Origin of the sequence: Pseudomonas sp. TH39(2020) (assembly GCF_016650715.1) — a bacterium.
Classification (GTDB): Bacteria; Pseudomonadota; Gammaproteobacteria; order Pseudomonadales; family Pseudomonadaceae; genus Aquipseudomonas; species Aquipseudomonas mandelii_C.
Genome location: NZ_JAEKFF010000005.1, coordinates 288357 through 402253, shown reverse-complemented (window position 1 = coordinate 402253; position 113897 = coordinate 288357). Strand labels below are relative to the sequence as shown.

Here is a 113897-nt window from a genome sequence, read left to right as displayed (position 1 = left end):
AGCTGCTACAGAGCCGAACGTAAAGGGATCGTGTTTTGGCGTTTAAACCCGCAGCCGCAGGGTTTCAAACAGTTCCCTGTCTTCCTTTCTGGCCGAGCGCGCATGGCGCCGAATGACCTGCAACAGGCAATCGGTAAAGCACAGCGCTGCATTGCTCAGCGAGCCATTGCGTCGTGTCACGATGCTCAGCTGCCGGGGTTCGAACTGCTCGGCCAGCTCCAGGGCAACCACCCGGCCGAGGAAGGGCGGGGCAACGCTCACGATGGACGGTCCCCAGGTACACATATCGGCCCGCTCGACCATCATCTGCAAGATGGCCAGTGAATGGGCCCGAACGATTCGGTTCTCATCGATCTGCGCACCGTGTTTCCAGAACAACGCCTGCATCAGCCCGTCGTGTCCGTCCGGCGCGTAGTTCAGCGTCCAGTTCTGCTCCAGTAACTCATGAATTGACCGAGCGTCCTGCCGAGCATGACCCTGACGGACCAGCACCGACGTCTGGTAATCGAGCAAGGTTTCGCAGGCAAACTCCTGGGTCGATTGCGCCGGGTGCAACTGGCCAATCGCAAAATCCATGCTGCCATCACGCAACAACGGCTGGGCCACGGCCATCAGGCTTTCGTACAGCTCCAGACGGATTTGCGGCATGCGCTCGCGAAACGCCAGAACCACCTCGGGCAAGAAGGTCAGGGCGATCCAGGGCGTGACCCCGACACAGAGCCGCCCCTGGGCCTTGCCCCGCATGTGATCGAGTTCGGTCTGCGCATGCTCCAGCTGCTTGATCACTAGCCGGGCGTGGGTCAGCAATACTTTGCCGTATTCGGTGAAGTTCAGGCCGCTGGGGGTTCGGGTGAACAGCGGTAGCTGCTGACTGGTTTCCAGCTCGCGCAGCGCTTTGGTCACGGCGGCCTGGGAGATGTCCAGCGAACGCGCGGCGGCGCGGATGCTGCCGGTTTCGGCGCTGGCAATCAGTGCTTGTAATTGATGGAGTTTCATCTGCTCACCCTGGTGACAACCTAGGGTTGTCATCATAACCAAACTGGGCCTCCCCAGCCCAGAGCCCGTTCCCTAAGATCCGACTCAGCAACCGCTCAGGTCTTATCGAAGGAATACAACAATGATCGCCGACCCAGTCTTGCCGGGTATTGCAGCCATCCAAGAGGAAATGATCGCGTTGCGCCACAGCCTTCACGCGCACCCCGAGTTGGGCTTTGAAGAATTCGCCACCAGTGAGCGGGTTGCCGCGTGTTTGACGCAGTGGGGGTTTGAGGTCTGCACGGGTGTAGGCAAGACCGGCGTCGTCGCCACCCTGAAAAATGGCGAGGGCCGGTCCATTGGTTTGCGCGCCGACATGGATGCACTGCCGATTCAGGAAACCACCGGTTTGCCCTATGCCAGCCGGATCGACGGCGTCATGCATGCCTGCGGCCACGACGGTCATACGGCAACGCTGCTAACGGCTGCTAAACACCTGGCGCAGACCCGTGCGTTCAACGGCACGGTGAATCTGATTTTTCAGCCGGCCGAAGAAGGCCTGGGCGGTGCCCGGAAAATGCTGGAGGAGGGCCTGCTCGAACGGTTCCCGTGTGACGCGATCTTCGCCATGCACAACGTACCGGGTTATCCCGTCGGGCATCTGGGGTTCTACAGCGGCCCGTTCATGGCGTCTGCCGACACGGTGAACATCAAAATCATCGGCAACGGTGGGCATGGCGCGGTGCCGCACAAGGCGGTCGACCCGGTGCTGGTCTGCTCGTCGATCGTGATCGCCCTGCAAAGCATCGTCTCGCGCAACGTCAATCCGCAGGAAATGGCGATCATCACGGTGGGCTCCCTGCATGCCGGCAGCGCTTCGAACGTGATTCCGTCCAGTGCCGAGATGAGCCTGAGTGTGCGTGCCCTGACCCCCGAGATTCGCCACTTGCTCGAAGTCAGGATTACCGAGTTGGTCAACGGTCAGGCAGCCAGTTTTGGCGCCCGGGCCCACATCGATTATCAACATTGTCATCCGGTGTTGATTAACCATCCCGAGCCCACCGCGTTTGCCCGAGAAGTTGCGCGCGAATGGTTGGGAGAAGGGCAACTGATCGACGACCTGCGGCCCTTCACCGCGAGTGAGGACTTTGCCTTTGTGCTGGAAAAATGCCCCGGCAGTTACCTGGTGATCGGCAACGGCGAAGGCGATAGCGGGTGTCTGTTGCACAACCCCGGCTATGACTTCAATGATGCCTGCCTGCCGATCGGGGCGAGTTACTGGGTCAAGTTGGTCGAACGCTTTCTGGGTTGAGTCGCCGTATTTTCGTTGGGCCTGAGAGGAGCAAAAATAATGAACAAGATGATTGCGGCTGTTTCACTGGTGTTGTTGACGGCTACGGGAATGGCCGGCGCGGCCGACTGGTCTGGCAAAGTCCTGAAACTGGGGGTCGACCCCACGTATCCACCACTGGAATACAAGAACCAGGATGGCACGCTGACCGGCTTCGGGGTCGACATCGCCGAGGCGCTGTGTGCCGAGCTGAAGGCCCGCTGCATTTGGGTTGAAAGCAGCTGGGACGGCATGATCCCGGCGCTGCTGGCGCGCAAGTTCGACGCGGTGGCGTCGTCGATGACCGTGACGCCCAAGCGCCTGGAGCAGATTGCGTTCACCGACAAGGTCTCCAATGCGCCGGCACGGTTGGTCGTCAAGCGTGGATCGGGCCTGCTGCCCACCCTCGAGTCGCTCAAGGGCAAACGCATTGGTGTGGAGCAGGGTTCGACTCAGGAGGCGTATGCCAAAGCCGTCTGGGGTTCGAAGGGCATCGACGTGCTCTCCTACCAAAATCAGGACCAGGTGTATGCGGACCTGGTGGTGGGCCGACTCGATGCCTCGGTGCAGGGCGCCATTCAAGCCAGCCACGGCTTCCTCAACACCGCGCAGGGCAAGGACTATGAATTTGCCGGCGCCACCCTGGATGACCCGGCCTTTTTCGGCGTCGGTGACGGCATCGGTTTGCGCAAGAGCGATGTCGAGTTACGCGAAGACTTGAACAAAGCCCTGGCGACAATTCTGGCCAATGGCACTTACGCGCGGATCAATAAAAAATACTTCGATTTCGACGTCTACGGCGCGAAGTAACGTCCCTTCGGCCCTTGAAACAGAGCGGTCGCCTGGCCGCTCCATCGCAGCATCCCCCCTCCACCTCGACCTAATAAGAACAAGGAGAGTGAAATGCTTCTGGAAGGCTTTGGCCCGCAGATCCTGCTGGGCACCCTGGCCACTATCAAACTGGCGTTATGGTCATTGTTGATCGCGGTCCTGGCCGGGCTGCTCGGCGCCAGTTCCAAGTTGTCCTCCAACCGTTTGTTGCGAGCGCTGGCCACCGGTTATACGACGGTGATTCGCAGCATGCCGGACCTGGTGATCATGCTGTTGCTGTTCTTCAGCCTGCAAATGCTGCTCAACCGGATGACCGATTGGCTGGGCATCGCTCAGATCGACATCGACCCGTTTCTGGCCGGCGTCATCACCCTGGCTTTCATTTACGGGGCTTACTTTACCGAGACGTTTCGCGGCGCCTTCCAGGCGGTCCCGGCTGGCCAGATCGAAGCGGCAAGAGCCTACGGCATGACCCGTGGCAAAACCTTTCGCAAAATCCTGTTCCCGCAAATGCTCCGCCACGCATTGCCGGGCATTGGCAATAACTGGCAGGTGTTGATCAAGTCGACCGCGCTGGTATCGATCATCGGCCTGACCGATGTCATCAAAGCCACCCAGGATGCGGGCAAGGGCTCCCTGCAGTTCTTCTATTTCACGCTGGTCGGCGGCCTGATCTACCTCGCCATCACCACGGTGTCCAACGTTGTCTTGATGTGGCTCGAACACCGCTATTCGGTGGGTGTCAGGAAGGCTGCGCTATGACCGGCATTCTCGAAAATTACTGGCAGGCGTATCTGTGGAATGACGGGCCACACTTTTCCGGGTTGGCAGTGACCTTGTGGCTGCTCATTCTTTCGGTGGTGACGGGCTTCCTGCTCGCGGTGCCGCTGGCGATTGCCCGCGTCAGCCGCAACCCGCTGATCCGTGTGCCGGTCTGGTGCTACACCTACGTGTTTCGCGGTACCCCGTTGTACATCCAGCTGCTGTTTTTCTACACCGGGGTGTACAGCTTGCATGTGGTTCGATCCCAGGATTTTCTCAACGCGTTTTTCCGTGACGGGTTCAACTGCACGGTGCTGGCGTTCGGGCTCAATACCTGCGCCTACATGACCGAAATTTTCGCCGGTTCCATCCGGGCGACTGCCCATGGCGAAATCGAAGCCGCCAGCGCCTATGGCATGAGCCGGTTCACCCTCTATCGCCGGATAGTTTTGCCGTCGGCGTTGCGTCGGGCCCTGCCGTTTTTCAGCAATGAAGTGATTCTGATGCTGCATTCCACCTCGGTGGCGTTTACCGCCACGGTCCCCGATTTGCTGAAGATTGCCCGGGACGTCAACTCGGCGACTTATGCATCCTTTGCCGCGTTCGGGATCGCCGGGGTGCTGTATGCCGCCAGCGCGTTTTTCCTGATCTGGCTGTTTCGTCGCGGCGAACTGCATTGGCTCGGCTACCTCAAACCGCGGACGCACTGACCCCTCACTGGACATGCTCGAATGTATAAATTGATCGTTGAAGATGTGCATAAGAACTACGGCAGCCATGAGGTATTGAAGGGTGTCTCACTCAAGGCCAGGGCGGGTGACGTGATCAGCATCATCGGCTCTTCGGGGTCGGGGAAAAGTACCTTCTTGCGCTGTATCAACCATCTCGAACAACCATCCTCCGGGCGCATCGTCGTGAATGCCGAAGAGCTGCTCACCCGCAAGAACTCAAGGGGGGATTTGTGTGCGGTCGATCCCGCGCAGTTGCAGGGCATGCGCAGCAAGCTGTCGATGGTGTTCCAGCACTTCAATCTATGGAGCCACATGACGGTGCTGGAAAACATCATCGAGTGCCCGATGAGCGTGCTGGGTGTCAGTCGGGCGGAGGCTCTGGAGCGGGCGCGGCATTACCTCGCCAAGGTAGGTTTGCCGGCGAAGGTCGAGACGCAGTATCCGGTCCATCTTTCCGGTGGACAGCAACAGCGCGTCGCCATTGCGCGTGCGCTGGCCATGGAACCGCAAGTGATGCTGTTCGACGAACCGACCTCCGCCCTGGACCCTGAACTGGTGGGCGAGGTGCTCAAGGTCATGCAGCAGCTGGCCGAAGAGGGGCGGACGATGGTGGTGGTCACCCATGAGATGGCGTTTGCCCGGCAGGTGTCGAACCACGTCATGTTTTTGCATCAGGGCCGGGTTGAAGAACAGGGGGTACCGTCTACTGTTCTGGATAAGCCGGACAGCGAGCGGTTGCAGCAGTTTCTGGCGGGAAGCCTCAAGTAGCTTGTTTTTTGTGTGCATATCCGTTTCTGCGGTCACGGCTGCTTTTGGTTCCGCTCTTACAGCGGGTCACTTGGAAAAGCCCCAAGTAACCAAGGGCTCTTGCCCCTTTCGTTCGGTGCCTCGCCTAGGCTCGGCATGCCCTCGCTCCAGTCCTGCTCCGTGGGCCCGCCGCCATCGGCCATCCATGGCCGGGGGCGGCTAACCCGGCATCCATGCCGGGTTGCCCACTGCGCAGAACCTCCACTCGGCCTCTCGAGAGGGCGGTGCGTCAAGATCAAAAGTTGAAGGCGAGCTAACGCTCGGCCTGATGAGTGGTGAGAAGCAAAAGCTGTACGCCGATTCATTGTGGGAGCTGGCTTGTCGGGTCGCCGCATCGCTGCGATGGCGGCCTGGTAGCCGACCAATCTCTTGCGGGTGTACCCCATCCAAATGTGGGAGCGGGCTTGCTCGCGATGCTGTTGATCTTGCCGTTGCTTTGCTTTGCTTTGCTTTGGCTTCAGATCTGCCGCCCCTTTCCCAGAGGCCGAACGCAGGCGTTGCGCAGGGGGCACCGCGGCAAGGATGCCGCGGTAGCCGCCCCCGGCCATGGATGGCCGATGGCGGCGGGCCCCCGGAGCAATGCCGGAGTGAGGGCATGCCGAGCCAAAGCGAGGCACCGAATGGAGGGGCAAAGCGTTTTGCTTACTTTTCGGCGTTTGGAAAAGTGAGTCGCTGTAAGAGCGAAACCGTAATCAGCCATCACCGCAGAAACGGATATGTACCCCACCCCTAAGTGAACAGCATTACGCCGTTTGTCGAGACAGCCGTGCGAATACTTCTCGCGTAGATCAACCTATCGGGTGTTTGATGAGGCATAGTCGCCTGCCACCAGGCGGCTCATACCCGTCAGGGGTCATAAAAAGGGTGAACGGGAAGATTCGCCCTGTGATCAATATTCAGGGAGCGTCATGGGTCATCCGTCCGTTAACAATCGTATTGAACAATCCCGCCATGGCGTGCCTTGGGTCGCCGAGCAAGTCGGGGCCACACTCAAGGTTCGCTCTGCGGTGATTCTGCTGGTCGCGGTGTGCCTGTCCATGACGGCGATCGTGATTTGGGAAGCCTGGAATTCGCGTCAGTACCATCTGCACGACAAAGAAGTGGCGATGTCCAACCTTGCCCAGACTCTGGCCTCGCAAGCGCAGGCATCGATCAAGCAAGCCGATACGTTGCTGTTGACCCTCGTGGACCGCCTCGAAAACGACGGCATCGACCAGGCCCGGTTACCCCGGCTGGAGCGTTTGCTCAGCGCCCAGCGCAGTGAGTTGAGCCAGCTCCATGGCTTGTTTATCTATGACGAAGAAGGGCGCTGGATTGCCAATTCCAACGGCGCCGTCCTGCCCAATGCCAACAACGCCGATCGTGAGTATTTCATCTACCATCGCGATCATCCCGACCGCGGCCCCCACATCGGCCCCTCGATCAAGAGCCGTTCAAGCGGTGAATGGATCATGACGGTGTCCCGTCGCGTCAATCATCCGGATGGCCGTTTTGCCGGTGTGGCGTTGGCAACGATCTATCTCAGCCATTTCCTCGGGCTCTACGACAGCATTGACATGGGCCATAACGGCGTGATCAACCTGATCGCCGATGACGCCACCATCGTCGTTCGCCGGCCGTTCAAAGAAACTGAAATCGGCACCAGCGTCGCCAAAGGGCCGCTGTTTACGCAACTGTTGCCCAAGGGCAATTCAGGCACGGCAACGGTCCCGTCCTATGTGGATGGCGTCGAGCGGGTGGTCGGTTTTCGTAGGGTCGACGGTTATCCGCTGATCATCTTTGCAGCGCTGAATAAAGATGAAGTCTTGGCCGTCTGGCGTAAGGAGGTACTGCTGAGTGCCGGGATCGTGTCGTTGTTTCTGGGGTTCCTGGGCGTCTTCGGTTATCGCCTCATTCGCCTCATGAAGCAGCAGAATCACGTGCAGAACGTTCTGCTGGATGCGCAGGAAAAACTCATCGAGGTCAACCGCAGTCTTGAGTTGCTGGCGCTGGAGGACGCGCTGACAGGACTGTCCAACCGGCGTCAGTTCGATCTGTTCATCCTCGCCGAAATGGGCCGCGCCAGACGCAACCAGACCCACCTCGCGCTGCTGATGATCGATGTCGATCACTTCAAGAGCTTCAATGATCTTTACGGCCATGTGGCCGGCGATGAGTGTTTGCGTAGCATCAGCACGATCATCAGGGACAACATCAAGCGCCCCGGCGACCTGGCTGCCCGCTATGGCGGCGAAGAGTTTGCGGTGGTACTGCCCGGCACCGACTATGTGGGGGCATTTCTGGTGGCGGAAAAAATCCGCCGCGCGGTTCAGCAGGCGGGTATCCAACACAGTGAAGGGGCTGAAGGCACGGTGACGGTCAGCCTGGGGGTCGCTGCTTACGATCCGGCGTCACAAGCCCAGCCCAATGATCTGGTGGGGGCCGCCGACAAGGCGCTCTACGTGGCCAAGGCCAGCGGCCGGAACATGAGCGTCATTGCCAACTGAATTCAAACAAACCGGTCACTGCCCTGAACCAGTTTGGTGGACAGGTACGATTGCTTGAGTTTTTCCAGCCACCAGCCCAAGGCGCGGCCGTCATGATCGCCACGCCAGCCGGCATACAAAATGTTCGGCTCACGCGGGTCGGCCATCTGTTTTTCAACCAGCGTGCCGTTCTTCAGTAACGAGCTGACCCGATGCTTGGGTAACCAACCCACGCCCAACCCGTCGCACTGGGCGAGGATCTTGGCGCGCATCGTCGGCACGGCGAGCACCGGTTGGCCGACGGAGACGCCGTAAGTGCTGCCTTCGGTAACCCTGGACGAATCGGCCACGACAATCGCCCGGTGCTGCGCAACCATGGCGCGTGATATCGGCTCCTGGGCCTTGGCCAGCGGGTGCCTGGGCGAAACCGCGAACACCCATTCCATTTCCCCCAGTTGCATCCAGCGCAAGGAAGGGATCGCCGGTGGTTCGTTGGTGGCGCCGATGATCAAGTCCGCGCGGCCTTCACGCAGGGCTTCCCAAACACCTTTGAGGACTTCCTGAGTGATGCGCAACGGCACGCCGGACTCCAGCGCATCGAACTCGTGAATCACCGGGATCAACGCTTCGAATTCGAGCAACTCATCGGTGACGATCCATAGGCGGCTCTCCCAGCCATTCGCCACTTGCTGCACCCGCTGGGTCAGTCGCGAGACGTCTTGCATCAGTCGCGCCGCCTCGTTCACCAGCAATTCACCCGCTGGGGTCAGCTGCAAGCGGTAGCGACGACGGTCGAACAGCAAGGCGTCAAAGCGTTCCTCCAGTTGCCGCGCCGCGTAGGACACCGTCGAGGGCGCCTTGCCCAAGTGGGCAGCGGCCCGGGACAGGCTGCCGGTTTCGCGGATGGCTTCCAGCAAGCTGAGATCTTCAATCGATAACATGGGCAGAGTCCTTGAACGAACAAGATCAAAAGATCGCAGCCTGCGGCAGCTACGCGCCCGTTGGGCGCTGCCACAGCCTGATCAATCTAAAGTAGACCAGCACGTTGATCGCCAGCACCACGCTGCCCAGTCCCAGCTGAATTGCCGGCGTCAGGCCCGCCGGGTAAATGACCGGCCACACGTAATGCTCGATGAAACCGCCGCTATAACCGGTTTGCCCGGCCGCATCGCGCATGAGGTTTTCCCACTGCGTCAGCGGGCAGGGCAGGTGGAAGACTTCCACCGACACGCCCCACGCAGCCGCAGGCAGGTGCCACCAGATCAGGGGGCGCCATTTGAGCACCAGCAGCCCGCCGAACAGCACAAACAGAATGAACCACAGGTGGAACAGGACCAGCCCGTCGGCGGCGATTCGGTAAAGCATGTCGACTCCCTGACGCGTTATGCGAATGGCTCCATGGTACTCGGGCGGGTTGCTGGCGCTCTATCGATTGTTGCTGTTCAACGTCGCCAGCACTTCCTTCAGACGCACCACCGTGGTTTCGCTGCTGCGTTGCATCGGCGCGCGCAGTTCGTCGTCGATCAAGCCTTCGAGGGCCAGGGCGGTTTTCACCGGGGCGGGGTTGGGTTCGATGAACAGGCTTTGAATCAGCGGCAGCAGTTGGAAGAACGTGGCTCGACCGGCCGCCAACTGGTTGTCGCGGATCTGTTGATACAACGCCACGAACAGCTCCGGATGAACATGCGCCGAAGCGGCAATGGCGCCTTTGGCGCCCAGACACAAGGCGCTGAAGATCTGGTTATCTTCGCCGCACAGCACGTCGACCTTGCCACTGCCCAGCAGCGCCAGGGTATTGGCCTGATTGCCGCCGCAATCCTTGATCGCGACGATTCGCTCATGGGCGACGATGTTGAGCAGTGTTGCTTGCTCGAACGCCACGCCGGTGCGGTAAGGGATGTCGTAAAGAATGAGCGGAACGCTGGAGGCATCGGCGACGGTTTTGAAAAACGCTTCGAGGCCCGCCTGGGAAGGGCGGATGTAATACGGCGGCGGCACCAGTAAACCAGCCAGTGGACGTTTCAGGATCTCGCTCTGAAATTGCAGCAGCTCGGTCATATTGTTGCCGGCCAGGCCCATGACCACCCGTTCCGCCGGCACCTGCGCCAGCACCGCATCGAGTACCGCCAGTTGCTCGTGTTTGCTCAGTGCCGCCGCTTCCGCCGTGGTACCGCAGACCACAACGCCATCGACACCTTTTTCCAACAGATGATTGACCAGCCGGCGCAAGCCGACGAAATCGATCGCACCGTTGCGAAACGGCGTAACGAGGGGAACCCAAATACCTTGAAACGATGACATGCACGTACTCCTGAAGGTTGACCGATTTCGTCACCGTCAGAAGCGTAGAAGGCAGTAAGCAAGGGGAGGGTGTCCGTAGCGCTCAATGTCCTGTCAGCTCATCTGACGGGACAGCGCGCCCCGGTCACATGAGCGACTGTTTCTTCGATTTGAGGGCGTGCGCAACGCAACCTTGCGCCTTGGCATTCAAGCCAATGACGACAGTGTTGAGGTTGAAGGTTGCGGACATACTTGCTTACACCCTGAATGAGGCGCTCAGTTTTAAAAGCCCGCGCGATTTTTGTCAATCGCGAAAATCAGCGAACTCCGCACGCATTCTGCCGTTGTGCCTGGCGGCGGACCAAGTGCGCAAGATTGTTCAAGCCAGCCGCCGCGGCTGCTGGCACAGTCTGAGGTCTTTCCCTGGTTGTAGAGCGTTATGTCCAATTCATTCATGCCGCGCAGTGCCTTTCTTCGCGGCGCTGCGGCGATCATGCCGTTGTCCCTGGCCACCGCGCCGTGGGGACTGCTGGCTGGTTCCATGGCCATCGAAGCCAATCTCACGCCCCTGCAAGGCCAGGGGTTGTCGAGCATCGTGTTTGCCGGGGCGGCGCAACTGGTGGCGATCGGCATGCTCAAGGGCGGTGCCGGGATCTTTTCGATTCTGCTGACCACACTGCTGCTGACCTCCCAGCATTTGCTCTACGGGATGAGCATGCGTTCGGTGATTTCGCCGTTGCCGGGGCGCTGGCGTGTGGGGTTGGGCTTTTTGCTCACCGACGAGCTGTTCGCCCTGACCAGTGCGCATGACAAACAACAGTTCAACCGCTGGTATGCGTTGGGTGTCGGCCTGACGTTTTACATCGCCTGGAACCTCTTCACCCTGGCCGGCATCGTGCTGGGCAGCAGCATTCCGGGGCTGGAACATCTGGGGTTGGATTTCTCCATCGCGGCGACTTTTATCGCCCTGATCACCCCGGTGGTGCGAAACGTGCCGACCGTGGTGTGCGTGGCGGTGTCGCTGTTCTGCTCGGTGCTGTTCAGCTACTGGCAATGGGGCTCGGCGCTGGTGCTGTCGGGGTTGGCGGGCATGACCGCAGGTTTTATCTGCAACAAATTCTACGGTGAACGCACATGATGGTTTGGGCAGTGATTTTCGGCATGGGGCTATTGGTGTTCCTCAACCGCTATGTGTTTTTGGAGCCGCGACTGCCCGTGCGCTTGAGCAGCAATGCGCGGCAGTTCCTGGGTTTTGCGGTGCCGGGCATGTTGACGGCGATCTGTGGGCCGATCGTGTTCATGCCGGACAAGCAGTTGAATCTGCAGTGGGATAACCCGTACCTGATCAGTTCGCTGGTGGCGGTGGGGCTGGTGCTTTACACCCGTAATACCTTGCTCAGCATGTTGTTGAGCATGGGGTTCTTCTGTTTGCTGCGTTGGTGGCTCTAAGTCGTTCCCGTCGAAATTGTTCTACGCTTAAAGGAGATCCCTTCAGGAAGAGAGGTGAGCATGGCTAATGATCCAAAGCGTCCGGACCCGGATGAAGAGGTGGATGAACCCACGGAAGAGGAGATCGAGCGGCAGAAGCATGAGATACCGGACTGGAAACACCCCGATGACGGCAAAAGCCTGTCAGACCGCGATGTAGAGATTCCGTTGAAGCCCTGACAGCACATACAAAAAGCCCCGCTATCAAGCGGGGCTTTTCATTGGGCGATTATTAAATCAGATCGCTTCATTCCAGCGAATGTGTGTAATGCCCAATTGCTGCGCTTTGGTACGCGCAGTTTCGAGGTTGGCGTGTGCGGCGATTTGACGACCGGAGTCGGGATAAGCATGGGCGGAAGCCGAATGTATCGCATCGACATCGGAAAACTGTTCAGCCAGTTTGAAAAAGTGCTGACGAACGCCGTCGAACATATAGTGCACGGCATAGGGGACGAGTTTGCTCATATATTCCTCCTCGGGCCGAAGCTCAGTTATTGAGAGTGGTTCGAGGTCGGGTTCGTTCAGTTCTTTGGCTGAATGAACCCGGTCCATCAACTCAAACGTCTTCCAGCAGAAAATCGGGGTGGGCGGCCCGATAACCCAAGGCCTTGTCGATCCAGGCGTTCAACTCGTTGACCATGACCGGAGGTTTACCCGGATAGCGTTCGAGGGTTGTACGCAGGAGGTTGCCGATAGTGGCAATTGAATGCAGGTTGCGGGTCTTTATGTATTGCCCGATAAAACAGTCGAGTGGGTAATGTTCTGTCTTCGAAAGATAAACACACGCCAGACCATCGACTTGATTAATTGTGAAATCGTCGCGCAATTTAATTCTCTGCAAGGCTTGTTGTTGTAGGGATTTCCTTGGTTTATTGACTCTTTGGTCAATTGCGGGGTGCCGAGGGAATGCGGCGCGCATGCTATCCATAGTTATTCTAAATGTATCGAAGTGTCAGACAGGCGGTTGTCAGGTTAAGTCGCAATCAAAGCGAGGTGTTTCTTGGGTGAGACAACATGTGTAACGATCAAGTGTTCAATATGTATATATAACTGTTACTGATGCCTGCATATATGTCTGTATTGATACGTTTATGGGATTTCATCAATCAGCGCAGCGCCTTGATTTCTTGAATTGCCCACCGCTCTGTCAACCTTGTACCACTCGAAAACCTCGCTCACTTCGCCTTGCAACAGCACCAGCTGCTCCGCGCGTTCTTTGGGGGTGGCCGGGTCAAGCCATTCCCGCGCCAGCGGCGCAGACAACACCACGGGGCGCCGGTCATGAATGTCGAGCATGCCGCCCGCACTGTCGGCAGTGATGATTACAAAACCGTCATCGGCCCGCGGCTCACCACCCGGGCCGGGAAACTGTCCGATCGCCGCGCATAAAATCGGCGCCCGGTCCCGTCGGCGGATGAGCCACGGTTGCCTCGTCGAATCCCCGGCGTCGACCCATTCGAACCAGTTGTCGATCGGCACTATCGCGCGGTGCGGCCAGATCGCCCGGAAGAACGGGCCGTGGGCGACTTTTTCGACCCGCGCATTGATCGGTGCCGCCCGATCTTTCGCCCAGTGCGGCCGCCATCCCCAGCGCTGAAAATCGGCGTGCAGGCCGTTGCTCTCCAGATGCAGGAGGGCGAGTTGCGTGGTGGGCGCCGCGTTGTAGCGGGCCAACGGTTCGTCCCCGACGTGGTTGATCAACGCGTCGGGGATGCTCAGCACCGCGACAAAATCGTGAATGCCTCGATATTGCGACAGGCGTCCGCACATAGGCTGATGCTCTGATTGAAGCGCTCTGGCTGAAGATTTCAGCTTAGTTGCTCAGATTACTGTTCAAGGGAAAACAGTCTGTTTTGGCGCTGTTGCTGGACAAACACTGTTCGCAGCTGGTCATGAGCTTATGCATAAATCGAATTTTAAAAGCTTCTTGTAAGAGCGTTATGGTCTATCGCAATCACCCTCAAGGAGCCCCCGATGAACCTGTCCCGATTCGTGCGCAGTCTGCTGACCAGCGCACTGTTCGCCGCACCACTGGCTTACGCCGCCGAGCCCGTCGTCCTGCACGTCGGTGATCAGAACTACTACAACATTCGCGCTTCGGTGGAGGCCTCGGGCGTACTGAAAGACGCGCCGTATACCGTCGACTGGAAGCACTTCCAGGCCGCCGCGCCACTGGCCGAAGCGCTGAATACCGGCGCGCTGGATCTGGGTTTTCTCGGCGATTCGGGTTTTCTGTTCCTCGCCGCCAGGCAGGCGCGGGTGAAACTGATCGGCGTGTCGCGGCAGAACCCCGACACCATCGCCTTGCTGGTGCCCAAGGATTCGCCGGTCAAAACCATCGCCGATTTGAAGGGTAAGAAAGTCGCTTACTGGCCCGGTGCCTGGAGCCAGCAACTGACCCTGCGCGCCCTGGAAAAAGCCGACCTGCCGGAAGACTATGTCGACTTCATCAAACTGATGCCGATCGATGCCGCCGCCGCGTTGCCTCAGGGCAGCATCGACGCGTTCCCGGTCTGGGAACCTTACATCTCCCAGCAGATTCTGTTCTCCGGCGCCCGGCCGATCCTCACCGCCAAGAACCTGATGTCCGGCCTCAGCGCTATCGCCGCCTCGACGCCGTCGATCGACAGCAAACGCGAAGCCATTGCCGACTTTCTGGTACGCCTGAAAAAGGCCCGGGCCTGGGTCGACAACCACACCGACGAGTACGCCGATCTCTGGGCGAAGAAAGCCAACCTTGACCAGAACGTCTCGCGCCATTGGTTGCGCCAGGCCCACATGACCGTCGGCCCGGTGGATGCGCAGGCAGCGAAGGACCTGCAAAGCACGGCGGACTTCCTGTTCAAGGTAAAAGCGCTGCCGACTGCGCTGGCGACCGCGCCGATTATCGACAGCTCGTTTCAGCAGGCGTTGGCTGAGTAAACGTGCGGCGTTACGTAATCACCGGGTCGCTTCTTGCGCGAATGTGTGCAAGCCGGTCGAGTTGCTTTGCAGCATCTCGATGAAGCGTAGCGCGGCGGGCGCCATGGCTTGCCCCGTGCGGGTGATCAGGCCGATAGAGCGTGTGACGCCCGGATGATCCACCGGCACTTTGACCAGATCATCGCGGCCGTCGTCCGCCGACTCAGGCAGCAGGCTCATGCCCAGCCCCTGACGCACCAGCGCCAGCACCGTCGACATGTAATTGGCCTCCAGTCCCGGCGACAACGGCAGTTGCGCGTCTGCGAACAGTTGCTCGACCAATTCGCGCACGCTGCTGTCGCGCCCGGTCAGGATGATCGGTTGAGCCGTCAACTCGCCCAAGGTGACTGAGCGTCGCTGGGCCAGCGGGTGATCGGCGGGGACGAACAGGCACAGCCGATCTTCCATGACCACCTGAAATTCCAGCCCATGGCTCATTCGTGCCCGGACGCCGAGGCCAAAATCCACTTCTCCATCGCGTACCAGCGTGTCGATACGCTGGGCGACGACGTCCCGCAGGCGAACTTCCACGCCCGGAAACTGCTCGCGAAACCGCTTCAGAAGGGGTGGCAGGGTTGAGGCGCACAGCGAGGGCAGGGCGGCGATGGTCACGACGCCGCGGCGCAACGATGCCAGGTCCCGCGAGGCGGTGACGATGTTTTCAAGGTCCAGCAGCAACTTCTCCATTGGCCGCAATGCGCTTTGTCCGGCGCTGGTGAGGCTGACGTGGCGTGGGCTGCGTTCGAGCAGGGCAACGCCGAGCCAATCCTCCAGTTGTTGAATTTGCACCGTCAATGCCGAAGGCGAGAGGTTCACCGCCACCGCCGCCCTGGAAAAACTTCCGGTTTGTGCAACGGCCAGAAAGGCGCGGATGTGTTGGATCGAATTCTTCATTTTGTTTTTCCGAATGCTGGCTACCGAACATTTCAATTTACAAAGATTACCTGCAATTCCAATACTCGGTGAAAACAACAACAGCGCGTCTCATCGCCCATGCGATCAGAGATGACGAACAGGATCTGCCCATGCTTGCCACACTCGGTGTCATTACTATTCTCAGTTTGCTTGCTGCTGTCATGAGCAAACGCCTTTCACCCCTGGTTGCCTTGATCGCCCTGCCGATCATCGCCGCACTGATCGGTGGATTCGGTCTGCAGACCAGTGCCTTCATCATTACCGGTATCAAGAACGTGGCCCCCGTGGTCGGGATGTTTGTGTTCGCGATTCTGTTTTTCGGCGTGATGACGGATGCCGGCATGCTGGACCCGATCATCGACCGGATCCTGCACCGGGTCGGTACCCGTCCGACGCGTATTGTCATGGGCACTGCGCTGTTGGCGTTGCTGGTGCACCTGGACGGTTCGGGGGCTGTCACCTTCCTGGTGACCATCCCGGCCATGCTGCCGTTGTACACGCGGCTGGGCATGGATAAGCGCATTCTGGCCTGTGTCACGGCCATGGCCGCCGGGGTCAATTTCCTGCCATGGACCGGCCCGGTCCTGCGGTCCTCGGCGGCATTGCATGTGCCGGTGGCCGACCTTTTTCAACCACTGATCCCCGTACAGTTCGTGGGGCTGGTGTTCGTCTTTACCTGCGCCTGGTTCCTCGGTCGTCGAGAAGAGCGGCGCTTGGGTCTAGGTGCCGGAGTGTCGGTGGATGTGATGCCGAAACGGGTGCTGAGCGACGCCGAGAACGCGTTGCGCAAGCCGCAACTGTTTTGGGTCAATCTGGTGCTGACCGTGGTGGTGATGGGCGTGATGATTGCCGGGATTGTCGACCCGGTGGTGATGTTCATGCTCGGTACGGTGCTCGCTTTGTGCCTCAACTACCCCAACGTCGATGCCCAACGTGCACGCATCGACGCCCATGCGAAAACGGCGCTGACCATGGCCAGCATTCTTCTGGCGGCCGGTGTGTTCACCGGGATCATGCAGGGCAGCGGGATGCTCAAGGCCATGGCCGAGGTCGCGGTGGCGCAGATTCCCGCCGGGCACGGCAAGTTGATTCCGATGGTGGTGGGCTTCATCTCCATGCCCTTGAGCCTGCTGTTCGATCCCGATTCCTTCTACTTCGGCATCATGCCGGTGGTGGCTGAAGTCGGCCGGGCCTTGGGCGTCGACCCTGTGCAAGTGGCCCAAGCGTCATTGCTGGGCGTGCACACCACCGGGTTCCCGGTCAGCCCGCTGACCCCTGCGACCTTTCTGTTGGTGGGGTTGTGCAAGATCGAACTGGCGGATCACCAGCGCTTCACCATCCCGTTTATGTTCGCGGCCTCGGTGCTCATGACCCTGACAGCGCTGCTTCTTGGAGTCTTCTGAATGAAAACCTTACGCATCGGCTCCGGTGCCGGTTACTCCGGCGACCGCATCGAACCGGCCATCGAACTGGCCGAGCACGGTGAGTTGGACTATCTGGTGTTCGAATGCCTGGCCGAGCGCACCATCGCCCTGGCCCAGCAGGCACGGCTGGTTGACCCGGAAGCGGGCTTCGACCCGTTGCTGGGGGAGCGCATGCGTCGCGTGCTGCCCTTTGTCGGTCGTGGCGCGGATGGCCAGCGCCGACGTTTGCGGGTGATCACCAACATGGGCGCCGCCAATCCGCTGGCCGCGGCGCGCGAAGTCCGACGGCTCGCCGCACAATTGGGTTTGTCAGGGCTGAAAGTGGCGGCGCTGACCGGTGACGATGTACTGGCGACACTGTTGCGCGATCTGTCGCAGCCCCTGGATAACGGCAGCACGTTGGCGTCCCTGGGTGATCGCGTCATTTCGGCCAATGCGTATCTGGGTGTGGAAGGCATCATCGACGCGCTGCACGCCGATGCCGATGTGATCATCACCGGCCGTGTGGCGGACCCTTCGCTGTTCCTCGCACCCCAGATGTTCGAATTCGGCTGGGCGGCGGATGATTGGCCGCTGTTGGGACGCGGCACGCTAGTGGGGCATTTGCTCGAGTGTGCAGGGCAGATCAGCGGTGGTTATTTTGCCGATCCGGGGTTCAAGGAGGTGGCGGATCTGGCGCGCCTGGGGTTCCCACTGGCCGAGGTGGATGCCACGGGGCGCGCGGTGATCAGCAAAGTCGCCGGTTCTGGCGGGCGCATCGATACAGCGACATGCACCGAACAGATGATCTATGAAGTGCATGACCCGGCCGCCTACCTGACACCGGACGTCACTGCCGATTTTTCGGGTGTGTCCTTCACGGCCCAAGGGCCGGACCGGGTGATGGCCCAAGGCGCCGACGGCCGGGCACGACCGCAGTCATTGAAAGTCTCGGTGGGTTATCTCGATGGCTGGATCGGCGAGGGCCAGATGTCCTATGGCGGGCCGGGCGCGTTGGCGCGAGGGCGATTGGCGCGAGAGGTGGTACTGGAACGCTTGAAACTGACGGGCGTGGTGTTTGAGGAGATCCGCGCTGAGTTGATCGGCGTCGATGCCTTGCACGGTACTGAATTGGGTTCACGGACGGACAGTGAACCCTGGGAAGTGCGCCTGCGAGTGGCGGCACGTTGCGCCGATCGCGCCGAAGCGCTGCGCATCGGCAATGAAGTGGAAACCCTCTACACCAATGGCCCTTACGGCGGTGGCGGAGCAAGCAAGTCGGTGCGGCAGGTGGTGGCGGTGGCTTCGCTATTGCTGCCGCGCGATGCCGTCACTCTGCAGGTTCATTTGGAGGACAGCGTATGAGTGGCATCAAACTGCGTGAACTGGCCCACTCTCGAACGGGTGACAAGGGCGATACCTCCAACATCTCAGTGATTGCCTTTCGTGCCGAAGACTATCCGCGCCTGTGTCAGTGGCTGACGGTGGAGCGGGTGACCGAGCATTTCGCCGAACTGCTCGGCCCACGCAGTCCGCCGGTGCGGCGCTATGAGTTGCCGAACGTCCATGCGCTCAATTTCGTCTTGCCGGGCATTCTGCGCGGCGGCGTGACCCGCTCCCTGGCGCTCGATGCCCACGGCAAAGCGCTGGGTGCGGCATTGCTCGACCTGGAACTATGAGCGCGTGATGAGGCGACGCCGGAACCAAACACTGTGTACCCTTATCCAACCTCGGCCTGCAGCGACCTGCGGGCCGACGAAGGATAAATGGGCGAAGGATTTTTGCCCTTTGACGTGTTGACCGTAACGGTCTGGCCCAAGGCAAAACATGAAACGGCTGTTCAAGGTTCTCTCTGCACTCATCATCGCCACAGGGCTGGTGGGGTGTATCGCTTCTCCAATCGAAATGACGCCGCAGACCGAGCAGCGTCTGAGCGCGCAACCACCGATCCGTTTTCTGCTGACCTTCGACGACGGTCCCAGCGCTTCGAGTTTCTGGAATCCGACGATGACGGTGCTCGACAGTCTGGCGACGAACCCGGTGCAGCCGAACCTCAAGGCGGTGTTCTTCGTGCAGACCCGTGCCTCACGGGCGGGCGGCAGTGAAATAGGGCGCCAGGTCATGCACCGCGAACAGGCCGAAGGTCAGATCCTGGGCTTCCACACGGCCACGCCCGGGCACACCAATCATCGCTCCCTGGACCCACAGGAACTGGAACAATCCCTCACCAACGGCAGCGCCGACATCGCCGCGATCACCGGCGCGCCGCCGACGCTAGTGCGCCCGCCATTCTGGAACTACGACAAGCGCACTTTCGCGGCCTATCAGCAACACGGCATGCATGTGCTGCTGACCGACCTGAGCGCCAATGACGGCAAGATCTGGGGCTTCAACGCCAGCCCCCGGCGGCGAGCCCACTTCTTGCGCACAATGTCCGAAGTGCGCGAGCGCATCGCCCTTGGCGAGTTACCGGTGGTGGACGGAGTGATTCCGGTGGTGGTGACCTTCCACGACCTCAATCGCTACACCGCCCGGCATGCTCGGGAGTACCTGCAAATCCTCCTCGACAGTGCACAGGCTACCGGTGTGAAAACCGCCGAAAAGCCGTTTTACGACGACACGGCAGCGCTGCAACGGGCCGCGATGGCGCGTACCGTTCGCGACAGTTCACAGCCGGTTAAATTACCGGGGCTCTGGAATTGGATCTGGGGTGGGGATTCTCACTGAAAGGTCGCCAAAGTGAGAAACAGCTAACACTTATTTTGAGCATTGGTGGGCGCAGGATAGGAAAAGCGCATCTATGCTGAGCAAGTTGGATCCGATTAATGGCCACGGAGGCAGCCAGTCATGGTTTCAGTTCCTGAGCTTTGCCGCATAGTTGAGTCCGGTTTTCAACCGCTTTCCTGTGCCTGCACGGTGAATCCGGACGGAACGTTACAGATCAAAGTCTACGAACCCGCCACCGGGCGAATTGATCTGTTGATCACCGGTGTATCACCCGAACGGCTGACCACCGTTCGTGATATCTCCAATCTGATTGGCGAGTTGCGCATCGAGATGCGCGCCGGGCGCCGGGCGTTTGCCGGCTAGGCCCGCGGTTGCAGCTCATCAATCATCTGCAAGCAATGATTCAACCCCGGCGATACGTCGCCCACGCGCCTGCTGAGAATGATCGGCGAGGTCGCGTTGTCTTCCAGCAGCGGCGTGAAACCAATGTCGTCGCGGTGCAGCAATTGCACCGAGGCCGGCACCAGGGTGACGCCGATTCCCGCTCCCACCAGACCGATGGCTGTTTGCAGCTCGTTGGTCCATTGCGCCACATGAATACTCACGCCATAGGATTCGAATAACGCGATCACATGGTCGGCGTAGCTCGGGCGCGGGTTGCCGGGGTACAGCACAAAAGGTTCTTTCGCCAGTTCGCGAAGACTGATCGGCCCGGCCAGTAATGGGTGACCCGCGGGCAGGGCGGCGACCAGCCGATCTTCGGTCAACACAGTCTGGATGATCGCCGGGTCGTCGATGCGGATTCGCCCGAAACCGATATCGATACGCCCGGCCTTGAGCGCCTGCACTTGCTGCAACGTGGTCATTTCCGATAGCCCCAGTTCAAGCTCCAGGGGCTCGCCGCTGCGCAAGCGGCGAATCAGTTCCGGCAGCACGCCGTAGAGCGTCGACGGGGCGAAACCGATGCCCAGCCAGGTCTTTTCGCCCAGACCGATCCGTCGCGTGTTGTCGCACACCTTGCTCAGTTGCTCGAGCAGGGCGGTGGAGTGCTCATGGAAAAACCGCCCGGCATCGGTCAGCTTCAGCGGCCGCCCGCGCTCCAGCAACAACACCCCGAGTTCATCCTCCAGTTGCTGCATCTGCCGGCTCAGCGGTGGTTGGGCAATGTGCAGAAGCTCGGCGGCACGGGTGAAATTGAGGGTTTGAGCCAACACCTGAAAATACCGCAGGTGACGCAGTTCCATGGGGCCTCCGGAAACCAGTTTGCATACCTTAAAGGTATCAAGTCAGACCAATTCTATATTGGCTTCCCGAAAAAAGCCGTACCAGAATCGGTTCCAGAACTTTAAGAACCTGACGGGTATCGACATGCTTGCAACAGCCATTGAATCGATCGAGACGATCATCGTCGATCTGCCGACCATCCGCCCGCACAAGCTGGCGATGCACACCATGCAGAACCAGACGCTGGTGATCATTCGCGTGCGCTGCGCCGACGGCATTGAAGGTATTGGCGAATCCACCACCATTGGTGGCCTGGCCTACGGCAATGAAAGCCCTGACAGCATCAAGACCAACATCGACAAACACTTCGCGCCGCTGTTGCTGGGCCAGGACAGCGCCAACGTGAATGCCGCGATGTTGCGCCTGGAACGCAGCATCCGTGGCAACACGTTCGCTAAATCAGGTATCGAAACCGCGTTGCTCGACGCTCAGGGCAAACGCCTTGGGCTGCCGGTCAGCGAGTTGCTGGGTGGCCGTGTTCGCGATGCACTGCCAGTGGCGTGGACCCTGGCCAGTGGCGACACCGACAAGGACATCGCCGAAGCGGAAAAGATGCTCGACCTGCGCCGCCATCGGATCTTCAAGCTGAAAATCGGTGCCGGTGAGGTCAACCGCGACCTGGCCCATGTCATCGCGATCAAAAAAGCCTTGGGCGACCGCGCCAGTGTGCGGGTCGATGTCAATCAGGCCTGGGATGAAGCGGTCGCGCTGCGCGCCTGCCGGATCCTGGGAACCAACGGCATCGACCTGATCGAACAGCCGATCTCGCGCAACAACCGCGCCGGCATGGCGCGCCTGAATGCCATGAGCCCGGCGCCGATCATGGCCGATGAATCCATCGAATGCGTGGAGGATGCGTTCAATCTGGCCCGTGAAGGCGCGGCGTCAGTGTTTGCCTTGAAGATCGCCAAGAACGGCGGCCCGCGCGCCGTGCTGCGAACCGCGGCCATCGCCGAAGCCGCCGGTATCGGCCTGTATGGCGGCACCATGCTCGAAGGTGGCATCGGCACCCTGGCCTCGGCCCATGCTTTTGTCACGCTGAACAAACTGGCGTGGGACACCGAGCTGTTCGGTCCATTGCTGCTGACTGAAGACATTCTCAGCGAGCCGCTGGTCTATCGCGATTTTGAGTTGCACGTGCCGAAAACACCGGGGCTGGGCTTGAACCTCGATGAAGAGCGTCTGGCGTTCTTCCGTCGTGACAAAACGTCTACTGCCATTCATCAAGCCTGAGGAGAGCATTATGCTGTTCCACGTAAAAATGACCGTGAACCTGCCGGTCGATATGAATCCGCAAGCAGCCGCCACATTGAAGGCTGACGAAAAAGCCCTGGCCCAACGCCTGCAAGAGCAAGGCAAGTGGCGTCACTTGTGGCGCATCGCCGGGCACTATGCCAATTACAGCGTTTTCGACGTCGACAGTGTGCAGGAACTGCACGACCTGCTCATGCAATTGCCGCTGTTTCCGTACATGGCGATCGAGGTCGAGGCGATGTGCCGGCATCCTTCTTCCATTCGCGAAGATGACCGCTGAACCCAGCCTGTTCAGTTCGCTACGCTAATAATTACAAGATGAGGAACCCACCAAAATGAACGTCAAGATTTCCCACACTGCCAGTGTCCAGAAGTTTCTCGAAGAGGCCAGCGGTCTGCTCAATGACGCCGGCGACCCACGGGTCAAGGCCCTGGTTTACCGCATCCTGCGTGATTCGGTGAACATCATCGAAGACCTGGCCGTAACGCCGGAAGAGTTCTGGAAAGCCGTCAACTACCTCAACGTGCTGGGTGCGCGTCAAGAGGCCGGGTTGGTGGTGGCCGGGCTCGGTCTCGAACATTATCTCGACCTGTTGATGGACGCTGAAGATGAACAGGCCGGCAAGGCTGGCGGCACACCGCGGACCATCGAAGGCCCGCTGTACGTGGCGGGTGCGCCGTTGTCGGAAGGCGAAGCGCGTCTCGATGACGGCGTCGATCCGGGTGTAGTGCTGTTCATGCAGGGCCAGGTCAAGAACACCGCCGGCGAACCGTTGGCTGGTGCCGTGGTCGATGTCTGGCACGCCAACACCGGCGGCACTTACTCCTACTTCGATACCACTCAATCGGAGTTCAACCTGCGTCGTCGTATCGTCACCGATGCCGAGGGTCGTTATCGCTTTCGCAGCATCGTGCCGTCGGGCTATGGCTGCCCGCCGGACGGTCCGACCCAGCACCTGCTCGATCAACTGGGCCGTCATGGCCAACGGCCGGCGCACATTCACTTCTTCATCTCCGCGCCGGATCATCGTCACCTGACCACCCAGATCAACCTCGATGGCGATCAATACCTGCACGACGATTTCGCCTATGCCACCCGTGACGAGTTGATCGCGAAGATCACCTTCAGCGACGATCAAGCACGTGCGGCGGCCCATGGTGTGAGCGGTCGTTTTGCCGAAATCGACTTCGATTTCACCTTGCAGACCTCCGCGCAACCCGACGAGCAGCAACGCCACGAGCGGGTCCGCGCACTCGAGGACTGATATCGGGATGTGATCGAACCCGACCTTGTGGGAGCGGGCTTGCTCGCGAAGGGGCCATCAGCTTCAGCATCAACGCTGACTGACACACCGCCTTCGCGAGCAAGCCCGCTCCCACACGGGTTTCGGTTAACCGGCTGGCAGCACGTCGGTCCACTGACACACCGCTGCAAGTACTGCCTTAGAATGAGCCCGACGCAACCTATAACAATGAGAGTGACCCGATGATGCAAGCGCAACTGTTGAGTCAGCGCAGCACCGTATTCGACCACGCCGACCCTTACGCGGTGTCGGGCTACGTCAATCAGCATGTCGGTAACCATTGCATACTGATGCCCCGGGCCGGGCGACCGCTGGCCAGCCTCAATCACCGCAAGTTTGCCAGCCTCGACCTGTGCCGCATCAGCTATGGCGGCAGCGTACGGGTCACCTCCGGTGCGCTGGAAAGCATCTATCACCTGCAAGTGTTGTTGCGCGGCAATTGCCTGTGGCGCGGGCACGGTCAGGAACACTACTTTGCACCGGGTGAGTTGCTGCTGATCAATCCTGATGATCCTGTGGACCTGACGTACTCTGACGATTGCGAAAAATTCATTCTCAAGGTCCCGACTTCGCTGCTGGAGTCCGTCTGCAACGAGCAGCGCTGGCGTTATCCGGGGCAGGGCGTGCGGTTTCTGGAGAACCGTTACCAGCTCAACGAACTGGAAGGTTTTGTCGGGCTGCTAGCGATGATTTGCCAGGAAGCCGAGGCCACCGAGCAGATTCCCAAGGTGCAGGAGCACTACGCGCAGATCATCGTCAGCAAGATGCTCAGCCTGATGAAGACCAACGTCAGCCGTATCAGTCTCGGCTCACAGACGGCTACGTTCGAGGTGATTGCCAACTACATTGCGGGCCATCTCAAGCAGGACATCGACAGCGAAGAACTGGCACGCCAGGCGCGGATGAGTCTGCGCTCGTTGTACGGATTGTTTGAACGCAACGCCGGCACCACGCCGAAAAACTACATCCGGCAAAAACGCCTTGAGCGCATCAACGCCTGCCTGAGCGACCCGACCTGCAACGTGCGTAATGTCACGGAAGTGGCGATGGATTATGGCTTCCTGCACCTGGGCCGGTTTTCGGATAACTATCGCAAGCAGTTCGGGGAGTTGCCGTCGGATACGCTGAAGCGGCGGGAGTGAGATGCAGGGAGGCTTCACGGGCCTCTCGAAGTTAGCCAATCCACCGGTTATCCAAACTGATTTGCCTGCAAAAGGGATAAAGATTTTTTCAGACTAGTTCAAGCTCAGCGGCTGCGACAAGGCCAAACATTACGAGTAAAAGTCCCCAGCCGGTCCACTGTAAAACAATCAGCTTTCGCCTTAAGACAGCAGGGAAGTTCTTCAAGTCCTCGGCGCTGGCACCTCCATCGCGTAGGTAAAGGCGAGGTGTAGTCATTACTCCCATTATGGCGCCCAGTAAAAACATATTCCCCCAAGGTCCGCCGTTCCTGAATGGTGCTCGAATCATAACTGCGGGGCAATTTTGCAGGTGATTTAGCATCACATCCATTTTTGTGTAGGCAAGGTGGAGTGATATGCCAATTATTATGAATATGCCCGCAAAGTCGATTAAACCGACACAAAGAAATATTTTGTCCGCGGTACTTATGCTCACTTAATGGTCTCGTAGATTTTTTCTCTGCAGGAATGGGCGCGCCGATCAATAGAACAGTCCGGAGTTTCCGATCAACACAAGTAAAATTAGTGCTGCGAAAAGCCCCAGTGCGCTCCAGTGCATAATTATTAACTTACGTTTTAGGAAGCGAGGGAAGGCTTGCAAGTCTTCTGAGCTTAGCTCGCCCCTTTTGAGATAGAATCCGGGGAACGTGATAATTCCTGAAATTCCTCCTACAAGCATCAAGTTTCCCCACGGACCACCGTGCCTGAGCGGAGCACGAACCATGATGGCTGTGCAGTTCTTCAAATGATCCAGGATAAAATCCATTTTTGTGTATGCCACATGTAGCATTACAACGATCCAAATAGACATCGCGATAATCACTACCCCGGATGAATAACCGATAACTATTTCAATGCTGTTCATTTGTATTCTCATATATTAATTCGCCTAATGCTTCTCCCCTATCCCCCCCTAAAAACCCACCTGCAAAAGAACCTGCCCCGACTACTATCAGGCCGCATGCGAGAGTGGCCGTTCCTCCCGTCGGGATTGCTAAGCCCGCGCAGACCCAGCCCACCGTTGAGCCGGTCAATATTGCTGACGCGAAAGCACCACCTATCACTCCTCCGGCAAAACCACCAACTTCTGTAAATTTCACCCTCTTACAAGCCTCCTCATCCTCTGCCGCACATACGCCCTGAACTTTGATAACTGACGCTCCACCGCCCACAGCAGTGCCAACCCAACCGCCATACTTGACATACTTCGCCGCTTTAGAAACGCCTTCAATATGCGTGGCATAACCAGGGATCTGTCCAACAGCCCCAGCTTTTCTCCAGCGATGAACAAGACTTTTAGTCGATATGCCCAACACGTTTTTCAGATTGGGGTGATCCGGAAAGCCAATGCTCTTTTTTGTAAGTTTGGTGAGCTGGGTATTCAACTGAGCCAGCAGGCGCTTACGTTCGGAGTAAAACTCGGCGGTGTTCAAGTGATCATTGGCCTGGAAAGTCCGAGTATGCAAACTCTCGATGTCACGCAGAATGACATTCACGTCGTCCAGGTTCTTCGCGAACATGGAAAGTCCGAAGCTGGCACCGAGTGAGCCCTTCGAAAGAAAGAATGCAATCTCATCATAGTGACGCGCCATGAAATCGGCCTCTTCTGAACTGAGAGGCTCCAGGGCTCTATTTACATTACCCGCCGCTTGCATCAACAGCGCTTCTTCGAAGGTACATTGCTGGTTGTTCGGATCGCTGAGAACAATCATCGTCCCGGCTTTTACCTTATCCAGATTCGGATTCAGGGCCTTGAATTTGGCGATGACGGCGTGGGAGGCTGAAGTGAAAAGCTGAGCTTCCAGTTTGTCAGCGGTAGTGCTCCTGGGGACGACGTAGAACCCTGGTTCTTCTTGTGGGACGGCCGCAGGCCATTGCTCTTGAGGAAAAAACTTCAAGTCCGAGACTGGATGCGGCGAAGAGGTTGCCCTCAATGCGTCGGGCGAATTCGCGGTCGTCGACTCGAGGCTTTGAGCATGGACAAAGCGCAATAAGCGTTCCGGGTCGGGTTTTAATGAAGGCTGTGTGAGCGTTGAGTTCGGGATTCTTTTAACCCGTTCATTGATCGCGCCCTGAGCTTTTCGCGTAACGGCTTGCGATTGGCTAAGCAGGTCTCGTTGTTCTTGCACAAGCGCCTGTATGCCTTGCTCCGGAGTTATGTTGCCCTGCGCAACATCGTCCGCAACGCGCTTTGCATAAAAGGCGACTTCTCGATTGAACCGTTCACGCAGCATACCTTGCGCAAGATGACGGGTACCAAGAGTGCGAGCTTGCCCCACCAGTTTGCCCGCGGCACTGTTGACCTCCCATTGCTCATGACGATTCGGACTCATCCTTCATCGCCCCACGAGCTGTAACCCGCGGTTTTTGCCAGGTGGTGGGTCCAGGTAATGTCGCGGTAACGAATAGCCACCTGTTCCTGGGGCTCGGCGTCGTTTTGAAAAATGGCATGAGGCATTTCAAGCGTCAGGTCGGCAATAACTCCGCCATTGATCGAAACGGTATAAAACTTTTCCTGCATGCCAAAAGCCGACACGCGATAGAAACTTATCGTGCAGTTGATTTCTTCTCTGTTTGAAAGCGCTTGAGCAAGCAGCGGTGATGATTTATCGACGGCTTTTGTGATGATGATCGGACTATGCGTCGACTTTTTGATGTTCCCGATATTGGCGATGTTGTGGCTGTAGGAGAGCACCATGATTTCATCGGTGTGCGCTGCCTGATACTTGTTGCCGATAGAGTCCTGGGTTGAACAGCCCGCTGAAATCAATCCTTGAGCTTTTCCGTTTATGGTCATGTAACCGTGATTAGCCATAGAACCACTCCTTGTAGTCAGGCGGGCAGTCTATGGCAGAAGTTGTAAGCAGTTATGTAGTCCGATTCCGAAAATACGTTCTGCACTAAACGGATAAAGGTCTGCACCCAGCGGATAGTCCACCCCATTGCCCCGTCCTAGCATGAGCCTTGCCTGAACAATAACAATGGAGGCGGCGGCCATGACCCTGCGACCCGAATATCTTCAATCCCTGCTTGAGGACGATCCAGAACAAGGCATCTACCGCTGCAAGCGCGAGATGTTCACCGACCCGCGGCTGTTCGATCTCGAGATGCAGCACATCTTCGAAGGCAACTGGCTGTACCTGGCCCACGAAAGCCAGATCCCCAACAAAAACGACTTCTACACCACCACCATGGGGCGCCAGTCGATCTTCATCGCGCGCAACAAGGACGGTGAGCTCAATGCGTTCCTCAACGCCTGCAGCCATCGTGGCGCGACGCTGTGCCGGCACAAGTCCGGAAACAAGAGCTCGTACACCTGCCCATTCCACGGCTGGACCTTCAACAACTCCGGCAAGCTGCTCAAGGTCAAGGATCCGGCCGAAGCGGGCTACCCGTCGAGCTTCAACTGCGAAGGCTCCCACGACCTGACCAAAGTTGCGCGTTTCGAGTCATATCGCGGTTTTCTGTTTGGCAGCCTCAAGGCCGACGTAGTCCCACTGGTTGAACACCTGGGCGAGTCGGCGAAGATCATCGACATGATCGTCGACCAGTCCGCCGATGGCCTGGAAGTGCTGCGCGGTTCCTCCAGCTACATCTACGAAGGCAACTGGAAACTCACCGCCGAAAACGGCGCCGACGGCTATCACGTCAGCTCCGTGCACTGGAACTACGCTGCCACTCAGAACCAGCGCAAGCAGCGCGAGGCCGGCGATTGCAACCCGACCATGAGTGCCGGCAGTTGGGCCAAGCAGGGCGGTGGTTTCTATTCCTTCGACAAGGGCCACATGTTGCTCTGGACCCGTTGGGCCAACCCCGAGGACCGTCCGCTGTACGAGCGTCGCGATGAACTGGCCCAGGACTTCGGCAAGGCCCGCGCCGACTGGATGATCGAGAACTCGCGCAATCTGTGCCTGTACCCGAACGTGTACCTGATGGACCAGTTCAGTTCGCAGATCCGTATCGCCCGGCCGATCTCGGTCAACCGCACGGAAATCACCATTTACTGCATCGCCCCCAAAGGCGAAAGCGACCACGCCCGTTCGAGCCGGATTCGTCAGTACGAAGACTTCTTCAACGTCAGCGGCATGGCCACCCCGGACGACCTGGAAGAGTTTCGTTCCTGCCAGACCAGTTATCAGGGCAGCGTGACCGCCTGGAACGACATGTCCCGTGGCGCCGAACACTGGATCGAAGGCGCCGATGAGGCGGCCAAGGAAATCGACCTGCATCCGCTGCTCAGCGGTGTGCGCACCGAAGACGAAGGTCTGTTCGTGCTGCAACACAAGTATTGGCAGCAGACCATGCTCAAGGCCTTGGCCGCAGAGCAGTCCGAACTGATTCCTGTGGAGGCCGTGCAATGACCATCACCTATGACGCCGTACGCGATTTTCTCTACCGCGAAGCGCGCTACCTCGATGACCGACAATGGGACGAATGGCTTGAGTTGTACGCCCCGGACGTGACGTTCTGGATGCCGTCCTGGGACGACAACGATGAGTTGACCGAAGACCCGCAGCGGGAAATCTCGCTGATCTGGTACGGCAACCGCACCGGTCTGGAAGACCGCGTCTTCCGCATCAAGACCGAGCGTTCCAGCGCCACCATGCCGGACACCCGCACCTCGCACAACATCAGCAACATCGAGCTGCTCGAACAGGCCGACGGCTTCTGCAAGGTGCGCTTCAACTGGCACACCCTGAGCTTTCGCTACAAGACCGTCGACAGCTATTTCGGCAGCAGTTTCTACACCCTCGATGTGCGCGGTGAAAACCCGCTGATCAAGGCCAAGAAAGTGATCCTGAAGAACGATTACGTTCGCCAGGTCATCGATGTCTACCACCTGTGAGGCAGCGGTCATGACTCATTCCATCGCATTCAATTTTGAAGACGGCGTCACCCGATTCATCGACGCCAATGTCGGCGAAACCGTGGCCGATGCCGCGTATCGCCAAGGCATCAATATTCCACTGGATTGCCGCGACGGCGCTTGCGGCACCTGCAAATGTTTCGCCGAGGCCGGCCGTTATGATTTGGGCGAGGAGTACATCGAAGATGCGCTCAGCGCGGAAGAGGCCGAGCAAGGTTTCGTCCTGACCTGCCAGATGCGCGCCCAGAGCGATTGTGTGGTGCGCGTGCCGACCTCATCCGAGGTGTGCCGCACCCGTCAGACCAGTTACGACGCGACTATCAGTGCCGTGCGCCAGCTGTCCGACAGCACCATCGCGCTGTCGATCAAGGGCGAAGCCCTGAGCAAACTGGCGTTCCTGCCGGGGCAATACGTGAACCTCGGGATTCCCGGCAGCGAGCAGACCCGCGCCTATTCGTTCAGCTCGTTGCAGCGCGACGGCGAGGTCAGTTTCCTGATCCGTAACGTGCCCGGTGGCTTGATGAGCAGCTTCCTCACCGGCATGGCCAAGGCCGGCGACAGCATGAGCCTGGCCGGGCCGTTGGGCAGTTTCTACCTGCGCGACATTCGCCGTCCGTTGTTGCTGCTGGCCGGCGGTACGGGGCTGGCACCGTTCACGGCAATGCTGGAAAAAATCGCCGAGCAGGGCAGTGAACATCCGCTGCATTTGATCTACGGCGTGACCAACGATTTTGATCTGGTGGAAATGGATCGACTCGAAGCGTTTGCTGCGCGAATTCCGAACTTCAGCTTCAGTGCCTGCGTCGCCAACCCGGACAGTCAGCACCCGCTTAAGGGCTACGTGACTCAACACATCGAGCCGCAGCATTTGAACGAAGGCGACGTCGATGTCTACCTGTGCGGCCCGCCGCCGATGGTCGAGGCGGTCAGCCAGTTCATCCGTGAAAAAGGCATTGCGCCGACAAACTTTTACTACGAGAAATTTGCCGCCAGCGCGGCCTGAGTCGCGCTGTTGTGGGAGAGAGACATGAACAGATTCCACGAAAAAGTCGCGCTGATCACCGGCGCTGCCCAAGGTATCGGTCGGCGCGTTGCCGAGCGCATGGCGGCGGAAGGTGCGCGGTTGATTCTGGTCGATCGCTCCGAGCTGGTGTTCGAGGTTCAGCAGCAATTGGGGCAGGGCAGCCAGGTGCTCGCGCTGACCGCCGATCTTGAGCAATACAGCGAATGCAGCCGCGTCATGCAAACCGCCGTCGAGCGTTTCGGGCGTCTGGATGTGCTGGTCAATAATGTGGGCGGGACGATCTGGACCAAGCCTTTTGAGCATTACGAAGCGTCGCAGATCGAGGCTGAAGTGCGCCGTTCGCTGTTCCCGACGCTGTGGTGCTGTCACGCCGCGTTGCCGTTCATGCTTGAACAGGGAAGTGGCGCCATCGTCAACGTTTCCTCCATCGCCACGCGCAGTGTCAATCGCGTGCCGTACGGTGCGGCGAAGGGTGGGGTCAATGCGCTGACCGCTTGCCTGGCCTTCGAAACCGCCGGTCGCGGGATTCGGGTCAATGCCACCGCGCCCGGTGGCACCGAAGCGCCGCCGCGGGTCATTCCGCGCAACAGCGCCGATCAGAGCGAGCAAGAGAAGGTCTGGTATCAGCAGATTGTCGACCAGACGCTCGACAGCAGTTTGATGAAGCGCTATGGCACGCTGGATGAGCAGGCAAGCGCTATTCTGTTTCTGGCCAGCGACGAAGCGTCTTATATCACCGGCATGATCATGCCGGTCGGTGGCGGCGACCAGGGTTGATCCATTTACAAGCGACGCTGAAACGCTTTGATGATTTTGAGCGTGGCGTCGCTTGTGTTCAGGTTCTGGATCGCGTCCAGCGGATACCAGATGCAATCGAAAATTTCGTTTTGCGGACGGGCCTCATCCGCGTTCGCCACTGTGGCTTCGTACACATGGTGTCGGGTGCTGGCCGTTTGCAACTCCATCAGGTACAGCAACCCGTCGACCCCAAGCCCGGTCTCTTCCTGAAGTTCTCGCGTGGCGGCGTCGGCAATGGCTTCACCAGGCTCAACCTTTCCGCCGGGCAGCATCCAGCGACTCCTTGGCTTGCGCACCAGGAGAATGTGCCGGTCCTGCTCGCAAATGACGGTCGCGCGTACTTTCATGTGTTACCCAATTGCCGCTTGTCATAAATCAGTCATAAAAATGCAATATTCGAGCCGGGGTGTCTGTCTCAATGGTTGGAGTGATGGACGAGGTTCAAAGTGCAACCGGATGTCGGAATCCTGGCGCGACGTCTGGTTGGCACTTCAGGGAAGGTCGGGTGTAAGGTATTCAAGTGAATCCAGGATCATCACTGCCGAAATGGAGGTGACTATGAGCGTTCCGATGCTGACCAAAATGCACATGAACGGTTATGACGTACTCAGCGTGAACAACGGCCCATGGCGGGTGTGCACCAAAGGTGACCGGCTTGGAGCCTTTGGCAGTAGAGAGGAAGCACTGGCCTTTGCGGCCGCTCTTCCCGGCTACAAGGCCAGGGCAAGTCGGCCTGCACGCAGCCAGAAATCAGATAAATAGCGCACTTGCAGCCCCGGTTCGCCGGGGCTTTTCTTTGCTGGGCGCTGAAGTCCTGGACTAATAACCGCCGCCGGTACTGCGGGAAGGCTCTCGGGCTTTTTGCTGCGCGTGGCTCCATTCCGCGCAGGTCATGAAGCTTGTATGGTCGACCTTGCCCCTGCCATCGAAACTGACGTTGTACGTCTGCTGATGGCCGGCCTGCGTCAGCTTGTAGTCAAAGCAAGTGCCAGGCTCAACGGTGCGATCCGTTATGGATAAAGGCTGGCCGCCAATCTGCTGGACTTGATCCTTGCTCATGCCAGTCTCGACCTTTGCGACCAGCGGCTGATCACGATAGATACTTGATTCGGTGCTGCAGCCACCCGACGCGGCCAGTACAACGGCCAGCGCGCATAGAGGCTTGTACATGGCCGTGCTCCTGCTATTGAGCTTTCGTTCGAGTGATAATCTTGGCTTTCACTTCCTCGGCATAACCCTTCAGTCGTTCTTCATCTCCCTGAAACAACTCGCACAGCTTTAGGGTTGCTTGCGCATCCACATCATTGCCGGCCAGGCGTAGCTGCTCTGCGATGCGCAAAAGCTCTACCGCTGACCATCTCAAATCCGACGCAACACCTTGCAGGTCACGCCGAAGTTCGTTTTCAGATTCGTTAAGCCACATGATGACCTCCTGCCAATCTCTGCTACGAAATTTTAGTCCCATTTCCCGGATCAGGGCGTTTTGTTCGTCTGAGCCGTTGGTGCAGCCTTTTGTCGGGAAAATGAACGTGAACCCGCAGATCTGATGTCGTAGTGAGGTAGTGAATTTTTGCTAGGGCGAGGCAACCACCAATGACGACTACTGATGACTTTAGATTTCATGCCCATGAACTGATGGTTGATCTGGACGCGGCCACCACGGAAATGATGAAACTGATTTCTGCACATCAGCTGAGCGGCCCGGAATGGGAGCGGGTCACTCAATGGCAGCATGAAGCGTATGAAAGATGGATGACTTATCTGAACGAGAGGTCGTATCCGGATCCCGGTGATCACAACGCCCCTTGCTAAGGTGAGTGCAACAGATGGATGTCTGGACAGCGACACGCTACATTCCCTTTTTTCGGGTTAAGGAAGCGTCATGCGCAAATTGATTGGGGGCGTAGGGTTAGCGTTGCTGGCGGGCTGTTCGTTGCCCGCGTCCTTGGTGCCAGGTGAGCCCAATCTCAGCAAGTACAGCAACAAGGCGCCTAAAGACTATGCCGCGTGCGTTCTGCCGGCGTGGCAGCACGAGATACCCAACACGACCCAATCGGCGATTTCCAATGGCTACAGGGTCAAGGCACCGAGCATCATTACGGCCGACGAGATTGTGGATATCGTGAAATCGAAGGGTGGCAGTCACATATCGCTTTATCAGGGGCCGCCCTGGGCGAAATCCGGGGCGTTGCGTCAGGCAGTGCGTGATTGTCTGTAAGGTTTAGTCGGATCGGTCACCTGGATGATCGGGTCGTCGCTTGACTGAGTGCTCGCACTGGTTTTCTTTTCCCGACGATCGTTCATCCAGTTGTCCACCTGAGCACTGAATTGCGCCGGCGCTTTTTGTCCGACCTTCCTGGCGAGATCAAGAATGGTCTGCTGGGCGAGGGCGTCTTCCATCGCCGCCAGCGATGACATCGGCAACTTCGCACTGATGACCTGCCAGCGCGCTATCTCGCTGGGTCGTCATGCCGGTAACAACGTTGCCGTACAGATTCTGGGCGTGGACCCGACCCCGTACAGCCAGCCTAACTACGTGACCTGTCTGGATCTGGGTGCCTGGGGAGCGGTCTACACCGAAGGTTGGGACCGCCAGGTGAAGTTGATCAAGGAGGAAGCCAAGGCGTTGAAGACCCAGATCAACACGATGTGGATCTACCCGCCCGCGGCTGATCGTGTCACTGCGCTGGCTTCGGCGGATCCGATGATTCCTGTCGCCTGAAACGTCGGCAGCGTTGCTTCGATAACGCTGCCGCTTAGAAAAAATCCCGCCCGGGTTTTCCTGGGCGGGATTTTTTTTGTGCCTTGACCGGTTGTCTTCGTGAAATTTAACGTGTACTTTTTCATGAAAATAAAAGTATAAAAATTCACGAGGCCTGCATGTTTCAGCAATCTACCCAGCACGTCGCCAGCTATTACGCCCACACCTGCGCGGATCGCTTGGTGGATCGAGCGGTTCTTGAAGGCGAGCAGGATACCGAGGTGTTGATCATCGGGGCCGGCTTCAGTGGATTGCATACGGCGTTGCGTCTGGCCCTGGCCGGTAAGCGCGTGACGTTACTGGAAGCCAGTCGGGTGGCCTGGGCCGCCTCGGGGCGCAATGGCGGTCAGGCCATTCTCGGTTGGTCGTGTGACATGCCACCGTTGGAGGCAGCGCTGGGTTATGAGCGCGCGCGCCGGTTATGGGACAGCATGCGCTGGGCTGCACAGGAGTTGCGAGATTTGCCCGCGCGCCATGGTTTCGATTGTGACTATCGGCCCGGCCACCTCTGGACGTCGGTGATGCCGCGTCGGGTGAGTCTGCTGACGGAATGGCAACACGAGGCCAGTCACAAGTGGGGCCACGATGGATTGCAGTTTATTTCGCGCGAGGCGTTGCCTGATTGGGTCGCCAGTGAGCGCTACCAGGCGGGTCTGTTCGATCCTGAAGGCGGGCATTTGAATCCGCTGAAACTGGCGCTCGGCCTGGCCGCTGCGATTGAACAGGCCGGTGGACGCATTCATGAACAGAGCAAGGCGTTGAGTTATCACGAAGAAGGCGATCGTTATGTGGTCACCACTGAGCGCGGTCGCATTCGCGCTGACGTGCTGGTGCTGGCGTGTAACGCCTACCTTGATCGGCTCGATCCGAAGCTTTCGAGTTGCGTGTTACCGGTTGGCACTTATCAGGTGGCCACCGCGCCACTTTCAGAGCAACAGGCGACCGCGCTGCTACCCAGCAATGTGTGCGTCACCGACAACCAGTTTGTCCTCGATTATTTCCGCCGCACGCCGGACAACCGCCTGCTGTTCGGTGGTGGTTGCACTTACCTGGGCGGCATGCCGAAGGACATCGCCGCTGCGACACGGCCCTATCTGGAGCGCGTGTTTCCCCAGCTCAAGGGCGTCGAACTGGACTTTGCCTGGGGAGGCCACATCGATCTGACCCTCAAGCGCACGCCTGACATCGGTCGACGTGGCGATCTGTACTGGCTACAGGGTTACTCCGGACATGGCGTGCTGCCGACATTGGCCGGGGCGCGTGCCGTGTCCGACGCGATACTTGGCCAGCCGGATGAGCTGGCGTTGTACCAGGGTTTGTTCAATGGCAGCTTTCCCGGTGGAAAGTATTTGGCAGCACCGCTGGAAGCTATCGGCAAAGCCTGGTATCGGCTGCGCGACAGCCTTTGAAACATCAATTTCTGGAAGCCTTCAGATGGACATGCAAGAAGAAATCTCGGCGCTGGCGATCCTGATCCAGGACCTGCGCAAACACAAAAAATACACGCTGAAAGACCTGGCGGACAAAATCGGTCGTTCGGTCGGGTTTCTCTCGCAAGTCGAGCGGGGGTTGTCACGTCCCACGGTGGCGGACTTGACCGCCATCAGCGAAACACTCGGCGTGCCGACTACCTATTTCTACAGCTTGCCCAAGCCCATGGCATTGCCGTGGGTGACCCGTCCGGATGAGCGACGCACGCTGTATTACGCCGACGGGATTACCGACATCCTCGTCTCTCCGAAGATGAGGGCGTCCTTTTCAATGCTTGAAAGCCAACTGGAGCCTGGCGCCAGTAGTGGTGATCGGCACATGAACGACAGCTCGGAGCAGGGTGGCTATGTCCTCGAGGGGGAATTGACGCTGTGGCTGGATGACAATAAGCCGGTGACATTGCGCACCGGCGACAGTTTTCAACTGGCCAGTCATACGCATTGTCGCTACGGCAACCTCTCGGATCAGCTCACCCGGGTGCTTTGGGTTTACACCTGATAAAACAACAAGGAACACTAACGATGGATGCTGTCTGCTCTGATCTGGTTGCTGAGGTTCGCGCGTTTCGTCAGCGCTTCCCGCAGGTGCGTTACGTTGACCTGATTTCCCTGGACATCCCCGGGCATTTTTACGGTAAGCGCTACCCGATAGAAATGCTCGAGAAGGTCGCCGCCGGCAGCGCGCTCAAGCTGCCGCAAAACTGTGTGTTGCTGGGTACGCAGGGTGGTCTGTTCAAAATCGGCGACTACTGTTTCAACGACGGCGACCCGGATGCTCCACGCCGCCTGGTGCCCGGTACGCTCAAGCCCGTGAGCTGGGAAAAACAACTGCTGGGGCAAATGCTGATTACCTCAAGCGGTACTGAAAAGCCTATCGTTTTCGAGCCGCGTGAAGTGTTGGCGCAGGTGCTCGAGCGCCTCGGCCGAAAAGGGATATTTCCTGTGGTCGCGTTCGAACTGGAGTTCTATCTGTTCGATCGCCAGCTACGTGACGGCTTGCCACAGTTCCCTCGCGATCAGCTGACGGACGATGCCGATGATCAGCCGAATATGCACATCGAACGGCTGTCGAGATTTTCACCGGTACTCGATGACATGGTCGAGACGGCGCGGGCGCAAGGCATCGATGCCACAGTGATCACTGCGGAGCTGGGCCCGGGCCAGTTCGAGATCAATTTCGGTCACCTTGACGACGGCCTGCGTGCGGCCGACTGGGCGGCCCTGTTCTGCCGCAGCACACGGGGGGTGGCCCTCAAACACAACCACCGCGCCAGCTTCATGGCAAAACCCTACTTGCAGCACCCCGGTAGCGGCATGCATGTGCATGTGAGCCTTTACGACGAGGCGGGAACCAACCTGTTGGCGGCTAACGATCAACAGGCGCTGCGCCATGCAGTGGCCGGTTGCCTTGAAGTGTTGCCGCATTGCATGCCGATCTTTGCACCGAATCACAACGCAATGCGGCGCTTGAGCGGCACGGTGAATGTCGCGACGCGCGCCAGTTGGGGCTTTGAAGATCGTGACGCTTGCCTGCGGGTGCCTGAGTCGGACGCTAAAAATCTGCGCATTGAACATCGCCTGGCGGGCGCGGATGCCAATCCTTATCTCGTGTTGGCGGCGATTCTGGTCGGGCTGGAGCAAGGGCTGGAAGTGGGCCGTGAACCGATTGCATCCCTAAACGAAGATCGTGGCAGCGGAATCGACTTCCCGCTGGAGATGCTGGAGGCCGTGCGTTCGATGCAAAACAACGTGCAACTGCGCGAGGGTTTGGGGGCAGAATTTTTAGATGTCTACTGCGAAAACAAGCGCCAGGACCATTTGGCATTCCTGCAGGACATCAGTGCGCGGGAGTATCGCTGGTACCTCTAGATCAGTCCTTTTCGTCGCTCGTCCATAAAAAATGTGTGGATATTTAATGAGTTGGACGTTTTAGTAACTGAATAGTGAATCAAAATATATTGTTACAGACGGAAATATTAAGTAATATTCGCCCCGCGTTCACCACCACGGTTTATGCATTTTGAGTCCCAGGCGTCCATCAGCTGCCTGGGATTTTTTTTGCCTGAAATTCGGCATTTGCTCAATTTCAGTGGACCGCCGAGGATCTCGGAACAGGTACGCGCTCAAACCTGGAAACCGCTTTGATCCAGAAACGCCGATAAGCTGTTTTATCCGGGGCCAACGGCTTGTGGCTGGACCATGCATGCTCGGCTTTCAAGCTGGCGCGATACGTCTCCCACTCCTTCTCCTCGGCGACTTCCTTAGCCTTGCGTTCATCATCGAAATAGCCCAGTACATACACTTCGCCCTGATCGATGCCGTGCTCGATCAGTAGATAGATATCTTTCATCAGCTTTAATCCGCTGCTACACATTCCAGGATCCCCAGACGAAGGGGCATTGTCCTGACTGTCGGCAAGTATTTTTGATTGTTGAGTGTTATCGATGAATGGCAAGGCAGCTGAGGGCGGGCACGAGCAACCCGACAATTATTGGAATCGACCCTACACGTCAGTCGGCCCCCCCGGCTTCGCGTCCGAGGGGCAGGGCAGCGGACTCAGCGGAACGCCGGGACCACGTGTTTGATAAACAGCTCCAGGGATTTTTTCTTCTCCGCGTGGGGCAAGCTGTTATCGCACCAGAAGCTGAACTCGTCGACGCCCAGTTCCTGGTAATACTTGATGCGCGGGATGATTTCTTCCGGGGTGCCGATCATGGCGGTCTTGTGCAGGCTCTCCAGTTTGAACTCCGGACGTTCGGCGAACTTCTCTTCCGGGCTCGGCGCCAGGAAGCCGTTGACCGGCACTTCCTTGTTGCCGAACCAGGCATCAAAGGTGCGATAGAACTTCGAGATCGCCTTGGCCCCGACTTTCCAGCCTTCCGGGTCATCGGCCGAGTGGACGTGGGTGTGACGCAGGACCATCAGTTGCGGGCGTGGCACGTCCGGGTTGTTGTCCAGGGCCGCCTGAAACTTGTTCTTCAGGTCGAGGACTTCTTCGTCGCCCTTCATCAGCGGCGTGACCATGACGTTGCAGCCGTTGGCCACGGCGAAGTTATGCGAGTCCGGGTCGCGGGCGGCGATCCACATCGGCGGGTTAGGCTTCTGGATCGGCTTCGGTACGCTGGTGGAGGTCGGGAATTTCCAGATATCGCCATCGTGGGCGTAATCGCCTTGCCACAGGGCGCGCACCACCGGAACCATTTCGCGCAACGCTTGGCCGCCGGAGGAAGCGGGCATGCCGCCGGCCATGCGATCGAACTCCACCTGATAAGCGCCACGGGCCAGGCCGACTTCCATGCGACCGTTACTGATGACGTCCAGCAGCGCGCATTCGCCGGCGACCCGCAACGGGTGCCAGAACGGCGCAATGATGGTGCCAGCGCCGAGGTGAATGGTGGTGGTTTTGGCGGCCAGGTAGGCGAGCAGCGGCATCGGGCTCGGCGAGATGGTGTATTCCATGGCGTGGTGTTCGCCGATCCAGACGGTGCTGAAACCGCCGGCTTCGGCCATCAGGGTCAGTTCGGTCAAGTCTTCGAACAGCTGACGGTGGCTGACGCTTTCGTCCCAACGTTCCATGTGCACGAACAGGGAAAACTTCATGACGCTTACCTCGGATCTTTTGTTGTTGGCCAGTCGATCGGGAGTCGGCTGGCTGATTATTGGAGTATAGAAATTCGCACTATGCGCACAATATTTTCTGGATCAGGCGAGCACGGGCAGGGCGCCCATTTTGCCGTGGCAATACACCAGGGGCCCGGCGTTGTGCTGGGGCACGATCAGGTTCTTCACCGCGCCGACCATGATCGCGTGGTCACCCCCTTCATACTCGCGCCACAACTCGCATTCGATCACCGCCGTGGCGTTGGCCAGAATCGGGTTGCCCAGCTCGCTCAAGGTCCATTCGATGCCTTGCGCCTTGTCTTTGCCTTTGCGTGCGAAGGCATAGGCTTCGCTCTGCTGGCCGCCAGACAGGACGTGAATGGCAAAGCGTTTGTTCTTGATCAGCACTGGATAGGAATCGGAGCTGTAGTTGGGGCAGAACAGCACCAGGGCCGGGTCCATGGACAGCGAGCTGAAGGCGCTGGCGGTCAGGCCGACGATGTGGCCGTCGTCATCCAGCGTGGTAATCACAGTCACCCCGGAAGGAAACGAACCCATCACTTGTTTGTAGATGGCGGCATCGATCATGGGACGGTCCTCTGGCGGTGTAATGCGGGTTTTTATGTGTTTGTAGGTCTGATGGTATACCGTAATACATAGTTTGCAAGGGCTTTTTTTTCGACCCGATAAACGTACGCCTTCGGTCTTTAAGTCAATGTTTACGGGGTTTTGCCCTAGGTCTTGGGCGCGTTTATGCAGTGTGATTGCGGATCAGATGGGCTCTCAAAGACCGGATCAGTCTTGTTAAAAACTTGGAATACCATAATATGATCGGCATCTGAGGGGCGGCCAAAGAGCCCCCCCGGTTTGGCTTCGTACAACTATAAGATCAGACAAACTAGAGTTCATGCACATGTCCCAGATGTCCCGGCAAGACCCCCTGATCGAGAATCACACGGTCGACTACGTCCCACTCGCGGAACGCCACGGGAAGGCCCGCGACCTTTTCACTTTATGGTTCAGTACCAACATCGCGCCGTTGCCCATCGTGACCGGCGCCATGGTGGTTCAAGTGTTCCACCTCGACCTGTTCTGGGGACTGCTGGCGATTGCTCTCGGGCACATGGTCGGTGGTCTGGTGATAGCCCTGGCGTCGGCGCAAGGTCCGCGCATGGGGATTCCGCAAATGGTGCAGAGCCGCGGCCAGTTCGGCCGTTACGGTGCGCTGTTGATCGTGTTCTTTGCGGCGATCATCTACATCGGTTTTTTCATCTCCAACATCGTGCTGGCCGGCAAGTCCATTGTCGGCATCGCGCCTTCGGTTCCGGTGCCGGCGAGCATCCTCATCGGCGCCTTGAGCGCCACCGCGATCGGAGTGATCGGTTACCGTTTCATTCACACCCTTAACCGCATCGGGACCTGGGTCATGGGCAGTGCCTTGCTCGCCGGTTTCCTTTACATCTTCGCCCATGACTTGCCGGCGGACTTCTTCACCCGCGGCGGTTTCGACCTGTCGGGCTGGCTGGCCACGGTGTCGTTGGGGATCATCTGGCAGATCAGCTTCTCGCCTTATGTGTCGGACTACTCGCGTTACCTGCCGGCGGATATCGGGATTGCCCGTCCGTTCTTCGCCACGTATCTGGGCGCGACCCTGGGCACTATTCTGTCGTTTACCTTTGGTGCGGTGGCGGTGCTGGCCACTCCGGAAGGCACCGAAGCGATGGCTGCAGTGAAGCAGTCCACCGGTTGGTTGGGACCGATTTTGATGGTGCTGTTTCTGCTCAACATCATCAGCCACAACGCCTTGAATCTGTATGGCGCGGTGCTGTCGATCATCACCTCGATCCAGACCTTCGCCAGTCAGTGGACGCCGAGCATCAAAGTTCGCGTGGTGTTGTCGAGTGTCGTGCTGGCGGGTTGCTGTTTTGTCGCATTGGGCGCTTCCGCGGATTTCATCTCCCAGTTCATCGGCCTGATTTTGGCGCTGTTGCTGGTGCTGGTGCCTTGGGCGTCGATCAACCTGATTGACTTCTATCTGATCAAGCGTGGCCGCTATGACATTGCCTCGATCTTCCGTGCGGATGGCGGGATCTACGGGCGCTTCAATCTGCATGCGATCGTTGCGTATTTCATCGGGATTATTGTGCAGCTGCCGTTTGCCAATACGTCGTTGTATGTCGGGCCGTATGCCAACCTGGTGGAGGGCGCCGACCTTTCGTGGCTGGTAGGTTTGGTGGTGACTTGTCCGTTGTATTACTGCCTGGCGACGCGTGGGCAGGGGCAGGGGCAGGAAAGCAAGGCAGCGAAACTGGGTTACACAAACTAGCGCCCGATTGAGTTCGCGTCTGGAATGCCCGGCCTTTGCCGGGCATTTTTGTTTGCGGGAGGTTATGTACATATCCGTTTCTGCGGTGATGGCTGATTACGGTTTCGCTCTTAAAGCGAGTCCCTTTTTCAAACGCCAAAAAGGAACCAAAAGGCTTTGCCCCGGTATGACTCACCCACATAGGTAACAAAACAGTTCAAGCACATAGGTAACAGTTTTTAACTGGCACTGGTCGATTCCGAGGATCTGACCATGCCTGGGCGAGGCACCGAACGGAAGGGGCAAGAGCGTTTGGTTACTTTGCGCTTTTCAAAGTGACTCGCTGTAAAAGCGAAACCGATAGCAGCCGTGACCGCAGAAACGGATATGTACCCACCCCTAAGTGAACACTATTACGGCCCACTTCCCGGGCTTTTTCGTTTCCGGGATTCGTACAGGCAGGTAGTTGTCATGAAATGAAAAGCCATTGTCGCCTGATGAGAAGCGACTCGCCAGGCGGCGTCCTACAGTCCAATCAGCGCAATTCGGCGCAGCACGCCCATCTTGCAGACTGGAGAATAAGAAAAAATGGCCAAAGCCGTACGCTTCTACGAAACCGGTGGTCCCGAAGTCCTCCGTTATGAGGAGGTCGAAGTTGGCGACCCCGGTCCAGGCCAGGTTCGTCTTCGTCATGTGGCGGTTGGCCTGAACTATGCCGACACCTACTTTCGCAATGGCACTTACCCGATCCCGATGCCAAACGGCATGGGGGTTGAAGCCTCCGGTGTGGTCCAGGCCATTGGCGAGGGGGTGACCAATGTCCGTGTGGGTGACCGCGTCACCTATACCGGTTTTCTCAATACATTGGGGGCCTACAGCACCGAGCGTCTGATCCCGGCCGCGCCGTTGATCAAACTGCCGGAAACCATCAGTTTCGAGACCGCCGCGGCCATGACCATGCGCGGCCTGACGTCGTCGTACCTGATGCGGCGCATTTACGATTTCAAGGCCGGCGACAGCATTCTGCTGCACGCCGCTGCCGGTGGCGTGGGCCTGATTGTTTCGCAGTGGGCCAAGCTGCTCGGCCTGACCGTCATCGGCACCGTGTCCACCGAGGTCAAGGGTGAAATTGCCCGGGCCCATGGCTGCGACCATGTCATCAATTACAGCCACGAAGATGTCGCCCAGCGCGTGCGCGAGTTGACTGATGGCGGGGGGGCAACGTGGTGTTCGACAGCGTCGGCAAGAACACCTTCATGGGTTCGCTGGATTCGCTCAAGCGTCGTGGCCTGATGGTGTGCGTCGGCACGGCATCCGGTCCGATTCCGGCCTTCGACCCGGTGATGCTGGCGATGAAAGGCTCGCTGTTCATGACCCGTCCGGCCCTGGCCGATTACATCGATCGTGTTCGCAAGCACGTCTCACCGAGGCCAAGGTCTGGGCTGAGACTCATCTGGATTGAGTCATCATCCTTTAAACAGGAGGTGACTGATGGCATCACTGACGACAAAAACCGTAGAGAAAATAATCAGGATCGGGTTGGCTGGAATGACCAATGATGGCGACGGCCTTTACTTGAAAGTCGGCCGTTCCGGTGGCGCCAGTTAGATCTTTCGCTACAAGATTGCCGGCAAGAGCCGAGACATGGGGCTGGACGGGAGCCCCGAAGTAAGTCTCGCGAAAGCTCGTGAGAAAGCAGCAGAGGCCAGAAAGCTGTTGGGTATAGACCCATCTTGGTCCGTCGATATTTTTTTTAGCACCCTGATGAGCCTTGTGTATCAAGCGTGAGAAAGTTTTTTTACCGAGCCAGATACAGCGTGCTGATCGAGCGGCTGACTATTAGGAAACGTTTCTGGTGACAGAGAATTGTTCCCAGTCGCTCCCAGAGAATGAGGTGCATTCATTCTCGAACTCAATCGCTCAACAAATGATTCAGCTTCAGTAAGGCTGCGGAAACTTGCAATCCACAGATCCATGTGAACCCACCAGAGATTCTGTGCAGGATCTTTTTCTATATAAATGTTCATTTACGGCGCTCGGCGATACAGGGTTTCAATCATCCTGACCTGTGCAGAGTCATCCTTTGTTCTCTAAGTACGATGACGGTAGCAATTGATGCTGTTGATCTTGCTGCTTGTTAGCTTGTACTCGAATAACCAGCAAACTGTTGATTCAAATCAACCCTTCTGGCTTGTTTTCCAATAGCCCTAATACCGCGTGTCGGATTCGTGCACTTGTGCCGCGTCAATTGAATATTGGCGGGCGGCGTTCTGATCATGGTCTTTTTTCGCTGACGGTTGCCGTCAGCTTGTCCGCTTCGGTCACCCAACCGCCGCCTGTCGCCTTGTAAACATCGATCATGGCAGTGAACACCGAACCCCGGGTTTGGGTGTAATTCAACTCGGCATCGAACAAGCTGCGTTCGGCATCCAGGACTTCTATGTAGCTGGTGTATCCATTGTCGTAGCGCAGCCGTGCAAACCTGGTGTAAGTACGCAACGCCTCGACCTGACTGGCTTGGGAAGCCATTTGCTCGCGGGATTTGCTCGCCGCCACCAACGCGTTTTCAACATCCCTGAAGGCTGATTGAATCGACTGCTGATAGACCAGCAAGGTTTGTTGTTGAAAGGCCTCGGTCTGTTGGACCTGACCGGCGATCCCGCCAGCGGTGAAAATGGGCATGCTCGCGGCGACACCATAGGACCAGGTGGCGGCCGGCCCGGTGAACAAATTCGAGAGTTGGTTACTGACTGAGCCCAACAGCCCGGTCAGGGATATCGTCGGGAAGTACAGCGCCTTGGCGGCACCGATACGGGCATTGGCGGAGATCAGGTCCAGTTCGGCCTGACGTAGATCGGGGCGTCGCTCCAGCAAGTCCGAAGGCAACCCGGCGGGGACCGATGGCAGGGTCAGTTGCGTCAGATCACGGCCTCTGATGATGGGTCCCGGATTGCGTCCAAGCAGCACCGCCAAATTGTTTTCCTGTTGCGCCACCTGGGACTCGAATAGCGATACAGAAGCTTGGGTGCGCTGGAACTCGGAGAGGTTTTGCGCCAGTTCCATTTCGGAAATGGTGCCGGCGCCAAAGCGCAGTTTAAAAATTCCGTAGGAGTCGCCACGGGCCTTGGCGGTGGTGCGGGCGATTTCCAGTTGCCGGTCAAGATCGCGTAGCGCTATGTAGCTGGATGCCACCGACGATACCAAGCTCAGAATAACCGTACGTCGACCTTCCTCTGAGGCCAGCAAGTCAGCACGCGCCGACTCATTGAGCCGCCGTAAACGACCCCAGACGTCCAACTCCCAGCTCACATTGAGGGTCGTCTGGTAGTTTTTGTAAATCGGGTCGACGCCGGAATCCAATGGCACCGGGCCGTTGTCGCGCGGTGCCCTGGCGCGACTACCTTGCGCCCCGGCGCCGACTTGAGGAAACATCTGCGAGCGCACCACTCCGTAACGACCCTGGAATTCCTCGACCCGGGCGGCGGCAATCTTGATGTCTTTATTCTCGACCAGCGCACTGCGGATCAAGTCATTCAGGACCGGATCCTTGAACTGTTCCCACCACAGGGTGTTGGACAGATTGTTGGCCTCCTGCTCCGCATAGCGATAGGCAGCAGGGGTGTCTGTGGCAGGGCGCTGGTAATCCGGGCCGAGCATACAGCCCGTCAGGCCCAGGCAAATCAACAACGGGAGATGGCGTGTGCGCATCTCAATCCCCCTCATGTCTGTGCAGGGGGGCGCCGCCGGGAATCTCCCCGGGCGACATTAACGAAGGCGGCGGGGTTGTCTGTTTGACCGCGCCTTTTTTCTCAGTCAAACGTTCAACGAGGTAGTAGAAGAGAGGGATAAAAAAGATGGCGATGACGGTCGCCGCCAGCATCCCGCCGATCACACCTGTACCGATGGAGTGTCGACTGTTTTCGGATGCCCCGACGGCAATGGCCAACGGAACGCAACCCAAAATGAACGCCAGGGACGTCATCACGATAGGCCGCAAGCGCTCCCTGGCGGCAGTCATTGCCGCATCATAGGCGGACATGCCGTTTTCCCGGTTCAGTACCGCAAACTCGAAAATGAGGATGGCGTTCTTGGCGGCCAGGGCCACCAGCATGGTCAAGCCGATCTGGAAGTAGACGTCATTGCTTAACCCCCGGATCAGGACGGCAAGCAGTGCACCGAACAATGCAAAGGGCACCGCCAGCAATACGCCGACGGGCAGGGACCATTTCTCGTACTGAGCCGCCAGGATCAGGAACACCATGATCAGGCCGAAGATGAACACCTGAGAGGAGGCTCCGCCGCTTTTTTTCTCCTCGAAGGCTTCGCCGCTCAAGGCCAGGGCGTAGTCGTTGGTCATGATCTCAGCGCTGATTTCTTCCAGGGCCTTGAGCGCTTGGCCGGAACTGTAGCCCGGTGCGGCGTTGGCGGTGAGTTTGACCGCCGGGAAGTTGTTGAAGCGGGTCAGCAGGTCGGGACCGGTGACGTAGCGGGTGGTCAGCAGGGCTTTGAGCGGCACCATCCCAAGGTTTTTGCTGCGCACGTAAATCTGCTGCAAGTCTTCGGCCTTGAGCCGATAGCTCGGTTCAGCCTGCAGAATCACCTGCCACAGGCGGCTGAATTTATTGAATTGAGACACATAGAGAGAGCCGAACATGGTTTGCATGGTGCTGTAGACGTCTTCCACCGGCACCCCCAGCGTCTCTGCCTTTTCTCGGTCTACGTCGACCAGCAATTGCCGGGAAAACACGTTGAAGGTGGAGGTAATGGCGCCGAGTTCCGGGCGCTGTTTGGCTTTTGCGACAAGGGTGCCGACCATCTCAGCCAATTGGTCGACGGTGGCGTCGCCCTTGCTTTGAACCCATACCTCCATGCCGCCTGTAGTGCCCAGGCCGGGAATGGATGGCGGATTGACCGGAAGAATGATCCCGCCCTGTACCGTGGAAAAAGCGCGGGCAGCTTTCTGAATCACCGCAGGGGCACTTTGTTCCTTGATTGTTTGCGAGTCCTTGTAGCGCTCCTCGAAATCCTTGAACCCGACGAAAAAGGCGCCGGCATTGTTCTTGTTCTGGCCGTCGAGCAGGCTGTAGCCGTTAACGATGGCGACGCCCTCGACGGCCTCATCGTTCATGAAGAAGTCACTGGCTACTTTGCCCACCTCGCCGGTGCGATCCAGACTCGCGGCATCGGGCATGATCACGGCCCCCAGCAGATAACCCTGGTCTTCCGGTGGCAGGAAGGCACTGGGAATGCGCTGCGCCATCAGCAGAATCAGAGCGATCATGCCGGCAAAGAGTAACAACGCCAGGACAAAGCGCTTGATCATAAACGCCACCGAGCGCGAGTAGCCCTCGGTCATGCGTTCGAAGCTGCGCTCGAACCAGCGGAAAAAAGCGTTTTTTTCGCCGTGTTGGGGCTTGAGCAGCAGGGCCGCCAAGGCCGGCGAAAGTGTCAAGGCCACGAGGCCGGAGATCACCACGGAGATGGCGATGGTAATCGCAAACTGTTTGTAGAGTTGGCCAGTGATTCCCCCCATGAATGCCACCGGGATGAACACCGCGCACAGCACCAGCACGATGGCCACCACGGGACCGGCCACTTCATCCATGGCGCGTTTGGCCGCCTCCTTGGGGTTCATCTTGTGCACGTGCATATTGCGTTCGACGTTTTCAATCACCACGATGGCATCGTCCACCACGATGCCGATGGCCAGCACCATGCCAAACAGCGTCAGCATGTTCACCGAAAACCCAAGGGCCGACATGCCGATAAAGGTGCCAACAATGGACACCGGCACGGCGAGCACCGGGATCAGCGTGGCGCGCAGGCTCTGCAGGAAGATGAAAACCACCACGACCACCAACACCAACGCTTCGAAAAAGGTGTGTATGACCTCGGAAATCGACGCGCGGGTAAACGCGGTGGTGTCCATCACGATTTTGTATTCGATCCCTTCGGGAAAGGTCGTCTTCATTTGCGCCAGGGTTGACGTCACGGCTGCCGAGACGTCGAGCGCGTTTGCCCCCGGTTGTTGATACACCGCGATCAATGTGGCGGGACGTCCCTGATAGGTGCTGCGCAGGGAGTAGTCTTTTTGCCCGAGCTCGGCTCGACCAATGTCCTTCAGACGAACAATGGCAGCCCCGTCATTGCTCGCGCGCAAGATGATGTTCTCGAACTCCGCAGGTTCAGTCAGGCGTCCCTTGGTGGTCACGGCAAAAGACTGTTCCACGGCTTGGCCCGTCGGGGATTGACCCACACGGCCTACGGCGAATTGCTGGTTCTGATTGGTGACCGCTTTCTGCACGTCAGCGGCAGTAATCCCCAACTGGGCCATTCGATCGGGTTTGAGCCAGATCCGCATGGCGTAGTCCGGTGTGCCAAAAATACTGGCTTGGTTGGCGCCCGGAATACGCTTGATCGCATCCAGAATATAGAGGTTGGCGTAGTTGGCGACATAGGTGCTGTCATAGCGGTCGCCGGCAGAATACACGGCAAGAACCATCATGAACGCCGAGGATTTTTTCTGTACCTGAATACCCTGGCTCTGAACCGCGGAGGGCAATTGCGGCAGGGCCAGATTGACCCGGTTTTGCACGTCCACCTGGGCAAGAGAAGGGTCGGTGCCAATCTCGAAGAAGACGTTGAGGGTCATGTTGCCCGTCGCGGAGCTCGACGAGTTCATGTAGATCATGTTGTCGGCGCCGTTGACCTGCTGCTCGATTGGCGCTGCCACGTTATTGGCCACGACCTGTGCATCGGCACCCGGGTAGGTCGCTGAAACCGTAATTTGCGGTGGCGTAATATCCGGGTACTGGGCGACCGGCAATTTAGCCATCGCCACTGCGCCAGCCAAGGTGATGATGATCGAGATCACCGACGCGAAGATGGGGCGATCAATGCAATAGTGCGAAATGCTCATGGGCTGCGCCCAGTGTCTTGCGCCGATTTGGCAGCTGTCGGTTTCGCCGTTGTCTCGCCTGCCTGCGCGGGGGGAGGGGGGGAAATGATATTCAGCGGCCCTCCGGGCGTTACTCTGATCGCACCGTCGACCACTATGCGTTCGCCCGCTTGCAAGCCTTGGGTAATGAACCAGTCATCGCCATGCCAGTCACCCACTTCGACAACGCGTTGTTCGGGCTTGCCCTCGGCATTGATCACCCAGACGAAGTGGCTCTTGGCACCCTCCAGCACGGCCTTCTGCGGCACCACAATGGCGTTCGGCCTGGAAGCTCCGATTGCCCGCGCCCGTACGAATTGGCCGGGACGCAGTTGGCCGTTCGGGTTGGCCACCACGGCGCGGACCAGAAAGGTGCCAGTGTCCTGGCTATAAGAGGGCGCGGCAAAATTCAGGCGACCACGGTCAGGTACCACTGACCCGTCGGCCAGCACCACTTCTACGACAAACTCACTGCGCAGAGGGAATATGAGGTGCCCGGAGGCAATCTCGTCGCGGTACTTGAGCGTCTCGTTTTCCGAAAGACTGAAGTTGACGTAGATCGGGTCCATCTGTGAGACGGTGGTCAGCAGCCCGGATTCACCTGGCGTGACGTAACTGCCTTCCTGTTTTTTGGCAAAACTTGAAAGGCCGGTGAGGGGGGAGGCGATGGTGGTGTAACTGAGGTTCAACTGCTCGGTTCGAACCGTGCCCTCGGCGGCAAGCACGGCGGCCCGGGTCTGACGCTCATCGCCGACGGCATTGTCCAGATCCATCTTGCTGACCGCATTCTGCGCCGCCAAGGGACGGACACGGGCCAGTGTGGCCTTGGCCACTTCCCAGCGAGCCTGTTGTTGAGCCAATTGGCCCTGCGCCGACAGCAACGAGGCTTCAAAAGGTTTACGGTCCATCTGGAACAGCGTTTGCCCGCTTTTCACCAAATCGCCTTCGGTGTACAGCCGCTTTTCCAGGAAGCCGGCAACCCGGGCGCGGATCTCCACCTCGCGGGAACTCTGTGTCTGGGCAACGAATTCGAACGTCACCGGGGTATCGCGCGCGGTGACCGTCATGACCGTTACATTGGGGGCTTGACGGGCCAGGGTAGCAGGCTCTTTGCCGCAACCGGCAACAAGGCTTAAGACCCCTATCAGAATGGCGATGGGCAAGCAGACGAGCTGTCTGACAACGTTCATGTTTGCGCCCATGCCCATGCTCCGTAAAGGTCACTCGAACAGAAGCGTAGCCACTATGTCTTCACAATGCGAACCAACAAAAGGTGTCAAATTTGACTGAAATCAATGATCACGAAGAGCCAGTCGAGCAACCCATGGATTGGCACTCAGACCATGTAATAGCACGCTGAGTAAAACGGTACAGACAGCGGTAGCCACCAAGGTACGACTGGCTTGTAGAGGGTAGTCCAATATCATCACGGCAAAGACGATGCTTGCCAGACCTCGCGGGCCAAACCAACTGATGAACAGGCGGGTTTCGAAATCGAAGCGAGTCCCTGCCAGGCTGATGAGCACAGGCAGTATGCGAATCACGGTCAGGCTGAGCACTGCGTAGAGCCAGATGTTCAGGGTAAGACTGCTCCAGGCCCGAGGGATGACCAGCGCGCCAAATACGACCCAGGTAATGACCGATAACAGGCTGGCGAATTCTTCGCTGGCCTTGAGCAGGTGATGTTTTTGCTCGGTAAACAAATAGCTTGCGAACAACCCGCCGACGAATGCGGCGATAAACCCGCTACCGCCTAATGCTTGCGCTGTGGCGAAGCAAAGAATGGCTAACCCGGGCAGTGTCAGTTGTGACCACATGGGGGTTTGCCAATGGTGTTTTTCGGAGTGACGCTGCAACAGCCAGGCGATAAGCGTAAGGGCGATACCGATGACTGCACCGATGCCCAACTCCTCGACAACCAACTCCACTGCCAGCGAGAGGGGTGACTGCGTCTGCTCTTCGACCAGCAGGGCCAGGAACATCAACAGTACTGGAACGCAGATGCCATCATTCAACCCGCTCTCCACGTTTAACCCTTCACGCACGGACGCCGAAACCTTGGGATTGCTCACAACGGCCTTACCCAGCGCAGCATCGGTGGGAGCCAGAAGGATGCAGACGTGACTCGAAACGCCCCGCAAATATGCTGTAGGTCAGGAGGAAAGCGGCAAGCAGGGCTAAGTTCTGATACATCGATGACCTGCTTGTCCAGGTTGATGCTACGGCAATGGCATCATTGCCATTCTGACTCGGCGCTTAAAACGCAGAAAAGTCAGGTTATTCCAGATGCTCGGGTTTGACCGGGTCCCCCGACTTCATATCCAGCTGTACCCTGACATCTTCGAACATCACGTCGTAGTTTTTGTGCATTGAACCGATGGCGCTGTACATCTTGGGTATGCCGTACTTCTCTGCAATATGCGTGACGTTGCTACCAAAATTGTAGGCTTGGTCCTTGGGCAGGAAGAATTTTTCTTCCATCTCCCTGCCCTGGATATTGCCGTGCATCGTGAACAGCATGCCTTTACCTTCCTTGGGATCCTGGTGGACTTCATAGTCGATGCATATGTTGTAACTGACATCGTCCTTGTTCAGCGCGTGGCGCTCGATGTGCAGATGACCGGGCTCAAAGGTAGCCATTGTTGTCTCTCCTTCAAAAAGGCATTGAATCAGGGCAGGTTTCAGGCCGTCCCCGGAGTTCTTTTATTGGTAGCTAATGCCAGGTTTCGCCGTACTGATGCGGGTGCCCGCCGTGCCCTGAACGATGGCCTCGATGTCCGAAAGTGAGCCGATCACCGCGACTTTTCCGGTATGCCGGACGAACTCGCAGGCGGCCTGAACCTTTGGTCCCATGGAGCCTGCTGCGAAGCCGAGTTTTTCCATTTCGTCGGGGTGTGCCTGAGCGATGGCCTTCTGGGTCGGTTTGCCGAAGTCGATGTAGGCGGCGTTGACGTCGGTGGCGATCACCAACAGATCGCTTTCCAGCTGTTCGGCCAGCAGTGCCGAGCACAGGTCCTTGTCGATGACCGCTTCCACACCTTGCAGTTTGCCGCTGGGGCCATACACCGTCGGGATGCCGCCACCGCCGGCGCAAATCACGATGCTGCCTTTTTCCAGCAGCCATTTGATTGGACGGATTTCGAAGATGCGTTTCGGTCTCGGGCTGGCGACTACGCGGCGGAACTTGTCACCATCCGGGGCAATGGCCCAGCCTTTTTCGGCCGCGAGTTTTTCCGCCTCAGCCTTGGTGTAGACCGGGCCGATGGGTTTAGTGGGGGTCTGGAACGCCGGGTCATTGGCATCGACTTCGACTTGAGTGAGCAGGGTGGCGAAGGGCACTTCGAAGTCCAGCAGATTGCCCAGTTCCTGTTCAATGATGTAGCCGATCATGCCTTCGGTTTCGGCGCCGAGTACGTCCAGCGGGTACGGCGAAACCGAGGTGTAGGCGGCGGCTTGCAGCGACAACAGGCCCACTTGCGGGCCATTACCGTGGGCGATGACCAGTTCATTGCCGGCATAAATCTTGGCGATCTGTTCGGTGGCGACGCGGATGTTGGCGCGCTGGTTATCCGCTGTCATGGGCTCACCACGGCGGAGCAGGGCGTTACCGCCCAGAGCAACGACGATACGCATAATGCAGTCCTTCTAAATGAGGTGACTCGGTCTCCCTGTCGAAACCCGGTCAATGTGGGAGCGAGCCTGCTCGCGAAAGCGGTGTATCAGTCGACATTAATAGTGAATGTAAGTCCGTCTTCGCGAGCAGGCTCGCTCCCACAAGGTTTGTATTCCTGCAGGAGGAGCCGCATGGGTCCTTAGATATCCGCCAACGCCGACACCAGGATCGCCTTAATAGTGTGCATGCGATTTTCCGCTTGATCGAAGGCGATGTTGGCCGGCGATTCGAAGACTTCTTCGGTCACCTCGACGCCATTGGCCAGGTGCGGGTAGCGCGCGGCGATGTCCTTGCCGACCTTGGTTTCGCTGTTGTGGAACGCCGGCAAACAATGCATGAACTTCACGCGCGGGTTGCCGGCGGCTTTCATCATCTCGGCGTTGACCTGGTACGGCAACAGTTGCTCGATGCGTTCGTCCCATGCCTCCACCGGCTCACCCATCGACACCCAAATGTCGGTGTGGATGAAGTCCACGCCCTTGACCGCTTCTTTCGGGTCTTCGGTGATGGTAATGCGCGCGCCGCTTTCTTCGGCGAAGGCTTTGCACTGGGCAATGAAGTCAGCGTGTGGCCACAGGGCTTTCGGCGCGCCGATTCGCACGTCCATGCCGAGTTTGGCGCCGATCATCAGCAGCGAGTTGCCCATGTTGTAGCGGGCGTCACCGAGGTAAGCGTAGCTGATGTCGTGCAGCGGTTTGTCGCTGTGTTCGCGCATGGTCAGGGTGTCGGCGATCATTTGGGTCGGGTGGAATTCAGCGGTCAGGCCGTTGAACACCGGCACGCCGGCAAACTTGGCCAACTCCTCGACGATTTCCTGTTCAAAGCCACGGTACTCGATGGCATCGAACATACGCCCCAGCACGCGGGCGGTGTCTTTCATGCTTTCCTTGTGGCCGATCTGCGACGACACCGGGTCGATGTAGGTGACGTGGGCACCCTGATCATGGGCCGCGACTTCGAAGGCACAACGGGTGCGCGTCGAGGTTTTCTCGAAGATCAGCGCAATGTTCTTGCCTTGCAGGTGCGGACGCTCGGTGCCGGTGTACTTGGCGCGTTTGAGGTCGCGGGAAAGGTCCAGCAAATAGTGCAGCTCGCGAGTCGTATGGTGCATCAGCGAGAGCAGGCTGCGGTTGCGCATGTTGAAAGCCATTTTGGATCTCCTTAGGTGTCGGTTATCCCCAGGGCACGCGCTTTATAAGTGCGAGCCGAGGTGGGCGATTTAATAGTCGATAGGGTCGCGAATGATTGGGCACGTCATGCAGTGGCCGCCGCCACGGCCGCGACCGAGCTCGCCGGCGCTGATGGTGATGACCTCCACACCGGCCTTGCGCAGCAGGGTGTTGGTATAGGTGTTGCGGTCATAACCGATTACCACGCCTGGCTCCACGGCCACCACGTTGTTGCCGTCGTCCCACTGCTCGCGTTCGGCGGCGAAGCTGTTGCCGCCGGTTTCCACCACGCGCAATGCTTTGAGGTTAAGGGCCTTGGCCACGGTGTCGAGGAAGTTGGTTTCTTCGCGGCGAATGTCGATGCCACCCGGTTTGCTTTCGTCAGGGCGCAGGGTGAAGGCGACGATCTGGTTCACTACTTCGGGGAAGATCGTCACCAGGTCGCGGTCGCAGAAGCTGAACACAGTGTCCAGGTGCATCGCTGCGCGGGATTTCGGCAGGCCGGCGACAATCACTTTCTCGACTGCTTTGTGCTTGAACAAATTGACTGCCAGTTGGCCGATAGCCTGACGAGACGAACGTTCGCCCATGCCGATCAACACCACACCGTTGCCGATCGGCATCACGTCGCCACCTTCCAGGGTGGCGTTGCCGTGATCCTGATCCGGATCGCCATACCAGATCTGGAAGTCGGCGTTGGTGAACTCAGGATGAAACTTGTAGATGGCGCTGGCCAGCAGGGTTTCCTGACGACGCGCCGGCCAATACATCGGGTTCAGCGTCACGCCACCGTAAATCCAGCACGTGGTGTCGCGGGTGAACTGGGTGTTGGGCAGCGGCGGGAGGATGAAGCTGGAGTGGCCGAGAAAATCGCGGAACATCTGGATGGTCTTGCCGCCGAAGCTGTCCGGCAGGTCGTCAGCAGAGACGCCGCCGATCAAGAATTCGGCGATCTTGCGCGGCTCCAGGCTGCGTAGCCAGGAACTGGTTTCGTTGACCAGGCCGAGGCCGACCGAGTTGGCGGTGATCTTGCGCTCCAGAATCCAGTCCAGGGCTTCGGGGATTGCAACGATGTCGGTCAGCAGGTTGTGCATTTCCAGCACGTCGACATTGCGCTCACGCATTTTGGTGACGAAGTCGAAATGGTCGCGCTTGGCTTGGGCGACCCACAGCACATCGTCGAACAGCAGTTCGTCACAGTTGTTCGGGGTCAGCCTTTGGTGAGCCAGACCTGGAGAGCAAACCATGACTTTACGCAGTTTGCCGGCTTCGGAATGGACGCCGTACTTAACTTTTTCGGTGGTCATTACAGTGATCCTCCAGATGAAAGAATTGTCGGGTGTTACAGAGTCAGGAAGCCGTCATACAGCCCGTAAGCGGCGACCAGGGCGCCCACAACGACTGCTGCGAAAATCAGCTTTTCGACGTTGGTGAAAACTGGTGTATTGATCTCAAGCTTCGCCTTGGCGAACAGGATGACGCCAGGGGCATAGAGCAGGGCGGAGAGCAGCAAATATTTGACGCCACCGGCATAGATCAGCCAAACCGCGTAAATCAATGCGACGGCGCCGATGAACAGGTCTTTCTTGCGTTCGGTCACGGCGTTTTCATAGGTTTCGCCGCGCACTGCCAGCAGAAAGGCATAAGCCGCGGACCACAGATACGGCACCAGAATCATCGAGGTGGCGAGGTAGATCAGCGACAGGTAAGTGCTGGCCGAGAACAGGGTGATGATCAGGAACAGCTGCACCATCGCGTTGGTCAGCCACAAGGCATTGACCGGCACCTGGTTGGCGTTTTCCTTGCGTAAAAACGCCGGCATGGTGTGGTCCTTGGCGGCAGCGAACATGATTTCCGCACACAGCAGCACCCAGGACAGCAGGGCCCCCAGCAAGGAGATGATCAGACCGACGCTGATCAGCACTGCACCCCACGGCCCGACCACATGTTCCAGCACCGCGGCCATCGACGGGTTCTGCAGTTTGGCCAGATCCGGCTGGGTCATGATACCCAGCGACAGCACGTTCACCAGCACCAGAAACAGCAGCACGGTGATGAACCCGATCACGGTGGCTTTACCGACGTCGCTGCGTTTTTCCGCGCGGGCCGAGAAAATGCTCGCACCTTCGATGCCGATAAACACCCAGACGGTGACCAACATCATGTTGCGCACCTGGTTCATCACACTGCCTAGGTCCGGGTTTTTGAGCCCCCAGATATCGGCGGTGAAGATCTCCAGTTTGAAGGCGAAGATTGCGATCAGCACAAACAGTAGCAGCGGTACGACCTTGGCAACGGTGGTCACCAGGTTGATGAATGCTGCTTCCTTGATCCCCCGCAGTACGAGGAAGTGCACCCCCCAGAGCAGCACAGAGGCACCAATCACGGCGGCTACCGTATTCCCTTCCCCAAAAATGGGGAAGAAGTAGCCGAGGGTGCTGAACAAGAGTACGAAGTAACCGACGTTACCCAGCCAGGCACTGATCCAATAACCCCAGGCGGACGAGAACCCCATGTAGTCGCCGAAACCGGCTTTGGCGTAGGCGTAGACACCACCGTCAAGATCAGGCTTGCGGTTGGCGAGGGTCTGGAAGACGAAGGCCAGAGTCAACATGCCGACGGCCGTAATGGCCCAACCGATCAGCACGGCGCCGACGTCGGCACTGGCAGCCATGTTTTGCGGCAAAGAGAAGATCCCGCCACCTATCATTGAGCCGACAACTAGCGCCACAAGGGCGCCGAGTTTCAGTTTTCCGGGGGATTCAGACATAAATGACGCCAATACAGGAGAAGAGATATGTCAGGTTGAATTCGTTCGTTGTTGAGTCTTCTGATTTAAATCAATGTATTGCCAGATTCCATTGCAGAACTTTAGCCAATGTTAGTTTTGCCAGGATCCTGAGGCCAAAAACACCAGTTCAAGAATCAAGTTGCAGCACCGGTGACTGTCAGACACGTTTCGAACCTGGGTTTTTCATGTTCGGCAGCGTTCAGCAGGTTGTCTACGCAGCAGCGTGCCGACATCCACCAAGCCTTGGCCTGTTCAGAAACCGGGCATGTATAAGTTTCTCCTGCAGCATAGGTATGCAGCATATTGCTCCTGAAGGCAGAGCTCAGGCTATTGGGCTAAAGCGGTCGGGCGACAATACCTGGAAGGCGCAGAGCGCGGCCATCCACTTCGCCGCGGCGTGCTAAGTTCTTCAGCAAAACTTCCACCATTAGTTCGCGCGCGGTCGGCTACTGGAGGCTACCAGCGACAAATCACTTTTTTGACTAATGTTACGCACCCCCCATGAGTGGGGGGGTATGCTTCTGGTGACCTGCCAAAATGTAGCCGGATGGTGTATCGATTTAGCTTGCCAAGTACTGCGCGTTACTTAACGCACAGAGGTACCCGTCTTACTGAACAGGTTTTTGAATGCACGCAAGGATCTGCCGCGTTGTTGGTCATGGCGATTCGAGATGACTCATCTAAGGTAAACGACAGACACCGCCGTTCTCTCAATCTTCGACGGCTATAGATTTGCAACGAGGTCCTCAAAGAATGGATCGAATAGAGCCAGAGTTGATCCTCAAAACGACACCTCCGCGCGGCCAGAAAACGGCCCAGGTACGCAACCGTCTGTCCATCGACACTGCTGAACTCGCGGAAAAGGTCGTAATAGCCGTGCAGGCCCCCGCAGGCTTCGGCAAAACCTTCCTGTTGACCCAATGGCGTCGCGAGAGCCTGTCCCACGGAGCAGTAGTGGCTTGGCTGACACTCGATGGTCAAGATGATGGTGACCGTTTTGTCCAGGGTTTGGCCGCCGCCATGGCGATTGGCAGTGGCCGGTCCTCGTTTGCTCACACTTTCGAACGTTTATCCGCGAAGGGCAGCGATGAGTTGGAAGGGCTCACTCAATGGTTGGCTGAGGTGGCCGATCTGGGCAGTGAAACGTTGTTGATTCTGGATGAAGTTGACACCTTGCCCGACGTGACCGTCCGTCATTCCCTGGCCTATCTGTTGCACAACGCCCCGGCCAATTTGCGAGTCATCATGGCCTCTCGCGGACGCTTGAATCTACAAGTGTCGGACCTGATGGCGAGTGGACGTTACGCCCTTATCACCACACCCGCCCTGCGTCTGTCCGTCGAAGAAACCGTCGCAATCCTCAATGGTCGCTTTGGCGCGCGGATCGATACTGATCTCTGTGTACGCCTGCATGAAATCACCGAGGGTTGGCCGCTAGGTTTGCAGTTGGCCATATCGGCGATGGAAAAAAGCCCGAATCTGCGTACGGCAATCGAAGAGCTTTCGACTTGCTCAGGTGATATTCAGCGATATTTCGTCGATAGTCTGATTGCTCATCTTCCGGATGAGCAGGTCCGGTTTCTTATCAGCATGGCGTTTCTGGAAATGGTCCAGCCTACGCTGTGCGTTGCTGTGACGGGGAGTCCCAGTGCAGTCGAATTGCTCAAGGAATTGTGCGTTTCGACGCCGATTTTCGTCGAGGGTGTCGACAGTGACTGGGTTCGATTTCATCCCTTGGCCCGTGAGTTTCTTCATGGCCGTTTTGCCAGCTTGCCGTTGGAACGGCGCCAAGGATTTCACGAACGAGCGGCTGTATGGCTGGAGCAGCATGGTTTTCTGGAACAGGCTGCCCGACAGTACCTATTGGCCGGTCTTTCAAAACCGGCCTTCATCATGATTGAAGCCTGTCTCTACGATGTCATGCTGGGGGGAAAATTCAGTCGAGTGCTGGAGTGGGTCGAAGAGCTTGCAGATGAGGACGTTTTGTCTCATCCGCGCATATGCCTGGCTTCGGCCTGGGCACTGGCGATGGGCGAGCGCCAGGCTGAAGCGGCGAAGTTGGTTGCCAGCATTGAGCAGCATCCTTCTGCCGATGAAGCGACACGTTGTGAAGCGGCGGCTATTGCGACCGCAGCCGCTTACTTCGCCGACCGTCCGGACGAGTCACTGGCGCTCATCACGCCTTGGGTCGACCGGCTGCCCTCGTTTTCCATCAAGCTGCAAGCCATTGTGGCCAACCAGATTGCACGGCTGGCCCTGTTTCAAGGGCAGCCGGAAAAAGCGCGACGTATCTTTCAGCGTGCGCCGCATTACGCATGGACCCCGGGGCTGGATGCGATTCGCGGATTTGGCGAATGGGTGGTAGGGCTGACTTATTTGTGCGAGGGCCGGATGGTGCCGGCAGAAGCCGCGTTGCGCGACAGTCTGTTGCGCGCGGAGCGGGACATCGGTCGACGTAGCCCGATGACCGTCATGCTTGCCTGCAGCATGGCCACCGTGTTGTTGGAACGCGGGGACCTTCAGCAAGCCAGTACCGTACTGGCAAACAGGTTGGACATGGTCGAGAGACTGGCTTCGCCGCATGCGATTGTTCTGGGTTTTGTCACTGCTGCTCGCCTGGCAACGCTTCAAGGGCAGGGGTATCGAGGTCAGGACATTCTGGAAGCCCTGTTCGCTCTTGGTGAGGAGCGAAGTATCCCGCGTTTCTGCATTGCTTCGCTGGGAGAACAGATTCGTCTGCATGCGTTGCAGGGAAGGGTCGATACCTGTTCTGCATTGTGGCGACGCCTGGACGCTGTTGTTCCGCTCTTTGCCCGTGAGAATCAAGGTTTGCTAGGGCCGGAGTTGGCTTTGTTGGTTGGGTTGGCGAACACTTATTTGATGTTGGTGAAGCGTGATTGGCCGGCGATGTTGCAGGTGCTGGACAGGGTAAGCGAGACCGCTGAACACTTGCGACGCGGTCGGGAGGTTGTCCAGATCAAGCTACTGCGGACCTTGGCGCTCGACGCGTTGGGGGAAGACAGCACCACCTTTTTGCTGGAGGCCGTCAGTCTGGCGCAAGAGTATGGTTTGCAGCGAGTCGTGCAAGACACCCATCCCGACCTCGTCAAACGGGTCCAAAAGCTTCAGCTTCAAACGACTCTGTCCGAGACTTCGTCCTCTGCTCCGATTGCCCCTGCTACGCGAACGGAGTCGGCGACGTCGAGCGTGTCACCTAGTCGGCTATTGACGCCTAAGGAACGAGAGGTGCTGCAGCTGCTGGCGCGCAACCTGTCGAACAAGCAAATCGCCCTGGCTTTGAATGTCGGCGAGGAAACGGTGAAGTGGCACCTGAAAAACCTGTTTGGAAAATTCCAGGCCGGTACCCGTAAGCATGTCGTCGCTCGGGCATACATGCTTGGGATTCTCGAAACGGCGGGCTGAGTCCTGCCCCCCGCTGTATGCCAATGCTGATCCGCTCGGATCATCCTTCGACTCCCCCATCCTGATTTCAATACCCCCTGACGATGGGGGGGTGGCGGCCATAGGCGCGCAATAGTCTGGACCCAAGAAGAGTTGCCGCTGCATGTCGGCCGGCGAGGAGCAAGGGTTATGGCTGAGAAAGTGCTGATCGCCGGGGCCGGTATGACACCGTTCATCCCGTTGGGGAGTTGCGACAGCCATGCCGCACTGGCGGGTCAGGCCATCCGCTCGGCGTTGGACGATGCGCGAATCGACTATGACCTGGTCGACCAGGTGTTTACCTCGTGCGTACACGGTGACGCCAGTGTCGCAGAGCTGATGTTGTCCCGGATTGGTTATTCGGGCGTTCCGGTCTTCAGTCTCAGCGATGGGTGTGCCGCGGCCAGCAGCGCGTTTCAGCTGGCCAGTCATAGCGTGATTTGCGGTGAGGCCGAGTGCGTATTAGTCGTGGGTGTCGAGTGCATGCCCGCACGGATTTCAAATCGTGAGTTTTTTGGTCTGAAGGATCCCGCTCGCGATGAGTTCGCAACGGACGTGCGCGCCAGGACCCCGGGTGTCTTTCTCGAGCGCCGACTACATCCGGCCGCACTTTTTGCGGAGCAAACCAGTTGGTTAATGACCCGCATGGGGATCGCGGCGAGCAGCTTCGATCAGGTGCTCAACCGGTCTCGGGCACAGGCCTCGGTCAATCCCAATGCCTTATTGAATCGCAGTCCGTATCGCGATGGCTGGCTACCACCTTATCTCTCCCCGCCGGCCAGCGGCGCAGCGGCTGTACTGATCTGCTCGCCGGCATTTGCCCTGCGTTTCGGCGCCCGGGCTGGCGTCGCGGTACTGGCCAGTGCTCGTGGCAGTGACAGCACCTCGGAACAGGATGGCGGCTGCGTGCTCGACGTGCTGGGACGAGCGACCACTCGGCGAGTGGTGCAGCAGGCTTATCAACTGGCCGGGCTGGGCGCAGAAGACATCGATGTGGTTGAGCTGCATGACCAGAGCGTCGGTGACTTCATGGTCAACAGCGCTGCCCTGGGTTTTTGCCAGGAGGACGAGATCGAGCGCTTTGTGCAACTCGGTCACCGATTGAAAGGCCAGGCGAACGCGATCTGCCCGTCAGGCGGTTTGCTCGGACGTGGGCACGCCCCGGGTGCCACCGGATTGGCGCAACTGGTCGAGCTGGTCTGGCAACTGCGCGGCATGGCCCAGGGCAGGCAAATTCCGGGAGCCCGTACGGCGCTTCAGCACAGCACCGCCCTGGGACGGGCTGTGTCGATCACCCTTTTGCAGCGCACCTGAGAGGAGGCTCAGTGAACTGCATGCAACAGATGACATTTCGTAAACCATAAAGCAGGTGGCAAGTTAGATGAACAAAAACAATAAGATCTGCCATGCAAACCTCCGCATGGGATTGCTGACTTCAGCCATCCTGGCGGGCCTGGGCATCACACCGGCACAGGCACTGGAAATTGACACGGGGAACGAAGACCTGTCGGTTCGCTTCGACAACACGGTGAAGCTCAACTACGCCCAGCGTGTGGAAGCCGCCAACAGTAAGTTGGCTAATTCCTGGAACAACAATGACGGAGATCGCAACTTCTCTTCTGGCAGTCCGGTCTCTCAGCGCGTGGATGTACTGTCCGAGCTGGACGTGGTTTACAAGCAGAAGGCCGGCTTTCGCGTCAGCGCCAACACCTGGTACGACCATGCCTACGACGATGTCGGCAGTGACAATGCGTCGACCAACCAACTCAACAACGGTCGACCGGATTCTCGGCACCTGAGTGGTTACGCCGATCGTTATTACAACGGTCCTTCTTCCGAAATTCTCGATGCCTTCGTCTTTGGCAGTACGGAAGTCGGTGATGAATCGCTGCTCAGTGGCAAGGCAGGCAAGCACACCCTCTACTGGGGTGAGAGCCTCCTGGCCTTTGCCCATGGCAACAGTTACGGGCAGTCCGGTCTCGATCTTTCCAAGTTTTTGGCGGTGCCGGGAACAGAAGCCAAAGAGCTGTTCATTCCGCGCAATCAGTTGTCCACCAGTTTCACGCTCAACCCGGAACTGACCGTCGGCGCGCAATACTTCCTGGATTGGGATGCCGCACGTCTACCGGAGTCGGGCACCTACCTGGGGTTCAACGACGGCATCCAGAGTGGCGGGCACAACCTGTCGCTGATTGGCGGGCAGAATCCGTTCTTCGGTACCCCCGGGCCACTGGGCGCCAACCAGTTCCTGCGGCTTTCCAATGGGCATACCTACACCCCGGACAAGCTCGGCGACTTTGGTTTGATGGCCAAGTGGAGCCCGGAGTGGCTGCAAGGCACGCTGGGTTTCTACTACCGCAAAACCTCCGACATTCTGCCCAACGTTGTGTTGCGGCCAACGGCTGTCGGGCCCGCACAACTGATCTCCGGGAATGCCGGCAGCTACAACCAGTTCTATGTCGATGACATCGATATCTACGGCATCAGCCTGTCGAAGAACATCGAAGGGGTCAGCGTCGGCCTCGACGTCAACTACCGCCACAACATGGCATTGGCCAGCGTACCGGCAACCGTCAGCCCGGCGGCGGGTGCGGCCGGTTTGCCAGGATTCATCAGCAGTTTTGACGGTGACAACGCAGTAGCCCGAGGCAACACCGTGCATGCGGTGCTCAACGGCTTGACCACCTTCGGTGCAACGCCTGTGTGGGACAGCTCGTCCCTGTTGGTTGAGCTCGCTTACAGCCGCTGGCTGGATGTGACTGAAAACGAACAGCTGTTCAAGGGTGAGAGCTGGTACCGCGGCACCGACAAGGTCAGCAAGGACAACTACGTCCTGGGCATCAACTTCAACCCGACCTGGTACCAGGTGTTCCCCGGCATCGATATGTACATGCCGCTCACCTACAACGTCGGCCTCAAAGGCGATTCCGCGGTGCAGTTGGGTGGTAACGAAGGCGCAGGCAACTACTCGGTCGGCGTCGGCATGGATGTTCACAACCAGTACCGCTTTGACCTGAAGTACGTGGACAACTTCGGCGGGATCGACACCTGCAATGCGGCGGGCGCCGCGACGGCCGGTGGCGTGCAAGGACAAGGTGCCGCGCCGGGCGCCAATGGCCAATACAACTGCACCCCCGGCCAGCCGACCGCTTTTGCCGGCACCTTCGCTCAGCTCAGCGATCGCGGCATGGTCACCCTCACTTTTAAAACGACCTTCTGACCGAAGCGTGCCTCATCACAGGAGACAATCGATGAAATTTGCCAAATCCATACTGGCCAGCACCTTGGTGTTGGCAATCACAGGGACTGCCCACGCGGCAGTGTCCCAGGACGAAGCCGCGAAACTTGGTACCAGTCTGACCAGCGTCGGGGCCGAGAAGGCCGGCAACGCTGATGGCAGCATTCCGGCGTACACGGGTGGACTGACCAGTAACCCGGCCACTTTCCAGGCCGGCAGTTCCTTTCGCCCCGATCCTTTCGAAAGTGACAAGCCACGCGCCGTCATCACGGGTAAGAATGCTAGCGATTTCGCCGGCAAACTGACCGCGACCACTCAAGAGTTGCTCAAGCGTTACCCAACGTTCAGGGTCGATGTTTTCCCGACCCATCGTAGCGTTGCATTGCCTCAACGGCTGCTGGATAACACCGCGAAAAATGCCGTTGGCACCAAAACGCTCGAGGGCGGTGTCGCGTTGGAAAACGCGCTGCCTGGCGTACCGTTCCCCATTCCGAAAGATGGCTATGAAGCCATGTGGAACCACCTGCTGCGCTATCAGGGTTACGCCACCAACTTCAAATACGATTCCTGGAACGTCGACGGTTCCGGCAAGGCGATTCTGGCCACGACCGGTAACGCCTATCTGGAATACCCGCTCTACGATCCAAAGCGTACCGAGCCGGCAAAAGAGAGCGATCTGTTCTTCAAGACCAAACTCTATTACCAGGCCCCGGCCCGTCGTGCGGGTGAAGCCATCCTGGTGCAGGATGCCGTCAACCCTCTGAAGATGGAGCGTCGTGGCTGGCAATACCTGCCGGGCCAACGCCGGATCAAACTCGCGCCGGACATCGCCTACGACACGCCGAACCCGGGTTCGGCCGGTGCCTCGACCTATGACGATGCGTGGGTGTTCAACGGTGCGATGGACCGATACGACTTCAAACTCGTCGGCAAGAAGGAAATGATCATTCCTTACAACACCTACAAGTTGAACTATCACAAGGAAGCGGCGGACATCACCACGGCGAACCACGTCAATCCCGACTTGATGCGCTGGGAGCTGCATCGTGTGTGGGTCGTCGAAGCGACGCTGAAACCGGGCAAACGCCACATCTACAGCAAGCGCACCTTCTACCTCGACGAAGACAGCTGGATTGCCCTGGCCTCGGATGAATACGACGCCAGCGGCAAGTTGTACCGCGGATCCTTCGCGCACCTGGCCTACAGCTACGACGTGCAGGCGCCGAACTCCGACAACCACATGATTTATGACTTTGTCTCCGGCAGCTACAACATCACCGGTATCTACGGTCCGTACGGCGGCATCAAGTACATCGATCCGCTTTCGAAAGCGCAGTGGGCACCTGAGTCATTGGCTGGCACCGGCATTCGCTAAGCCGCCATCCCCAGGTGTTTTTTTGTCGCCAGCAGTGTGCCTCGCACTGCTCGGCGGCTTTTTTTCCCCGAGTAAACGTCATGAATACATTCAGATGGGCCGTGCTCTCTGCACTGGTCGTGGCACTGGCTGTGCCATTCACCCGTCACGTCATCGCTGCGGAGTTTGTCGACACGCTGTCGAGCCCGGCGATTCAGAGCGAAAAGGCCTTGCAAGGCATGTTCACCGGCCTGGCCAGTGCGGGTCAGCGACTGATCGCCGTGGGCCAGCGCGGCCATATTTTTTATTCCGATGATAGCGGCGTCCGCTGGCGCCAGGCAGAAGTGCCGGTCAGTTCCGATCTGGTGGCGGTGCAGTTTCCGACTCCGACGCAGGGCTGGGCCGTCGGGCACGACGGCGTTGTATTGCACAGCGATAACAATGGTGAAACCTGGAAACGCCAACTTGATGGCCGTCAGGTCGGGCAGATCATGCTCGACCACTATCAGCGCCAGCAGGCGCAACAACCGGATGACGCCGCGAGTGCTTTGTTAGTAGATGAAGCCCGGCGAATGATTGATGAAGGGGCTGACAAACCCTTTCTGGACGTGTGGTTCTCAGATGAGAAAACCGGCTACGTCGTCGGCGCGTTCAACCTGATTTTTCGCACTGACGATGGCGGCCGGACCTGGGTGCCGCTGATGGACAGCACCGACAATCCGGGCGCACTGAACTTCTACGCAATGCGGGCCATTGGCGATGACCTGTTCATCGTCGGCGAGCAAGGCCTGGTGTTGAAACTGGACCCGGCGACGCAACGTTTCGTCAGCGTCCCGACACCCTATAGCGGCAGCTATTTCGGCATAACCGGCAAACCCGGCGCCGTGCTTGTTTATGGTCTGCGAGGCAATGTTTACCGCAGTGTCGATCACGCCGCGAATTGGGACAAAGTGGAGCTGGGTGTGTCCTCGAGCATTACCGCCAGCACGGTCACGGCAGACGGTCGAATCATCCTGGTCAGTCAGGCCGGCCAGGTGTTGGTCAGCGCCAATAACGGTGCAAGTTTTACCCAGCAAGCACAAAACCGACCGGCTCCGGTGGCAGCGGCGCTGGCAGCCGGGCCGGGTTCGCTGGTGGTCGCCGGTGCCCAGGGGCTGCGTCAGTTGCCCTTCGAATAAGCCCACTTCACATAATAAAAAGAGACGAGCCTTCTCATGGGTAACTACAACCTCGATACGATGCCGGTGATCCGAGAGCTCAAGGGCTTCGATGCACGCTCCGGCAACTTTCTGGAACGCCTGATCTTCAATAACCGCCTGCTGGTGGTGCTGACCTGCCTGATCGTGACCGTGCTGCTGAGCTATTTCGCGGCCACCCGGCTGACGCTCAACGCCAGCTTCGAAAAGATGATTCCGCAGAGCCAGCCGTACATCAAAAATTACCTTGAAAACCGCCAGTCCCTGCGGGGATTGGGCAACACGGTTCGGGTGGTGGTTGAAAACACCGAAGGCGACATCTACGACCCGAAATACCTTGAGGTGCTCAAGCAGGTCAATGACGCGCTGTTCCTGACACCGGGCGTGGACCGGGCCTGGATGAAGTCATTATGGACGCCGGCCGTGCGCTGGACCGAGGTCACGGAGGAGGGCTTCCGTGGCGGGCCGGTCATGCCCGATTCGTATGACGGCTCGGCCAGTGGCGTCGAGCAACTGCGCTTGAACATCGCCCGCTCCGGCATCATCGGCAGCCTGGTCGGCAACAACTTCAGGTCGAGCATGATCTTTGTGCCGCTGCTGGAGAAAGACCCGGTCACCGGCCAGGCGATCGACTATCACCATTTCTCGCGCATGCTCGAAGAGCAGTTGCGCAACAAGTTCGAGTTTGCCAACAACGGCGCCGTGCACAAGGCCGGAGAGGAGGGCAAAGGTCCGATCAAGATCCGGGTCATCGGTTTCGCCAAGCTGGTGGGCGACCTGATCGATGGGCTGATGCTGATCATGATGTACTTCGGCGCCGCGGCGCTGATCGCCACCGCCATCATCTACCTGTTCACCCGGTGCGTACGCAGCACCGCGTTAGTCATTTTGTGCTCGGTCATCGCCGTGGCCTGGCAACTCGGGCTGGTCACGTTGTTTGGCTACGCACTCGACCCGTTCTCGATTCTTGTGCCGTTTCTGGTCTTCGCCATCGGCGTGTCCCACGGCGCACAGAAAATGAACGGGATCATGCAGGACGTCGGGCGTGGTACTCACCAGTTGATCGCCGCGCGCTACACCTTCCGCCGTTTGTTCCTCGCCGGTCTCACGGCGTTGCTGGCCGATGCCGTGGGTTTTGCGGTGCTGATGCTGATCGACATTCCGGTGATTCAGGATCTGGCAGTCACCGCGAGCATCGGTGTAGCGGTATTGATCTTCACCAATCTGGTGCTGCTGCCGGTGCTGCTGTCCTATTGCGGCGTCAGTCCCAAGGCTGCGGCGCGCACCTTGCGCCAGGAAAGCCAGGAGTTGAAAGGCAAGGGGCTGGGCAATCTGTGGAACCTGCTCGACCGCTTTACCGAGCGTCGCTGGGCGACGGTAGCGGTGGTGGTTGCCGGGCTGCTGGCGGTGGGTGGCTTCGTGGTCAGTACACATTTGAAGATCGGCGATCTCGACCCCGGGGCACCGGAGCTGCGTGCGGACTCGCGTTACAACCGTGATAACGCCTACATCACCGACAATTACTCGCTGTCCAGCGACCAGTTTGCAGTCATGGTCAAGACCGCCAGCGAAGGCTGCCTGAAGTACGAAACCCTGGTGGAGGCCGATCGCCTGGGCTGGTTGTTGCAGCAACAACCCGGCGTACAAACCACCGTTTCGTTGGTCAATGCCGTGCGGCAAATCACTGCCGGTTCCTACGAAGGCAACCCGAAGTGGTTGACCATCGCCCGCAACCAGAACGTGCTGAACTATGGCGCGCAACAGGCTTCGGTGAACAATCCGGAGCTGTTCGACAACGACTGTTCGATGATGCCGGTGATCGCTTATCTGTCGGATCACAAGGCTGAGACGCTTGATCACGTAGTGAAGGTGGCGGATCAATTCGCCCGGGAACACAGCAACGGCGATCGTCAGTTCATGCTCGCGGCCGGCAGTGCGGGGATCGAGGCGGCGACCAACATCGTCGTGCGCGAGGCCAACCGCACCATGCTGTTTTACGTCTACGGCGCGGTGATCGTGCTGTGTTTCATCACCTTCCGAAGCTGGCGCGCGGTTATTGTGGCAGTCGTTCCGTTGATGCTGACGTCGATTCTCTGCGAGGCGTTGATGGTCTGGCTGAACATGGGCGTGAAGGTCGCCACCTTGCCGGTGATCGCCCTCGGCGTTGGCATCGGCGTTGACTACGCGCTGTACCTGCTCAGCGTTCAACTGGCCCAGCAACGTGCGGGTCTGTCGTTGACCGAGGCGTACAAAAACTCCGTGGCGTTTACCGGGAAAGTAGTGGCACTGGTGGGCATCACCCTGGCGGCAGGCGTGATCACCTGGGCCTGGTCACCGATCAAGTTCCAGGCCGACATGGGCATTCTGCTCACGTTCATGTTCATCTGGAACATGATCGGTGCGTTGGTGTTGATTCCGGCGCTGTCGCACTTCCTGCTTAGACGTACGCATTAAAGCAAAGCCAAAAGAGGAGAAAACAAGATGAATGCCGTGGCTTATCCGGCGTGGGTCAGAGAATTGTATGAGAGCGAAATTTTTGGTGAAAAACTTGCGCTAGAACTTATCAAGTTGGCAAAAAGCAAACGCGACGAATACCACTTTGGCACGTTGCTTCAACTGGAAACCGAAACAAAGGCGCGCTTGCGCCCGTTCTTGGCCAAATACGGCATATCCCTGAGCGAGAACATCGAACCAGGCGATATCGAGTCCATTGTCAGCGCGTATCAGGCGACCCATAACCTTCAGGAATTTTCCGCGGTCATCAAGCCCGCAGTGGAAGCGTTCCTGTCGCGCTTTGAAGAAATAGCCCGCATTTGCCCTGAAGAAGACCGCGATGTCGCCGAATCCATGGTCCGCCACGAGTCCGCGATCCTGAAATGGCTGGCTATGGAAAGCGAAGGTCAATCAGAAGGATCTCTGGATGAAATGATCGTGGAGCTGCGCTATCCCTTGCCCAAGCCTTGAAGAATAAATAGAACAAAGGAACTTCCATGATTACTTACTCACCTTCAAATAAAAATGATGAGCTCGTTTACATCGGTTCACCTGAGGACTTAGGCGCAAAAACGTTGTCTGGCTCCGAAATAAAACTGTATGCCCGTGTGGACTTCGGCGGCGGAGATTTGCCATTGACGACGGGCTTATTCGAAGTAACGAAAGGCAGCTTCAGTTTTACTTATCCATTTAGCGAACTGGCAACGCTCATTGAGGGTGAGCTTGAAATCACCGATGAATCCGGCAATAGCGTTACCTATAAGGGTGGCGATGGCCGTAGCTGGTTTATCAGCAAAGGAGCAACCGTTATCTGGCATGTAAAGTCAGCAACGGCGCGCAAGAGCTTCTTCTCGGCAACCACGGATATCGATAAGAGGGGGACACACCAATGAATCGTACCCGGTTGAAAGTTATAGCGTGCGCAGCAGCACTGCTGGTGGGCCTTCCGACGGTCCAGGCCCAGACAGGTGTGAGCCCTGAAGAAGCACGGGCCATCGCCAAGGAAGCCTACATCTACGGCTACCCGATGGTAGACAACTACCGCATTCAACATGGGTATTTCGTGGATCAACAGAATCCAGAGTACAAAGGTCCCTGGAACCAGATTCACAACACGCCTCGCGTCTATACCCCCGCTGACAAGGCCGTCCAGACGCCCAACTCCGATACGCCCTATTCATGGGCGGGACTTGATCTGCGTGCCGAACCCGTCGTCCTCACGATGCCCCCCATCGAGAAAGGGCGTTACTTCAGTGTCCAGCTCACTGATCTTTACACCTTCAATTCCGACTATATCGGCAGCCGCACCACCGGCAATGAGGGCGGTAGTTTTCTGATCGTCGGGCCGAACTGGAAAGGTGATACACCCAAAGGCATTAAAAAGGTCTTTCGTGCTGAAACAGACCTGACGCTCGCCATCTATCGCACGCAATTGTTCAGTCCAGGCGATATCGAGGACGTAAAGAAGGTTCAGGCCGGCTACACCGTGCAGACACTTTCGGCGTTCCTGGGACGCGCCCCGGTGAAAGCCGCGCCACCTATTGAATTCGTCAAGCCACTCAGTCGTGAGGCGCAAAAAAACTCCCTGCAGTTGTTCAGTACGCTGAACTTCCTGCTGCAGTTTTGCCCCACCGATCCTTCTGAAAAAGAACTGATGGCTCGCTTTGCCAAGATCGGTATCGGCGCCGGAAAAGACTTCGATCCAGCCAAACTCAGCCCTGAGATGAAAACCGCCATCGAGCAAGGCATGGCCGATGCCTGGGATGCCTTTGCCGGTGGCGTCAAGCAGCTGAATGAGGGAACGCTGACATCGGGCGATATTCTCGGCTCGCGCGAGGCCATGAAGAACAACTACCTGAACCGCATGCTCGGGACGATTGGTATCTATGGCGCCTCCAGGCAAGAGGCTATGTATCCGTTCTACCGTGTCGATGCCGACAAGCAGAAACTTGATGGAAGCAAGCGTTACAGCCTGCGATTCGCGCCTGATCAGCTACCACCCGTCAATGCGTTCTGGTCGCTGACGATGTATGAACTGCCGGGGAGCTGGCTGGTCGACAACCCTTTGAATCGTTACCTGATCAACTCGCCGATGCTGCCACAGCTCAAGCGCGATGCTGACGGTGGCGTGACGCTGTTCATCCAGCACGAATCCCCAGGCAAGGACAAGGAGGCCAACTGGGTGCCTGCGCCGAAGGGGCCCTTTGCGATGTACATGCGTTTGTATTGGCCGAAAGAGCCAGCATTGGCGGGTACCTGGACTTCGCCACCTCTGGAACAAATGAAGTAAGACGAAGGCAATGCAAAAAGAAGCCCGGGACGCGTTGCGTTACCGGGCTTTTGTTTTTGTCGTCAGTTGCTCTGTTATTTGCCCAGAGGCACGATAAGTGGACCGTCGAAGGCCTGCATGATTAGTGATGCCGGTTGCTTGTGGCTGACCAGTTCGGCCATGGCATTCATGTAGGGGGTCAGGTGCCGAAAATACTTCTTGTAGCTGGGGCACAAGTAATTCAGGCCAGGCTCGCCGTTGGGCGCATTCACGAAGCGGTTTTTCGGACATTCGCCATGGCAGGCGAAGCGATAATCGCACTGCAGACAGTAGGCAGGCAGTTTCTCCTCCTTGGCGGCGCCGAACGCCTGCTGAGCGGCGGAGGCGAGTAGCACCGCAGGATCATCCGTCTTCAGATTGCCCAGCAAGTACTCAGGGTACATGTAGTGATCGCAGGAGTAGACATTGCCATCGTGCTCCACGATCGCCGCTTTGCCGCAGCGCGGGCTGAACAGGCACACCGAGGCTGGGAGCTGGCACCAGGAAGCCAGCGCCCATTCGAAGTTCATGACATGAACCTCGCCGACGTCGTGGCGTACCCACTCATCAAAAATGGCAATCAGAAAGTCGCCATAAACCTCAGGCTCGACACTTTGCACAGTGACGGATGCGGGCTCCGGCAAGGTGTGCAAGCGCAGTTCCGGCGGCACAGCAAAATGCAGTCCCTGACTGACTTGCGCAGAGTCGGGCTGGCGCTCCACCACCGGATTGAACTGAATGTGGCGAGCCCCTTCAGCCTTGAGAAAACGATAGATCTCCAGGGGATAACGGGCCACTTCACGGGCGACGGTGACGAGCACATTGAACTCCACGTTGTGTCGCTTTAGCAGGCCGATGCCGCGCATGACGTCGTCGAAACTGGAGCGGCCGCGTTTGTCGGGCCGATACAAATCATGGACGTGGCGGGGGCCGTCGAGGCTGATACCGACCATGAAGTTTTCGCGGGCGAGGAACGCGCACCAGTCATCAGTGAGTAACGTGCCATTGGTCTGCAGCGTGTTGCGAATGACTTTTCCATCGGCGAACTGACGTTGGTAAGCGATCGCACGCTGGAAAAAATCCAGGCCCAACAGCGTCGGCTCGCCCCCTTGCCAAGTGAATTCGACTTCGGGTGTGTGTTGGGCAGCGATATAGCGCTGCACATACAAGCGCAGCACATCGTCGCTCATGCTGAAGCGCTCCCGTGGCGGGTAGAGCTGCTCTTTTTCCAGGTAAAAGCAGTAGCTGCAATCGAGGTTGCAGATAGGCCCGACGGGCTTGGCCATTAGGTGCAGACCTTGGACCGGAGTTTCTTGGGTAGGCATGGTTGGCAAGCCGCGTGCGGACCGCTCAGCAGGTCGCTGCGGTTTCAACGTCAGAGGCTAGGGGGAGACTGCTCGTTAGCCGCCCCCCATGACTGGGGGGCAATCGTGGTGTTTGTCGGTAGTTAGAGGTTCAGAAAAGTGCTGCACCCTCCCTTGCTCGGGTGGGGCCTGCATCAATGAAGTGACGCAGCATGTGCTCCAGAGCGACCTGCCTTTTGGCGGTTGCGATCGCCTTACGGGGAGAGTTCGAACATGACCGACGACGTAGATGAACAAGGGCGCCGACTGATTCACCGGCGTGAGGTCCAGTGCCTGGGTTATCTGCGGGCAGATGGCCTGTGGGATATCGAAGGGCGACTGGCCGATAGCAAGGCTCATCCGGTAACCCTGGCTGAAGGGCGCGAACTGGCGACGGGGCAGACCTATCACGGCATGTTCATCCGCTTGACCCTGGATGATGACTTTATTGTGCGCGAAGTGCAGGTCGACATGGCCCAGGTGCCAACCAGCGAGTGTCGTGGCGCTATGCCGGCCTACGACAAACTGTTGGGGGAACGCATTGGTGTGGGCTTTTCTCGGCGGATCAAGGAGCTGTTCGGCGGGATTGGTGGCTGCGTGCATCTGACAGAACTGCTGCTGCCCATCGCCACCACGGCGTTTCAGACCATCCCTATGGGACGCGCCATGGTTGCGCCACGCAACGCGGCCGATACCGAGGCCTACCGACGCGCCACCGGTAGACTGCTCAATATCTGCCACGCCTTGCGCGAAGACAGTCCCATTGCGGTGTTGCTGGGAAAATAGTTTGTCAGGCAATTTCCCCATCCCCCCCCAAAAACACCGGGTGTCCAGAAACAAGAAAGCCCGCACGGGGCGGGCTTCCTGGGATATCAAGATTAAGGCAGGTAGGTGACGTGTACATCGTTGATCTTGCCGTTGAAAGCAAACGGTGCACGATCGAAGTAATCAAGGGTGACGGGTGAGCCGAGGTCTTCAGCCACGTCGAAGGTTTCGCTGGCCGTGAACGTCAGTGGCGGGGTGAAGGCTGTCACGCCGCTGGCGACTTCCCGTCCGCCCAGACGCAAGCTCAGATTGGCCGGTGCGCCGGATTTGGCTGACGACATGGCGGTGAGCACTTCGATACTGACTTTGCCGGCGGGTACTCGTTCGGCCGAGCGTAGCTTCGTTCGGGAGACGGCCAGCGCGTTGTACTCGTAGACCAGGAAACCATCATCCATGTACAAACTGACCCCGCCGCCAATACCGCCCAGTGCATACAACACTCCGGTGGCATTGGCGGGTATCTCGGCGTCTACCACGACCGTGTTGTTCTGGCTGCGCAGGTTGGGCGCGGCGAACTCAGGAAAGCGCTGGATACGGTCACTGAAATACCATTCGTGCTCAGTGGTCGAGATCCGCGCGGCTGGATTGAGGAAGGGATAAAGGCCAGCGCCGATCGGATAGACGTGGTTAGCCTTGGCCTGGACGTCGAACTCAGCCTTTAGCTCAGCCAGTTTTTCTGGATTGCTGGCGGCCAGGTCCTTCGCTTGCGAGTAGTCGTTCTGCAGGTTGTACAGCGACCATTGATCATTCGCCGGGTTCCAGCCGGTGAACTGGGCAAAGCCTTGTACCCAGGGTTTACGCGGACCGAATACCGAGGCCATCCAGCCATCCTTGTAGACGCCACGACTGCCCAGCACTTCGAAATACTGTGCAGGCTTCTTTGACTTCACCTGGGCGTCGTTGAAGGTGTAACGCATGCTGACGCCGTCGATTGGGTCCTGAACGATACCGTTCACCTCTTTCGGAGGCGTGATGGACAGCACGTCGTAAACGGTCGGGGCGATGTCGTTGACGTGGTGGAATTGCCCGCGAACCTTGGCGTCTGCCTTGATCTGTTTTGGCCAGGAAACGGCCAGCGGCGTGCGAGTACCACCGAAGTAGCCAGCGACCAATTTGGTGCCTACAAACGGCCCCGAGCCGGCCCAGGCCCAGGCAGCGTTGTACATGCTTTCGAGCTTCGGTCCGCCGAGTGCAGGCAGGCCGCCATACATCTCGTTGAGGACTTTCAGCTGTTGTTCCTTGTTGACCGGGATACCGTTCTGCGCCAGCAACTCGTTGAGCGTGCCCTCCATGCCTTCTGCCGAAGCGCCGTTGTCGCTCTGCACATAGAAGATCAAGGTGTTGTCGCGTTTACCTTCGCGTTCCAGCTCGTCGAGGATTTTTCCGGCCTGGGTGTCGGCGTGTTCCAGGAAGCCGGCATACACCTCCATCAAGCGGGCCTGGTACTGTTTCTGTTCGGCCGACAAGCTGTCCCATGCAGGTAACTCCGCAGGGCGCGGGGTCAGTACAGCGTCCTGAGGAATGAAACCCAGGGCTTTCTGTCGAGCGAAGGTCTGTTCACGATAGACGTCCCAGCCACCGTCGAACTTGCCCTTGTACTTGTCCGCCCACTGCGCGTTAACCTGATGCGGGCCGTGTACGGCACCGGGGGTCCAGTAGAGGAAAAACGGTTTGTTCGGCGCGTAGGTCTGCTGATCCTGCAACCAGTTCACGGCTTGATTCGCCAGGTCTTCGCTGAGGTGATATTTCGGATCGCGCGCCGGTTCGATCGGCGTGGTGTCGCGGTACAAGCGCGGTTCGTACTGGGAAGTTTCGCCCGCCAGGAAGCCGTAGAAATGCTCGAAGCCGTAAGCGGTCGGCCAGGTATCGAAAGGGCCGGCGGCCGTAGTGTCCATGGGCGGCGTGTTATGCCATTTGCCGAACGCCGCGGTGCTGTAGCCATATTGTTTGAGCACCTCGGCCATGGTCGCCGAGCTTTTAGGGATTTTGCCGGTGTAGCCATCCCAGTCGGTCGCCAGTTCAGCAATGACGCCATTGCCGACCCGGTGGTGGTTGCGCCCGGTCAACAAGGCCGCGCGGGTGGCGGAGCTGATCGCGGCGGTATGGAAGGCGTTGTAGCGCACGCCAGTGTCGGCGACGCGGCTCAGGGTCGGTGTGTGAATCGCACCACCGACGGTGTCTGACTGCGCGAAGCCGGCGTCATCGAGCATGATGATCAGGATGTTGGGCGCGTCAGCCGGCAGGTGCGATTGCTGTTGGCGTTTCTGATGCTTCGATTCTTGCAGCGTCGGTTTGGCGTCACTGGCCGTCGGCGTAGGCGGGAAGGGCAGTGACTCTTGTGCGACAGTGACCGAGCTCGCCAGCAGGGCGCAGAGTTTCAGGGTGAAACGTCCGCAAAAGTGGAGTTTCTGGGGCATGGGGCCTCCATTCGAAAGTGTTTTGGTGGTCAGCGCAGCAGCCCGGACGTTTGCCGGGCTACTGCGATGCGCCAGATCTCAGACGGAGAAGCTGGTGATGTCTTTGGGCTCGATGTCATTGGCCTGACAGAAATCCAGATAACGTTGCACGCTGGACTTCCAGTTCTCGATAGCGAAGAGGTTGTCGTTCTCGTCGAAATACAACAGGTCACCCTGGGTGATGTTCAGGGTGATGATTTCGTCACCGTATTCAGGCAGCGCGATTGGGGTATGGCTGGTGCCTGCGGTTTCGAACACCACGCCGCCTTGCTTTGAAATCCAGTCGTGTTCCAGGTATTTCCAGCCGCCCTTGATGGTGTAGACGATCACGGTGCCGGAGTGATGATGCTTGGGCAGCACGGTGCCCGCCGGGGCCTTGAGCAGGGTGATGGTTTCCCCACGAATGGGGTCGCATCTCAGGTATTTGATGAACACTTCGTCACTGTAGGGCGCAAACGGTACCCACGGCAGGTCTTCGTCATTGATGGCGGAGGTATCGATGTTTTCGTAAAACATACTTGTTGTTCTCTTGTTGGGTGGATTCACTGAAAGCGAGTAAGCACGGCGTACCGAGTGCTGCTCAAGTAGCGCCAGAACAACCACGCAAACAGAATGTCGCCCGATGCCAGTACCGGCAACGGCCAGGGAATGCTGCCCGCCAGCCAGTGGCCACAAATAACCGCGACCACCAGGATCTTCAGGACCACCCCGAGCACAATGTAGGGGCGATAACGGACCGGATCGCGGCTGATCATCCAGTAGGCCCAGCCAAACATAACCACCAGGGCCATGGTGATTTGCATGAACAGGGCAGACGTCGGCGTGACTTCCAGGCCCATCAAATCTGCGGCCGGGCGCATGGCCACCAAAAATGGCAGGCCTGCGAATACGTTGAAGCAAGCGGCGGACTTGAATAGCCCGTTGGTGTAAGTGTTTTGCATGGAGTGTTCCCCTCAACCCAGCAGTTTGAGCAGCGTTGGATAACGGTTGGGAAACAGTCGGCTCAACCAGAACACGGTGCTCGACTTGTGGCCGGTCATGATGCGTTTGGAGCCTTTGCGCAGGCCCTTGATGATGTCGGCGGCACACTCGTCAGCCGGGGTCTGCAGCATGGCGGCAGCCTGGGCGACGAATTTATTTTCTTCTGCTCCAGCAGCCTTGCAACGTCGACCGGACTTTTCGATGTTGGTCTTGATGCCACCGGGATGAACACACACCGCACGGACACCGGTTTTGTCCAGTTCCGACCACAGACATTCGGTCAGGCCACGAATGGCAAATTTCGACATGTTGTAGGCGCTTTGCATCGGGTAGCCCAGCAGCCCGAAAATGCTGGAGATGTTGACGACGCAGCCTTCGCGCTGCTCCAGCATCATGGGCAGGAACGCCTTGGTGCCATACAGCACGCCCCAAAGATTGATACCCAGTTGCCACTCGAATTCTTCGATCGAGGTATTGGCGACCGTGCCGATGACAGTCGCGCCTGCATTATTGATGACGTAATGGGCGGTGCCAAAATCCCGTTTGACCTCATCGGCGTGGGCTTGAAACGCCTCCCACGACGCCACGTCCAACAAGTATCCCTTGACCTGGCTACCTGCGGGCAGTCGCCTCAGGGTTTCGTCCAGGCCGATGCGATTGATGTCGGACAGTGCCAGGCGTGCGCCGGCTTCGGCCATTTGAATCGCCAGTTCCCGGCCAATGCCGGAACCCGCGCCGGTAATGACCACCACTTTGTTTTTGAACATGTCTTTTATCCTTCTTGTTTTGATGTGCCGCTCGCCTTGGTCAGTCGCAAGGCGGGGTACTTATTTGCTCAAGATATGAATGGCAACCGCGGCTTCTTCGATGCCCTGCAATCCACCACCGTTTTCCTGAATCCCATGTCGGGCGCCTTTCACCTGGCGTTTGCCGGCCTCGCCGCGCAACTGCGTGACCAGCTCGCAGAGCTGGCCAATACCGGTGGCGCCGAGTGGATGACCTTTGGATTCGAGGCCGCCTGAGGTGTTGACCGGGATTCGCCCACCGAGCGTGAAGTCGCCGCGTTCGGCGGCAGGGCCGCCCATGCCAAGCTCGACCAGTCGCAGATTTTCGACCTGGATGATTTCACCCATCGCCGAGGCGTCATGGACTTCGGCGACATCGATGTCCTCCGGCCCCAGGCCTGCGATGTCGTAGGCGTGATCAGCCGCCAGGCGCGCGATGTTCAGCTCAGGTTGATCGAGGCGGCGATGGCTGAAACTGCGGATCACGCTGGCTGACACCTTGATGCAGCGATTGCGATCGGCGCCGATGCGTTTGAGGCCTTCCTCGGTGCAGAGGATCGCCGCGGCGGCACCGTCTGAAAGCGGGGCGCACATCGGCAACGTGATCGGGTAGGTGATTGGTGGTGCGGCGAGAATTTCGTCGATGGTGAACGGCTTGCGAAACTGCGAAAACGGGTTGTGCACCGAGTGGGTGTGATTCTTCGCCGAGACTGCAGCGATTTGCCGTTGCGTGGTGCCGTAGGTTTTCATGTGGTAGCGGCACATGGCGGCGTAGATCGCCATGAACCGGCTGTACGGTTTGTCCGACTCCGAACCCTCGGGGATTTCGACGCCTTCACCCATTTTCACCAGGTTTTGATAGTTCTCCTCGACACGCGAAACGTCCCATCCCCCTTCGAAAACCTGGAAGGCCTTCAACTTGTCGGGAATGTTCATTTTTTCTGCGCCCAGGGCCAGCGCGACATCAGTCGTGCCGGCCTGAAGGCTTTGCACGGCGAGGTTGAACGCAGAGCTGCCCGATGCGCAGGCATTTTCAACGTTGTAGACCGGTATTCCCTCAATGCCGATTTTGCTGAACACCACTTGGCCGGGAATCGAAATCTGCCCTTGTAACGGGCCGTTGGTCATGCCGGCATAAAAGGCAACGCCCAGATCCTTGCGGCTGCAATTGGCGTCTTTCAGGGCGCCTTCCAGCGCTTCACGTGCCAGGTCGTCGAGGCTGCGTTCCAGATGACGACCGAAGACCGTCATCGCAATGCCGGCGATGTAAATGGTGCTCATGAAACTCTCCTGATATGGCGCCGCGTGAACGCGGCGCCGCACTGCGATTGTTCGAGTGAAAGGTCGTCGGTTCAGATCTGGCGTTGCTGGCCATCCCAATACTGCGCACGCAGATCTTTCTTCAGCACTTTGCCGACCGGGCTGCGTGGGAGGTTGTCGATGAAGTCGACCGACTTGGGCGCCATTACACCGCCCAAGCGGGTTTTGCACAGATCAATCAGTTCCTGTGCCGACGCGCTATGGCCAGGGTTGAGCTCAACCACTGCCTTGACCGCTTCGCCCCATTTCTCGTCGGGTACGCCGATCACTGCGCAGTCCTGCACCGCCGGATGGCTCCACAACACCTGCTCGACTTCGCTGGGATAAACGTTGAAGCCGCCAGTGATGATCATGTCCTTCTTGCGATCGGTCAGATGCAGATAGCCTTCGCTGTCGATATGGCCAATGTCGCCGGTGTGCAGCCAGCCGCCGACGATGGCCTGGGCGGTCAACTCTGGTTGCTTGTAGTAACCCTTCATGATCAGGTCGCCGTGCACACAGATTTCGCCGGTTTCGCCCCGCGCAAGAATCTGCCCGGCATCGTTCATCACTTCGACCCGGATCAGCGGATTAGGCCGACCGACCGACGACAGGCGACTGTCGCTGGCGAGTTCACCGTTAACCAGATGCTCGTCGGGCCGCAGGTAGGAAATGCTCGCTGGAGCCTCGGTCTGGCCGTAGCCGCCGGCCATGATCGGACCGAAGACTTCGATGGCTTTTTTCAGCTTCTCGACCGACATCGGTGCAGCGCCGTAAAGCAGGAATTTGACCGAGGAGAAGTCGACAGTTTCGATGCCGGGAATTTCCAGCAGCTTGTAAATCACCGTCGGCGGCAGGAAGAATTCGCTGACCTTGTGTTGCGAAATGGACGCCAGCATCAGCGCCGGATCAGGCTTTGGGAGCACGACCACCGTGCCACCTTGCGCCGTGCAGGGAACCGCCAGCAACCCGGCGGTGTGGGTCATCGGCGCGGCGGCCATGTTCACCGGCTTCAGTCCATCGCGATAAGCACATGCGAGCATGAAATGCGCAATGAACGTCTGCGTGCTGCGGTGGGTGTTCATCACCCCTTTCGGCATGCCGGTGGTGCCTCCCGTGGGGGAGAGCATGACCACGTCGTCCATGTCATAGGCGACTTCCGGGCGCGTCGAGGGTTGTCCGGCGGTCCATGTTTCCAGCGAAGGCGCATCGACATCGGTGGCGTCGATGCAGATCCAGTGCCTGATCTTCGGCAGTGCGGGACGCAGATCGGCAATGACCGACGCGAACTCGTGCTGATAGAACATCACCTCACAATCGAACGCGTCGAGGATGTAGGTGTTTTCTTGAATCGAGTTGCGCGCATTGACCGGGATCCAGGTCATGTTGGCGCGCCACAATCCCAAAGTGCAGGTCCAGGCAGTCACATCATTGCCGGCCCAGATCGCGCCTTTGGTTCCTTTCGGCAGGTCCAGTGCCAGCAGCGCATTGGCGATGCGGCAGGACAGTTCGCCGACTTCACGAAAGGTGTAGGAACGCTCGCCCTGGATGTAGGCGATAGCGTCTGGATCAATGTTCCAGCCGCGGTCATAGAAATCAATAATAGCCATGTGAAGTCCTGTGCTCCGGATCAGAGCTGGGTAACGGTGGCGCGTGCAAGACCGCGTTCTTCGAGGAAGCCCAGCAGATAACGATGGCCAAAGGCTTTGGAGCCGGAGACGAAGCCAACCTTGTTGGTTTCGCCGTCGATCAGCTTGATCGCCGCCGCAACCTGAAGAGCACCGGTGGCGATGTAGGCGGTGGTGCCATGAACGGTGGCACGCACGGAGGAGAGCTGGCCACGACCGATGGCGGTATCGACCATGCGTGTGATGGTGGTGCGCTCACGTGGCGGCATCACTGGAGTGGTCGACTGGACCATTTGGTGGATGACGGCGTCTTGCTGCTCCGGTGAGAGGTATTTGTATTCCGACTCCCACTTCTGGCCCACCGCATGCACCATCTTCATGACGTCGTTGTCATAGAATCCGACGCAGGACACGCAGGAACGGACCCGTGGATCGTTCTCGAAATACACCGGCAACGACGTGCCGCCCCACGGTAAGGCAAAGACAGGGCTCAAGAAGTCCGGCGAAGCGATGTTGAACGAAGTACCCATCGGGTGCGGTACGAGCTTCTTCTCCCACAGGTAGCATTGCTCGGCGCGCAGCAGTTCGAAAATCGAAGCGGTTGAGCCGATGGTGACACCGGCGGCGCCGCCACGTGGGCCGCGGCACAGTGCCGAGGTTTCGAGTGCGTCGATGCCTGGGTGTTCCAGGGCCAACTCGGCGGCGATTTCCGAGTAGGTGTACATGTAGGACAGCGACGGTGAAACCACCAGGCCGGCCTGGGCGTAGAGTTCGCCGAACTGATCACGCACGTTGCGCATGTATTCTTGTTCGCCGGTTGTATCGAGGTGATGGCAACCCGCCTTAAGCGCTGCTTCAACGGCGGTCAGACCGAATTTAACGAAAGGGCCGACGGTGTTGCAGACGACTTTTGCCCCTTTGAAGGCCTGGGTCAGTGCCTCGACGGTGTGGTCCGCTTCAATGATTTCGTAGGTGGCCGACTCAAGGCGCACTACGCGTTGGGCCATCATTTCCTGGGTGCGCGCAGCATTGCGCGCGACGGCGGTGAACGGAATGTTCTGGTCGATCAGCCAGTCCATTGTCAGCATGCCGGTATAGCCGCTGGCGCCATAAACTACTACGGGGTATTTAGCCATTTCGTGTGATCTCTTGTTTTTAGAGTGTTGCTGGATGGGCTGCCGGGGTCAGTTCTGTGACCAGCCTTCGGCATAAAGCTGTTGGCACAACAAGCCAACGCGCGTAGTGATGATGTAGTTCTCGCCGTCTTCGATCAGTGCTGAACGAGCGTCGCGGAAGAGCTTTTCGATCGGGTATTCACGGGAAGTGCCCGCGCCGCCGAACAATTGCAGGGCCTCGCTGACAACCTTCATGCACTCTTCGGTGACGGTTACCTTGGCCGAAGCCGTGGCGTAGGGATGGGTATGCGGGGAGAGGCGGGCATAGGCCAACGAACGACGGGCCACACCCCGCGCCAATTCGACGCGGCGCATCATGTCGCCCAGGCGATAGCGGGTCAGTTGATGGTCAATCAGTAACTGGCCACCTTGCTTGCGCTCATGGCAATACTGCAGCGCCAGTTCAAAGGCTGAACGCGCGACACCGGTGAACACCTGCGACATATGCGTGCCAGCGTAGGACCAGGCAGATGATTGATTGCCGTAATACTCGTCTTGCAGGGCGGCCGCGAAGCGCCGTGGCACCTTCACGTTGTCGAAATAAACCTCGCCTTGCGGCAAGGATCGCTGGCCGATTTTGTCCAGCGGCTTGCCACGTGAAACGCCCGGCAGATCAAGCGGGATAATCACCGCCAGTCCATGGGGCCGACCGTCGGCATCGAAGTAACCATTGCCATAGTCGGCAGCGATATAAGCCAGTGCGACTTGAGCGACCGCACCGTTGGAAACCCAGGCTGAGCACTGTCCATTGATGACGATGTCGTCGTTGCCGACTTTTGCGCAGAGATTGCCCTTGTTGCCGGTCTGGTCCTTCGGCCATTCGCGCTTCATGTCGTACACCATGATGTCGCTGCCCTTGTCCGGATGAGTGATCATCCAACAGCCGATCTTGCCGGTGCACAGCTCCACCAGTTCCTGGTTTCCGACGGCCATGGCCATCTGCAAGGGGAAGTCGGCAGCGGCTAAAGAGATGCCCAGACCACCGTCGCCCCAGCCCATCTCTTCGCCAATCAACGACTCAAGACGAATGGCGACATCGGGTTCGAACTGAGAGAAGAAATCAGGATCGAGCCCCAGCTTCGCTGCTTCCTGAAACACCGCCCAAAAAGGAGAGCCTGGCGCGCAAACATCGGCCGGGCTCATTTTGTCGAGCTCCTGGCCGATGGGGCGAAGCACGTTTTTGGCGAATTGATGCACCGACTGTTGAATCGCGCGTTCTATTTCGGTCAGAGGTATTTCAAAGCCTGTAAGCCCGACATCAGGCAATTGTAAGGTGTCATGTAACTTGATCATCGGAGTACCTCGCCCACAATTGAACGGAATGCTTGTGGCTATAAGTTGTTTTCCGAGCGCGGTCGCGCGTTGAGCGGATCATCGCAACGACGCAAAACTCACTTCAGGCCTGAAGCATGCGTAGCGATTCAACTGGCATTCCGTCGTGGCGAGCGATCCCGCTTTAGTCCGGAAAACACTCAGCATTTCAGCGAGGATGGGAACGGTGGCCAACGATAAAATCACAGAGAACATTATTATTGTTTTCATCTCATCACCTGCTGCGAGTAGTGTTGGAGAGTCTTTGGGCACTAGCTGCTGGTGTGGAAATTACGTGGTTTGATTTTTTAGAACCCCCCCTTGGAGAGGGGGTGAGGGAGGAGGAGTGGGGGTGATCTGCGCTCTTTGTTGGGGAGAGCAAGTTCGGGGCACGATGCGTGAAGTATCCAGCGGCGGGTTTTCCGAACCACTGGTGAAACGGTGACTTCAGACGAGTTGATCGCACAACCCCGCATTCGCCTGGGCGCACCGGATGAACAGGTTGTCATCAGCGGTAACTACCGCTTGGCCTTGATGTATGAATGCATCGCCCAGGCGTGGCGAATCGGCGTCCCAGACGGTGATTACCCGTGGTCAGCTGTCAGCGCAGGCATCGCATTCATATGCGTCGTTCCGGGGTACGACCGGCACTTTGCGATGTGCGAGGCATTTGGTATCCGGATGATCTCAGCGGCAATGCTGGACGATGGCCCTGATATTGAAGCCATCAAACAACTGGTTTGCATTTTGGTCGCGCTCAGTATTCTGCTTGGTGCGCAAAAAATAATTCAAAAAACAGCCAGTTATGATTTTTTTGTGTTTTTCGTTCCACGTACAACCACGGAAAGCGAAGGGCCAAGGTCTGGGCTGGCAGATTTTTCCGAAAGCCAGAAACGACAAAGCCCTGAATAATCAGGGCTTTGTCGGTACAAATATGGCGGAGGCGATGTCTGGCAGATTTGCGTATTTTGACATCCGCTAATGTCCATTAAAACTCAATAAAAACTATTTAAATCAACTATCTATATGTGTTTCAGTCTTTTTATGTCCAGTCACTACCGCTAGAAGCCAGATGCCAAGGTATGGGCTGGAGTATGGGCTGGAGTTCCTTTAAATTCCGTCACCATCCTGACAGGAAGGAGGTGGTTGATGGCATCACTTACGACGAAAACAGTAGAGAAAATAGTCAGAACAGCATTGCCCGGATTGACCAATGATGGAGATGGGCTCTACCTAAAAATTAGCCGCACCGGGAGCGCGAGCTGGATTTTTCGTTTCAAACTGGCCGGCAGAAGTCGGGATATGGGACTTGGCAGGCATCCGGAGGTCAGCCTTGCAGCAGCTAGGGATAAAGCTGCAGACGCGCGGAGGTTAAGCAGGGTAGGGATTGATCCTCTCCAAAATCGGGACGAAGAGCTTGAGCGTCAGCGAGTTGAAAAAGAAACTGAGCGACTAGCTCTGGAGGCAGCCAAGGTCAAAGCTAAAAATTTCAAAGAAGTAGCTGCTGACTACATTTCTACTCATAGGGCTGGATGGAAAAATCCAAAGCATACCCAGCAGTGGGAAAATACGTTGGCAACCTATGCATTTAAAGTCATTGGACATCTTCCTGCGCACCAGGTTGGTATCGAACACGTGCTCAAAATTCTCACGCCGATTTGGGCAAAGAAACCTGAAACAGCCAACCGTCTGCGGAACCGAATTGAACTGGTGCTCGATGCAGCAAAAGCCAGAGGGTTGCGCGATGGTGAGAACCCTGCGCGTTGGCGCGGGCACTTGGATAAGCTCCTTCCTCCTCGAAAAAAAATTCACACAGTGAGGCATCACCCTGCAATGTCCTGGGCGGAGCTTCCGGATTTTATGGTGAAGATTGGAGAGTCAGAAGAGCTTAGCTTTAAGGCGCTCCGTTTCACTATCTTGACAGCTTGCCGAACGAGCGAAGTATTAGGTGCTACATGGGGAGAGGTTGATTTGGGCGCCGGTGTTTGGACCATTCCCGCATCAAGAATGAAAGCAGGTAGAGAGCACAGAGTCCCTTTGTCGGGTGCTGCATCAGAGCTAATTGCGAGTCTTCCACGGATCGTAGGCAACAATTATCTTTTCCCAGGGGCACGCAGAAAGCGACCGTTGAGCAATATGGCAATGTTGATGGCATTGCGTCGCATGGGACGTGACGATATTACGACCCATGGATTTCGTTCTACTTTCAGAGATTGGGCTAGCGAGGTAACTCATCACCCTCGCGAGGTCTGTGAGCAAGCTTTAGCTCACGTGGTGGAGAATGCGGTTGAGGCTGCTTATCGACGTGGGGACCTTTTTGAAAAGCGTCAGCGACTGATGGGTGACTGGGCGGCATACGCAACCGGAGTCGAAGATCAGAAGCAGAGCGCATAAGCCCGCAATACTGGAGGTATAACCGGTTGCGTGGCAAGGATAGTTCCGGACTTTTCAACGCGGGATGTGGTGGTCATAGGTTGCGCCTTGGATGGACGTTTCCATAGGGCTGGAAGCGATGTTTCCGATGCAGGATAGTTGTACTCTCGGCCCGGTTTGGAACTCGCTCTTGCGGCGAAAAGGCGCAGTCACCAGGTATTCTGATTTAAAAGGCGTGCTATGAACCTCTCTGACGCAACACTAGTGCTGCTACTTGCGGCTCGAATCCATGGAACTATATTAAGTTTTCCCGTCCCGCAGAATTTTGATTGTGAAATAAAACTTCGCTTTGCTGTGCCTCATACCATGTTGCTGGATGCAAGAACTCAAGATCTAAATAGCGAAGTAAATTGCAAGTCGGGGGCATTGCTTAACATGATGCCACTAGTAAGTAATATACTTAGCAGTTCGATTCGAAGTGGAATAACTCGGGCTATCGCGCCAAAAAACAACCTCGCTGATCTTAAGCATGACGACCCGGATTTATATGCATATCTTGAGCAAGCGCATATTCAAGGCTCCTACTGCCACTTTCAAAATCTAGACGGATTGTGTTTGCGTATTGGCTGGCGCCCTTTAGCCTATGCAATCGAAAGCCATATGCGCGACCTCATATATAACGCACCGAAAGCAACGGGACCGATTGGTGCGTTTAACTACGATCTGGAGATTGCACGCTTTCGAGCTATTGCTCCTCGTGAACAATCGATAAGTGATCCAACATATGCATTTCCGGCCAAGCTTTTACCATCAGAACAACCACCATATGAAAGCGGCGATATGTCCATATTTGGTGGATTACTCTGTTTGGCTGGAGAGACCGAAGGATGTGAGCTTGTAAAGAGAAATCAGGGGGCTGACGGCCGGTTTTGGAGATCTCCTAACCAAATAGGGAAAAAGGGTGAAGGTACTTTCAGCGGGGATCAAATCAACGGGGTTTTTGCTTACTTTGCTACTACGAATGATCCGGCTGCATTTTCACGCTATCTCGGCTTCATCGCTGGCAATGCAGAACCGGTGCCATCCCCCACCAGTCCAGTCGACATGGCCTATAAAAGTTGCACGGATGACCCTTTTCAGAAGTGCATGCTTGCCGGCAGTGAATGGAACTTCCTGAATGCGATCGCAAGAAAGTATGGAGTCACTAACCAGATTCCAATCGATGTGCGCGATCCTGAAACCAAGTTTGGCGATCAATTCGACGACCTCATCTGGCCAGCAACATTCGCACCTCGTGGGTTCGAGTTGCATTTGATCGGCGTAAAAATAGCAATAGCACGCCTCTTGGGATATCACACATCAGGCCTGGCCAATGCCGCTGCGATTATCGCCGCAAGAGAGCCAGAAAACCCCTTCTTCCTGTACCTACACCTAGGACTTGACCAGTCCATCATTACCAAACTTGCGCGTAAGTGCTATGTAGATCAGAACCGAAAGGACTACTTCCAGTGGCAATGGGAGCGATCAGAAATCGGGGTCGATCAAGCAGGCAGAACTCCTTGGGATACTTCGATGAGTTGGGATTGCGTATTTATGTACAGCTTGCTGAAAAACCAAGTGCCGATTGGCCCCTAATTATTTCAAAGTATAGGGCGTAAGCGAGAAGCTCCTTGACTGCGCAACGGGCAGCTCTGGGTCGAAAGTAGCCGGTGACAACTTCACCTACTGACCATACCCCGATTGTGTTGGAGTACTAACGCAAAAAAGCCCTACAGCCCTGAAAATAAAGGGCTGTAGGGCTCTTTTGACAAATCGCGGATATTGTTCATTTGGCATTAAATGGCATTGGTTGGCGTACGTTTTGCCCCATTTTTGCCCCATTCCCAACCATCCCGCCACTCTGGTGCAAAGTAGCGCCAAGGAATCCCAACGATTACCAATATAACTTCAACTGACAGTTCACATTCGGCTAGTCACCATCCTGCTACTCTTTCCTCTTCATGGAGGAAACACCATGCCAAACTCTGATGTGCTCCCTTCCCTGTTGTACAAAATCAACGAAAACCAACTCGCCCTTGAAGCCGCTATCCTGGAACTATCGAACTGGGTCGAGCAGCGCGGTTCCGCTGAAGTCGCCGACAACGTGCGGGGCGCCCTAGAAGCCATCGATAAAAATGAAAAATTCATCAAGTTGACGCTTGCGGTCATGATGACGCCGGAATGACGGCTATCGGCTGTGGATTCAACCGGTCGACGCAACAGATTGGCTAAATCGTTCAGCGGGTGTTTCGTAGTCTAGTGTTTTCCGAGGGCGGCTATTTAGCTGCCTTGCGACTTCATTGAGCGTGGCTTGCGAGTGATCCGCAAGGTCGGTTCCTTTTGGGAAGTACTGCCTTAACAACCCGTTGGTGTTCTCATTCGATCCCCGTTGCCAAGGACGATGAGGATCGCAGAAGTAGACCTTTATGTCGGTAGCCACCGTAAAGCGCTTATGGTCAGCCATCTCTTTGCCGCGATCCCACGTCAGCGATTTGTAGAGTTCTTGGGGTAAGTTGCGGGCGTTTTCGATCAGGGCGCTGATGACCGTCTCGCTATCCTTACCGTCCAATTTCACCAGCATTACGTAGCGGGTATGACGCTCAACAAGAGTGGCAATTTGGCTGTTCCTGCTACCGCAAAGCAGGTCGCCTTCCCAGTGACCTGGCACCGCCCGATCCTTAGCCGCGGCCGGGCGTTCGCGGATCGATACCGCGTCAGTGATTCGACCGTGATTTTCTTTCTTCTGCGTGTGATGGCGCGAGCGACGCATGGCCCGCGTGCGCCGTAAATGCTCTAGCAACTCCTTCTTCAGAGCCCCGCGAGCCTGTATGAAGAGCGTGCGATAGATCGTCTCGTGTGACACCTGATAGCTCGTATCGTCCGGGTAGGTACGCTTCAACCAACCGGTAATTTGTTCCGGTGACCACTGCAATTGAAGCTTGTCTGCAACAATTTGCGCCACCGTTCGGTTCTCAACAAGTTTGCAGACCTTGGGCCGATGTGCGCGATCCCAGGCAGCCTGATCAGCCTGATCAGCCTGATCAGCTCGATTAGCCCGGTAGCATCCTTGGCCACCGTTGCGTCTGATCTCACGACTGATCGTAGAGGCTGCTCGACCTAGCAGCGCGGCCATGGAACGAATCGAGTTACCTGCCACCACTGCACGCGAAATCTCTTCGCGCTCAGCCAACGTCAGCGCCAATCTGGACCTGCGGCGTACAGCAGGTCTGATACCGCCTGTTTCCGCCAAGATGCGCTGTATCGATGAATGGTTTCGATCAAATAGTTGAGCGATGTGCTGGAGAGAGTCGCCTTTCTGCCAGTGATCCCACATCAGTTTTTTCTGGCTTTCGGTGTAATAGATCCGAGGTCTCTGCTTCATCTGCAACACTCCTTCTGCTTACACAGAATTTAGTTGTGTTGCATCGACCGGTTGAATCCACAGCCACCAGCAGCCATTCAAATGTGTCTACGAAACCCGGGACGATTTACCAGGACACAACCTGCGCCTTCTCGGCGAGGAAGAGTTCGATTCTGGTTGCTCGCATATTCGAAGTCTGAAAGACTCATACAACTAAGCCAACATGGACTTGCTCATGCGGAAAACCCTACTTGCACTCTGTTTGCTCTCTGGATATACGCTTGCCACTGAAGAAGGTGTACCAACTCTATCCGATGATTTTTTCCACCAATTCAGCATCAACTCAACATCATGGACTGAATGGGGCAAGGTATTTAACGAGGATAACTCTCCTCTAAGTGACGACCTTATTCGTCATAGCTCGATCGTAAAAAATATTCTAGAGTACGACTACAAAATAAATATCCCTTTTGACGTCCAGCGCTCTTATAAATATTCATCGCTTTTTAGAGACGCAAAAGATCCTCACTACGTCTATGACGAGAAAAACGGCTGCGGTGCTGCTACAGTAAGAGTGCTTGGGAGTGCCGCCTCTGGTTCCATCTCGGCAACGGTGCCGGAAGTTGCCTTCCAAAATCAGACGAGGGTTGAACAGGTCCGTGAAAGTGGGCGAAAATACAATGAAGAAGCACTGCATGTCCTTGCCGCTTATTGTGGCACTGGCTCAAATCGAGAGATTGAACCTGCACTGAGGGATTTTCTATCAAAGTTTGAAGCCAGTTTACAGGTATCTGGACAGCAAATTCTTGCCGCGAGAAGCACCGAGAACAAGGCTAATGCGGCCAGGCAGGCTAATGTAGATGCAATAATGCAAGCTGGGGCTAAGAAAAAATCTGATGAACTCAAGGTTGCGGAGGAGAGGAAGCAGGAGGCCATGCGTCTTGCTAACGTCGAACAACAAACTTTGAGGCTTGCCAAGGAAGAGGATCAGAAACGGTCGGAGCAAGCAGCGCTAGAAGCTCGTCGCCAAGCTATTGTTGAACATTCACAGATGCTTAAGTCCGGGAAGCTTTCAATAAAAAACATACAAGATGGAGCCATTTATTACGATGCAAAGTATGACGCCCAGGTCATACTTCATCCCCCTCTGGAACCTGATCATATGAATTATATGGCCAGGGGGACGCTGGAGAAGTACGAGGGGGGAAAATACATACTTTCCATGAACATGGGTAATGATATAAAGTATGTTGCTATTATTTTGGACCCTGCTGTGCTTAAAGTTAATGGTTTCGTGGCGCGAGCTGAAGGTACTGTCTCGTTTGTTGGCGAGTTCGTCGCCATCGACACCTACACCACCGTTTCAGGTAGAGAACGCTATGCACCGGTATTCAAGGCCTTAGTGCTTAGCAACTAATCTTCATCTACAGCTCGATATAAAACTTCCCGAGCGGAGGGCTTTCACGAGCCTCTGCTATCCCTTCAAGCGTTACGCATAGCCATCAGTACAGATTGGGTATGCTGTACCATCGGGTAACTGGCCCCGCACAACTTCTGAGAAAGCTCCTTTGTGCCACACTAAACTCCGCGCAAGAAGAGGATTGCCGTTCATTCGTTCTGGGCTTGCCGTTCCTCTTTTGAAAAGCCGTTTGTGCATACGATATGCATACACCTCATCAATCTTTGGATGAGAGCCTGTCGTTTGATGTTCATAGAAAACGAAGTAAGCAGGGTTGCTAGGGCTAATTTTACGAATTTCGTTAAGAAATTCACTATCAACGTAACCATTCTTTTTCTTTTTACTTAGGTACGTATCTGAGTATCTTTCTGTCCTATGCCAACCTCGCTGAAAACGAACTTTAATACCATCTTGCCGCGTACACTCCCCAATCTTTATAAAATGATCCGTCACATTCTTGAATCGATAGAAGTAAAGACCAATCGAGTTCGAGACGTCAGCGGCGCTGAGTTGAGTTATAACAAAGTTATTAGTCTTGGATAAAATCTCTTCTGGGGTGGTGAGTAGAATACAGACAACTTTCTCGCGCCCCGTCCCTCGGCCACTGTCTGTGACGTATTCTTGAAAGATGGTTTGATGCGAAAGCTCTTTCATAATGACTGACTCTAATTAGACTACTCAGGCAGGAGGAGATAAGCGACAAGACCTGCGCGTATATTACGAACTCGTTGGCAGTGTATTTATAGTCGGCTTAAAGCGATAGCAGCCTCCGCTAACATATGCTTCTGGCGTAGTGCCTCCTGATTTGCAAGGCCGCTTCTGGCTGGTTGAATCCACAGCCAAAAGCAGTCACTCAGCTTCTACAAAACTAGAGGTGATTCAATGTTACAGTCCACCGCCCCCCCCCCGAAAAAAACAACCAGGAAGAGGCAGCAATGCGTATCATCGGATGGATACTGACAATACTTGGCTGCGTATGGGCCTTCTCGGGAATCATGAGAGTTATAGCCGCAGCTATGGGAGCGATGCCCGGCCCCGGTAAGCATTTCGCAATGGGATTAGTCACCCTCGTGTTAGCTGCATTCGCTATCTGGGGAGGAGGTAAGCTGAGAGCCAAGGCTGCTCATGCAAAGTCGTTAAAACAAAGTGATTGACTTGCAGATGTCTAGCCGCGACAGGCAGCGGTGATCTCTCTCTGACCGCAATGGGTCGATCGCAGCCCTTCGCGGCAGACAGCAATCGGCCAATTCGTGCCAGTCGATTCCGACTGCTTTAGGTCCAAGATGAGTGATAGTACGTGCAACACTTTTCAGTCCGCGTTGCTACTTAAAGTCTGCCAAGTCTGTTACTTAACAGATCTTAAATTTAGGTGGCAACGCAATTCTCGGCCTAAACTTGACTGGAAAAACAGCCCAAAACATTGTCGCGCTTTGTTTGGTCGAAAGCTGCATCTCGCGAAAGGATACAATCGGATCTATATGCAATCGCTCGTTATTTACCTATGGTTTCTCAGCACGGCACTTGTCTTGAACACCGGTTTGTCAGTCGCCGCCTCAAACGATTGTGGTGACGCATAGATGACTCAATGCCGTCAGCGGACATAGTCGCTAGGTTTACGCTCGAAAAAATTCATTGGAGCGAATTTACGGCTGAAAGACCATCTTTATCCACTAGTCGTAATCAACCTTTTCGAGCGGTGGAGATATATCAAGCCGGGTATTTTGAGGTGTCCGGTGAAACGTTTCTACACGGCCGCACATATTAATTTTCATAGAGTCTGGGCCGGTAAACTCACCGCGTTTTAGCTGGTCTTGAAATGCCATTTTCTGAAAGTAGGTATCTACATCTGGGCCGTTTTTGACAATACGATGGTCTACGTCGACAGCTATCGCGCCAGTGAACGGGGTCGTTTGGACTTGGACGAAGTAAGTAGAAAAACCAAGATTCCTCCCTTTTTCATCTCGGCTATGCAAGACAAGAAGTCCATGCTGAGAGTACGGAAGATCGCCGGGGTTGAGTTTGAGCATAATGGTATCGCGGGTATCGGCGCCCATTTTCTTGCAGACTACTTCAGCCTGCCACTTCCCCACTCCTCGACTCGATAACCCGTTACTATCGGGCGTTTGGGCTGCGCACGCTGTGATAAAAATCGCGGTGACTATTGTAATGATGGATTTGAGCATTTTTTGCTCTCCTTAGCTTCATTGTATAATGAATGCAGCTGATCGAGTGGGGTTAGCCTCCCGAAGGTTTCGTAGGGAGAGGCATCTTTCGCACTGTAAAGATGACATTCCAGGGAAGAAGTACGGATTTTTCAATCGTCAGCTTCGAACCTACGCCCCTAAGATGAGACGCCGCTTAGCGGTGCTACTGACCAATGATATCAAAAGGACACCACAAGAAGACAGGGTTTCTCTTTTGTTACGTTCATCGCTTAAGACCAACCGATTAAGGCCAAATTATGCGATTTCGAAACTCGACGTTGGGGTGAGCCTCACGCTCAAGACGGTGACTAGATTGAATCTGATTGAGATAGCAGTTGATGAAGATTTTCGATAGATTCGCGTGATGGTATGCCGGAAGCCCGGTTGCAGCAGGATCATCCGCAAACCCTTACCCTGATCGATACAAGTTGTAGACAGTGGCACCCTTAGGTTTGCCACCGTCCAAACCTGCGAGCCGTGGATATATTGTAAACATCCCTCTAGGAGGCAGGGTAATCGTAACGTTTAGCTCTAGTTATTTAGATGCTCAGGAATGTTGAGATGTTTGGATATTCTTGAAACTGTGTCAAAAGCATATTTTTGTCCAAGCATCTGGAGTATTACGATTGTTTGGGATGATGCCGCATTAGCATAATTATTCACTAGGTATGAGCTAGGATGGACTAGTTTCGAAAATAGTTTGTAGTAATTTTTATGCTCCTCGCCCAAGCCCAAACTTTCCGCCATCTTGGCTGCTGTAATTGGCTGTTTTGTTAGTTGCAATCCGTGCTTAGCTCTGACCTCTTCAAGCCTATCAATTTCAGTTTGGAGAATCCGCTTAGGGCCAAGTAAGTCGGAGGTTGTGTGAATGCCTAGTATGCCTTCTAGTACTTGAATATTGTCAGTTATAGCCTCTGAGATCCATTTATTAAGATTTTCCTCACTTTGCAAGACTGTGCGGGAGATCAGGTTTATTTCATACAGATTACGAACAGCTAACGCCAAAATGGAAATGTGGTTGCCAATGGATGTGTGAAAAACGTTTACACACTGGGATGTAGAGGATAAAAGGTTTAGCAGCGCTGCGCTTTCATTAGTTCTGATGCAGTTGGAGTCCACCCAATCCATAATTAAAATAATTTTATCCTGGAGGGTTTCGAGTGCTTGTCTTAGGTCATCCTCGTTACCCGAAGAAGTATAATCTTTTATTGGAGTGTCGTTATTCATTTGGTATCTTATAAGTATGAATTATTAAGCTTAGATTGTAGCATGGCGATTTGCCACAACTGAATACCTTTGGGCTTTTTAAGCTATTCAAACTTCGGTTTTTTGGACGTTCTTCGCCGGCTGTCACTACGACGCGTACTGGTCAAGTCAAATGCAAATGGTTGACCAGCCTCAAGGACTGTTGCCAGCACGCCGCTGCCTTGCTATCAAGCCATCGCTATCAACTTTTGACCAACCCACTCCGGGGCCTGCTTAAAAACGGTGTTTCCGGCAGCAAAAGCTTCTGCAAGGTTGTATGAATTGCCGTTGGTTTTGTAGATTCAAATGACTGGCAACTTTGAGATTTCTGACTTCGCGACAGTCAGAAAACGGCCCAGAGTGTGTAAAAACGCTCATGGCCTCATCGTCTTGGAACATCGACGTTCGTGGCTGAACGATCGCAAGGCAAATGCTGCGAGTCGCATCAGTCGCGGCCTGGAACACGTCAATGCTGTTTTTACAGCCTCTTGGATGGCCCAAAATCGGCCTTTTTTAGGCCGACAGCGCCTTCATCAAACCGTGAGCACCGATGATTTTCATGACCCGTTTCATGTTGTAGGCGAGCACATTTAAACTCATCTCTGCACCCACCCCGGCCAGCTTCCGAGTCAGGAAGTGCGTCGCACCCATCCATTGTTTGAGCGTCCCGAAGGGATGCTCAACCGTCCGTTTTCGGACTCGCATCATCTCCGGTGCTTTGCTCAGCCGGGCCTGCATTTCCTCCAGTACAGCTTCATGTTCCCAGCGTCGAATTCGTCGTTCCGTGCTCGGGGTGCACTGCGATTTCAACGCGCAGCCCCGGCATTTCGAACTCCAGTAACGATGCAACTTGAGGCCTTTTTCAACGTAGGAATAGTGCCAGATCAGCGCCTCTCCAGCCGGGCAAATGTATTCGTTTTTTGTCGCGTCATAGATGAAGGCATCGTTATTGAAACGCCCGTCAGCCTTGGCTCCAGAGGTCATCGGTTTGGGCACATAGGCGGTGATGCCGGCATCGTGACAAGCCAGGATTTGTTCGCTTTTGAAATAACCTCGGTCCGCCACTACCGACAACGTATCTGACGCCATCGCCTCGCGGGCCTGCTTGGCCATCGAGCTGAGTTGATCGCGGTCGGAACCGACGTTGGTCACCTCATGCGCAACGATCAAATGGTGCTGCGTATCGACCGCTGTCTGCACGTTGTAGCCAACGATTCCCGTGCCGCGCGTCATCATGGAGCGGCTGTCTGGATCGGTCAGTGAGACCTGTTTATCCGGCGATTTATTGAGCTGGATTTCGATTGCCTGAAGCTCTTTCATTTGAGTTTTGAGCTTGGCGATTTTCTCTTCCAGCCGCACGACACCAGGCTCGGAAGCTGTTGGTTCTTGCCGATCAGCAGCATCTAGTGCCGTCAGGTAACGGTTGATGCTCGATTCAATTTCTTCCATTCGCCGCTTCAGTTTGGCGCTGGTGAAATTGCGGTCGCGATTGTTGACGGCCTTGAATTTGCTGCCGTCGATGGCGACCAGATGCTCTCCGAATAATCCCAGCTGCTGGCAGAGCACCACGAATTGGCGGCAGACGCCTCGAATGGCCTTGCTGTTGTCTTTTCGGAAGTTAGCGATGGTCTTGAAATCGGGCATCAAACGCCCGGTCAACCACATCAGCTCGACGTTTCGCTGGGCTTCTCGCTCCAAACGTCGGCTCGACTGGATGCGGTTGAGATAGCCGTAGATGTAGATCTTCAGCAAGATCGCGGGGTGGTAAGCAGGCCGGCCAGTATCGGCTGGAATGGCACCGTCAAAACCCAGATTGACCAGGTCGAGTTCGTCGACAAAGACATCGACTACGCGTACTGGATTGGTATCGCTGACGTAGTCGTCGAGGCTCTCGGGAAGTAAGGTGCCTTGACCTCGATGTTCACCTTGGATAAAGCGCTTCATGGGCGATCCCTGCGATGAAATTCTAAGAAATCATAGCAAGTGTTCGCGAAGGCGTTTTTACACACTCTGGGCCGATTTCTGCCCGTCGAGAAGGGCTGAAATCGACCCGAAACAGTCATTCATTGCCTCTCCCATACGGCGCCAAATCAGCCTCGGCAACTCAACTTTTCCCCTGCTTTGCAAAACGGATTGTCATGAACTGGATAGTCTCCGTCGCGAGATGTACATAACCCACGTTCGAACATTCATATATTTCAGTCCAAAGGGCCGTAGCCCCGACAAGAAAATTCAGACTGGAGATACGAGACGGCCAAACTGTTGATCAATAGCGCTGATAGTTGGAACCAAACCCGGAATGGTTTTGCTCGACGTAGAGTTTTGCTTTCTGAACATCCTGGCGCTCATCGCCTGCATGCGAATTCTGTTGATCAGGCTGAATGAAATGTTGCGTGACGGCACTGAATGGCGATGACGCACGGCAGCGTGAAGACAGATGCTGCCACTGGCTCCCATGGCGATCCTGCGCTCTTGCACAACCTGCATTTCCTAGCTGCATACACTTCACTGCTCTTTGAAGAAGGGCTATGTGAAACTCTTCGGACTAATTACAAGACCGTTGCAGTTGTGGAGTTTAGTATGAGTTCGTTCGTTGATGATTTTGATGCCGTGGTTGCCTCGCGCAGGGCTGTGCGGGCTTTTTTTCCGACGCCCGTTTCGAGGAAGTTGATCAATGAAGTCATCGACGTTGCTCGTTTAGCCCCCAGTAATTCCAACACCCAGCCGTGGTCCGTGCATGTGGTGACCGGCGAACCCAAGCGCGCCCTGAGCACCTTGCTGGCCAGCGCTCACGCCGACCCCTTCGCTGAACCGTTGCAGCATCTACCAGACGATCTGGCGCAGAAATACCGCGACCGCCAGGAAAATTTCGGCGCCCTGTTCTACGGCCTGCATCAGATCGACAAGCGCGACAACGATGGCCGGGCGCGCGTGAGTGGATTGAATTTCGAATTCTTCGGCGCACCGGTCGGGCTGATCTTCACTATCGATGCGAACCTGAAGAAATACAGCTGGCTCGACTACGGCCTGTTCCTGCAAACCCTGATGCTGGCGGCGCGCTCACGAGGGCTGTCAACCTGCCCACAGGTGTCATTCGCTCGATTCCAGGCCTTGATCAAAGACTTTCTCCACCTGGACCATGCCCAGGAAATCGTCTGCGGCATGTCGTTGGGTTATGCCGACGAAACGGCACCGGTGAACGCCCTGCGCATGCCGCGGGAGTCGTCCCACGCCTTCACCCATTTCCTGGGCTTCGATCAGTAGTCCATTTTTCGGGACGCCGCGCTCTATCGACTGACCGGCGTCCCCCACACGGCAGCACGAGGTGTACATCAAGATGGCAGTACGAGTTCTGGCCATATCTGGCAGCGCCCGCAAGGGTTCGTTGAATCAAAAACTTTTGAATGTCGCGGTGCAGGGCGCGTTGGCTGCGGGCGCTGAAGTGACAGTGGTTTCGTTGAGCGACTATCCGCTGCCGTTTTTCGACAGCGAGCTAGAGAGCGAGCAGGGCGTACCGGCCCATGCCCTGAACCTGCAGAAACTGTTCAGTGAGCACGATGCGTTGCTGGTGGCCTCGCCGGATTACAACGGCGGCTACACGGCATTGTTGAAAAACACCATCGACTGGATGAGCCGGCCTACCCCTGAAAAAGTCTCCGGCCTGGCCCTGTTCGCCAACAAGGCTGCAGCGGTAATCTCGGCATCGCCCGGCCCCATGGGCGGCATTCGTTCGATGTTGGCCATGCGCGGTGTTCTGGAAAAGCTCGGTGCCGTGCTGATCCCTCAAACCTTCACACTGGGGGTCGCACACCAGGCCTTTGGCGAGAATGACCAACTGAGCAATCCGCAGGTGGACAGTGAAGTGAAGGCTATCGGCGCGGCTCTTGTGAGGTTCTCCGGCGCGCTGCGCGCAGCCTGACCTTACACTGAGCAGGGACGTTGCCACGAACGGACTTGCTCAGTTCTGCAAACTGGATATTTCATCCGCCGCCGCACTGATCTGGCCATGCAGCCAGCGTTGCGCCGGATCGTTGTCATTGCTGCTGTGCCAGATCATGTCCAGCTGCTGTCGGGCAACCGGGTAGGGCAACGGCTTGATCATGAACCCCAGGGTTCTGGCGAATGTCCGGGCAAGGGGACGCGGTACGATCGCCAACAATTCGCTGCCTTCGAGCAGCATCGGCAACGCCAGAAAATGTGGCAGCACAATTTGCCTTCTCACCGACAAGCCCGTCTCGGTCAATGCATGCTCCAGCGCATTGCGATCATACATTTGCGCCTGCCGCGCCAAGCCTCTCTCCAGAATGTAGCCGCTGAGCATCCCTTCGCCTTCGCCGCCCAGGGACACCACGGCCAGCGGATACCTGGCTAGATCCTCGAGCTGCAGCGTCTTGTCTCCGATCGGGTGACCGCCACTACAGATGAACACCTCGTCCTGGGACAGTACGGGCCGGGTGCGAAAGCGCTCCGGGGCGCTGCGAAATGTACCGATGGCCACATCGATTCGGCCCAGGTCGATCTGCTCGGCCAGGTCCAGCCGAGTCGCCGGTGTGATCGACAGGTCGATGCCCGGGGCCGCTGTCGATAACTGGCGGTTGAGTTGCGGCAGCAAGGTGGCCGACACGTAGTCGTTGGCGGCAATCACAAAAGACCGGCTCACGGTTTCCGGCATGAACGAAGACGCGGCCTGGGTCAGGGTCTTGCTCATGCTGTGCAGCGCCGCGCGCAACGGGCCGCTGATCTCTATCGCATAGCTGGTGGGGGTCATGCCTTTGCCGGTGCGGACAAAAATCTCCTGGGCTAGGCCCTCGCGCAAACGGGACAGCGCATGACTGACTGCGGACTGACTCAGGTGCAGGCGTTGGCTGGCACGCAGCACGCTGCGCTCTTCCATGACGGCATCGAAGACTCTAATCAGATTCAGATCCAGCTTATCGAAAGTAATCATGGCGGGGCATTCCGGGTGGCGCGATCCAGCTAATAATTTGAGGCCATAAATCAAGCATTTGCAAGCGAGTATCGAGTGTTGGCAGTGCTGAATACTGTGCATTGAGACACTGCAAAAAGTTCGCTTTTTGCCCGCAGACAACTATGGGAGAGTGTAAAAAAACCTTAAAACAGTGAGCGTTTGATGATGAAAAAGCGTGATGAGTTGATCAATCTTTGTATTGAGTTTCTTGCCAAGGTCAAAGACAAAACCGCGAGTAATAATCTTGAACAATGGCTCAACGATACTTATGGGCCGGACAGCGAAACCTATCAGCGAATTGCCGACCTGGTGATTGAAGGCGTGGCGCAGGGGTGGGCGGCCAACGCTGAAATCACCGGCCCGAATTATCGTCGCAGTCGTCTGTGTGAACCTTGCGCGGAAACGTTCTACTTCAGCATCACCACGGTCTACATGGACAGCAAGGGGTATGAGCTGGATAACGACCAGCGTACGTTCCGCGGTGATTACCACTGCCACCCTTATGGTGAGTTGAACATGGTGATCCCGCTGGATGAGGGCGCTGTATTGGCCGGGCCTCGGGGCTGGCAGGGTGCCGGCTGGACAGCGCCGTCGCCGGGCAGTCATCACTTTCCGGAGGTAAAAGGCGGCGCGTTGATCGCCTTCTTCTTCCTGCCCGCCGGGCGTATTTCCTATGACTTCTCGGCCAAGGCCAGTTGAATGGAGGTGGTGTATCGGTTTTCGCAGCCGCAACTGAAGTGGAATTCATACGGCCATTGGCGTTCGTCGATGGCCGCGACTCACCGGGACTGGTTGTTTGACCGCCGTTCACTGACGCGTCGCCTCAGGACGCTGTCCGACGATGAATTCGAGGTGATTCCCCTGCGTGAAGTGGCGGGGCCGATCCTGCCGGAAGAATGCCGGATCCTGGGGTTGCAACCCGGGGTCATGGGCTGGATTCGCGAAGTCTACCTGGCCGGTTTCGGTCGGCCGTGGGTGTATGCAAGGTCGGTGATCAATCATCGTGATGTGGATGACACTGATTCAGCGTTACTTCAACTAGGCAATGCGCCACTGGGCAGTTTGTTATTTGGCGAAAAGCCTTTTAAGCGCAGCGAAATAGAAGTGTGTCGTTATCGCGATGCCTATAATGCCAGCAGTCGATCGGCTTATCCGTTATGGGCCAGGCGTTCAGTGTTCAGTCGTGGACAAACTCGCGTTCTGGTTCATGAAATGTTCTTGCCAGCACTTTGGGAGGAGTTGAGTTAAAACAGCACCAGCAGCCACACCAGCAAAGCTGAAAAGCCAATTTTAATAAAAACAAATAGGTATCCAGATGAGCGCTTATCAATATGCGCGCAGGGTTTCCCTGCGCGCCACGTTTGTAGTTTTCACATCCGCGTCAAGTCTTTACTGCGGTTGTGCCAATGCGGTTGATGCTTCCCCAGGCGCCTATATACCGATCCCCACCGGCAGCAATCTCGCCATGCTGTATCTGGGTGGCGGCAAGGCCGATGAATTCCAGCCGGTGCATGGCAAGGCCATCAGCAAAGGCACCGAACTCAAGACCAGAACCGGGCTCGTGCGGCTGTTCCATATGTTCGAGCTGGCCGAGCATCGGGTGCAACTTCAGTTCGGGCTGCCTTTTGGCAGCCAGGATCTGAAATTCAACGGCGCGACAATCGGCCATGAAAGCGGCATCTCCGATGCATACGTGGCGGTGACGGGTTGGTTGATCGACGACCCCGCGCTCAAGCGCTACTTCTCGGTGACCGGGTACATGGCGATTCCCATCGGGTCCTACGAAAACAACCATTCGTTGAACATGGGCAACAATCGCTACGCTCATGCGCTCTCGCTTGGGTATGCAGAAAGCTGGGGGGCGTGGCGGCTGGAGCTCAATCAGGATGTGACCTGGTATGGCGATAACGATGAATACGGTCCGGCCAAACGTACGCTCAAGCAGGACCCCACTTACAACTTTCAGCCGTGGCTGAGCTACACCTTCGACAACAAGGTCACGACCTCGCTGGGGATCGCACGTACCTGGGGTGGTGAATCGAGTATCGAAGGCACCGAGACCGGCCGCCGCACGGACTATCTGCGGGCGCGCGCCGGTGTCGGGTATTGGGTTAGGAAGAATGTGCAGCTCTATACGGAGCTGAGCCGCGACATTGAGGTCGAGGGCGGCTACAAGTTCGACTACACCGGGTTCGTGCGGGTGGCTGTGCTTTTCTAGCGCATGGCGTAAGTTCGGGGATCGATCCGTTTTTCAGTTTTGCGTCGGGTGACAGGGTTTCGGTTTTTATCGGGATCCTGCCCCGGCGTTTTTTTTGCGCGTCGTGCAGGGGCGCAGGTTCGTTCTGTCTGTGGGCGCGAAGCTTGCTCGCGACAACGGCGGCACATTCGAGCTTGCCAGCGATGACGGCGGCACATCCAACGTGGATGCTGACAGACCTGATGCTATCGCGGTGTGTAAATGCTTTGTCCGGAAACGCCAATACCCGCCGAGTGAGTACTCGGCGGGTATTGGCAGGTCAGGCGATAGGGACGGGCCTGTCAGGCATTCAGGTCGTGCAGCTGCACCGCAGCGGGCGCTCTGGCCGTGCGCTGGGTGACGGCCGCGACGGCCAGCAGGGCGATCATGCCCGGTACGGCGCAGAGGATGAAGTTCAGTTGCAGGGACAGGTTCAAGCTCAGCATCAGGCCGCCCAGGGCCGGTCCGGCGATGCCGCCCATGCGTCCGATGGCGGAGCACCAGCTGATGCCGGTGGCGCGAATGTCGGAGGGGTATTGCTGCGCGGCGAACGCGTGGATCACCGACAGGCTGCCAATGGTGGCCGCGCCGGCGAGCAACAGCATGATGTTCAACAACACCGGTCCGGGCTTGATTCCCAGAATGATTAGCGACACAACCGCCAGCGCCAGGCACATCATCAGTGTCGGCTTGGTGCCCCAGCGATCCGCCAGCCAGCCGCCGCCCAGGGCGCCGGCGATGGAGCCCAGGTTCATGGTGATCAGGAACATCAGGCCGGACACCAGCGGATATCCACCCGCGACCATGATCTTCGGTAGCCAGGTATTGAGGCCGTAGACCATCAGCAAACACATGCCGAAGCCGACCCACAGCATCAAGGTGCGAAGGGCGCGGCCTTCTGTAAACAGACCGGAAACAGGCGCGGAAATCCGCTGGGTATCGAGTGACGGCCAACGCAGTTTGCTAACATCGAGCCCGGGCTGAATCCGGCGCAACAGGACGGTCGCGGCGACCTTGTCACGCACCACCAGATAAGGCAGGGATTCCGGCAGGAAACGGTACATCCACGGCAGCGTCAACAGCGGCAGTCCGGCGATGATGAAGGTCGACTCCCAGCCAAAACGCGACAGCACCAACAGCGCCACCAACGCCGATAGCAGTGCGCCCAGCGAGTAGCAGCCTAGCATCACCGTGGTCATGATGTTGCGCCGGGCCTTGGGCGCCATGTCGTTGATCAGCGCGACGATATTGGGAATGGTGCCGCCCAGGCCGATCCCGGTGATGAAGCGCAACACCGCAAAGCTCAAGGCATCCCAGGCAAAGGCGTTGGCAAAGGCTGTCAGGCTGCCCAGGGCAATGGCCACCAGAATCACCCGACGGCGGCCGAAACGGTCGGCCAGTGGCCCCAGGGTCAAGGCGCCGAACATCATCCCGAACAGCGCAGCGCTGCCCATCCAGCCGGCCTGAACGGCGGGCAACTGCCACTGCTCCATCAGGTGAGGCACCACTGAACCGTAGATAACCAGGTCATATCCGTCGAACAACATGATGAAGGAACACCAGAACAGCAATCCGAAGTGGAAGCGGTTCATCGGCGCGGTTTCAGCGACTTCTAGTGCGTCGTGAGTAGCCATAGGAAAATCTCTTGTTGTTGTATGAATCGCAACTGCGCTTAAGCCAGGCCCGCAGCACCCTTTATCGAGGGGAGGGACCGGGTTGACCCAGTCTAAAAATTATCTATTCATGCAACAAATCAATATTTGGTGATGGCAATATAGAGGTTGTTTATAGAGATTCGGAGTGAGCGATGAGCGCCTTTGATTTGAATCTGATCCCCATGTTCGTGGCCTTGCACGAGACCGCCAGCGTCACCGCGACCGCCGAACGACTGCACGTCACGCAGCCATCGATCAGTTACGCACTGGGCAAATTGCGCGAGCAGTTCGATGATCCGCTGTTCATTCGTAACCGCAACGGCATGCAGCCGACGCGGTTGGCCAACGCGCTGTACGCGAGTTTCAAGGAGGTGGCGCAGAACGTTGATTCAGCGATCGCCCAGGCACGCAAATTCGATCCCGCCGGTTCGACCCGCAATTTTCGCCTGGCGTTGTCGGATATGGGCGAAGTGGATTTTCTGCCCAGGGTTCTGGAGCACTTCAACCAGGTGGCGCCGCACATCGAACTGGAGGTGATATCGCTGAACATTGAGCTGGCGACGCAGTGGCTCAACGAGGGGCATGTCGATGCGCTGATTTGCAGTCGGGTACTGGCCGGGGCGGGTATCACGCACCATCCCGTGCTGCTGGAGCATTACGTGTGCCTGTTGGCCGCCGATCATCCAAGGGTGGGGGATTCGCTCAGCATGGAGCAATTCGTCGCCGAGCCCCACGTTTTGGTCAACAGCACCTCGGGGCACAACATGGTCGCTGAAGTCTTGAAGACGCTGAACATCAAACGCCGCGTGCGCCTGCGCCTGCCACATTTTTCGGTGTTGCCGAGCATCCTTCCCGGCACTCAGCTACTGACGGTCCTGCCGTCGCATATCGCCAAAAGCTTTTGCCGCCATCCGGTGAGCGGTCCCTTGAAAGTGCTGGAACTGCCGTTCAAGGTACCCGCGTTCTACGTGAACCTTCACTGGCATGCACGAAGCGATCAATCCACCGCTTTGAAATGGTTTTACAGCGAACTCATGTCGGCCTTGAAAGATATGAAGGCGTGATCGGGCGGTCGTTTACAGTGCCCGCGAATGTACTGTTCCCGCTCGATCAGTTGGTCCTGCTCGGCAATCATCGTCTTGACGATATCGCCGATGGACGGCAGCCGCGGGACACCAAGTCAGGAGCTTGCTGTCGAGTGCTCCTGTTTCAGATGTATGGCAGCGGTGTGCAGCCATCTTGCTGGCTGGCAAATTTTATGAGTGAACGCCAGTTCTTCCTTCAGAGAGATTCGAGAAACCTGGAAATCTCGCTTCGGCATTGCTCCAACAGGCGTGGTCGACGGTCTCCCGACCGGGATTCAGTTGGTCGCTGACAGCTATCGAGAACAACGCCTGTTGATCGCTTCAGTGATGCTCTTTGCGTTCGCACGCCGAGACGAGCTTTTTTTGCTTCTACAGGCCGGCATACACCAGTTGGACAAAATGATCCGGCTTGATTACGAAGTCGCCCCATTTAGCGTCAAAGGCAGCAGAAGGTTTCGCAGCGATTACCTCGTCCAGCGATTTACCTTGTAGTTTTAGCAGCCTGACGTTATCGCGCACGGCCACCAACATATCGCGGAACTCTATGAGTTGAGTTCGTGTTCCCACCGGACCATGACCGGGAATCACGATCGTGTGATCAGTGGTGCGTTCAATGGCTTTGTTGGCCCAATTGATCGCAGCATCTACACTGCCGCCGTCCTGGTTGTCGATGAACGGATAGCCTGCATTCCAGAACGTATCACCCATCGCCAGTACATCGGCTTTTTCAAAGTAGATCGCCAGGTCACCGTCAGTGTGCCCGGGACCAAAGTGCTCGACGTAGATTTTGCTTCCCGCGAAGGTGAAGGTCTTTTCATTTTTCACTAGAACGGTCGGTCGTGCTCCCGCCGGGACAGGCTGAAATGTCCAGTTCCAATCATCGACGTGAGTGGTGTGGGACAGATGTTTCAATGTATTGGCTTGCGCCACGATGGTCGCGCCTGCCGCGTGCATCCAGGCATTGCCATCAGTGTGGTCCCAGTGCCAGTGGGTGTTGACCACATATTTCACCGGTGCCGGGCTGATTGCCAATAGCGCCGCTTTGACTTTTCCCTGGGATTTACTGATTCCCGCATCGACCAGAAACGTACCCTCCTTACCGGACAACACCACGATATTGGCACCGGAACCTTCAAGCACACTGATGTTGTTTCGAAGCGACTGCGTGATGAGGTCGTTGTCGGCACGGTGCAAATAATGATTTCCGGCACCGGTGTGAAAATAGTCATTTTGAACGGGTTTATCGCCTGCGGCGAAAGTCATATCAGCGCCAAACAGTGAGGCTGTGGCTATTGTCGCTGTGAGAAAAAAGTCAGCAGAAAGCGTGGCGGCACGCTTGCTCAAGTGTCTGCGTTTTTTAACGGGGTTCATTTTGCTTGCTCTTTTACTGAGTGGACGTGCAGTGGTTTACAGCGTTAGCAATGCTCCCAATGCGAGCACAAAATGATGCTGCACAGATCTGTTCGCTTGAAACCTGGATCCTTGAAGGCAAGGAAGTCATCGTTGAAGGTGCCGAATGTGCTGTCAGGCCGATGTTTCATGCCGTGATAAAACTCGTCGATCATCTTGTGAGCAAAACCGGATTCGCGGGGATAGGCGGCGATCACCGCGCCACGTTGTTCGTCGGTGAACTGTTCAAAGCCACGTCCCGCCACGTCCATTCCCGCGCCGGCCTGCAGCAGGGCAATTTCTGAATGCATATGTTCTGGAATGCCCGGCGTTGTATGCAGCGCGATCGCGTTCCAGACCTTTGCTATATCGGCCCCGCCAATGCCATGGCTGCGCAGGAAGTCCCGCGCGGCATTTGCGCCGTCCACCTCGAAGCGAAGTTGACTGTTTTGGTATTTCGACGTCAGCCCGATATCGTGAAACATCGATGCGGCGTAGAGCAGTTCAGGGTCAAATATCAGGCCTTTACGATTACCGATCAGCGCTCCCCAAAAGTAAACGCGTGTGGAGTGGGAAAACAGCAATTCACTTTCAGTGTCCCGGATCAGTTGAGTCACCTCGCGTGCTACTGAACTGTCAGGGATTTTTACGTCGAAAGTATCGTTGGGTGCCATGGTTCTTTATCTCTCCAATAAGCCAAAGTTCAGAAACCGTGAAACGAGGCGAATTCTTCAATGGACGCTTTCGGCATGTGCGGACGCCGTTTGGCCCAGTCCGGGTCACCGAACCCCATGGCCATGCTGCAAACCACTAACTCTTCGGCAGCGAGTGGCAGATGCGCACGAAAAACGGTGTGGTAGCGGGAGAGGAATTCTTGAGTGCAGGTGTCGAGCCCACGCGCTTTTGCTGCGAGCATGACGTTCTGGATAAACATGCCCAGATCCAGCCAGCTGCCTTTTTCAAGGCGCCGGTCGATGGTAAAAACCAGGCCGATTGGCGCGTCGAAGAAACGGCAGTTTCGCTCGGTCTGTTCCGCTCGGGCGGACAGGTCGTCGTGTGCGATACCCAGAGAGCCATAGAAGACCGAGCCGAACTCGCGTCGACGTGAAGCGAATGGCTCCGGCAACGGATCCGGAAGGTAGCTGTATTCGGATGAGTGCTGACCAGGTGCTGTTTTGTGTGCAGCAGTGATAGCGTCTGCCAGCGCGGTTTTCGCGGCCCCCGCTGTCACGTAGACGCGCCAGGGTTGCACGTTCGCTCCGCTGCCTGCATGGCGCGCGGCATGCAGAATACCTGTGATGGCTTCAAGATCGACGGCGCGATTAAGATAGAACCGATTGGCAAATCGACTCATCATGAGGTGCTCGACGTCAGTCAATGCTTGTGTCGGTTTAGCTTGGGTACTAGGCATGGTCACCGTCCAATCAGCGGGTGTATTCGGATACCCTACGCCGCTGATTTACGGTTAATGAAGTGCAATTTTCATAAGATGAAAATGCATCCCATGCACGGGAGCGAGCATTGCGTTTCGGTGATGAGTTACGAATCCAGATCCCCCACAAGCTGTGCCGCGTTTTTAAGCATGGTGCGCAGCCATTCGTGCCCCGGATCATGCGTATGGCGTTCATGCCACACCATTTGCACAGCGCGCGGGGGAGATTTCCAGGGTAATTCCGAAAGGTAGGCTGATCCGGATTGGCGGAATAGCTTTGCCAGGGTGGCAGGCACGATCGCCGCGATTTCAGAGCCAGTCAGCAGGCTCGGCACTGCCAGGAAATGAGGTTGCACGATCTTGAATTCCGGTTGTTTGCCGATCGAGTTGAAGGCAGCCGTCAACGCCTTGCGGTCGAACATTTCAGTACGCCGCGTCAGCCCGCGCTCCGAGAGCAGACCATCTTCCGAACCGCTCGTAGAGACGACCAGCAGCGGTAGATTCGATAGATCCTCCAACCCGATCTCGGTGCCGGCGAGCGGATGATTGATATCGACCACCATCATGTCCCGTTCTTCGAACAGCACTTGTTCGCGTAACCGATGGGGGATGCTGGAGAAGGAACCTAGCGCAATGTCCACGCGGCCGACATCGATCTGCGCAGTCAAATCGATCCTGCTGGCAGGCAACACGGTGACGCTGGCATGCGGTGCGAGGTTGGACATTGCCCGCAGTAAATTCGGCAGAATCACCCCTGTCATATGGTCCGTCGCGGCAATACAGAACTGGCGGTCGGTGAGGCCAGGGTCGAATTCCCTGGGCCCGACTGCACGCTCGATCGTGACGAGCGCATCGCGCACGAGCGGTGCCATTTCCAGAGCCCGGACTGTTGGCTCCATACCGGCAACCGTGCGCACAAACAGTTCATCCTTGAGCAACACCCGCAGTCGTCCAAGTGCATGACTCACCGCTGACGGGCTGAGACTGATCGCCTCGCTGGCACGGAGCACATTCCGCTCACGGATGATTGCGTCAAACACCTTGAGTAAATTCAAGTCCAGATTTCTCATTTCCAAGTCACCACATTTTTACGGCCATCAGGCCCATGCTTTGCCTCATTGTCGAATCTGGCGTTCTGAATTGAGCTAGGAAGTGGAACGGCACTGAATCAACTTCTTCGGCAGCCACCTCATTCAATAACTCGCCGTGAACACGAAGTACATGGCACGTTGAGAGAGTGAACGTCAGAAGCGGGTTTGTCGAATCAGTGGTTTAGGCAGCTTATGACATCTATCGAACGCGAATGAGCGGACATTGAATAATTGGCGGACCGGAAGTAATGGCCCGCGAGGCGAGCACTTGGTGGCACTGGTCAAGCACCCTGGCATTGAGATTTGTAACCGAACTGAAAATAGAAAGTGCTCACTTCTGAGAGTGTCCGTATATGGACTCCTCCTCATTGCAAGCCCCGTTGCTTTGGCGCCCGTGCCGACTGCACACGTATATTCGGCCTCTAAATACGGCATCGTTTCGATGCAGGGCCATGATGGGCTATTCGGTGATTCTGAGCCCTCTGCGCCGGCAATTAACTCAGACGTGCAAGACTCCGTCTCGAATGTTGTGATCGTGCAACCGGTAAAGGCAATGAAGAAAGAGACAGTCTCAAAAGGCTTCACGCCCAGGCTGAGAGTCACCCTCCGGGTGGGAAATGAATTTGAAGGCAAGATGCACGAGATGGTACATGTGGCCGATACGCTAAGCTCCCTGGTTGCAGAACAAGAAGCTACTAAGACGGCCAGAAAAAAATTCAGGTTTGTGGAAGTGGTGTCGGTCAAGTCGATGTAAGTGGGTACCCTCACTTGGCTCGCTCGCCTGGCATTGAACCGCATTCGGTTACCGCGGGTCACCCAACCGGTTCGTGTCGATTGAAGCCTCAAACATTAGGGGCGGTAGTCGTATCGCGGACTGGCTTTAACACCATCACTCCATCCAAAATCTCAATGTTTAACTGGTCGCTATATCCAGACCGAGATAAAAAAACTGTTTGGGGGCATCTCCCTGCCAACACATTAATCCCTGTCCCTGGATTGGCCAGTAGCCGTACAAGTCCGCCTGGAAAAGGCGACTCAATTCATCGCACCCGGCACCGGCCGCTCTTGCTCCAGCCAGTCGAGGAACTCGGAAAAGCCGCTTGAGCGCTTCACCCGCTTTGGATAGACCAGCGTGTAGCGTCCGCCGGTAATGATGCTGCCAGAATGCACTCGCACCAGTTGCTGAGCGAGCAACTCATCGCGTGTGAGAACGGCGTCGACGAGCGCTATGCCCTGACCACATTTCACCGCGACGATAGCGGACTCCAGCGTATCAAACGTCAGATGTGCGTTATCGGGGCCGGTTGAACCCGGGTAGTATTCTTCCCATCGGCGCCAGTCCAGGCGATCCATGCTCGAGTCCACGAGCCGAGCGGTCTTGAGTACTTCTTCCGGGGTTGTCCCGGCGAGCAATACCGGCGAGCACACCGGAATCAGTTGCTCTTCCCACAGTTCCAACGCTTCGAAGTCCGGCCATGTGGCTGTGCCGTACGCGATCATGGCGTCGATCGATTCAAACGCGAAGTCTGGAAAACGGTGATACACCGTGTCGACACTGACGGTCACCTCCGGATACAGGCGATAGAAGGCCGTAAGCCGAGGAATCAGCCACCGCGCCGCCATGGTCGGGTGCGCGCGCAGGCTGACACTTCTTCCCACTGTTGCAAGCATGTGCGATGCATCCGACAGCAGGCCGATGACCTGTTCGGCAACCGGTACCAGTGATTTGCCTTCGTCAGTGAGCACGATCTTGCGCGTGTGGCGCTCGAACAGGCGAGTGTCAAGACGCGCCTCCAGTTGCGCGACCTGCCGACTGACCGCGCTCTGGCTCAGGTTGAGCTGCTCACCGGCCTTGCCGAAGTTGCCCGTCTTCGCAACCGTCAGAAATGCCTGTAAAAGCTCGATGGATGGCAGTTGGCGACTCATGCTTCTATGCGCTCCTCACATGGGATTAATGCAGATACATCACTGTTCTTACTGCGGGTCGGGGCACATTCTTAGCTGAAATAAAGACGCTGCGCTACGCGTCATTCTCAGCCTGACGGTTTTCCTTATGAACATTCCAGAAGCGGCATTGGCCAACATGTTGGCGCCCCATGACAACCCTCTGCCTCGTGAAGTCGACGTGGCGATCATAGGTGGCGGTCTGATGGGTTGTGCGTGCGCGTATTACCTTAGTAAAGCTGGCGCAAAGGTTCTTCTCATCGACAAAAGCGTGATCGCGGGTCAGCAATCGTCTCGCGCATGGGGCTTTGTTCGCCAGCAATCGCGTGACGAAGCCGAAGTGCCGCTGATGCAAGCCAGCATCGAGATCTGGCGCTCGCTTGAGCACGAACTCCAAACCGACCTTGGATGGCGCAACGACGGGTGTCTTTTCGTCGCGGGCAATGAGGCCGAACGTGACGGATACGAATCGTGGCTGAGCGTCGCTCGCAGCTTTTCGGTCGATACCGTGATGCTTTCGCCGCGCGAGGTGGTTAAAAAACTGCCGGGTTACGCCGTTCCGCAAATGGGTGGCTTGTTCACCGCCAGTGACGGTCAAGCGGAGCCCACACTCGTGGCTCGCGCCTTCGCGATGCGTGCCCGCGAGCTTGGCGCACACATCGTCGAAAACTGTGGTGCCAAGGGCATCGACGTCGCCGCCGGCCAGGTCGTGGGCATTGAAACCGAGCGGGGCTACGTGAAGTCGAAAACGGTGGTGTGCGCCGCTGGCGTCACGACATTCCGCCTGCTGAAGATGCTCGGCATTTCACTGCCGCAGCAGCTGGTGCGGGGAACGGTAGCGCGAACCACGTCCGGGCCGACGCTGAGCGGCATTTCCACGATCGCAAACGGCGTGGGCTTCCGGCAAAGGCTGGATGGCAGCTTCAACATCGCCGACGACGCCCATGTCGACGTCGACATGACGCTCGGCCATCTGCGCGCACTGCATTGGTATGCACCTTCGCTTTGGGCGCATCGAAAATCGTTTCGCTTCAATCTGAACGGTGCGTGCCTGACGGATCTGCACCAGCGAATGCCGTGGTCGGAATCGTCGCGGCTGGGCGCGGGGATTCACCAGCGCAATCCCCTTGTCCCACCGAATAACAGGGGGCTGGGAACGGCCATGGCCGCGCTCAAGGCCGCGTTCCCCGGGCAGATGGATACTCAGATCGTCGACCGCTGGGCTGGCGCCATCGATGTCTTGCCGGATGGCATTCCCGTCATCGACGCACACACGTCGCCGCGCGGCTTGGCCGTAGCCACCGGATTCTGCGGCCACGGTTTTGCCATGGGCCCGATCGTGGGTAAGACCCTGGCTGACTGGATTGACTCGGGCGATCCGGGACTGGATATGCACCAGCTCCGTCTGTCGCGATTCGCCGAAGGCGACGTCAAGCCGCCTTCTTCGCTGTTCTAGTCGATACCCACATGTCAACGCTCATGCGCCAGCGCTCACGCGCATACCTCACGGGGGAAACACGGTGACCACACAAGACATCTACTACGATCCCGCCTCAGTGGCAGGCAAAGCCCCGCCGATCAGTGACGAAACCGATATTCTCATCGTGGGTGCGGGTCCGGCCGGGCTCACTGCTGCATTGACCGCCGCCGGGCATGGCCTGCGCGTCACCCTGGTTGACGAAAACCCGGTCCCCATTGAAACCATGGGCGAAGAGGTGCCGCTGCATTTCGGAGGAAGGATGGGCGCTGCGGTTTCCAATCGCAACAGCGTGCTGCAGACCCTTCTTGATGCCCGCCCGGAAATTTCCGAGGCGCTTGAAGCCGGTGTCGACGTGCGACTCGGCACGGCGGTATGGGGCTTGTTTCCACAACGACCCACCGCAGCGTGGATCGACGGCGCCGTTGCTGGCCTCGCCGATGACCAGAACGCCTGGCTGCTGCGCTTCAAGCAGGTGATCGTCGCCGCCGGAAGGCGCGACATGGGCCTCGCGTTTGACGGTTGGGATCGCCCTGGAGTAATGGGCGTCAGCGCCGCTCATCGCCTTGCGACTGTTTACGAGGCGCTGGAATGCAAACACGCCGTGCTGGTTGGCAGTGATACGCAAGCACTGGTGTCGGCCCATGCGCTGATCGACAAGGGCGTGCATATTGCCGCGATCATTGAACAGGCCGGCCAGGTGATCGGCGATCCAGCGCTGCTCCAGCTGCTTGTCGAGCAAGGCGCTCAGGTTCTGACGGGGCATGTCATTCGCGAGACGGCCGGGGATGCATTCGGCGTCAAACGCATTACCGCTGTCGCTGTCGACACGGCGGGCAGCCACGTTCACGGATCTTCGAAGGAGATCGAATGCGACACCGTGCTGCTTGGCGTGGCAGCCATTCCCGCGATCGAATTGGTCGAGGCAACAGGCTGTAGCACGTCATTTCAGGCCGAACGTGGTGGCCACGTCCCCGACACGGATTCTTTGCTGCGCACGTCGTTGCCATTCGTTTTGGTGGCCGGTGACTGCGCCGGCGTCTGGGCGTCGAAAAGCCTCGATGACTACATTTCCCGGCGCGAAGGCCGGATCGCCGCGCACACCGCGCTTGTCGCGCTGGGCGTCGACATCGCTCAGAGCGACAACGTTCAGATCGGCAAGGCGCCGATCCCCGACGAACCTGCCTGCGATGTTGCCGCCAGTCGCACGGCCTGGGTGCGCGCGTCCACCGTTCATGCACAGAACGAACCTTTCGTTTGTCTGTGCGAAGAGGTGACGGCCAGCGAAATTCTGGCGCTCCAGCCGCCGCGTTATCTTGACTGGACACCCGCCGATGAAGCGTTGGAAAACGCGATGACGGCGCAGCAAAACGGCTCGCCCAACCCGGATGTGACAAAGCGTCTCACTCGGGCTTGCATGGGCCCGTGCCAGGGACGTCGTTGCCGTGAACAGGTGGCGACCTTGCTCGGCATCGGCGCGGGCGTGAGTGTCGACGACATTGCGCTGGCCTCGTTTCGTCCGCCTGTGCGCCCTTTGTCACTGCAACAGGCTGGTCAGATCGAGGAAACGCCGCAGATGCGCAGCCGCTGGGATGCATGGTTTGACATGCCGTCGCAGTGGACGCCGTTTTGGCTGTGCACCGGGCAGCAGACCGTCGCCAAGCGCCCGCAAGACACCACCCGTCCAACCAACCCGCCGCATAATGAGGGCTGACACCATGCAGGGACTTAAGAAATCGTCCACCAGTGCGTCCGTTGTCATCGTCGGTGGCGGCGTGACCGGATTGAGCGCCGCCTGGTGGCTGGCACGCGATGGCATCGATGTGCTTGTTCTCGAAGCAGGCTTGATTGGCTGGGGCGCCTCGGGCCGTAACGGAGGCGGATGCTCGCATCACCACAGTCCGCTCTTTCTCGAAGAACAGCGGCTCTGGCCGATGATGGACGAACTGCTCGGTTATCCGACCGAGTATCGCCCGGATCGCATCAGTATCGATCTCGATGAACACCAGATTTCGCTCGATAAAAAAGTCGTGAATGAAGCCGTTTACTACGGATTGCGCGTCGACGAGCTGGACCCCCAGCAGGTTCGGGAACTCGTGCCCTTTGCCGGCGATAACGTGCTGGCTGGCTACTACTACCATTTCGGCGGCCACGCCAACCCGCACCGGACCCTGCAGGCCTATGCGTGGGCACTGCAGAACCTCGGCGGGCGCGTTCTCGAGCACGCCCCCGTCGTCGAAATCGTCCGGGACGGTGACCGGGTGACTGGCGTGCGCACCGCACAAGACCTGATCACCTGCGACCACCTGGTGATTGCCGCAGGCCCGCACACCGGTGAATTGGCGGCTCAAATCGGTGTAGATATTCCGCTGGTCACCGCGCGCGCCGAAATGATCGTGACCGAACCGCTGCCGTTGATCGAGGTCGGCGGGGTGGATGGCAATGGTTTGTATGGCCGGCAAACCCTGCGCGGCAACCTGGCATATGGTGGCGGTCCGCACGAATGGGTCGATCTCGCTGATCTGCGCGACACTCGTGCGCAGTCGACACCCCTGCAATGCAATATCGCCAAACGGCTCGCCGAGCTGTTCCCCAAGATTGCTCACAAACGCGTGATTCGCAGTTGGGCAGGGTTCATCGAAAACACGCCGGACGGTCGCCCCGTCATCGATCGTCCCGCCGGGCTGGATAACGTCACCGTCGCGACCATGTCCGGTGTCGGTTTCGGTCTCTCGCCGGCGAGTGGTCATGCCATTCGCGATCTCGTCGTCGACGGGACATGCAGTTTCGCCGACCTGTCCGTTTGCTCGCTCTCACGTTTTGCGTCCCTCGAGCCTGACTGGCAAGCCATCCAGGGATGGTTGCCGTTGTCAGCATCCGGGGCGTAGAAAGGTTTGTTTAACGCTGCACGCAATCGAACCGAACTGTTTCCACCTTTCCTCAATAATAAAAAGGATCGATCATGAAACGAATGCTCCGCAATCTCACTTTGCTGGCCTCTCTCGGTCTGACGTTGTGTTCCTTTACGGCCCCCGCCAGTGCAGCGCAGGAGACGCTGCGTTTTGGTGTTGCCGCGGAGCCTTATCCGCCGTTTCTGGTCAAGACACCCACCGGGCAATTCACCGGCTTCGAGCCCGACCTCATCCGTGCGCTCTGCGAGCAAATGAAAGCCGAGTGCGAAATCAAGGAGGTCGCATGGGACGGCATTATTCCAGCGCTGATCGCCAACAAGTTCGACGTGCTCTTTAACTCGATGGGGATCAGCCCGGAACGTCAGAAGGTCATTGCCTTCTCGCGTCCATACTATGAAACGACGGGTATCTTCGTTGCCGCGAAAGACCTCAATCCGACGCTCACACCTGAAGGTCTGAAAGGTAAAGCCATCGGCGTGCAAGGCTCGACGACCAACGCCGAGTTCATCCGGACCGCTTACGGCAAAACCTCGGAAATCCGCATTTACAATACGCAGGACGACTGCAATGCCGATTTAGTGGCTGGTCGTATCGACGTCATGTTCCTCGACAAACTCGGCGACATAGCATTTCTGGAGTCCAAGGATGGGGCGGCGTTCGAAGAAAAAGGGACGGGCAGCGTCAAGATGGACCCGTTGCAATATGGTCTTGGAGTAGGGGCGGGTATGCGCAAGAGTGACACCGCACTCAAGGCGCGAATCGACCAGGCGCTCACGCAGTTGCATGAATCGGGCAAGTACACACAAATATCGCAAAAGTACTTCCCGATCGATCTGTGGCCACAATGAAGTCTGAGTAAAACTTCCTCGGCGGGTCGAAGTCGTCGAGCTAGCGCTTACGGCAGAACGCGGTCAGTCGAACCTTGCATCGACTGACCGCACCGCTTTTTGAGGGGAATTGCCGAGCGATATCCTCAAGCGCGCGAGCGTCACTCAGCCGGGGCGCGGGCGCGGTTAGAAGGTCGGCGGAGTAATTACCCAGATCACCACCGCATCCACATCGCCGGGGTTGCCGTAGCGG

Annotated in this window: 107 protein-coding genes and 5 pseudogenes (1 of these 112 only partly in view); 59 read left to right on the top strand and 53 right to left on the bottom strand. The window is 57.2% G+C overall.

Features of this window, described 5'->3' with window-relative positions:
* Positions 1-42: 42 nt before the first annotated feature.
* Positions 43-996 (bottom strand): LysR family transcriptional regulator, encoded by a 954-nt coding sequence (locus JFU47_RS06845; RefSeq protein ID WP_201182022.1) that lies wholly within the window; start codon positions 994-996, stop codon positions 43-45.
* A 121-nt stretch (positions 997-1117) separates the two neighbouring features.
* Between JFU47_RS06845 and JFU47_RS06840 the strand changes: the two genes are divergently transcribed.
* The 6 genes from JFU47_RS06840 to JFU47_RS06815 all read left to right on the top strand — a co-directional run bounded on the left by JFU47_RS06840 (position 1118) and on the right by JFU47_RS06815 (position 7922).
* Positions 1118-2287 carry a M20 aminoacylase family protein gene (locus tag JFU47_RS06840; RefSeq protein WP_201182020.1) on the top strand — a complete coding sequence of 390 codons (1170 nt, stop codon included), beginning with the start codon at positions 1118-1120 and terminating at the stop codon, positions 2285-2287.
* A gap of 39 nt (positions 2288-2326) precedes the next feature.
* Positions 2327-3115, top strand: coding sequence for an ABC transporter substrate-binding protein (locus JFU47_RS06835; RefSeq protein WP_201182018.1), 789 nt, complete (start codon positions 2327-2329; stop codon positions 3113-3115).
* A gap of 93 nt (positions 3116-3208) precedes the next feature.
* On the top strand, positions 3209-3898 hold the full coding sequence (locus JFU47_RS06830; protein WP_123367973.1) for an ABC transporter permease: 690 nt from the start codon (positions 3209-3211) through the stop codon (positions 3896-3898).
* Positions 3895-4608: an ABC transporter permease gene (locus JFU47_RS06825; protein WP_201182016.1), complete on the top strand. Its 714-nt coding sequence runs from the start codon at positions 3895-3897 to the stop codon at positions 4606-4608. Before JFU47_RS06830 ends, JFU47_RS06825 begins: the two co-directional genes overlap by 4 nt.
* Positions 4609-4629: 21 nt before the next feature.
* Positions 4630-5397 carry an ABC transporter ATP-binding protein gene (locus JFU47_RS06820; RefSeq protein ID WP_201182014.1) on the top strand — a complete coding sequence of 256 codons (768 nt, stop codon included), beginning with the start codon at positions 4630-4632 and terminating at the stop codon, positions 5395-5397.
* A gap of 947 nt (positions 5398-6344) precedes the next feature.
* Positions 6345-7922, top strand: a complete 1578-nt coding sequence (locus JFU47_RS06815) for a sensor domain-containing diguanylate cyclase (RefSeq protein ID WP_201182012.1) — start codon at positions 6345-6347, stop codon at positions 7920-7922.
* A 2-nt stretch (positions 7923-7924) separates the two neighbouring features.
* On the opposite strand, the gene JFU47_RS06810 is transcribed toward JFU47_RS06815, so the two are convergent.
* From JFU47_RS06810 to dapA, 3 genes are read right to left on the bottom strand one after another with little or no spacing between them, the layout of a single operon-like run.
* Positions 7925-8842 (bottom strand): LysR family transcriptional regulator, encoded by a 918-nt coding sequence (locus JFU47_RS06810; RefSeq protein WP_201182010.1) that lies wholly within the window; start codon positions 8840-8842, stop codon positions 7925-7927.
* Positions 8843-8891: 49 nt separating this feature from the next.
* On the bottom strand, positions 8892-9266 hold the full coding sequence (locus JFU47_RS06805) for a DUF2784 domain-containing protein (RefSeq protein WP_201182008.1): 375 nt from the start codon (positions 9264-9266) through the stop codon (positions 8892-8894).
* A gap of 60 nt (positions 9267-9326) precedes the next feature.
* A complete protein-coding gene (dapA, locus tag JFU47_RS06800; protein WP_201182006.1) occupies positions 9327-10202 on the bottom strand; it encodes a 4-hydroxy-tetrahydrodipicolinate synthase in 876 nt (291 codons plus the stop codon).
* Positions 10203-10620: 418 nt separating this feature from the next.
* Here dapA and JFU47_RS06795 point away from each other — a divergent pair, with 418 nt between their 5' ends.
* From JFU47_RS06795 to JFU47_RS06785, 3 genes are read left to right on the top strand one after another with little or no spacing between them, the layout of a single operon-like run.
* Positions 10621-11319 (top strand): AzlC family ABC transporter permease, encoded by a 699-nt coding sequence (locus JFU47_RS06795; RefSeq protein WP_201182004.1) that lies wholly within the window; start codon positions 10621-10623, stop codon positions 11317-11319.
* Entirely contained in the window at positions 11319-11630 is a 312-nt protein-coding gene (locus tag JFU47_RS06790; RefSeq protein WP_201182301.1) for an AzlD domain-containing protein, read from the top strand. Before JFU47_RS06795 ends, JFU47_RS06790 begins: the two co-directional genes overlap by 1 nt.
* 60 nt (positions 11631-11690) lie before the next feature.
* Positions 11691-11849, top strand: coding sequence for a hypothetical protein (locus JFU47_RS06785; RefSeq protein WP_170206228.1), 159 nt, complete (start codon positions 11691-11693; stop codon positions 11847-11849).
* Between the two features lie 57 nt (positions 11850-11906).
* Here the strand turns inward: JFU47_RS06785 and JFU47_RS06780 are convergent, their stop codons facing one another.
* The 3 genes from JFU47_RS06780 to JFU47_RS06770 form a co-directional block, all read right to left on the bottom strand.
* The gene (locus JFU47_RS06780) at positions 11907-12134 is read right to left on the bottom strand and encodes a DUF6555 family protein (protein WP_140682244.1); all 228 of its coding nucleotides are present in this window, start codon (positions 12132-12134) and stop codon (positions 11907-11909) included.
* Between the two features lie 91 nt (positions 12135-12225).
* Positions 12226-12495: a hypothetical protein gene (locus JFU47_RS06775; RefSeq protein WP_201182299.1), complete on the bottom strand. Its 270-nt coding sequence runs from the start codon at positions 12493-12495 to the stop codon at positions 12226-12228.
* Positions 12496-12758: 263 nt separating this feature from the next.
* Positions 12759-13439 (bottom strand): SOS response-associated peptidase, encoded by a 681-nt coding sequence (locus JFU47_RS06770; RefSeq protein ID WP_140682246.1) that lies wholly within the window; start codon positions 13437-13439, stop codon positions 12759-12761.
* A gap of 204 nt (positions 13440-13643) precedes the next feature.
* On the opposite strand from JFU47_RS06770, the gene JFU47_RS06765 reads away from it, so the two are divergent.
* Positions 13644-14591: an ABC transporter substrate-binding protein gene (locus tag JFU47_RS06765; RefSeq protein WP_201182002.1), complete on the top strand. Its 948-nt coding sequence runs from the start codon at positions 13644-13646 to the stop codon at positions 14589-14591.
* A gap of 18 nt (positions 14592-14609) precedes the next feature.
* On the opposite strand, the gene JFU47_RS06760 is transcribed toward JFU47_RS06765, so the two are convergent.
* Positions 14610-15524: a LysR family transcriptional regulator gene (locus tag JFU47_RS06760; protein WP_201182000.1), complete on the bottom strand. Its 915-nt coding sequence runs from the start codon at positions 15522-15524 to the stop codon at positions 14610-14612.
* Positions 15525-15655: 131 nt separating this feature from the next.
* Here JFU47_RS06760 and JFU47_RS06755 point away from each other — a divergent pair, with 131 nt between their 5' ends.
* The 5 genes from JFU47_RS06755 to JFU47_RS06735 all read left to right on the top strand — a co-directional run bounded on the left by JFU47_RS06755 (position 15656) and on the right by JFU47_RS06735 (position 20038).
* Positions 15656-16948, top strand: coding sequence for a CitMHS family transporter (locus JFU47_RS06755; protein WP_201181998.1), 1293 nt, complete (start codon positions 15656-15658; stop codon positions 16946-16948).
* The gene (locus JFU47_RS06750; protein WP_140682254.1) at positions 16949-18313 is read left to right on the top strand and encodes an acyclic terpene utilization AtuA family protein; all 1365 of its coding nucleotides are present in this window, start codon (positions 16949-16951) and stop codon (positions 18311-18313) included. It abuts the gene before it with no gap.
* Complete coding sequence (locus JFU47_RS06745; RefSeq protein WP_140682256.1) at positions 18310-18627, top strand: AtuA-related protein; 318 nt, start codon at positions 18310-18312, stop codon at positions 18625-18627. Before JFU47_RS06750 ends, JFU47_RS06745 begins: the two co-directional genes overlap by 4 nt.
* A gap of 148 nt (positions 18628-18775) precedes the next feature.
* Entirely contained in the window at positions 18776-19675 is a 900-nt protein-coding gene (locus tag JFU47_RS06740; RefSeq protein WP_201181996.1) for a polysaccharide deacetylase family protein, read from the top strand.
* Between the two features lie 120 nt (positions 19676-19795).
* Positions 19796-20038 carry a DUF1652 domain-containing protein gene (locus JFU47_RS06735; protein ID WP_201181994.1) on the top strand — a complete coding sequence of 81 codons (243 nt, stop codon included), beginning with the start codon at positions 19796-19798 and terminating at the stop codon, positions 20036-20038.
* On the opposite strand, the gene JFU47_RS06730 is transcribed toward JFU47_RS06735, so the two are convergent.
* Complete coding sequence (locus JFU47_RS06730) at positions 20035-20919, bottom strand: LysR family transcriptional regulator (RefSeq protein ID WP_008154539.1); 885 nt, start codon at positions 20917-20919, stop codon at positions 20035-20037. The genes JFU47_RS06735 and JFU47_RS06730 overlap by 4 nt on opposite strands.
* 124 nt (positions 20920-21043) lie before the next feature.
* Between JFU47_RS06730 and JFU47_RS06725 the strand changes: the two genes are divergently transcribed.
* The 4 genes from JFU47_RS06725 (at position 21044) to JFU47_RS06710 (ending at position 24659) form a co-directional block, all read left to right on the top strand.
* The gene (locus JFU47_RS06725) at positions 21044-22192 is read left to right on the top strand and encodes a muconate cycloisomerase family protein (protein WP_140682262.1); all 1149 of its coding nucleotides are present in this window, start codon (positions 21044-21046) and stop codon (positions 22190-22192) included.
* Between the two features lie 10 nt (positions 22193-22202).
* Positions 22203-22493: a muconolactone Delta-isomerase gene (gene catC / locus JFU47_RS06720; protein WP_033057703.1), complete on the top strand. Its 291-nt coding sequence runs from the start codon at positions 22203-22205 to the stop codon at positions 22491-22493.
* A gap of 55 nt (positions 22494-22548) precedes the next feature.
* Complete coding sequence (gene catA, locus JFU47_RS06715) at positions 22549-23478, top strand: catechol 1,2-dioxygenase (RefSeq protein ID WP_140682264.1); 930 nt, start codon at positions 22549-22551, stop codon at positions 23476-23478.
* A 221-nt stretch (positions 23479-23699) separates the two neighbouring features.
* Complete coding sequence (locus JFU47_RS06710; protein ID WP_274609984.1) at positions 23700-24659, top strand: AraC family transcriptional regulator; 960 nt, start codon at positions 23700-23702, stop codon at positions 24657-24659.
* Positions 24660-25179: 520 nt separating this feature from the next.
* Here JFU47_RS06710 and JFU47_RS06705 read toward each other — a convergent pair.
* The 3 genes from JFU47_RS06705 to JFU47_RS06695 are packed head-to-tail and all read right to left on the bottom strand — an operon-like array spanning position 25180 to position 27513.
* A complete protein-coding gene (locus JFU47_RS06705; RefSeq protein ID WP_140682270.1) occupies positions 25180-25563 on the bottom strand; it encodes a hypothetical protein in 384 nt (127 codons plus the stop codon).
* The gene (locus tag JFU47_RS06700) at positions 25550-27031 is read right to left on the bottom strand and encodes a hypothetical protein (RefSeq protein WP_201181993.1); all 1482 of its coding nucleotides are present in this window, start codon (positions 27029-27031) and stop codon (positions 25550-25552) included. Before JFU47_RS06700 ends, JFU47_RS06705 begins: the two co-directional genes overlap by 14 nt.
* Positions 27028-27513 (bottom strand): Hcp family type VI secretion system effector, encoded by a 486-nt coding sequence (locus JFU47_RS06695; protein ID WP_140682274.1) that lies wholly within the window; start codon positions 27511-27513, stop codon positions 27028-27030. The genes JFU47_RS06700 and JFU47_RS06695 overlap by 4 nt, the downstream gene beginning before the upstream one ends.
* A gap of 181 nt (positions 27514-27694) precedes the next feature.
* On the opposite strand from JFU47_RS06695, the gene benA reads away from it, so the two are divergent.
* The 4 genes from benA to JFU47_RS06675 are packed head-to-tail and all read left to right on the top strand — an operon-like array spanning position 27695 to position 31366.
* Positions 27695-29059, top strand: coding sequence for a benzoate 1,2-dioxygenase large subunit (benA, locus tag JFU47_RS06690; protein ID WP_140682276.1), 1365 nt, complete (start codon positions 27695-27697; stop codon positions 29057-29059).
* Positions 29056-29544 (top strand): benzoate 1,2-dioxygenase small subunit, encoded by a 489-nt coding sequence (benB, locus tag JFU47_RS06685; protein WP_123367995.1) that lies wholly within the window; start codon positions 29056-29058, stop codon positions 29542-29544. The genes benA and benB overlap by 4 nt, the downstream gene beginning before the upstream one ends.
* A gap of 10 nt (positions 29545-29554) precedes the next feature.
* Positions 29555-30568: a benzoate 1,2-dioxygenase electron transfer component BenC gene (gene benC / locus JFU47_RS06680; RefSeq protein WP_201181991.1), complete on the top strand. Its 1014-nt coding sequence runs from the start codon at positions 29555-29557 to the stop codon at positions 30566-30568.
* A 24-nt stretch (positions 30569-30592) separates the two neighbouring features.
* Positions 30593-31366 carry a 1,6-dihydroxycyclohexa-2,4-diene-1-carboxylate dehydrogenase gene (locus JFU47_RS06675; protein ID WP_008154556.1) on the top strand — a complete coding sequence of 258 codons (774 nt, stop codon included), beginning with the start codon at positions 30593-30595 and terminating at the stop codon, positions 31364-31366.
* A 5-nt stretch (positions 31367-31371) separates the two neighbouring features.
* Here JFU47_RS06675 and JFU47_RS06670 read toward each other — a convergent pair whose 3' ends face one another.
* Positions 31372-31734 carry an NUDIX hydrolase gene (locus JFU47_RS06670; RefSeq protein WP_201181989.1) on the bottom strand — a complete coding sequence of 121 codons (363 nt, stop codon included), beginning with the start codon at positions 31732-31734 and terminating at the stop codon, positions 31372-31374.
* Between the two features lie 211 nt (positions 31735-31945).
* Between JFU47_RS06670 and JFU47_RS06665 the strand changes: the two genes are divergently transcribed.
* Positions 31946-32149 (top strand): DUF2188 domain-containing protein, encoded by a 204-nt coding sequence (locus JFU47_RS06665; protein ID WP_111452175.1) that lies wholly within the window; start codon positions 31946-31948, stop codon positions 32147-32149.
* Between the two features lie 57 nt (positions 32150-32206).
* On the opposite strand, the gene osmE is transcribed toward JFU47_RS06665, so the two are convergent.
* A complete protein-coding gene (osmE, locus tag JFU47_RS06660) occupies positions 32207-32557 on the bottom strand; it encodes an osmotically-inducible lipoprotein OsmE (protein WP_201181988.1) in 351 nt (116 codons plus the stop codon).
* 13 nt (positions 32558-32570) lie between these two features.
* Positions 32571-32810 carry a hypothetical protein gene (locus JFU47_RS06655; protein ID WP_095129729.1) on the bottom strand — a complete coding sequence of 80 codons (240 nt, stop codon included), beginning with the start codon at positions 32808-32810 and terminating at the stop codon, positions 32571-32573.
* A gap of 170 nt (positions 32811-32980) precedes the next feature.
* Here JFU47_RS06655 and JFU47_RS06650 point away from each other — a divergent pair, with 170 nt between their 5' ends.
* Positions 32981-33199 (top strand): hypothetical protein, encoded by a 219-nt coding sequence (locus JFU47_RS06650; RefSeq protein WP_140682288.1) that lies wholly within the window; start codon positions 32981-32983, stop codon positions 33197-33199.
* Between the two features lie 70 nt (positions 33200-33269).
* Positions 33270-33605, top strand: a complete 336-nt coding sequence (locus tag JFU47_RS06645; protein WP_201181986.1) for a hypothetical protein — start codon at positions 33270-33272, stop codon at positions 33603-33605.
* On the opposite strand, the pseudogene JFU47_RS33525 reads toward JFU47_RS06645, so the two are convergent.
* Positions 33581-33790 (bottom strand): annotated as a pseudogene (locus tag JFU47_RS33525) (hypothetical protein); the annotation flags it as partial. The gene JFU47_RS06645 and the pseudogene JFU47_RS33525 sit on opposite strands and share 25 nt — an antisense overlap.
* Here JFU47_RS33525 and JFU47_RS06640 point away from each other — a divergent pair.
* The 4 genes and pseudogenes from JFU47_RS06640 to JFU47_RS06625 all read left to right on the top strand — a co-directional run.
* Positions 33789-34109, top strand: a pseudogene (locus JFU47_RS06640) (NAD(P)/FAD-dependent oxidoreductase); the annotation flags it as partial. The pseudogenes JFU47_RS33525 and JFU47_RS06640 overlap by 2 nt on opposite strands.
* Before the next feature lie 158 nt (positions 34110-34267).
* On the top strand, positions 34268-35557 hold the full coding sequence (locus tag JFU47_RS06635; protein WP_201181985.1) for an NAD(P)/FAD-dependent oxidoreductase: 1290 nt from the start codon (positions 34268-34270) through the stop codon (positions 35555-35557).
* A gap of 25 nt (positions 35558-35582) precedes the next feature.
* Entirely contained in the window at positions 35583-36137 is a 555-nt protein-coding gene (locus tag JFU47_RS06630) for a helix-turn-helix domain-containing protein (RefSeq protein WP_123368004.1), read from the top strand.
* Positions 36138-36160: 23 nt separating this feature from the next.
* Positions 36161-37507: a glutamine synthetase family protein gene (locus JFU47_RS06625; RefSeq protein ID WP_201181983.1), complete on the top strand. Its 1347-nt coding sequence runs from the start codon at positions 36161-36163 to the stop codon at positions 37505-37507.
* A gap of 217 nt (positions 37508-37724) precedes the next feature.
* On the opposite strand, the gene JFU47_RS06620 is transcribed toward JFU47_RS06625, so the two are convergent.
* The 3 genes from JFU47_RS06620 to JFU47_RS06610 form a co-directional block, all read right to left on the bottom strand.
* Positions 37725-37988, bottom strand: a complete 264-nt coding sequence (locus JFU47_RS06620; protein ID WP_201181982.1) for a hypothetical protein — start codon at positions 37986-37988, stop codon at positions 37725-37727.
* Between the two features lie 206 nt (positions 37989-38194).
* Positions 38195-39238 carry an LLM class flavin-dependent oxidoreductase gene (locus tag JFU47_RS06615; RefSeq protein WP_201181980.1) on the bottom strand — a complete coding sequence of 348 codons (1044 nt, stop codon included), beginning with the start codon at positions 39236-39238 and terminating at the stop codon, positions 38195-38197.
* Between the two features lie 102 nt (positions 39239-39340).
* The gene (locus JFU47_RS06610; protein ID WP_095129262.1) at positions 39341-39826 is read right to left on the bottom strand and encodes a flavin reductase family protein; all 486 of its coding nucleotides are present in this window, start codon (positions 39824-39826) and stop codon (positions 39341-39343) included.
* A gap of 325 nt (positions 39827-40151) precedes the next feature.
* Here JFU47_RS06610 and JFU47_RS06605 point away from each other — a divergent pair, with 325 nt between their 5' ends.
* The 3 genes and pseudogenes from JFU47_RS06605 to JFU47_RS33520 all read left to right on the top strand — a co-directional run bounded on the left by JFU47_RS06605 (position 40152) and on the right by JFU47_RS33520 (position 43331).
* Complete coding sequence (locus tag JFU47_RS06605; protein ID WP_201181979.1) at positions 40152-41564, top strand: purine-cytosine permease family protein; 1413 nt, start codon at positions 40152-40154, stop codon at positions 41562-41564.
* 567 nt (positions 41565-42131) lie between these two features.
* Positions 42132-42943, top strand: a pseudogene (locus JFU47_RS06600) (quinone oxidoreductase family protein); the annotation flags it as partial.
* A gap of 208 nt (positions 42944-43151) precedes the next feature.
* Positions 43152-43331, top strand: coding sequence for an integrase arm-type DNA-binding domain-containing protein (locus tag JFU47_RS33520; RefSeq protein ID WP_446739630.1), 180 nt, complete (start codon positions 43152-43154; stop codon positions 43329-43331).
* On the opposite strand, the gene JFU47_RS06595 is transcribed toward JFU47_RS33520, so the two are convergent.
* From JFU47_RS06595 to JFU47_RS33070, 11 genes and pseudogenes are all read right to left on the bottom strand, one after another.
* Positions 43322-43570, bottom strand: a complete 249-nt coding sequence (locus JFU47_RS06595; protein ID WP_201181977.1) for a hypothetical protein — start codon at positions 43568-43570, stop codon at positions 43322-43324. The genes JFU47_RS33520 and JFU47_RS06595 overlap by 10 nt on opposite strands.
* 247 nt (positions 43571-43817) lie before the next feature.
* A complete protein-coding gene (locus tag JFU47_RS06590; RefSeq protein ID WP_201181976.1) occupies positions 43818-45251 on the bottom strand; it encodes an efflux transporter outer membrane subunit in 1434 nt (477 codons plus the stop codon).
* A 1-nt stretch (position 45252) separates the two neighbouring features.
* The gene (locus JFU47_RS06585) at positions 45253-48462 is read right to left on the bottom strand and encodes an efflux RND transporter permease subunit (protein ID WP_201181974.1); all 3210 of its coding nucleotides are present in this window, start codon (positions 48460-48462) and stop codon (positions 45253-45255) included.
* Positions 48459-49547: an efflux RND transporter periplasmic adaptor subunit gene (locus JFU47_RS06580; protein WP_339527578.1), complete on the bottom strand. Its 1089-nt coding sequence runs from the start codon at positions 49545-49547 to the stop codon at positions 48459-48461. Before JFU47_RS06580 ends, JFU47_RS06585 begins: the two co-directional genes overlap by 4 nt.
* Positions 49548-49772: 225 nt before the next feature.
* Complete coding sequence (locus JFU47_RS06575; RefSeq protein ID WP_242485087.1) at positions 49773-50621, bottom strand: cation:proton antiporter domain-containing protein; 849 nt, start codon at positions 50619-50621, stop codon at positions 49773-49775.
* A 136-nt stretch (positions 50622-50757) separates the two neighbouring features.
* The gene (locus JFU47_RS06570) at positions 50758-51120 is read right to left on the bottom strand and encodes a DUF5064 family protein (RefSeq protein ID WP_140682332.1); all 363 of its coding nucleotides are present in this window, start codon (positions 51118-51120) and stop codon (positions 50758-50760) included.
* 63 nt (positions 51121-51183) lie between these two features.
* Entirely contained in the window at positions 51184-52113 is a 930-nt protein-coding gene (gene arcC, locus JFU47_RS06565; protein WP_201181971.1) for a carbamate kinase, read from the bottom strand.
* 179 nt (positions 52114-52292) lie between these two features.
* The gene (locus tag JFU47_RS06560; protein WP_201181970.1) at positions 52293-53303 is read right to left on the bottom strand and encodes an ornithine carbamoyltransferase; all 1011 of its coding nucleotides are present in this window, start codon (positions 53301-53303) and stop codon (positions 52293-52295) included.
* A 69-nt stretch (positions 53304-53372) separates the two neighbouring features.
* Entirely contained in the window at positions 53373-54629 is a 1257-nt protein-coding gene (arcA, locus tag JFU47_RS06555; protein ID WP_140682338.1) for an arginine deiminase, read from the bottom strand.
* A gap of 35 nt (positions 54630-54664) precedes the next feature.
* On the bottom strand, positions 54665-56092 hold the full coding sequence (gene arcD, locus JFU47_RS06550; protein WP_201181968.1) for an arginine-ornithine antiporter: 1428 nt from the start codon (positions 56090-56092) through the stop codon (positions 54665-54667).
* A gap of 197 nt (positions 56093-56289) precedes the next feature.
* Positions 56290-56553 (bottom strand): annotated as a pseudogene (locus JFU47_RS33070) (NAD-dependent epimerase/dehydratase family protein); the annotation flags it as partial.
* A 313-nt stretch (positions 56554-56866) separates the two neighbouring features.
* Here JFU47_RS33070 and JFU47_RS06545 point away from each other — a divergent pair.
* From JFU47_RS06545 to JFU47_RS06505, 9 genes are all read left to right on the top strand, one after another.
* Positions 56867-59536 (top strand): helix-turn-helix transcriptional regulator, encoded by a 2670-nt coding sequence (locus JFU47_RS06545; protein ID WP_201181967.1) that lies wholly within the window; start codon positions 56867-56869, stop codon positions 59534-59536.
* A 168-nt stretch (positions 59537-59704) separates the two neighbouring features.
* Positions 59705-60868 carry a thiolase C-terminal domain-containing protein gene (locus tag JFU47_RS06540; RefSeq protein ID WP_201181965.1) on the top strand — a complete coding sequence of 388 codons (1164 nt, stop codon included), beginning with the start codon at positions 59705-59707 and terminating at the stop codon, positions 60866-60868.
* A gap of 67 nt (positions 60869-60935) precedes the next feature.
* The gene (locus JFU47_RS06535) at positions 60936-62774 is read left to right on the top strand and encodes a DUF1302 domain-containing protein (protein ID WP_201181963.1); all 1839 of its coding nucleotides are present in this window, start codon (positions 60936-60938) and stop codon (positions 62772-62774) included.
* A 31-nt stretch (positions 62775-62805) separates the two neighbouring features.
* Positions 62806-64167 carry a DUF1329 domain-containing protein gene (locus tag JFU47_RS06530; RefSeq protein ID WP_201181961.1) on the top strand — a complete coding sequence of 454 codons (1362 nt, stop codon included), beginning with the start codon at positions 62806-62808 and terminating at the stop codon, positions 64165-64167.
* Between the two features lie 80 nt (positions 64168-64247).
* A complete protein-coding gene (locus tag JFU47_RS06525) occupies positions 64248-65324 on the top strand; it encodes a YCF48-related protein (RefSeq protein ID WP_201181960.1) in 1077 nt (358 codons plus the stop codon).
* A gap of 36 nt (positions 65325-65360) precedes the next feature.
* Positions 65361-67796 carry an efflux RND transporter permease subunit gene (locus JFU47_RS06520; protein ID WP_201181958.1) on the top strand — a complete coding sequence of 812 codons (2436 nt, stop codon included), beginning with the start codon at positions 65361-65363 and terminating at the stop codon, positions 67794-67796.
* A 27-nt stretch (positions 67797-67823) separates the two neighbouring features.
* Positions 67824-68306 (top strand): hypothetical protein, encoded by a 483-nt coding sequence (locus tag JFU47_RS06515; RefSeq protein ID WP_201181957.1) that lies wholly within the window; start codon positions 67824-67826, stop codon positions 68304-68306.
* A gap of 26 nt (positions 68307-68332) precedes the next feature.
* Positions 68333-68728: a cupin domain-containing protein gene (locus JFU47_RS06510; protein WP_201181955.1), complete on the top strand. Its 396-nt coding sequence runs from the start codon at positions 68333-68335 to the stop codon at positions 68726-68728.
* Positions 68725-70125 (top strand): DUF1254 domain-containing protein, encoded by a 1401-nt coding sequence (locus JFU47_RS06505; RefSeq protein WP_201181952.1) that lies wholly within the window; start codon positions 68725-68727, stop codon positions 70123-70125. The genes JFU47_RS06510 and JFU47_RS06505 overlap by 4 nt, the downstream gene beginning before the upstream one ends.
* Positions 70126-70199: 74 nt before the next feature.
* On the opposite strand, the gene JFU47_RS06500 is transcribed toward JFU47_RS06505, so the two are convergent.
* Positions 70200-71429 (bottom strand): anaerobic sulfatase maturase, encoded by a 1230-nt coding sequence (locus JFU47_RS06500; RefSeq protein WP_242485086.1) that lies wholly within the window; start codon positions 71427-71429, stop codon positions 70200-70202.
* Positions 71430-71720: 291 nt separating this feature from the next.
* Here JFU47_RS06500 and JFU47_RS06495 point away from each other — a divergent pair, with 291 nt between their 5' ends.
* Entirely contained in the window at positions 71721-72272 is a 552-nt protein-coding gene (locus tag JFU47_RS06495) for a DUF2889 domain-containing protein (protein ID WP_201181948.1), read from the top strand.
* Positions 72273-72364: 92 nt separating this feature from the next.
* Here JFU47_RS06495 and JFU47_RS06490 read toward each other — a convergent pair whose 3' ends face one another.
* The 8 genes from JFU47_RS06490 to JFU47_RS06455 all read right to left on the bottom strand — a co-directional run bounded on the left by JFU47_RS06490 (position 72365) and on the right by JFU47_RS06455 (position 81778).
* A complete protein-coding gene (locus tag JFU47_RS06490; RefSeq protein WP_201181946.1) occupies positions 72365-74728 on the bottom strand; it encodes an arylsulfatase in 2364 nt (787 codons plus the stop codon).
* A gap of 78 nt (positions 74729-74806) precedes the next feature.
* Complete coding sequence (locus JFU47_RS06485; RefSeq protein ID WP_140894319.1) at positions 74807-75283, bottom strand: 2,4'-dihydroxyacetophenone dioxygenase family protein; 477 nt, start codon at positions 75281-75283, stop codon at positions 74807-74809.
* Positions 75284-75309: 26 nt separating this feature from the next.
* Complete coding sequence (locus JFU47_RS06480; RefSeq protein WP_201181944.1) at positions 75310-75708, bottom strand: hypothetical protein; 399 nt, start codon at positions 75706-75708, stop codon at positions 75310-75312.
* Between the two features lie 12 nt (positions 75709-75720).
* Positions 75721-76515 carry an SDR family NAD(P)-dependent oxidoreductase gene (locus tag JFU47_RS06475; RefSeq protein WP_201181942.1) on the bottom strand — a complete coding sequence of 265 codons (795 nt, stop codon included), beginning with the start codon at positions 76513-76515 and terminating at the stop codon, positions 75721-75723.
* Between the two features lie 60 nt (positions 76516-76575).
* Positions 76576-77814, bottom strand: coding sequence for a thiolase family protein (locus JFU47_RS06470; RefSeq protein WP_201181939.1), 1239 nt, complete (start codon positions 77812-77814; stop codon positions 76576-76578).
* A 71-nt stretch (positions 77815-77885) separates the two neighbouring features.
* Positions 77886-79442 carry an AMP-binding protein gene (locus tag JFU47_RS06465; protein ID WP_201181937.1) on the bottom strand — a complete coding sequence of 519 codons (1557 nt, stop codon included), beginning with the start codon at positions 79440-79442 and terminating at the stop codon, positions 77886-77888.
* A gap of 20 nt (positions 79443-79462) precedes the next feature.
* A complete protein-coding gene (locus JFU47_RS06460; protein WP_201181935.1) occupies positions 79463-80596 on the bottom strand; it encodes a saccharopine dehydrogenase family protein in 1134 nt (377 codons plus the stop codon).
* Between the two features lie 48 nt (positions 80597-80644).
* On the bottom strand, positions 80645-81778 hold the full coding sequence (locus JFU47_RS06455) for an acyl-CoA dehydrogenase family protein (protein ID WP_242485085.1): 1134 nt from the start codon (positions 81776-81778) through the stop codon (positions 80645-80647).
* A gap of 609 nt (positions 81779-82387) precedes the next feature.
* Between JFU47_RS06455 and JFU47_RS06450 the strand changes: the two genes are divergently transcribed.
* From JFU47_RS06450 to JFU47_RS06435, 4 genes are all read left to right on the top strand, one after another.
* Positions 82388-82858 (top strand): hypothetical protein, encoded by a 471-nt coding sequence (locus tag JFU47_RS06450; protein ID WP_342215358.1) that lies wholly within the window; start codon positions 82388-82390, stop codon positions 82856-82858.
* A gap of 237 nt (positions 82859-83095) precedes the next feature.
* The gene (locus JFU47_RS06445; protein WP_201181931.1) at positions 83096-84340 is read left to right on the top strand and encodes a tyrosine-type recombinase/integrase; all 1245 of its coding nucleotides are present in this window, start codon (positions 83096-83098) and stop codon (positions 84338-84340) included.
* A gap of 219 nt (positions 84341-84559) precedes the next feature.
* The gene (locus JFU47_RS06440; protein ID WP_201181929.1) at positions 84560-85954 is read left to right on the top strand and encodes a hypothetical protein; all 1395 of its coding nucleotides are present in this window, start codon (positions 84560-84562) and stop codon (positions 85952-85954) included.
* Between the two features lie 379 nt (positions 85955-86333).
* A complete protein-coding gene (locus JFU47_RS06435; RefSeq protein WP_201181927.1) occupies positions 86334-86543 on the top strand; it encodes a hypothetical protein in 210 nt (69 codons plus the stop codon).
* 18 nt (positions 86544-86561) lie between these two features.
* Here JFU47_RS06435 and JFU47_RS06430 read toward each other — a convergent pair whose 3' ends face one another.
* A complete protein-coding gene (locus JFU47_RS06430) occupies positions 86562-87740 on the bottom strand; it encodes an IS30 family transposase (protein WP_201181925.1) in 1179 nt (392 codons plus the stop codon).
* Positions 87741-87954: 214 nt separating this feature from the next.
* Between JFU47_RS06430 and JFU47_RS06425 the strand changes: the two genes are divergently transcribed.
* A complete protein-coding gene (locus tag JFU47_RS06425) occupies positions 87955-89136 on the top strand; it encodes a hypothetical protein (RefSeq protein WP_201181923.1) in 1182 nt (393 codons plus the stop codon).
* Positions 89137-89208: 72 nt separating this feature from the next.
* Here JFU47_RS06425 and JFU47_RS06420 read toward each other — a convergent pair whose 3' ends face one another.
* The 5 genes and pseudogenes from JFU47_RS06420 to JFU47_RS06405 all read right to left on the bottom strand — a co-directional run bounded on the left by JFU47_RS06420 (position 89209) and on the right by JFU47_RS06405 (position 94571).
* Positions 89209-89832 (bottom strand): hypothetical protein, encoded by a 624-nt coding sequence (locus tag JFU47_RS06420; RefSeq protein ID WP_201181921.1) that lies wholly within the window; start codon positions 89830-89832, stop codon positions 89209-89211.
* A 1016-nt stretch (positions 89833-90848) separates the two neighbouring features.
* Positions 90849-91361 carry a hypothetical protein gene (locus JFU47_RS06415; protein ID WP_201181919.1) on the bottom strand — a complete coding sequence of 171 codons (513 nt, stop codon included), beginning with the start codon at positions 91359-91361 and terminating at the stop codon, positions 90849-90851.
* Between the two features lie 292 nt (positions 91362-91653).
* Positions 91654-91776: pseudogene (locus JFU47_RS33515) on the bottom strand (hypothetical protein); the annotation flags it as partial.
* 137 nt (positions 91777-91913) lie between these two features.
* Positions 91914-92609 carry a DUF5677 domain-containing protein gene (locus JFU47_RS06410; RefSeq protein ID WP_201181917.1) on the bottom strand — a complete coding sequence of 232 codons (696 nt, stop codon included), beginning with the start codon at positions 92607-92609 and terminating at the stop codon, positions 91914-91916.
* Between the two features lie 531 nt (positions 92610-93140).
* Positions 93141-94571 carry an IS1182 family transposase gene (locus JFU47_RS06405; RefSeq protein WP_201181915.1) on the bottom strand — a complete coding sequence of 477 codons (1431 nt, stop codon included), beginning with the start codon at positions 94569-94571 and terminating at the stop codon, positions 93141-93143.
* 636 nt (positions 94572-95207) lie between these two features.
* On the opposite strand from JFU47_RS06405, the gene JFU47_RS06400 reads away from it, so the two are divergent.
* Positions 95208-95891 carry a nitroreductase gene (locus tag JFU47_RS06400; RefSeq protein WP_201181913.1) on the top strand — a complete coding sequence of 228 codons (684 nt, stop codon included), beginning with the start codon at positions 95208-95210 and terminating at the stop codon, positions 95889-95891.
* Between the two features lie 73 nt (positions 95892-95964).
* Positions 95965-96546, top strand: a complete 582-nt coding sequence (locus JFU47_RS06395; protein WP_123367136.1) for an NADPH-dependent FMN reductase — start codon at positions 95965-95967, stop codon at positions 96544-96546.
* A gap of 39 nt (positions 96547-96585) precedes the next feature.
* Here JFU47_RS06395 and JFU47_RS06390 read toward each other — a convergent pair whose 3' ends face one another.
* A complete protein-coding gene (locus JFU47_RS06390; protein ID WP_201181911.1) occupies positions 96586-97575 on the bottom strand; it encodes a LysR substrate-binding domain-containing protein in 990 nt (329 codons plus the stop codon).
* A 183-nt stretch (positions 97576-97758) separates the two neighbouring features.
* Here JFU47_RS06390 and JFU47_RS06385 point away from each other — a divergent pair, with 183 nt between their 5' ends.
* The 3 genes from JFU47_RS06385 to JFU47_RS06375 all read left to right on the top strand — a co-directional run bounded on the left by JFU47_RS06385 (position 97759) and on the right by JFU47_RS06375 (position 99814).
* Complete coding sequence (locus JFU47_RS06385) at positions 97759-98295, top strand: 4-hydroxylaminobenzoate lyase (RefSeq protein ID WP_242485084.1); 537 nt, start codon at positions 97759-97761, stop codon at positions 98293-98295.
* Positions 98296-98364: 69 nt separating this feature from the next.
* A complete protein-coding gene (locus JFU47_RS06380) occupies positions 98365-98844 on the top strand; it encodes a chorismate--pyruvate lyase family protein (RefSeq protein WP_242485083.1) in 480 nt (159 codons plus the stop codon).
* Positions 98845-98911: 67 nt separating this feature from the next.
* The gene (locus tag JFU47_RS06375) at positions 98912-99814 is read left to right on the top strand and encodes a transporter (protein WP_201181908.1); all 903 of its coding nucleotides are present in this window, start codon (positions 98912-98914) and stop codon (positions 99812-99814) included.
* Positions 99815-100134: 320 nt separating this feature from the next.
* Here the strand turns inward: JFU47_RS06375 and JFU47_RS06370 are convergent, their stop codons facing one another.
* The gene (locus JFU47_RS06370; RefSeq protein ID WP_201181906.1) at positions 100135-101466 is read right to left on the bottom strand and encodes an MFS transporter; all 1332 of its coding nucleotides are present in this window, start codon (positions 101464-101466) and stop codon (positions 100135-100137) included.
* A gap of 173 nt (positions 101467-101639) precedes the next feature.
* Between JFU47_RS06370 and JFU47_RS06365 the strand changes: the two genes are divergently transcribed.
* On the top strand, positions 101640-102551 hold the full coding sequence (locus tag JFU47_RS06365; protein WP_201181904.1) for a LysR family transcriptional regulator: 912 nt from the start codon (positions 101640-101642) through the stop codon (positions 102549-102551).
* A gap of 390 nt (positions 102552-102941) precedes the next feature.
* Here JFU47_RS06365 and JFU47_RS06360 read toward each other — a convergent pair whose 3' ends face one another.
* The 4 genes from JFU47_RS06360 to JFU47_RS06345 all read right to left on the bottom strand — a co-directional run bounded on the left by JFU47_RS06360 (position 102942) and on the right by JFU47_RS06345 (position 106463).
* Positions 102942-103943 (bottom strand): MBL fold metallo-hydrolase, encoded by a 1002-nt coding sequence (locus tag JFU47_RS06360; protein ID WP_201181903.1) that lies wholly within the window; start codon positions 103941-103943, stop codon positions 102942-102944.
* Positions 103944-103987: 44 nt separating this feature from the next.
* A complete protein-coding gene (locus tag JFU47_RS06355; RefSeq protein WP_201181902.1) occupies positions 103988-104635 on the bottom strand; it encodes an HD domain-containing protein in 648 nt (215 codons plus the stop codon).
* 29 nt (positions 104636-104664) lie between these two features.
* A complete protein-coding gene (locus tag JFU47_RS06350; RefSeq protein WP_201181900.1) occupies positions 104665-105318 on the bottom strand; it encodes a nitroreductase in 654 nt (217 codons plus the stop codon).
* 182 nt (positions 105319-105500) lie between these two features.
* A complete protein-coding gene (locus JFU47_RS06345) occupies positions 105501-106463 on the bottom strand; it encodes a LysR family transcriptional regulator (RefSeq protein ID WP_201181898.1) in 963 nt (320 codons plus the stop codon).
* 463 nt (positions 106464-106926) lie between these two features.
* Between JFU47_RS06345 and JFU47_RS06340 the strand changes: the two genes are divergently transcribed.
* On the top strand, positions 106927-107238 hold the full coding sequence (locus tag JFU47_RS06340) for a hypothetical protein (RefSeq protein WP_201182292.1): 312 nt from the start codon (positions 106927-106929) through the stop codon (positions 107236-107238).
* A gap of 281 nt (positions 107239-107519) precedes the next feature.
* On the opposite strand, the gene JFU47_RS06335 is transcribed toward JFU47_RS06340, so the two are convergent.
* On the bottom strand, positions 107520-108410 hold the full coding sequence (locus JFU47_RS06335; RefSeq protein WP_201181896.1) for a LysR substrate-binding domain-containing protein: 891 nt from the start codon (positions 108408-108410) through the stop codon (positions 107520-107522).
* A gap of 127 nt (positions 108411-108537) precedes the next feature.
* Between JFU47_RS06335 and JFU47_RS06330 the strand changes: the two genes are divergently transcribed.
* From JFU47_RS06330 to JFU47_RS06315, 4 genes are all read left to right on the top strand, one after another.
* A complete protein-coding gene (locus JFU47_RS06330; protein ID WP_201181895.1) occupies positions 108538-109884 on the top strand; it encodes an NAD(P)/FAD-dependent oxidoreductase in 1347 nt (448 codons plus the stop codon).
* A 64-nt stretch (positions 109885-109948) separates the two neighbouring features.
* The gene (locus tag JFU47_RS06325) at positions 109949-111619 is read left to right on the top strand and encodes an FAD-dependent oxidoreductase (protein ID WP_201181893.1); all 1671 of its coding nucleotides are present in this window, start codon (positions 109949-109951) and stop codon (positions 111617-111619) included.
* A 4-nt stretch (positions 111620-111623) separates the two neighbouring features.
* Positions 111624-112793, top strand: a complete 1170-nt coding sequence (locus JFU47_RS06320) for an NAD(P)/FAD-dependent oxidoreductase (RefSeq protein WP_201181892.1) — start codon at positions 111624-111626, stop codon at positions 112791-112793.
* 74 nt (positions 112794-112867) lie between these two features.
* Positions 112868-113665 carry a transporter substrate-binding domain-containing protein gene (locus JFU47_RS06315; protein ID WP_201181890.1) on the top strand — a complete coding sequence of 266 codons (798 nt, stop codon included), beginning with the start codon at positions 112868-112870 and terminating at the stop codon, positions 113663-113665.
* Between the two features lie 165 nt (positions 113666-113830).
* Here JFU47_RS06315 and JFU47_RS06310 read toward each other — a convergent pair whose 3' ends face one another.
* On the bottom strand, positions 113831-113897 hold the 3' end of the coding sequence (locus JFU47_RS06310) for a cupin domain-containing protein (protein ID WP_201181888.1). The gene runs 530 nt beyond the window's last position; the window shows 67 of its 597 coding nt (coding positions 531-597); its start codon lies beyond the right edge, outside the window — the gene reads right to left on this strand; it ends in the stop codon at positions 113831-113833.

Coding starts and splice junctions, on each gene's coding strand:
- JFU47_RS06390 (WP_201181911.1), bottom strand. CDS start 97,575: ATGATTACTTTCGATAAGCTGGATCTGAATCTGATTAGAGTCTTCGAT.
- JFU47_RS06730 (WP_008154539.1), bottom strand. CDS start 20,919: ATGGAACTGCGTCACCTGCGGTATTTTCAGGTGTTGGCTCAAACCCTC.
- JFU47_RS06425 (WP_201181923.1), top strand. CDS start 87,955: ATGCGGAAAACCCTACTTGCACTCTGTTTGCTCTCTGGATATACGCTT.
- JFU47_RS06480 (WP_201181944.1), bottom strand. CDS start 75,708: ATGCAAAACACTTACACCAACGGGCTATTCAAGTCCGCCGCTTGCTTC.
- catA (WP_140682264.1), top strand. CDS start 22,549: ATGAACGTCAAGATTTCCCACACTGCCAGTGTCCAGAAGTTTCTCGAA.
- arcD (WP_201181968.1), bottom strand. CDS start 56,092: ATGTCTGAATCCCCCGGAAAACTGAAACTCGGCGCCCTTGTGGCGCTA.
- JFU47_RS06785 (WP_170206228.1), top strand. CDS start 11,691: ATGGCTAATGATCCAAAGCGTCCGGACCCGGATGAAGAGGTGGATGAA.
- JFU47_RS06630 (WP_123368004.1), top strand. CDS start 35,583: ATGGACATGCAAGAAGAAATCTCGGCGCTGGCGATCCTGATCCAGGAC.
- benA (WP_140682276.1), top strand. CDS start 27,695: ATGACCCTGCGACCCGAATATCTTCAATCCCTGCTTGAGGACGATCCA.
- osmE (WP_201181988.1), bottom strand. CDS start 32,557: ATGTACAAGCCTCTATGCGCGCTGGCCGTTGTACTGGCCGCGTCGGGT.
- JFU47_RS06535 (WP_201181963.1), top strand. CDS start 60,936: ATGAACAAAAACAATAAGATCTGCCATGCAAACCTCCGCATGGGATTG.
- JFU47_RS06365 (WP_201181904.1), top strand. CDS start 101,640: ATGAGCGCCTTTGATTTGAATCTGATCCCCATGTTCGTGGCCTTGCAC.
- dapA (WP_201182006.1), bottom strand. CDS start 10,202: ATGTCATCGTTTCAAGGTATTTGGGTTCCCCTCGTTACGCCGTTTCGC.
- JFU47_RS06620 (WP_201181982.1), bottom strand. CDS start 37,988: ATGAAAGATATCTATCTACTGATCGAGCACGGCATCGATCAGGGCGAA.
- arcA (WP_140682338.1), bottom strand. CDS start 54,629: ATGACCACCGAAAAAGTTAAGTACGGCGTCCATTCCGAAGCCGGCAAA.
- JFU47_RS06560 (WP_201181970.1), bottom strand. CDS start 53,303: ATGGCTTTCAACATGCGCAACCGCAGCCTGCTCTCGCTGATGCACCAT.
- JFU47_RS06755 (WP_201181998.1), top strand. CDS start 15,656: ATGCTTGCCACACTCGGTGTCATTACTATTCTCAGTTTGCTTGCTGCT.
- JFU47_RS06845 (WP_201182022.1), bottom strand. CDS start 996: ATGAAACTCCATCAATTACAAGCACTGATTGCCAGCGCCGAAACCGGC.
- JFU47_RS06385 (WP_242485084.1), top strand. CDS start 97,759: ATGATGAAAAAGCGTGATGAGTTGATCAATCTTTGTATTGAGTTTCTT.
- JFU47_RS06635 (WP_201181985.1), top strand. CDS start 34,268: ATGTTTCAGCAATCTACCCAGCACGTCGCCAGCTATTACGCCCACACC.
- JFU47_RS06805 (WP_201182008.1), bottom strand. CDS start 9,266: ATGCTTTACCGAATCGCCGCCGACGGGCTGGTCCTGTTCCACCTGTGG.
- JFU47_RS06815 (WP_201182012.1), top strand. CDS start 6,345: ATGGGTCATCCGTCCGTTAACAATCGTATTGAACAATCCCGCCATGGC.
- JFU47_RS06520 (WP_201181958.1), top strand. CDS start 65,361: ATGGGTAACTACAACCTCGATACGATGCCGGTGATCCGAGAGCTCAAG.
- JFU47_RS06750 (WP_140682254.1), top strand. CDS start 16,949: ATGAAAACCTTACGCATCGGCTCCGGTGCCGGTTACTCCGGCGACCGC.
- JFU47_RS06605 (WP_201181979.1), top strand. CDS start 40,152: ATGTCCCAGATGTCCCGGCAAGACCCCCTGATCGAGAATCACACGGTC.
- JFU47_RS06525 (WP_201181960.1), top strand. CDS start 64,248: ATGAATACATTCAGATGGGCCGTGCTCTCTGCACTGGTCGTGGCACTG.
- JFU47_RS06780 (WP_140682244.1), bottom strand. CDS start 12,134: ATGAGCAAACTCGTCCCCTATGCCGTGCACTATATGTTCGACGGCGTT.
- JFU47_RS06585 (WP_201181974.1), bottom strand. CDS start 48,462: ATGAGCATTTCGCACTATTGCATTGATCGCCCCATCTTCGCGTCGGTG.
- catC (WP_033057703.1), top strand. CDS start 22,203: ATGCTGTTCCACGTAAAAATGACCGTGAACCTGCCGGTCGATATGAAT.
- benC (WP_201181991.1), top strand. CDS start 29,555: ATGACTCATTCCATCGCATTCAATTTTGAAGACGGCGTCACCCGATTC.
- JFU47_RS06400 (WP_201181913.1), top strand. CDS start 95,208: ATGAGTTCGTTCGTTGATGATTTTGATGCCGTGGTTGCCTCGCGCAGG.
- JFU47_RS06655 (WP_095129729.1), bottom strand. CDS start 32,810: ATGTGGCTTAACGAATCTGAAAACGAACTTCGGCGTGACCTGCAAGGT.
- JFU47_RS06810 (WP_201182010.1), bottom strand. CDS start 8,842: ATGTTATCGATTGAAGATCTCAGCTTGCTGGAAGCCATCCGCGAAACC.
- JFU47_RS06445 (WP_201181931.1), top strand. CDS start 83,096: ATGGCATCACTTACGACGAAAACAGTAGAGAAAATAGTCAGAACAGCA.
- JFU47_RS06645 (WP_201181986.1), top strand. CDS start 33,270: ATGCGCAAATTGATTGGGGGCGTAGGGTTAGCGTTGCTGGCGGGCTGT.
- JFU47_RS06540 (WP_201181965.1), top strand. CDS start 59,705: ATGGCTGAGAAAGTGCTGATCGCCGGGGCCGGTATGACACCGTTCATC.
- JFU47_RS06360 (WP_201181903.1), bottom strand. CDS start 103,943: ATGAACCCCGTTAAAAAACGCAGACACTTGAGCAAGCGTGCCGCCACG.
- JFU47_RS06470 (WP_201181939.1), bottom strand. CDS start 77,814: ATGAGCACCATTTACATCGCCGGCATTGCGATGACGGTCTTCGGTCGT.
- JFU47_RS06510 (WP_201181955.1), top strand. CDS start 68,333: ATGATTACTTACTCACCTTCAAATAAAAATGATGAGCTCGTTTACATC.
- JFU47_RS06405 (WP_201181915.1), bottom strand. CDS start 94,571: ATGAAGCGCTTTATCCAAGGTGAACATCGAGGTCAAGGCACCTTACTT.
- JFU47_RS06830 (WP_123367973.1), top strand. CDS start 3,209: ATGCTTCTGGAAGGCTTTGGCCCGCAGATCCTGCTGGGCACCCTGGCC.
- JFU47_RS06500 (WP_242485086.1), bottom strand. CDS start 71,429: ATGGCCAAGCCCGTCGGGCCTATCTGCAACCTCGATTGCAGCTACTGC.
- JFU47_RS06700 (WP_201181993.1), bottom strand. CDS start 27,031: ATGAGTCCGAATCGTCATGAGCAATGGGAGGTCAACAGTGCCGCGGGC.
- JFU47_RS06625 (WP_201181983.1), top strand. CDS start 36,161: ATGGATGCTGTCTGCTCTGATCTGGTTGCTGAGGTTCGCGCGTTTCGT.
- JFU47_RS06825 (WP_201182016.1), top strand. CDS start 3,895: ATGACCGGCATTCTCGAAAATTACTGGCAGGCGTATCTGTGGAATGAC.
- JFU47_RS06505 (WP_201181952.1), top strand. CDS start 68,725: ATGAATCGTACCCGGTTGAAAGTTATAGCGTGCGCAGCAGCACTGCTG.
- JFU47_RS06475 (WP_201181942.1), bottom strand. CDS start 76,515: ATGTTCAAAAACAAAGTGGTGGTCATTACCGGCGCGGGTTCCGGCATT.
- JFU47_RS06570 (WP_140682332.1), bottom strand. CDS start 51,120: ATGGCTACCTTTGAGCCCGGTCATCTGCACATCGAGCGCCACGCGCTG.
- JFU47_RS06840 (WP_201182020.1), top strand. CDS start 1,118: ATGATCGCCGACCCAGTCTTGCCGGGTATTGCAGCCATCCAAGAGGAA.
- JFU47_RS06460 (WP_201181935.1), bottom strand. CDS start 80,596: ATGGCTAAATACCCCGTAGTAGTTTATGGCGCCAGCGGCTATACCGGC.
- JFU47_RS06765 (WP_201182002.1), top strand. CDS start 13,644: ATGAACCTGTCCCGATTCGTGCGCAGTCTGCTGACCAGCGCACTGTTC.
- benB (WP_123367995.1), top strand. CDS start 29,056: ATGACCATCACCTATGACGCCGTACGCGATTTTCTCTACCGCGAAGCG.
- JFU47_RS06735 (WP_201181994.1), top strand. CDS start 19,796: ATGGTTTCAGTTCCTGAGCTTTGCCGCATAGTTGAGTCCGGTTTTCAA.
- JFU47_RS06610 (WP_095129262.1), bottom strand. CDS start 39,826: ATGATCGATGCCGCCATCTACAAACAAGTGATGGGTTCGTTTCCTTCC.
- JFU47_RS06760 (WP_201182000.1), bottom strand. CDS start 15,524: ATGAAGAATTCGATCCAACACATCCGCGCCTTTCTGGCCGTTGCACAA.
- JFU47_RS06790 (WP_201182301.1), top strand. CDS start 11,319: ATGGTTTGGGCAGTGATTTTCGGCATGGGGCTATTGGTGTTCCTCAAC.
- JFU47_RS06330 (WP_201181895.1), top strand. CDS start 108,538: ATGAACATTCCAGAAGCGGCATTGGCCAACATGTTGGCGCCCCATGAC.
- JFU47_RS06350 (WP_201181900.1), bottom strand. CDS start 105,318: ATGATGAGTCGATTTGCCAATCGGTTCTATCTTAATCGCGCCGTCGAT.
- JFU47_RS06615 (WP_201181980.1), bottom strand. CDS start 39,238: ATGAAGTTTTCCCTGTTCGTGCACATGGAACGTTGGGACGAAAGCGTC.
- JFU47_RS06455 (WP_242485085.1), bottom strand. CDS start 81,778: ATGAGCCCGGCCGATGTTTGCGCGCCAGGCTCTCCTTTTTGGGCGGTG.
- JFU47_RS06515 (WP_201181957.1), top strand. CDS start 67,824: ATGAATGCCGTGGCTTATCCGGCGTGGGTCAGAGAATTGTATGAGAGC.
- JFU47_RS06380 (WP_242485083.1), top strand. CDS start 98,365: ATGGCCGCGACTCACCGGGACTGGTTGTTTGACCGCCGTTCACTGACG.
- JFU47_RS06410 (WP_201181917.1), bottom strand. CDS start 92,609: ATGAATAACGACACTCCAATAAAAGATTATACTTCTTCGGGTAACGAG.
- JFU47_RS06595 (WP_201181977.1), bottom strand. CDS start 43,570: ATGAACATTTATATAGAAAAAGATCCTGCACAGAATCTCTGGTGGGTT.
- JFU47_RS06420 (WP_201181921.1), bottom strand. CDS start 89,832: ATGAAAGAGCTTTCGCATCAAACCATCTTTCAAGAATACGTCACAGAC.
- JFU47_RS06430 (WP_201181925.1), bottom strand. CDS start 87,740: ATGAAGCAGAGACCTCGGATCTATTACACCGAAAGCCAGAAAAAACTG.
- JFU47_RS06770 (WP_140682246.1), bottom strand. CDS start 13,439: ATGTGCGGACGCCTGTCGCAATATCGAGGCATTCACGATTTTGTCGCG.
- JFU47_RS06725 (WP_140682262.1), top strand. CDS start 21,044: ATGCTTGCAACAGCCATTGAATCGATCGAGACGATCATCGTCGATCTG.
- JFU47_RS06665 (WP_111452175.1), top strand. CDS start 31,946: ATGAGCGTTCCGATGCTGACCAAAATGCACATGAACGGTTATGACGTA.
- JFU47_RS06705 (WP_140682270.1), bottom strand. CDS start 25,563: ATGAACAGCATTGAAATAGTTATCGGTTATTCATCCGGGGTAGTGATT.
- JFU47_RS06320 (WP_201181892.1), top strand. CDS start 111,624: ATGCAGGGACTTAAGAAATCGTCCACCAGTGCGTCCGTTGTCATCGTC.
- JFU47_RS06315 (WP_201181890.1), top strand. CDS start 112,868: ATGAAACGAATGCTCCGCAATCTCACTTTGCTGGCCTCTCTCGGTCTG.
- JFU47_RS06415 (WP_201181919.1), bottom strand. CDS start 91,361: ATGCTCAAATCCATCATTACAATAGTCACCGCGATTTTTATCACAGCG.
- JFU47_RS06495 (WP_201181948.1), top strand. CDS start 71,721: ATGACCGACGACGTAGATGAACAAGGGCGCCGACTGATTCACCGGCGT.
- JFU47_RS06435 (WP_201181927.1), top strand. CDS start 86,334: ATGCCAAACTCTGATGTGCTCCCTTCCCTGTTGTACAAAATCAACGAA.
- JFU47_RS06375 (WP_201181908.1), top strand. CDS start 98,912: ATGAGCGCTTATCAATATGCGCGCAGGGTTTCCCTGCGCGCCACGTTT.
- JFU47_RS06545 (WP_201181967.1), top strand. CDS start 56,867: ATGGATCGAATAGAGCCAGAGTTGATCCTCAAAACGACACCTCCGCGC.
- JFU47_RS06710 (WP_274609984.1), top strand. CDS start 23,700: ATGATGCAAGCGCAACTGTTGAGTCAGCGCAGCACCGTATTCGACCAC.
- JFU47_RS06695 (WP_140682274.1), bottom strand. CDS start 27,513: ATGGCTAATCACGGTTACATGACCATAAACGGAAAAGCTCAAGGATTG.
- JFU47_RS06820 (WP_201182014.1), top strand. CDS start 4,630: ATGTATAAATTGATCGTTGAAGATGTGCATAAGAACTACGGCAGCCAT.
- JFU47_RS06795 (WP_201182004.1), top strand. CDS start 10,621: ATGTCCAATTCATTCATGCCGCGCAGTGCCTTTCTTCGCGGCGCTGCG.
- JFU47_RS06370 (WP_201181906.1), bottom strand. CDS start 101,466: ATGGCTACTCACGACGCACTAGAAGTCGCTGAAACCGCGCCGATGAAC.
- arcC (WP_201181971.1), bottom strand. CDS start 52,113: ATGCGTATCGTCGTTGCTCTGGGCGGTAACGCCCTGCTCCGCCGTGGT.
- JFU47_RS06670 (WP_201181989.1), bottom strand. CDS start 31,734: ATGAAAGTACGCGCGACCGTCATTTGCGAGCAGGACCGGCACATTCTC.
- JFU47_RS06395 (WP_123367136.1), top strand. CDS start 95,965: ATGGCAGTACGAGTTCTGGCCATATCTGGCAGCGCCCGCAAGGGTTCG.
- JFU47_RS06835 (WP_201182018.1), top strand. CDS start 2,327: ATGAACAAGATGATTGCGGCTGTTTCACTGGTGTTGTTGACGGCTACG.
- JFU47_RS06675 (WP_008154556.1), top strand. CDS start 30,593: ATGAACAGATTCCACGAAAAAGTCGCGCTGATCACCGGCGCTGCCCAA.
- JFU47_RS06745 (WP_140682256.1), top strand. CDS start 18,310: ATGAGTGGCATCAAACTGCGTGAACTGGCCCACTCTCGAACGGGTGAC.
- JFU47_RS06440 (WP_201181929.1), top strand. CDS start 84,560: ATGAACCTCTCTGACGCAACACTAGTGCTGCTACTTGCGGCTCGAATC.
- JFU47_RS06345 (WP_201181898.1), bottom strand. CDS start 106,463: ATGAGAAATCTGGACTTGAATTTACTCAAGGTGTTTGACGCAATCATC.
- JFU47_RS06740 (WP_201181996.1), top strand. CDS start 18,776: ATGAAACGGCTGTTCAAGGTTCTCTCTGCACTCATCATCGCCACAGGG.
- JFU47_RS06530 (WP_201181961.1), top strand. CDS start 62,806: ATGAAATTTGCCAAATCCATACTGGCCAGCACCTTGGTGTTGGCAATC.
- JFU47_RS06355 (WP_201181902.1), bottom strand. CDS start 104,635: ATGGCACCCAACGATACTTTCGACGTAAAAATCCCTGACAGTTCAGTA.
- JFU47_RS06485 (WP_140894319.1), bottom strand. CDS start 75,283: ATGTTTTACGAAAACATCGATACCTCCGCCATCAATGACGAAGACCTG.
- JFU47_RS06465 (WP_201181937.1), bottom strand. CDS start 79,442: ATGGCTATTATTGATTTCTATGACCGCGGCTGGAACATTGATCCAGAC.
- JFU47_RS06650 (WP_140682288.1), top strand. CDS start 32,981: ATGACGACTACTGATGACTTTAGATTTCATGCCCATGAACTGATGGTT.
- JFU47_RS06590 (WP_201181976.1), bottom strand. CDS start 45,251: ATGCGCACACGCCATCTCCCGTTGTTGATTTGCCTGGGCCTGACGGGC.
- JFU47_RS06340 (WP_201182292.1), top strand. CDS start 106,927: ATGCAGGGCCATGATGGGCTATTCGGTGATTCTGAGCCCTCTGCGCCG.
- JFU47_RS06580 (WP_339527578.1), bottom strand. CDS start 49,547: ATGACGGTCACCGCGCGCGATACCCCGGTGACGTTCGAATTCGTTGCC.
- JFU47_RS06335 (WP_201181896.1), bottom strand. CDS start 108,410: ATGAGTCGCCAACTGCCATCCATCGAGCTTTTACAGGCATTTCTGACG.
- JFU47_RS06490 (WP_201181946.1), bottom strand. CDS start 74,728: ATGCCCCAGAAACTCCACTTTTGCGGACGTTTCACCCTGAAACTCTGC.